Raw genomic sequence first — 111,544 nt, forward strand, 5'->3', positions numbered from 1 at the left:
CTTTGAGCCAGCTCAAAGCGAAGAAACCCGGGCCTCAAAGGGGAGGGGCGGCCAGGGGATGTCGCGGCTCTGGCCCAGGTCCCGGATCAGCTGGCCCGGCTAGTCCAGCTCGCGGATCAGCACGTTATCGAACACCGCGCTGACCGCGGGCGACGCGCCGCCGCCCGCGTAGATCCCGATGGCTGGGTCGGTGTCGGCGGGCAGCGTCCAGGTCGCGCCGAACCGCCAGTGGTCGCCGTCGCGGGAGGTGGCAGACCGGTACCGGTGCTCGCCCGTGGCCGGGTCGGTGGTGTGGAACAGCCGCAGGTGCATGGTGTCGGCCACGGGTCCCGAGACGAAGCCGCCGAACCGGACAGCGCCGTCGGCGGTGAGCTCCTTGCCGAACTCGACCTGGCGGGTCCGACCGATCGCCACGGAGCCGAGCCGCAGGAAGTCGTCGTCGCCCGCGTGCACCAGCAGGCCCGCCTGCTGGAAGTTGCGCACCGTGTCCTCGCCCAGCGGCAGGCGCACGGTGGCCTCCAGCACGTAGTCGCCGTCGGGCGCGTCGCGCAGCAGCACCGGCGCGTCGTTCCGGGTGCCCACCAGGTCGTGGCCGGTCAGCGGCCAGGTCAGGGCGCCGTTCGCGACGTCGACGGCGGCGGGGGAGTGCTGCCAGCGCCAGCCCTCGTCCAGTGCGCCGTCGAACTCCTCGGCGAACGTGACGGCGCCCGCCTGCGGCTCGGCGACCCGCTCGGTCACCGGCTGGTGCGCCGCCACGACGGTCAGGTTGTCGAGCTGCGCCTCGGCGCCGTCGGCCGTCAGGCGCACCGTCGCCTTGCGGGGCAGCGGCGTCCGCGGCTCGAACCGCGCCTCGGCGTCCACGTCGCCCAGGCCGCTCGACGACAGCCGCGCGGCGACCACGCCGTCGCGCGCCTCGACGCTCAGCACGTGCCACGAGGTCAGGTCCGTGTTCGCGGGAACCGTCGTCCGCACCTGCTGCCGCCCCTGCCCGACGACGAGCTCGCGCTCCTGCGCGTCCAGCCGCACCGACACCCCGGCCGACCCGGGACCGCCGACCGTGACCGTGAACGACCCCTCGGCGTCGGGCAGGCGTACGTCGGTCTCGACCTGCACGTCCCGCGGGGCGGCCTTGGTCTGGATGACGGCGGCGTGCCGCCGGTCCGGTACCAGCCGCGCGATCGCGCCGGCGTCGCCGGCGTCGTCCGCACCCCGGGCCAGCGTGCCCGTGACGCGCCGCAGCGCGTGCCCCGAGGCGGGGTCGGCGCTGACGATGCCCAACTCGCTCGCGGCCGCCGGCGCCGTCTGCGCCCCCTCGCTCGGGCCGGCGCCCGCGTTGACCACGGGCCAGCCGTCGATCCAGTCGAGCCGGTCCAGCAGGGTCGGACGCCGGTTCACGCCGCCGGGCTGGTTCAGCCACGCGTTGTCGCGGTCGATGCCGTGGTAGAGCATCCAGTCCTGCCCGGACACGTCGGAGAACACCGCGTGGTGCCCGACGCCGATCCACCTGTTGCCGTTCTGCGCGACGACGAGGGTGCCGCCCACGCGGGACTCGTTCATGCCGACGCCCTCGTGGTCAGTGAACGGGCCGAGCGGCGAGCGCGACCGGCCCGCGTACACGCTGTACCCGGTCACGGGGCCGGAGCAGCAGTTGGCCGACGACCCCATCAGGTAATACCAGCCGTCCCGCTTGACCACGAACGCGCCCTCGTAACGGTCCGCGACGGTCACGCGCGTGGGCTCGCCCACGGCGCGGGTGCCGGTCTCGTCGAGCTCCGTGACCCAGATGCCGCCGTTGAAGCCGCCGAAGTAGAGGTAGCGCGAGCCGTCGTCGTCGGCGAAGAGGGCCGGGTCGATCGTGTTGAGGTAACCGCCGCCCGGCGCCGGACGCGGGTCCAGGACCGGACCGCCGGAGTCGGTCCAGGGGCCGGTCGGGGTGGGCGCCGTCGCCACGCCGATCGTGTAGTCCCACGCGTCGGGGTTCGCCGCCGTGTCCGTGACCGTGTAGTACATGACGTACTGGCCGTCCACGTACCGGATGTCGGGCGCCCAGAAGTAGGACGCCTCCGCCGCCCACGCGGGCCGGTTCTCGCCGTCGAAGATGGTGCCGACGTACTCCCAGCTCGCCAGGTCACGGGACTTCGCCACGTGCATGTTGCCGAACGGGCCGCCCGACACCAGGGGATCGCTGGTCGCGTACAGGTACCACCAGCCGTCCTTGCCGCGGATCACGGCCGGGTCGGCGTAGGTGTCCGAGAACGGGTCCGTGACGGGGTTGGTATAGGTGGTGCCCGACGCCGGTGGTGCGGCCTGGTCGGCGGCCGCCCGGTCGGTGGCCGCCGCCGCGGGCGGGGCGCCTCCCGTGCCGGGCAGGGCCACGGCGCCGGCGACCAGCGCGAGCGTGGCGAGGGCGGCTACGAACCGTATCTCCATGGGTGATCGTCCCTTCGGGCGGCCGCGCGCCACGTCCTCGATGACGTGGCCGTCGCTCCTTTACAACGGATAACCACGCGCGAAGTTACAACGGATAACCTGCGGTCGGCAAGGGGCGGTGAAGGGTTCGGAGGGGCGCCGGCCGGGAGTGGTCAGTCCAGCGACAGCTCGTAGAACCGCCACAGGTGCTGGAGCTCGCCGGGGATCTCGGAGCCCGGGTAGGGCGTGCGCTCGACGAACCCGCGCGACTCGTAGAGGCGGTGCGCCCCGGTCATGAAGCGGTTGCTGTCCAGCCGTACCGTCCGCGCCCCGAAGTCCGCGCGCGAGCGCTCCAGCAGCCAGTCCAGCATCGCGGAGCCCACATGCTCCCCGCGGTGCTCGGGGCGCACGAACATGCGCTTGATCTCGACCACGCCGTCGTCCTGCGCGCGCAGCGCGGCGACGCCGGCGGGTGAACCGTCGACCTCGGCGAGTCCCATCAGGCCGGTCGGCCGGCGGAACTTGTCCAGGTCGGCGCTCGTGTGCCGCGCGTCGAGGCCCATCGCGAAGCCGTAGGTCTCCTCGAAGGTCGCGAGCGCCCACGTCATGTACTCGGTCATGAGCTGGAGCACGACCGCCTCGTCCTGGTCGGTCGTCTCGCGGACCTGGTTGCGTTCCACTGCTGTTCCTCTCCGGGCTGTCACGCCGGCGCGGCCCGAGCGGGCGCGCCGGTGCGAGGCTAACCCCGCGCGGCGGGCCACCCCGCCGTCGTCCGCCGTCCGCCTGGCCACCGCCCGGCCGTCAGCCCGGCGGGACCTGGCAGTGGTCTAGCCTTGTCGGAGCAGTGTCCCGACCCGCACGGAGCGCTGCTCCGCCGGGCCGCGGGGCGCGGGCGGATCGAGTTCGCGGCCAGGTCAGGGGCTATCTGTGAGGGTGACGTTGCGCGACGTGGCGGAACGCGCCGGGGTCTCGTTCAAGACGGTGTCGAACGTGATCAACGGGCACCCGAACGTGCGGCCGGAGACCCGGGAGCGGGTCCAGTCCGCCATCGCGGAGCTGCGCTACCGCCCCAACACGTCGGCGCGCAGCCTGCGGCACGGGCGGGCCGGGTTCCTGGCGATCGCGCTGCCCGAGCTGACGTCGCCCTACTTCGCGGGCCTGGCCTCCGAGCTCGCGGCGGCGGCGCGGGCGGTGGGGCAGTCGGTGCTGATCGAGGAGACGTCGGGCGACCTGGCGGGGGAGCGCGCGGTGCTCGACGGCCTGCCGAGCCACCTGGTCGACGGCGTCGTCTTCAGCCCGCTGGTGACGTCGGTGGCGGAGGTCGCGGAGCGGCGGGACGGGACGCCGCTGGTGCTGCTGGGGGAGTACGGGGAGCCGGCGGGCGTGGACCACGTGGGCGTGGACAACGTGGCGGCGGCCCGCGACGTCACGCGGCATCTCCTGGGCCTGGGCCGACGTCGGATCGCGGGGATCGGTCTGCAGAGTGGTGCCGGGACGGGGCGGCTGCGCGGCGAGGGCTACCTGGCCGCGCTCGCCGAGGCCGGCGTGGCCGTGGACCCGGACCTCGTGGTCGAGTGCACCGACTACCACCGCGCCAGCGGCGCCGACGCCGTGGCGCAGCTCATCGCCCGCGGCGTCGACTTCGACGCGGTGTTCTGCTTCAACGACCTGATGGCCCTGGGCGCGCTGCGCGCCCTGCACGACGGCGGGCTGCGGGTGCCCGACGACGTGGCCGTGGCCGGCTTCGACGGCATCGAGGACGGGGAGTTCTCCGTGCCGTCGCTGACCACCGTGGCCCCTGACCTGCCCCGGCTCGCCGCGGAGGCGGTGCGCCTGGTGATGCGGCGCATCGCCGAGCCGGACGCGCCGGCGGAGCACGTGGTGGTGCCCCACGGGATCACGGCGCGCGAGAGCACCCGCGGCGGCCCGCCGCCGGCGTCGTCCCCGGCCTAGACTCTGTGCCATCCGCAGCGGGTGGTACCGGACGCGGCGGGAGACCCACCGGAGCGACGTGAGGATCGAACGATGACCGACGAGTGCACGCATCTGGACCAGGTCGCGGTCCTCGAACCCGACAACCGGGAGGGCTGCCCCGAGTGCCTGGCCCTCGGCGGCACCTGGGTGCACCTGCGCAGCTGTCTGGTGTGCGGGCAGGTGGGCTGCTGCGACTCCTCCCCGGCCAAGCACGCCACCGCCCACTTCAAGGACTCGGGGCACCCGCTCATGCGCTCCGTCGAGCCGGGCGAGGGCTGGGGCTACTGCTACAGCGACGACGCGATGATCTCGTCGACCACCCTGGGCACCCACAAGTACTGACGGTACGGTCGAGATGACTGGTCCTCGTCCTCGGAGGCATCGATGAGATCTGGCCTGATCGTGGCCGGCCTGGTGCTCGTCGCTATCGGCTGTGTGTTCACCGTGCAGGGGCTCGGCTACCTCGCCGGCAGCCCGATGACGGGCGTGGCGCTGTGGGCGATCGTCGGGCCGATCCTCGCCGTCGTGGGGATCGTGCTGATCGTCGGCGCGATGCGCACGGGCCGCTCGGGCTGAGCCGCGTGCCGTCGGCCTGGACTGAGCTGGGTTCAGCAGGCCCCGGGCGACCGTTACCGCTGCGGAAGCGGTCGCCCGGAGCCTGCTGAACCTTCCTCAGCAGTGGGTGGCCTGGCCCTGGTTCAGGGGAGGGCCGCCGCGAGCAGGCGGTCCAGCGCCGCGTGCGCCTGCGGCGCCGACGCCGCCTGGTCCGGCTGCTGCGCGACCCAGAGCGCGGCCTCGTTCATGGCGCCGGAGAGCTGTGCGGTCAGGGCGTCGAGCAGGTCGTCGGCGATGCCGACCTCGCGGAGCGCCTCGCGCAGGTGTGCCGCCGAGTTCGCCTCGTCGAGCCGCCGCCACTCCGCCCAGCCGACGACGGCCGGGGCGTCCACGAGCAGCACCCGCAGGGCCGGACCTGCGGTGATGGCGTCGAGAAAAGCGTGCGACCCCGCGCGGAGCTGCTCGCGCGCGTCCTTGCCCGCGCCGTCAGCGGCCGCGACGACGGCATCGGCTACCTGCGCCTGGAGCCGGGCCGCGACCGCCAGGAACAGCCCCTGCTTGTTCCGGTAGTGGTGGTAGACCGCGCCGCGGGTGACCTCGGCGGCGTGCGCGACGTCGTCGAGCGAGACCGCGGCGAAGCCGCGCTCGGCGAACAGGTCGGTCGCCGAGTCGAGCACCTGGCGGGCGGTGTGGGCAGCGGCTGCCGCGGAGGCACGGGGCACGGCTCTTCCTTTACGTACGGAGCGTATGTATCGTGGGTCTCGTTACATACGCAGTGTACGTAAAGGAGCGTCCGATGTCCGTCACCAGGCTCTACCCGGTCCTCATGGCGCAGGACGTCGCCGCCGCGGCGGCCTTCTACCGCGACGCGCTCGGGTTCGAGACCACCTACGAGTCCGACTGGTACGTCAGCCTGCGCCTCGGCGCGTTCGAGCTCGCCGTGGTCGCCCACGACCACCCGACGGTTCCCGGGGGATACCGCGCGCTCCCGCGCGGCGTGCTCGTCAACGTCGAGGTCGACGACGTGGACGCCGTGCACGCGCGCCTGACCGAGCACCTCGGCCTGTCCCCGGTGCTGGCGCTCCGGGACGAGGACTTCGGGCAGCGACACTTCATCGTGCCGGCGCCCGACGGCGTGCTGCTCGACGTCATCCAGCCGATCCCGCCGAGCCCGGAGTACGCGCAGGCCTACGCCGTCTAGCCCCGTCGCCCCGCCCCACCGGCGGGGCGGGCCGGCGAACGTAGGGTTGGTCGCACTCTGAGCGCTCAGAGTGCGACGGTGCCTACGTTCGTCGGGCGCCGTGGGCCGGGCTCTCAAGTGTGTCAGTGGCGGGTGGCATGGTGTCCGCCATGTCGCAGCAGATCACATCCCCGAGCGCCGAGGTGGCCGCCGTCCTGGCCGCCGTCGAAGCCTTCGACTGGACCACCGTCTCGCACGCCTACGGGGAGGCCACCGACCTTCCGGAGATGCTCCGGGCACTCGCCCTCGACGTCGCCGCCGGGACCGACAACGCCGCTGGTGACCTGTGGGGCTCGATCTGTCATCAGGGCACCGTGTACTCGGCCTCGGCCGCGGTGGTCCCGTTCCTCGCTCGTCTCGCGGCCGCGGGTGCGGCATCCAAGCAGTGCATCTGGCTGCTCGGCGCGATGGCGGCGAGCGATGACACAGCCCCCGGCGCGGAGGAGGACGTGCGCGACGCCGTCCGCGCCGAGGTCGGCCGCCTCCTACCCTTCGCGTCCCACCCGGACGTGGACGTGCGGCAGGCCACCGTGCACGCCATCGGCCAGGCCCGCACCCCCGACGTGCTGCCCACCCTGCGAACGGTGCTGGAGCGCGACTCGGCTGAGCTCGTACGTGCCGAGGCGCTGATCGCCCTGGTGCGCTGCGGTGCGCCGGGCCGTGAGGCGCTCATCACGGCAGCCCAGGGGGACGGCGCCGACGCGGTGCGCCTGGCGAGCGTCTTCGCCGCGCTGGACGCCGGGCTGCCGTGGAACGACCGCACGCGGGAGGCGCTCCTGTCCGTCAGGGACTACACCGGCATCAGCGCGCGCATGCTCGGCATCGACCGAGCCGAACCCCTGTCCTGGGTGGTTGGTCACCTGTGTGACGGCGAGCAGGGTGGCCAGGCGGCCAGGCTCCTGCTCGACGCCGCCGAGCGTGACACCGCCGACCTGCGCGCGGTGCTCTGGGCCGCACGCCGTGCCGTCGAGGCGTCCCGTGCCGCGACTCAACTGCTGCGCTCCCTCGCCGTGAAGCACGCGGACGACGACGACGGGCGCCGCCTGGCGGAGGCCATGGGCCTGCGCCCGAGCCGGACGCCTGCGTTCCAGCTCGGTGAGCCGACGATCGCCCAGGCGCTCCGCATGACGGAGGAGCCCGGCATCGAGGAGCTGCGCGAGCTCGCGGCGGCGCCGCTACCGCCCTACGGCCAGCTCACCACTCGGGACATCGACCGGAAGCTGGTCGCGGCACAGGCCGTATGGGAGCGCACGAACGACCCCTCGCTCGTGCTCGGGGCGGTGACGGAGGTCGCCGACCGGCTGTCGGGCCGGGACCGTTACAGCTGGTGGGGCTACCAGTGTGCGGCAGCCGCGCGAGCCGCGGCCCGGCTGGGCCCCGCAGCGGCACCCGTCGAGGCCAGTGTGCGGAGCTTCCTGGCCGATCCGATCGCGCTCGCGGCCGCGGCGACGGCCCTGGTCGGGGCCGGTTGCGACGTCGCTGTCGACGAGGTCGCGCAACGCCTCGCCGGCCAGGCGGGCGAGTACAGCGAGGCCGATACGGTGACGGCGCTGGCCACGCTTGCCCCGCTGCTGTCCGAGGCGAGCGTGCGGCGCTGGCAGGAGGTGATCGACCAGGACCGACGGCTGGTCCGTGGAGGTATCCAGGGGTCAGTCATCGAGGCCGACGAGCGGTTCCGCGCGGAGCTCCGGGGAGCGCTGGCGGGCCGCTACGGTCGGTGACGTTGGCTGCCGCCCGGCGCGCGCCCACCCGCCGCGGCCGGTGCAGACGAACGTAGAGTTGGTCGCACTCTGGGCGCTCAGAGTGCGACCAACCCTACGTTCACGCTGCCGGGCGCTGCGGGTGACCCCGCCGCACGTGACCCGGCAGCTCACACCCCGCGGTCCGGGGCGCCCATGTCGCCCGTGGCCGGGACGCCGTCCTCCAGGCCGTAGCGCAGGTACACCGTGCCGTTCGGGGTGGACGCCGGCGGTGCGAGCAGCGACAGGTTGGAGGGCACCGCGCCGTCGTCGAACACCTTCTTGCCCACGCCCAGCACGATGGGGTGCACCCACAGGTCGAGGCGGTCGAAGAGCTTCTCGCGCAGGAGGGTCTGCACCAGGTTCACGCTGCCGACCACCCGGATGCTCTCGTGGCGGTCGCGGATCTCGCGGACGGCGGCGGGCAGGTCGGGGCCGAGCTGCGTGGACCCGGCCCACGGGAGGTCGGGCGTGCCGCGGGAGGCCACGTACTTGGGCACCCGGTTGAAGAGCTCGGCGATCCCGGAGTCCTCGTCGCCCTGATGGTGCGGCCAGTAGGCGGCGAAGATGTCGTAGGTGCGCCGGCCCAGCAGCAGGGCGTCGGTGCCCTCGTAGGCGGCGTCGATCTGGGTGCCGGCGACGTCGTCGATCAGGGGCGCCTGCCAGCCGCCGAACGGGAAGCCATCGGGGTCCTCCTCGGGGCCGCCCGGTGCCTGCGCGACGAGGTCGAGGGTGGCGAACAGCTCGATCTGGATGATGCCCATGGTGTGCTCCCTGATGAGTGGTCTGTGCCTCGTCGGGTAGACCCGGGGGAGCGGGCGGACTCATCGGCCCGGCGAAGCGGCTACGTCTCCCAGACGTCGACCAGCGGGAGCCCGCGGGCGGCGCGGGCACGGTCGACGATGTCCTGCACCACCGCAGTCTTGCGGGCCGTGTAGTCGGGCATCCCGGTCGCGGCTTCTGCGGCGGCCCTCTTGACGTCGAGGTAGCGCGCGGCGTCCTGCGGATGTGTCAGCAGCCAGTCACGGAAGATCCGCTGGTTGCACGTCTCCCACTGCTGGGCGGTGAAGAAGTGCGCGATGTCGGCACGCCGTGGTCCCTCCTGCCTGACCAGGACCCGGTGTGCCTTCGGACCCCGGGCGATGCGGAGCCACCCCAGCGACGCGAGGCTCTCGAACCGGTCGTCGACCTCGGCGAACGACCCGACCCGGACGGCGAGGTCGATCGCGGGCTTGGCCGCCATACCGGGTATGGCCGTGGAACCGATGTGCTCGACGATCCAGGACGGTTCGATCTCGGACAGCTCGGCCGCCGCCAGCGTGAAGCTCTCCGGCCACCGCGGGTCGTATTCCACGAGCATCTTTGCCTCCTTGGTCGCACCAGGGTAGTGGACCGCTCCGCAGGCGCGGGGCGATTGCAAAAGTGCTTTGCAAAATGCCTTTGCGGTCGTAGCGTATCCGCATGACCGAGCAAGAGGCCTGGCCGCCGTCCTGGTTCGACCCGGAGCGCTACGCGACGCTGACCCCGCACAACGTGCAGGCGCTGGCGCACCCGATCCGGTTCGCGCTGCTCCGGCTGCTGCGCGAGGACGGGCCGGCGACGGCGTCGGGCCTGGCGCAGCGGGTGGGGCACTCCAGCGGCGTGACGAGCTACCACCTGCGCACGCTCGCGGACGCCGGGCTCGTGGTCGAGGACGAGGAGCTCGGCAACCGGCGCGACCGCTGGTGGAAGGCTGCGCACGAGAACGTCACCTTCACGCTGCGCGTGCCCGACCAGCAGGGCGACGCCGAGCAGCTCGAGACGGCGGCGCGATACCTGCGCATGGTCGCCCAGGTGGGGCACGAGCGGGTGCTGGGCTACGTGAACGGCCTGCCCGAGCGGGGCGCGGAGGTCGCGGAGCTGCCCTGGCAGCTCGGCTACATCGACCTGTCGCTCACGTACGCCGAGGCCCGTGAGCTGTCGGCCCGCGTGGTCGAGGCGGTCGCCGTGTTCCGCCGGGACCAGACGGGCCGCGCCCGCGGCCCGGGCGGCCCGGACGCGGACGGTCCGGAGCGGCACCGGGCGGTGTTCCAGTACCAGCTCCTTCCGGACGACGACGACGGCGGCGCGGGTGGCGCAGGGGTCGCGGGCGACGCGGGGGCGACCGCGTGACCGCCACCGAGCCGACGACGGCCGAGGTCGCGACGCCGCGCCGTCGGCTCCCGCTGGCCGCGATGCTGGCGGCCTACGTCGTCTCCGTGACCTGCACGGCGGTGTCGGCCCTCGCGATCCCGTGGTTCGTGCTGACCACCACGGGGAGCGCGGCGCAGACGGGGCTCGTCGTGACGGCCGAGATGGCGCCGTACGTGCTGATGCAGGCCACGGCCGGCCCGGCGGTGGAGCGGTTCGGCCCGCGCCGGTCGAGCTGGACGGCCAACCTGGCCGCCGGGGTCGCGCTGCTCGTGGTCCCCGTGCTCTACGTCAACGGGCACCTCGGGTTCGGGGCGCTGCTCGCGGTCATCGCCTGCGCCGGCGCGTTCCGCGGCGTGGCCGACTGCGGCAGCGCGCCGCTCGTCCCCGCCGTCGCCCGGCTGGCCGGCGTGCCGCTCGAACGGGCGGCCGGGCTGCACGCCTCGGCCAGCCAGGGCGGCCAGCTCGTCGGCGCGCCGCTCGCCGCCGTCCTCCTGACCGTGATCTCCCCGCCGACCGTCCTGATCGTGAGCGGGGGAGCGTTCTTCGTCGCGTCGCTGCTCGTCGCCCTGTTCGTCCCGCGCACGGTGGGCGCACCCGCGGTGCGGGACGACGTCGTCGAACCCTACCTGCGCAGGCTCGGCGCCGGCCTCGCCTTCCTCGCGCGCGACCGGGTGCTGCGCGGGGTGGTCGTGATGGTCGCCGTCGGCAACCTGCTGAACGCCGGGCTCGGCAGCGTCTACCTCCCGTCCTGGGTGCGGGAGCACGAGCTGCCGGTGGCCGCCGTCGGCATCGTGGCCGGCGGGTTCTCCGTGGGCGCCCTGGCGGGGAGCCTGATCGGGGCGTGGGTGGCGCCGCGGGTGAACCGCTGGGCGCTGTACTCCTTCGGCTTCCTGCTCGGCGGCGCGCCGTGGTTCTTCGCGCTCGCGGTGAGCGACGACGTGGTGCCCGTTCTCGCCGTGGTGGTGTGCTGCGGGCTCGCGATGGGCGGCATCAACCCCGTGCTGGGCGCGGTCCAGTACGAGCGCATCCCGACGGAGATGCTGCCACGGGTGCTCGGTGCGGTGAAGTCGCTGGCGTGGCTGGGGCTGCCCCTCGGGCCGCTGGTGGCGGGTGTGCTCGTCGACGGGGTCGGGCTGGTGCCCACGCTCTGGGCCGTCGGGGTGGCGTACGTGGTGCTGACGCTGACGCCGTTCGTGGTGCCGTCGTTCCGACTGCTCAATCCCGCTGGGCGAGAAGGAAGATCAGCGCCCAGATGACCGCCAGGGTGAGGGCAATGATGATCGCGCTCCAGAGCGGGTAGTAGGGCAGGAACGCGAAGTTCACGATGCTCGCCACGACGGCGAGGGCGAGCCCCGCGAGATACGCCCAGGTGCGCCCGGCGAGGACGCCGAGGCCCGCGACGAACGCGGCGGCGCCCACGCCGATGTGGATCCATCCCCACGTGGTCACGTTGAGCTCGTAGATGTACTCGACGCTGATCATGGTCGACCTGTCCGCCACCAGGGCCGAGATCCCCTGGAAGATCTGGAACAGCGCCGCCAGGACGAGCACCGTCCCGGCGAAGCCCGACGAGGTGAACGCGACCGACGTCGGCGGGCCGTAGCTGGCGACCGGGGTCAGGCCGGGGTACGGATCGGCCCCGGGGGCGTGCGTGCCGGACATGTGGGCTCCTTGCTGAGGGCCGCTGCGGTGAGTCTCCTCATCTCAGCGCCGCGGCGGGCCGGTGCCCTCACCCGTTCCTGGTGAACCTCAGGCTCGTCCGGACGGCGCCGCCGCCGGCCGCACGCCGAACCACTGCTCGGCGCCCCACGCCTCGAACCGCTCCTCCTCGGTGAACCCGAGCCGCGCCGCCAGACGCATCGATCGTTCGTTGGCGGACTGCGTGGTCAGCACAACCGGTTCGTCCGGGATCTCGCCGGCGAACCAGTCGAGTGCCGCCGCGCAGGCCTCGGCGGCATACCCTCGCCCCCACGACTCCGGGAGGAACAGGTAGCCCAGCTCGACCCTCCCGACGGCCGGGCCGATCAGATAGTCCCCGCCACGCCGGTCGAGCTGGACCAGCCCGATCATCGCTCCGTCGAGGTCGACGATGAACTGGCCCGGGTGCGCCTTCGGCACCGCGGAGATGGTGCGTTCGAGCTCGTCACGCGGTTGCGCCCCGCCGATGTACGCGCCCACCTCGGGGGAGGCACTCAGCTCGATTACGGCGGCACGGTCCGCGGCGGTGGGCTGACGGAGCAGGAGCCGCTCGGTCTTGATCGGGGCGGGCGGCCAGGTGATGGGTCCGAGGTCTGCCATCTGCGCAGACTAGCGAGGGCGGGATTGCGATTCGGGGTGTCAGGCAGCCGCAGCGTCGCGCCTTACCGGCATGAGCAGGACGACGGCGTCCGGACCGTGCACCGCCGCGAGGCGCATCGCGTCGCGCTCGCCGACCGTGAGCAGCAGGTCGGCGTCGCCGAACGAGCGGACGGCGTCGGCGAGAAACGCCCGGTCGAAGGCGACGGTGCCCGGTGCGTCGCCGACGCGGACCTCGGCGGGGTCGAGGCTGATCAGCACCAGGTCGTCCCGCCGTCGGCCGTCCGCCTCGCTCCCGACGTCGGACCGCAGGACCCGTTCCAGGAGGTCCGGCGCAGGCACGGTCACACCGGCCGGGACCCGCCGGGAGCTACCCGGCCAGGACCCGTGCGCCGCGAGAAGGGCCTGGTAGTCGGGGTACAGCGCGTCGACGGGTGTGCCGTCCAGGTCCCCGAGCGTGATCCGGTGCGCGGCCAGGGACACGTCGACGCGCGCCGTCCCCGCGCGGGCCAGGAACGCGTCCACGACCGAGACAGGCACGATGACGCGCGCCGCCGGGCCGGACACGCCCGTCATCGGAACACCGGCTACGGCCATCCGGTGGCGGTCCGTGGCGACGAGCCGGAGGCCGGCGTCGTCGACGTCGAAGAGCACGCCGCGCAGCGCCGGCCAGCCGGCATCCTCGCTCACCGCGTGCCGGACGGCGCGGAGTGCGGCGCGCAGCGCGGCGTCGTCGACCGTGAGGCTGGTGGTCGCCGCCAGCAGCGCGCGCACGTCGGCGAGGTGGGCGGACGCCGTGGCGAGCTCGGCCTCCAGGCGGCGCTGGTGCGCGTCGACGACCCGGCGGGCGGTGACGGCGTCGCTCGTGATGACGCGGCAGATGTCGGCGACCGGCATGCCCGTCTGACGCATCCGGGCGACGAGCCTGCCGCGTTCCACCTGGTCGGGCGCGTACCAGCGGTAGCCGGTGGCCGGGTCCACGCGCGCGGGGCGGAGCAGGCCGGCGGCGTCGTAGTAGCGGAGGGCGCTGACGGGCAGGCCCGAGGCGCGCGAGAACGCGCCGACGGTCAGCATCGTTGCGGGGTGCACGGGTACAGCATCGACCCTCGACCCACTTCAGGGTCCAGCCGGGTCACGACGCGCGCGGAGCCGGGTCGCGGCGGCGGCGCACACCCCGAGCACGGCGGCGCAGCAGCCCAGTGCAATGCCGGGCGAGACCCGCTCCGCGAGCGCGCCGAGCAGGTTGTTCGAGACCACGACCGGCGCTAGCTGCGCCAGCGCGGTCCACGCCTGGACCCGGGCCAGGTGGGTGCGGGGTGCGCTGCCCAGCACGAACGGCGCCAGGTGCGCGACGGCGACGCCCGTCCCCACCCCGACGACGACGGCCGCGCCCGCCACCAGGGCCGGCGCGCTCCCGGAGGAGAGCAACGCCACGCCGGCCGACGTCGCCGTCAGCCCCAGCGCCACGGCCCGCCCGGTCCGCCGCGTCGTCCCCGTCCGGGCGACGACGAGCGCGGCGCCGATCGATCCCGCCGCCTGCGCGGCGACCACGACTCCCGTGGCCTCGGCGCCCCATCCGGACGCCTGCCCGAGCAGGGGCACGAGCAGTGACGACACCGGCAGCACGGCGGCGGCCACGGCACCCGTCAGCACGAGCGCCGCCGCGAGGCCGCGCGTCCTGGTGACCACGCGGGCGCCGTCGGACAAGGAGCGCCAGAACGGCTCGGCGGAGGGGCCGACGCTGCGTGCGGGCCGGATCACCGCGAGGACGATCATGACGACGGCGAAGCCGGCGGCGTCGGCCACCGCGATCGCGGGCAGGCCCACGGTGGCGACCAGGACGCCGCCGAGCGGCGCGCCCGCGAGCAGTACCGCCTGGCTCAGGCCCTGGCGGAGGGCCATCGCGTGGGGGAGCGCGGCGTCGTCCACGAGGCGGCGGGGCATCGAGCCGAGGGCGGGCAGGGAGAACGCCGAGACGACGCCGGAAGCCAGGGCGGCGGCGACGAGGAGCCACGGCGTCGGCCCGGAGGAGTGCAGTCCGACCGCGAGGGCAAGGCAGACCGCGACCATGGTGGACTCGGTGCACAGGAGCAGGCGTCGGGCGCCGACCCGGTCCGCGACCGAGCCGCCCACCAGCACCAGGAGCAGCCGCGGCAGGCCGGACGCCGTCAGGACGAGCGCCGCGACCTGGCCGCCGTGCGACGCCGCGGCCCAGCCGAGGGCGAACCAGAGGACGGTGCTGCCGAGCTGGCTGAGGGTGCTCGCGGCGAGGAAGGCGAGCCAGGAGCGGGGGAGTCTGGTGGGCATGGCCGGGAGCCTGCGGGGTGGAGCGGGTCGAGGGTCAATGGCCCCGTTTGTCGTGGGCTCTGGGGCGGTCTGCGCCGGACTACGATCGAGTGTGCGACTGTTCGAGAACCTGACCGCGACGCCGCGTCCCGCCTGGCCGGAGCTGCAGAAACTCGTCGACGAGGCGGCCGTGTCCGTCGAGATCCTCGCCCCGGACGACGCGACCAGCCGCCGGACGCTCGAACAGCTCCAGGTGACGACGGCGTCGTACCTGGGCGCCGTCGTCGTGCATACCGGCGGGCTGCTGATCGATCACGGGTGGCTGCGGGTGTACGGGAGTCCGGGCGGCGACGGCGGCCTGCCGGGGCTGGCCGCGGTGAACGAGTTCCCGCTCGTGCCCGAGGCCTCCTGGTACGCGGCGCACGGGCTCGTCGTCGCGCACGACGTGCTCGGCGGGACGTACGTGCTCAACGGGCCGCACCCCGGATCGGTCGGGAGGCCGGGAAGTCCCGGCGAGATGACCTATCTGGCCCCCGACACGCTCCAGTGGGAGTCGCTGGAAGCCGGCTACGCGGCGTGGTTCGCGTGGGTGCTCGACGGTGGCCTGGCCGACTTCACGGAGGGCCTGCGGTGGGACGGCTGGGACGCCGAGACCCGCGGCCTGAGCGGGGACAGCGGGCTGAACTTCTACCCGCCGCTGTGGTCCAAGGAGGCGCACGTCGACCTGGGGGCGACGAGCCGGGCGGTGGTGCCGATGTCGGAACTCGTCGGGATGGCGCGGGCTACCGCCGAGCAGATCGACGGGGTTGATCTGGGGGCGCTGGGGACGTTCGGCTGATCCCGGGTACCTATAAGGTCCCTGGTCATGCCGCCGTCTCGGTTACGTCGACACCTGACCCTCTGGCTGATCGTCGGGCCGGCTTGCGTGCTGGGGCTCGCCCTGGCGTTCGCGCTCGTCGCCGCCGGCGCCTCCATCACGATCGACAGCTGGCGGGCGACGCACGGCGGGATCCGAGGGGAGTTCACCACGTCCGGTCCCGAGTGCTTCCGGCGCTGCTCCTGGAACGACGGTGAGTTCCGGTCCTACGACGGAACGTACGAGGTCGCCGACGCGAGTCTCTGGAGCCTGGGCGGCAGCGGCGACCCGCCGAGGGCGACCGGGGTGACGGTGTACCCCGTCGTCGTCGCACCTGGTGGCGACACCGTCTACTACCCCGACGACAAGACCTGGATGTTCTCGTGGCTCATGGCGGCCGCGGGTCCGGTCGTGTGCTGGCAGGTCGTTGCCAAGGCGCGCGGTCTCAGGGAGAGGGTGCTCGAACGCGGGACCAGTAGCCTCGCGCCATGAGTCTGGGCGTGCTGTACGTCGTGGTGACGGCTGCCGGAGCGACCCGGCAGGTGCCGTCCCGGCTTCTGCCGCTCGCTGCCGGGCAGGGCTGGGACGTCTACGTCCTGGCGACCGAGCAGGCCCAGAGCACCTTTCCTGAGACGATGCGGCAGATCGCGGAGGCCACGGGCCGCGCGGTGCGGACGGACTTCCACACCGCGGTCGGCTACTCGCTGCCCGATCCGGACGCCGTGATCGTGGCTCCGGCGACCTACAACACGATCACCAAGTGGGCGCTCGGCATCGCAGACACCTACGTCCTGACTCGCCTCGCCGAACAGGTGGGCCGGGGCATCCCGATCACCGCGGCGCCCTACGCCAACGTCAGGTTCGCCGCCCACCCGACCTATCAGGGGAGCCTGACCACCCTCAAGGAGTGGGGCGTGAACGTCGTGATCGGTCCGAGCGAGCCGCACGAGTCGGGTGACGGCGCGGCCGACGACTTTCCGTGGGACGCGATCCTCGCGACGGTGTCCCGACCGGCCGGATCCTAGGATCCGGAGCATGGACGCCCAGGTCAGAGTGTGGTGTCTGCGGCACGCGGAGTCTGAGAACGTCACCGCTGCGCTCGCGGGCGCGCTGCCGGACGCACCACTGACCGAGCGGGGACACGAGCAGTCCGTCCGAGCTGCGAGGGCCCTGGCCGGCGAGCCCATCCGGGCGGTGTACGCCAGCGCTTCCGTCCGGGCGTGTGAGACGGCGGAGCCGCTGGCCGCCGCACACGGCCTTCCGGTCTTGGTCGTGCCCGGGCTGGTCGAGATGGGGATCGGGCGGCACGAGGGCAGCGGCGACCCGGCTGTTCGAGCGCGAACCGGGGAGGTGCTCCGCTCCTGGGTCGTCGACGGCGACCTCGAGGAGCGGGTGGCCGACGGCGAGAGCGGGCACGAGGTCCTCGACCGGACGACAACAGCTTTCCGGCGGACGGTCGAACGGCACTCCGGTGAGACGGTCGCCGTCGTCGGGCACGTCGCCAGCCTCACTCTCGCGTTGAGCCGGCTGTGCGGGCTCGGGTCGTCGGTGTGGGGAGCGCCGTTGGCACATGCCGAGCCGTTCCTTGTCGAGTGGGACGGGAACCGGTGGTGGTGTGCGGCGTGGCCGGGTTGACCTTCGCGCGGCTGTCCCAGAGCACGTCATTGCCCACCCGGCAGCAGTGCACGCAGATACCGACGTCGGTAGACACGCTGAGCGACGAGGATCAGCGGGAACGCAGCACACCAGACACCCCGGCCGGCGCGCGTGAGGGAGCGCAGCGTCAGGCTCACGTTCCCGCCGTCGTCCCGGTGGACGATGAACGCTTCCTCCCCGGAGACGGGATGTCCCGCCAGGGTGCCGTAGGCGAGGGCGGCGCGACGGTCGGTCGAGACGGTCGTGATGATCTCGACGGGCTCTCGCACACGGATGACGCCGATTCGGGCGATGAGCCAGAAGCGCTCTCCCGGACGTGCCGGACCTCCCCCTTCGAGCGGCGGGTCGACGGCGAAGCCGCTGCGGGTCTTGATGCCCCAGGAGAGGACTGCTGCTGACGCCGCGTCCCAGAGGTCGTCCCCGGAGCCGAGCCGGACGGTGTGCTCGTACGCGCGCCACCCGGCGGGTGGACGCCACTGTTCCGTGGCGGGTGTCGTGGCACCCGCCACGGAGTAGCTGTGGGCTCGTCGGCCGAGGTGGTATTCGACGAGCCCGACAAGGTCATCGGGGTTGCCGCCGGCATCGGTGATGGCGGTCCGCACGGCGTGCTCCTCGGCAGCGGTGAGGGTAAAGGCTGCGCTCGTGCCGGTGTCGTCCGCTTCCCAGATGGGCTTCCCGCCGGTGCCGATCCCCGTACAGCCGATGCTGAACGGCGCGAGGGCCAGAGCGATCTCGAAGTCCTCGTCGTCGCGTGGGTCGAGCGTGAGCGAGATGTCGCTGCGCGGGTTCGCCGCGAGGCGACCTTCGGCGAGCTGGACGGTTGTGCGAAGGTCCGCGGGCCAGTCGGCGTCGGAGGCGACGTCGACCTGGAGGCGAGCCAAGCGGTCGCGCTGTGCGGTCAGGGCGCTTCGGATCGCGGCCTCGACCGTCGTTCGTGCGGCGTCGTCCGTCACGCCGAGCCAGCGCGCGCCGTCCTCTTCTGCAGTTCTGCCCACGCCGCACATCCTTCCGCACTGCATCCGCAGAGAGCGTCGGGGCACCCGGCGTCCGCGGACGGTCGTGCGGCACAGACAGTCACTCGACCTTTCCGAGCTGTGGCCCGTCCTCGACCGTCGCTCCGTGATGTGGCCGCGTTCGGCCACCGTGCACCTCAGGCGAATGCCACTAAGGCGAGGAGAGCGGCCACCCCGGCCCCGACGGTCAGCTCCTTGACGCGTCCGGCCGAGGCTGGCGCGTACGACGAGCTGGCTGTTTACCCGAAGAAGCGCTGCCGGCAGATCGGCCGGGGGAAGTTGAGCCGCCTGGAGTATCAGGTTCACCTGTCGCAGCTCCTTCCGGGTACGGGGGCAACCTCGATCCAGGAGGTGCAGGCCGGTGCGGTTTGCCATCTGCAGCCATCTGACCGCGGTGCGCGTGGGCGTCGTACTCGCGTGCTCCGCCTGCCTGCTGGCGTTTGGTATGGCGTCAATGGGCGGAGCCGCACACGCCGATGGTGATCTGCCGGTGACGATCAGTCTGAACTTCGACGACGCGGAAGTGGGGACCTCCGTTGGGGCGGCCCACCCTGGCGTTGATCTTGGCAATGCGGTCGTCCTGGCTCAGCCTGAGCTGGCCGCATCCCCCGAGCGAGTCCTCGCCCCAGGGTGTGCCATGCAGACGGGGGAGTGCTTCCAGGGCCTGGAGATGCGGTTCGCGATCCCACAGCAATCCGTCCAGGCGATGGTCGGCCTCTTGGTCTTGCCCGAGCCCCCGCCCGAGCCCCCGCCCGAGCCCCCGCCCGATCCCGGGCCGGAGATCGACGTCGGTCCCGGGATCGAGGTTGAGGGGGAGACCGACTCGCCGGAAACCCTCCAGACGCCGGAAGTGACGGAGGCGCCGGAAGAGACGGAGACACCCGACGAGACAGTGACACCCGACGAGACGGAGTCGTCCGAGTCGATCACCGCGACGGTGAGACTCGTTGCTCTTGACGACAGTGGGAGGGAGATGGACAGCGTCAGCACGGGGAAGCTGAGCACCGAGGCATCGACATCCGCGGTGCTCCCCCTCGCAGTACAGGACGGAGCGGGACGGATTGTGACCGTCACGGTGAGCCTGGAGCCTTCCGATCTTCCCAATGCCGTCATCATCCTTGACGATTTGTCGGCGCGCGCGCAGACACCGACGTCCCCATCGACGCAGACTCCGGGACAAGGAGGCGACGAACCCGGGCCGGTCGAGGACGAGGCTGGTGCCTCCGAGACGGGGGCGGCTACCTCGCTGCTCCCCTTGCAGATCGCGGTCGTCGCAGCCGCGCTGCTCGCCGTCGCTGCGTTGTCGCTCGTACGCCGGCAAGTTCGGTCGCGATCTCCGGACGTCCACTGGGACGTCGTCCAGTCCAGGTGGACGCAGACGGTCGGCAATCGTCGCGGTCCTGCCGTCACGATCCATGCGCGAATGCGTCCTGAGCACGACGTGACGAGCATCGTTCGCAAGGAGGAACCGTGACCACACTGAGGTCGCTCCTCGGCCTGGACGACCAGGCTGAACAGCGACGGCTTACATCGGATCTCGCCGAGACCGTGCGGTCCGGAGGTGGCTTCGTCCCCTGGACTGCCGAAGCGACTGGAGCGCTTTCCGACTTGCTCGACCAGCCTGTCGGCAACCTGGCCTTCAGGGCGTGGCGAGCGCACCAAGAGGTCCTCGATGCCAAGGAGCGCACGTCGGCTGTGCCTGGGCAACGCGAGACGGTGCGCCTGCTCGAACACACGATCCGCTCCGTGCAGGAGCCGGTTGTCGAAGTCACGGTGGACGGCAAGCGGGAGCCCCTCTTGAACCTTGAGCTCGAAGTGCTATTGCGCATCGTCGGCGCAAACATCGTTGTGGAGTCAGGGCACGTGCTGGGGGTGCGGCACGGTCCGGTCAGTGGATCAGCCACGCTGAGCGTTGGAGGCGTGCCTGTGGCTCATCGCGACCTGCCGATCATCGATGTTGATGAAGGGACGACCACGGTGGTGCCTGGAAGGGCACTCGGACCAGTCTGACTCCCCACGGCGTCCGACCACAGGGATCGCCGTGCAGATGGCGAGCACGTCGACACCTGGCAGACTGCCCCGATGTCGTTCAGCAAGATCTCGCTGGAGGGCCGGCTGACGGTGATCGCCGGCCCGCGGCCGCCGTCTGACGATGGTTTCTGCTCGGATCGGCTTCAGGTCTTGCACTGGCGCGTCGACGAGCCTTTCGGCGACGACGGAACTCATCTCCATCGGACGAGCGACGAGGTCTATGTCGTGCTGGAGGGCGCCATCGACCTGGAGATCGATGGGTCACTGATCACCGTTGCGGCAGGGGAAGCGGTGACCGTCGGCGCGGGCGTTCCTCATGCACTCCTGGCTGTCCAGCACCCGGCGCGAGGCCTGACCATCCGTGGTCCCGCCGTCAACGACAAAGTCGTCACCGACCCGCGTTCTATCTGACAACCACGACGAGAGAAGGACTGTGCAGTGGTCGAGAAGGCAGTGATCGCGGTAGCCGGTTTCGGGAGCAGGTTCTTCCCCGTCGCGAAGTCCATCAACAAATGCATGCTCCCGATTCTGAATCGCCCCGTGGTCGACTTCGCGGTCGCGGACTGCCTTGCCGCGGGAGTGGAACGGATCGCGTTCGTCGTCGCTCCGGGCGAGGCCGGTCGTCAGGTCCGCCACTACTTCTGCCACGACCCCGAGATCGAGGCCTACTTCACGGAGCGCGGCTGGGAGCAGAAGTACGAGCAGATCGCCGACCTGCACCAGCGGGCGGAGTTCACCTTCATCGAGCAGCCGCGCGACGGCCGCTACGGCACGGCGCTGCCCGCCATGCTGGCCGACGACTTCGTCGGGGAGGACGACTTCTTCCTCATCGCCGGTGATGACCTGCTGTTCCGCGCCGACGGCGGCTCCGACCTCGCGGACCTCGCCGAGGCGCGGGACCGCGCGGGGGCGTCCGCCGCCCTGGGCGCAGCCGTGGTCCCTGGCGCCGACGCCGGTCGTTACGGCGTGCTCACGACCCGGGAGTCAGGAGCCGGCCTCCCGCTCCTTGACGCGATCGTGGAGAAGCCCGCCCAGTTCACGGCCCCGGAGGCGTACGCCAACATCAGCCGGTCCCTGCTTCCCGCCGCCGTCCTGCCGTACTTCCGCAGCCTGCTGCCCGCGAAGAACGGTGAGTACCAGGCGACCGACGCCATCGGCGACTACGCGAAGGACCACGACACGCTGATCCACCCCGTTCGCGGCCGGTACTTCGACTGCGGGAACACGACCGGCTGGCTCGCCGCCAATCTGGCGGCCTCCCAGAGCTAGAAAGACGACGCTACGCGGGCGACGACGGCGTCGCAGCTCGCGCCAGCCGGCTGGCCAGCTGGTCGGCCAACGCCCTCGCGCGTGCCAGCTCCTCGATGATCCGACGGACCGCGTAGTCCCCGCCGGGCACGATGGACCCGGGACCCTCGGGCCATGGACCCGTCGGCATGGAGTGCGCGACGTCGAAAGCGGTGGCCGGGTCGTCGCGCCGGATGGTGCTGGTGTCGAGCAGCTCCATCGCGGCCTTCCACGCACGGTTCATGCCTCGGGTCCCGTCGGTCGGTGGTCTTTCCTCACCGTGGTCGCGGTGAGCAACTGATCCAGGGTCGCCGTCACGGCGCCGCTCGGCCAGGGACCAAAGTCCTGTCGCGCGAGGGACCAAGGCCATGGGGGCTATCTTGTGACGCAAGGAACCGCTATCGTGTGATGCATGATACCGACGTCGGAAATGGTCCTGACGCAGTTCCGCAAGGGAGTCGTGGAGTACTGCGTCCTGGCGTGCCTGCGCTCCGGGCCGGCGTACGGGCTCGAGCTCGCCGAACGCCTCGGCACCGACAGCACCCTGCTGACCAGCGAGGGAACGCTGTACCCGCTGCTGTCGCGCCTGCGTCAGCAGAACTGGGTCACCACCACCCAGGTGCCCTCCGCGGTAGGCCCTCCGCGCCGGTACTACGAGATCACCGACGAGGGGCGGGCGGCGCTCGACACCTTTACCGCGACCTGGTCCCGTTTCACCGCAGACGTCCGCACGACCCTGGAGTCCTGATGACCACAACTCCCGACCTTCCGCCGATCGTCGATGCCTACCTCGCCGATCTCGACCGCGCCCTGGCCTCCGCCGACCCGCGCGAACGCGCCGAGACCGTCGCGGCGGTGCGTGAGCACGCCGTCGAGTCGCTCGCGCGGCACGGCTGGGACGACGCATCGGCCCGTCGCGTGCTCGACGAGCTGGGCCCCGTGGACGTCATCGCGGCCGAGGTGACGCCCGCCCCGGCGCCGGCCGCCCCGGCACCCGCTCCCGGGGCGAACGTCGAGGCCACGGACGTGGTGCTGCCGATCCTCGCCGTCGTGGTGTGGCCGCTGGCGCCGGTCACCCTCGTGTGGGCGATCCTCCGGCTGCGCTCCGGCGTGGGCCACCGTCGCCTGCAGTGGCTCACGATCGTGCTCAGCGCCATCCCCGTCGCCGTCGGCATCGTGCTCGTCCTGCTGCACAACCTGAGTCTTTTCGGTCCGTGAGCTGCGGACCCTGCGGCGACGGGCGGCACCCGGGCAGCCGACGCCGCGACGTCCCGCACTAGGCTGAGCCGCATGCCCGACCGAGCGTTCAAGGTGCCCACCCTCGACGAGGTCGCGCAGCGGGCAGGGGTGTCGCGGTCGGTGGCGTCGCGCGCCATGAACAACGCCCGCAACGTCAGTCCGGCCAAGCGGGAGGCGGTCGCCCGGGCGGCGTCCGAGCTCGGTTACGTCCCCAACGCGACGGCCCGTGCCCTGGCGACGAGCACGGGCGGGTCGGTGGTTTTCGCCGTCTCCGACGACGACCCCGCGCTGTTCGGCGACCCGTTCTTCTCGCAGGTGCTCGTCGGCGTGGCCGGGGCCCTGGACCGGTCGGAGCTGGACCTGACGCTGATGCTCGCGTCGTCCGAGCGCGGCCAGGCGCGGCTCGACCGGCTGCTGCGCTCGCGGCGCTCCGACGGGCTGATGCTCATGGCCCTGCGCGGGGACGACCCGCTGAACCGCCTCGTGGCGGCGAGCGAGCTGCCCGTCGTGCTCGGCGGCCGGCCGCTGCGCGGCGAGGCCCGCTGGTACGTCGACGTCGACAACCGGGGTGGTGCCCGCCTTGCCGCCGAGCACCTGCTCGGGTCCGGACGACGTCGTATCGCGACCATCACCGGCCCGATGGACCTGCAGGCGTCGGTCGCCCGGTACGACGGGTTCGTCGACGCCATGGCGGTGGCGGGACGCGGCTCCGACCTGGTCGAGCACGCCGACTTCAGCTTCGAGGGTGGTGCCGAGGCGATGGCGCGGCTGCTCGCCGTCGACCCCGACCTCGACGGCGTCTTCGCCGCCTCGGACAACATGGCGGCCGGCGCCGTCCGCACCCTGAAGGCGAAGGGGCGTCGCGTGCCCGACGACGTCGCGGTGGTCGGCTTCGACGACCTGGAGATCGCGCGGCACACGGAGCCGGCGCTCACCACCGTCAGCCAGCCGATCCGTGGCCTCGGTCAGGAGATGGCCACGATGCTGGTGCGGCTGATCGGTAACGAGTCGCCGACCCCGGTCATCCTGCCGACCCGCCTGGTCGTGCGGGCGTCGGCGCCGGGCGCGGACTGACTCCGCGCCCGGGCGAGGTCAGTACTGCGTGTACTTGACCCACTCGTAGGTCGCCGTCCGCTGGCCGGTGTAGTTGAACGGCCCGAGCCAGCCGTCGACGCCGGTCCCCGGCCACAGGTTCATCATGATGCGCTGCGGACGCGTCGGGAGCGGGCCGCGCGAGCCGTTCTCCTGGTGGACGAGACGCCCGTCGACGAACCAGTTGATCGTGCCGCCGTTCCACCACTCGATGGCGTAGTCGTGGTACCCAGACGCGGCGTCGAAGCCCAGGTCGATGACCGACTCGTGGCCGCCGACGCCGTTCGTGAAGTAGTTCGTCTGCATCTGGCGGGTGTTCTTGCCGAGGATCTCGACGTCGATCTCGTCCCACGGCTGGCCGTCGCCCGGCCCGGTGTAGGTGAAGAACGAGGTGACGATGCCCGAGCCGGACGCTGCCTTCATGCGGACCTCGAAGCGCCCGTAGGAGTACAGCTCGTTGCTGCGGTACTCCCCGGAGGCGTACGGCCTGCCTGAACAGCCGCCGGGGCAGGAGACGTTGTCCAGGTTCAGACCCAGGACGCCGCCGTTGTGCCAGGCGTGGTCGGCGCGCCAGCCCGCGTTGAACATGCCGCCGTTGGTCCACCCGTCCGCCTTGTGCCAGCGCCCGGTGTTGTAGGAGTCGAGGTTGTCGGTGAAGCTGCCGCCGACCGCGGCGGCCGGGGGCGTCAGACCCGGTGTCGCAGAGAGGCCGAGCAGCAGGCCGAGGGCCAGAGCCGGGGCCAGGCCGAGGAGCCGGCGTCGGCGTCGGGCGGTGGAACGGTGTTGCGTCGTCGCTGATCGCATGCGTGCCTCCGTTTGGTTTCTTGGCTGGTTGGTGGGTGCGGTCAGTGGTGGGCGCCGAGCGGCGGCTGGGCGAGCTCGATGAGCTCCCGTGCCTGCTCGGGGAACCACTGGCCGGCGGGCGGGTCGACCATGCCGCGCTCGGGGTCCTCCGGTCCGCCGAGGCCGCGGAAGCACTCGCCGTCGGACTCGCCGGGGATCTTGATCCACAGCAGGGCGTCGACGAGCTCGTTGCCCGTGTCGGTCGTGGGCCGCAGGCCGAGGCCGCGGTCGGGCGGGTTGCACCAGGTCTCGGCGTCGGGATAGACCCCCGCGGGCGCGGCCCAGGCGCCCCGGCCGTTGCGGCTGGTGTCGACGACGAAGTGCGTGGTGGGCTCGACGTCGCCCAGCACCAGCTCGTAGCGCGAGTCGATGCCCGCGGTGTTCAGCGCCGGGTCCTCCGCCGTCGGGCTCCAGACGCCCTGGTTGGACAGCGTGACGCCGGTCCAGTCGTTCGCCGGGCCGCCGCTCCAGTACTGATTGCCGCAGCCGGCGTAGTCGCCGGGCGAGACCCGCGTGACGAAGGCGATGCACTGGGAGACCCAGGTGCCGTAGGCGACGCTGTTCTCGGTGAACTCGTAGTTGGACACGTTCAGGAAGAACCCGTCCGCGCGCTCGACGCCGGCCTTGACGAGCCGGTCGGCGGACTCGCCCACGTTCAGCCAGGACGCGCCCGTTCCGTCCAGGTAGACGACGGCGTTCGGCAACTCTTGCAGGCGGTCGACGGCGTAGTTGAGCATCTCGAACCGCTCCGCCGCGGCGTCCCGACCGGTGGTCTCGGGGTCGTACTCGGGCGGCCGGCAGTTCTCGAGCTGCCCGTCCAGCGTGGTGTACCAGGGGATGACGCCGAGCCCGTCCGGCTCGAGCACGACGGCGACCTCCTCGCGGCCGATGCCCGCGGCGAAGCCGTCGATCCACGCCTTGTACTCCGCGACGTCGCGGGCGCCGCCGGCCGAGTAGAGCGCGCAGTCGCGGAACGGGATGTTGTACGCGACCAGCACGGGGACCTTGGTGCCGGTGCGCTTCACCAGCTTGTGGACGTCCTTCTTGACCTCAGCGGGTGTGCCGTCAGTGAACCAGGTGGAGCTGGGGATCTTGCTGAGCAGGAGCGCGTCCCGCTTGGCCTGCCCGCGCAGGGCGTGCGCGGCTTCTTTCGTGGAGCTCTGGGGGTTGTTGTAGAGCTTGGTGCCGGGGCTGAGGACGTCGTTGGCCGCCCAGGCTTCGGTCGTGCTGCCGGTGCTGAAGAGGGCGGTGCCGAGCGCGCACGCGGTAAGCGCGGCCAGGAGCCGGCGGGGTCGTTTCATGAGGGTTCTCCCAAGGTCTCTGCGAACGCGTCATTGCGTGTTCGTCGCGGTGCTGCATGGGACGTGCACAGAACTGGAACATTGTGGAAGCGCTCCCAGCCCGACCATGGTGTTGGGAGGTGGGGGAGCGTGTCAAGGCGTCCGTCGTAGCCAGTACCACCCGAGCACCACGCACACGAGACCGTTGAGCACCCCCACGGCGACGTCGCTCGGATAGTGCATCCCTCGGTACAACCGGGAGTAGATGACGAGCAGGGGCAGCACCACCAGCACGGCGGTCACGATCACGCGCAGCCACGGGTACCGGATCCGCTGGGCCATCAGCGCCAGCGAGACGTAGAGCGCTACCGAGGCGCCGGAGTGGCCGCTCGGGAAGCTCGAGGTCGGCGGTGCCGCGTCGAGCTGCTCCACCTCGGGGCGTTCGGCGCTCACGACGAGTGCCGCCAGCATGAAGACCGCCGCCTGGACGGCGACCGCGATCGCCGGGACGACCGCGTACCACCACTGCCTGGTTCGCCACCAGACGATGCCGGACACGACGAGGCAGATCCCGATGATCGTCTCGGTGGTCCCCAGCACGCTCCACACCTCCGTGAGGAGGTCGAGGGTCGCCGTGCGCTGCTCGACGAACCATTCGTTGACCACGCTCTCCCGCTCTCTGAGTTCCGCCAGCGGGCCGGTGAGCAGGAACCCGAGCGCCACAACGAACACCCACCACACCACTGCCGGAACCCCGACCCGCAGGCCGAGGTCGCGGCGCACCTCACGCCTCTCGGGTGTCGATGTGTCGTCGGTCCACCGATCGAGGTCGAGCATCAGGATGACGTGCCCGGCTCGCGGCGCGGCGCCGACCAGTGCTGGTAGGCGAGGTACGACGCCAGCACGAAACCGACGCCGAAGAGGACGCCCGCCACCACGTCGGAGGGGTAGTGGACGCCGAGCATGACCCGGTCGGCTCCCGTGGCGACCGTGAGCACCGCCGCTCCCGCCACCGCAGCGACCCGCAGGGCCCGCGACCTGAGCGACGGCCACACGAGCACCACCAGCGTGGTCGCCATCGCCGCCGTGTTCGCGGCGTGCCCCGACGGGAACGAGAAGCCGCCCGCGCTCTCCACCGGCTGGTCCAGCACCGGCCGCGCGCGTCGCACGAGCTCCTTCAGCAGGTTGGACAGTCCCCAGGCCGTGAGGATCGTCGTGAGCGCCCACCAGGTGCGCGTGGCGTTGCCGGTGCGCCACCAGTAGACGAGGCAGAGCGCGGCGACGGGCACCAGTAGATGCGCCGCGAGGAAGGCCCACTGCCACACGACGAGCGTTCGCAACAGCTCAGGGTGTGACGCGGTGAGTGCCGCACCCGCGGTCACGGCGTGCTCGTCGAGCTGGACGAGCGGCGGCCATTGTTCGCGTACGAGAAGTGCGATGGCGACGACGGCGGCGCCGGTCGTGACACCAACCAGCGCAGCGCGTACCAGGCGGCGCGTGCGACCTGCTGTCGCTCGCGCCGCCCCGCCGGTCTGCGGACCGCGGGCGGGGCTGCGGTGCCGTGCGGGTCTCATCTCGACACGCTCCCACAGGGCATCGCCACTGGCGCATGGTGGCGCGCGTCGTGACCTGCCACCGTGCGACGCGAAACTGACGTGGGGGCGGAGGTGACGCTCGCACGGCAGGCTGGGAAGACGATCGTGCCGTTCCCCCGCACCGGCGGCACCGCGGGCCGCTGCTTCGAACAGATGCGAGCGGATCCGCGTCATCATGGTGGCCTTGTGAGGTCCATTCTCGACGAGATCGGGGCCTGCGAGAACGCGGCGCAGTACGGAATGCTCGTAGAGCGCATCGTCTCGATGAAGGTGGAGGCCCGAAATTGACCAGCCGACCGTATGTCGTGCTTTCTGTGGCGGCGAGTCTGGACGGGTATATCGACGACGCGACGCCTGAGCGGTTGCTGTTGTCCAACGACGAGGACTTCGACAGGGTCGACAGCGTGCGTGCCGGCGTCGATGCGATCCTCGTGGGGGCGAGCACGATCCGAGCGGACGACCCTCGTTTGATGGTCCGCTCGGAGGATCGCCGTGCGAAGCGGCTTGCCGACGGGCAGCCGGAGTCACCCGTGAAGGTGACTATCACGGCCAGTGGAGAGATCGACCCTGAGGCGAAGTTCTTCACGACCGGTGACATCGACAAGATCGCGTATACGACGGCCGCCGCCGTCCGGCCTTGTCAGCTCGCATCGGGCACGCCGCCACGGTCTTAGGACTCGGTGACCGTGTCGATCCGGCGGACGTGCTGGCCGATCTGGCGGCACGAGGCGTGGAGCGCCTGATGATCGAGGGTGGCGGGATGATGCACACGATGTTCCTGTCCGCAGGCCTCGTGGACGAGTTGCACGTCGTATTTGCGCCGTTCTTCGTCGGCGATGCGAGCGCACCGCGCTTCGTCAATCCCAGCGGGTTTCCGCAGGACAGCAGGCACCGCATGACCCTTGTCGAAACGCAGGCCATCGGCGACTGCGTGCTGCTGCGCTATCGTCCGCAGCGATGAGCGACTTCCGTGGAGCCACAGACACTGCTCTCCTCAAGCAGGCCATTGGCCTGGCGTGGCGATGCCCCCCGTCCGAGACCGCGTTCTCGGTCGGAGCGATGATCGTGGCCGACGACGGGACGGTGCTGGGCACGGGATGGTCGCGCCGTGGCGATCTTCGTGAGCACGCCGAAGAAGCGGCGCTGGCCGATGTCGCTGAGGCGGATCGCGGACTGCTTGCCACTGCCACGATCTATACGTCGCTCGAACCTTGCAGCACGCGTGCCTCACGTCCCGTCACCTGCACGCAGCACATCTTGCAGGCCGGAATCCCGCGTGTCGTTTTCGCATGGCGTGAGCCCGACCTGTTCGTCGACTGCGTCGGTGCCGAGACGCTGCGTGCTGCCGGCCGTGAGGTCCTGGAGCTGGCCGAACTGGCCCCTGCTGCGCGTGAACCCAATGCGCACCTGCTCCCCACGAGCACGGAGTCCGCGCCCGACAGCGATGGACCACACAACGAGTGATCCTGTCGACGATGTGACGCGGCTGTTGGCACGGAAAGGTTCCCGATGTGATGGAAGCGAACCCTCTTGAGTTGGTGCGCCTCGTGCGCTCGCTCGCAGTGCTGGCGCTTCCTGCGGAAGAGCAGTTTCGTTGGCTTGCTTCGCTTGGGCTTGGCGAGCCAGCTCTGACCGACGAGCTCGCGCTCGAACTGGAGAACGCGGTTCTCGCTGCCCCGGAGCTCGTTGCCGCAGGATGGCTCCGATCCGAGGCACTGCAGCTTGCCCGCAACCTGGATGCGAAACTGGAATCGAGGAGCGGGCCCGCTGCTGGTTCCTTTTGGTCAATCGAAGCACTTCGAAACGATCCCGAGTGGGCGGATATTCGGGTTCAAGCTGTTGAGGCGCTGATGGCTCTATGACGGACTAGGCAGAAGATTGGACATGTGGGACCTTCGGCGTTCGTGCTGGTATTTGTGCCGAGCGAGTTCAACCCGATCACGGTCCTTTCTTGCCCCAGCTGAGGGATTTGTGTAGCTAGCGGCCGCTGATGCTGGTGCGGCGTGCTGTGGGAGGGGCACACTGGGCGGCAGGCGGGAACCTGGATCGGGCAGGAGCCGATCATTGACACGGCACGCTTGTGAGACTGGGGGTGGAGCGGCGGTGGCAACCCCTAATGAGCGTCTCCGGCGGCTCCGCACCGAGAAGGTTTCCCACGCGGACCCTGCACGGCCCATGAGTCGCGCTGAACTCGCCGAGCTGGTGAACCTGCACCTCTGGCGCACGACCGGTCGTCGTGCGGCCCTCGAAGCTGACGCGATAGCTCGGTACGAGCGAGGGGTGGTCGGTTGGCCGAGCAAGACCTATCGCGCTGCGTTCCGTGCAGTGCTTGATGTGGCGACCGACGCCGAACTGGGTTTCTACCCGAGCCCACGCGGACCAAAGGCGCGGTCGGACGCTGCCGATGACGACCTCATGGGCTGGCTCCAGCGTGCGTCGTCAGTCAACGAGACCACAATTGCGACATTGGCTGTTCGGACCGAGGAGATTCGCCTGGGTGATCGTGGGCAGGCCAGCGTCACGACGAGCAATGCACTCAAGGAGCATCTGGAAGTCCTGTGGTCCTTGCGGGCGTACAGCCTGGAACCGACTATGCGCGAGGCACTGGCGAGCGTCTACAGCGATACCGCGTCCTTGGCGGGCTGGGTGCACCTGGACAGCGGGAACATCAAGGAAGCGTGGCGTCTGCACGAGGCCGCCAAGGACGCTGGTCGTGAGAGCTCGGCCAGAGCTGATCTTGCTCACGCCACCGCGCAGCAGGCGTACGTCCTTGTTGACACGGATCAACCGCACTACGCGCTGCGTATTGCAGAACACGCGATCACCGTCGCCGCGACGGGGTTGTCCGGTCCAGTGCGGTCCTGGCTCCACGGAGTGGCGGGCGAAGTCGCTGCCATCGTCGGAGATACGACGGCAAGCATGGAGCATTTTGACCGGGCCGTGGCGCTCTTGTCCGGCGATACGCGCGACCCTGATGCTCCCTACATCATGCTCGACGAATACAGCCTCGCCCGCTGGCGCGGAGCAGCCCTCGCCCGTCTCGGAGACGAGGAAGCAATCGCCGACCTGTATTACGCGCTGAGCGGCATGGACCCCAACCACTTACGCGCTGGGGCCCAGCTCAACGTGGACCTCGCCCATTCCCTTGTCGCGGCTGGTCACAAGTCCGATGCAGTCCAGACGCTCGATACTGCTCGCGGGCTTGCTGAGCGAGCTGGGTCAGTGCGCCAGAACCGCCGCATCAGGAGCCTCCAGTCACGCCTGGGCGTCCAGGCCGGCTAGCACAGCAAGGAGGCCGACGAGCGTTCCAGAACCCAGCACTTCTCTGGCCTGAATGAGCCCCGCCACTTGAGCCAGAGGGACCCACTCGATGAGGGCTGCTTCCTCTGCGTCCGTTGGCTCGCCGATGTGTTCAGCACCGTGGAAGACGAAGACCTCATGAGGTGTGTCCACCATCCCGGGCATCGGTTGAAACCCTGCGACCGGAAGCCCCTCGCCTCTAGGCTTCCAACCGGTCTCCTCAACGGTCTCCCGGACGGCGGCAGTCCGCGGCGACTCGCCCCTTCCGACGATCCCGCCTGGAGCGTCCCAGCCAATCTGGTCCGTGGCGAAACGGTGACGGCGCATCAGCAGGACGTGGTCGCCGGCGTCATCCAGAACGATCGCGGTGGAGACCGTCTGGAGCCGGACCACGTGGTGCCAGAACCGGCGGCCGTCCGGTGGTTCGATCTCCACCTGAACCAGCCGAACCCACGGGTTGTCGTAGAGCACCCGCTCACCGAACACCTGCGTCAGCGGCACACCGGTCTCGTCTTCGGTCACATGGTCACTCTGACACGGTAACCGTCCCAGCCAGAATGCCGTCCAGAATGCCCACCCCACTGAGGTGGTCTCAGAGCCAAGGTGAGTCCATGAGCACACCCCGTCTCACGGACTCTGCCGAGGCTTACGCGGCGTGGATCGCGCCGCAGGCCAGCCTGGTCGTGCTGCAGCCGACGACCCTGTGCAATCTGGATTGCTCCTATTGCTACCTGCCGTTCCGCAAGAGGCGTATGGAGATGTCTGTCGAGACCGCGCAGGCTGTGGCTGCGTCGCTCGCCGAGCAGCAGCTTGATCACGTCACCGAGGTCTGTTGGCATGGCGGCGAACCTCTGACGATCGGGACAGAGAAACTTGCGGCTCTGATGGCGCCGTTCGAGGAGCTGCGTCGTGCCGGGCGGGTACGACACAGTCTCCAGACGAACGCCACGCTGATCGACCATGCCTGGTGCGATCTGTTCCTGAAGCATGATGTTGCTATCGGCGTGAGCATCGACGGGCCTGCGGACCTGAACGCGGAGCGCGTCGACTGGGCAGGTAGGCCCGCGTTCGATCGCATCGTCACCGGTATCGGGAGGCTGGTCGAGCGGAAGATCGGGTACTCCTTGATCGCGGTGGTCGGTGCAGGGATCGACCGCGCCGTCGACCTCCTGGACTTCCTGGCTGGCTTGGGCCCGACATCGATCGGGCTCAACATCGAAGAACTTGAGGGCGTGAACACCTCGCGGTCTCAGCCCGTCCCCGCGCGGGCCAGAGCATTCTGGGAGGCGGTGTTTGCATGGTCGGCTGATCATCGGGACGTCGAGATCAGAGAGCTGGACCGGCTGGCTTACTACTTGCGCACCATTCGTGACGGGGGACGTGCGTCATGGGAGGCACATCGGTACGACCCGCTCCCAACCGTTGCCGCCAATGGTGACGTCGTTCTGCTGTCTCCGGAACTGGCGGGAATCCGCGACGAGCGCTACAGCGACTTCCTCGCGGGCAACATTCTCGCCGAGCCCTTGAACGAGATCCTGGCAGGTGCATGGCGGCTGCCCTATGTGTCGGAGTTCCTGGACGGTTTGACGGCCTGCCGCGAGACCTGCAGTTTCTTCGACTTCTGCCGAGGAGCGCAGGCCGGGAACCGGTACTTCGAGAACGGCCGCTTTGACACGACGGAGACGAACTACTGCCGGACATCCAAACAGGAGCTCGTGCAGGCCCTGGCCGGCATCGCCCAGCTGCCCGCTACGTCAACTAGCACTCGATCTACGGAGGACGAGAAATGAGCCGTGCGACCGAACGAACGAAGAGCCTGCTCGCCAAACTCGTCGAGTCCAACCACGAGGTGGTCACCGCACTGACGGGCGCCAGACGCCACGAGGCGGAGTGGGACAACCGACCGTCCTGGGACAACTGGAAGAAGACGCCGGGCCCTTGGGACAACCGGCCGAGCTGGGATAACTGGAAGAAGAGGTAGCCCGTGCCCAGCACCCAGATCTGCCCGCGAGCCTACTGTGGGGGACCATGGAGACTCTGACGATCCGCGACACCACCGCAGACCTACCCGTCCTGGACCAGGAAGATCTCACGGACGTCTCAATGCTCCAGCCCGAGAACGGGCGCCTCTCGCTCTTCAACTACAGCGGCAAGGATCTGCGGACTCTTGAACTCAGCGGGGCTCAGTTCTACGACGGTCGCATCAGTGAAGTAACGGCGGAACGGATGGACGTTGACCAGGTTCGCCTGTCATCCGTCGAGTTCGTCGGGTGCGACCTGGCCACGCTGACGCTGAGCCACAGCCGGCTTTCTCGAGTCCGGTTCGCCAACTGCCGCCTGCTCGGCGCGCGCTTCGACGATCTGGTCCTGGAGGACGTCGTGTTCCAGGACTGCAAGATCGACTACGCGACACTGAGCGGTGTCACAGCCAAGGGACCGGTTGTGTTTGTCGGCTGCTCGCTGATCGAGACCGAACTGGATGGGTGTGACCTGTCCGGCGTCGCATTCGAGGACTGTGTTCTGCGTGCCACGTCGTTCCAGGCGGGCACGTACCGGAGTGCGGATCTTCGGGGCAACAACTTGTCTGTCATCAGCGGGGCGGTCAACCTCAAGCGGGTCGTGATCGACCGGTATCAGCTCGCGGATCTCTCGCTCGTCCTGGCCGATGAACTCGGGATCACAATCGCTGACTGACATACCGACGCAGAGCGGCCGCGTCCTCCCGTCGTGAGACTCCTGCGGAGTCAATAAGGGCCACTCGGCGCCGCTTCCAGCCCTCCAGAATGCACGAAGCCCAGGTCAGAAACAGTCTCTGACCTGGGCTTCCGCACTCTGAGCGGGCGACGGGAATCGAACCCGCGTAATTAGTTTGGAAGCCTTGCCGGACGGCGATCGGATGATGCGGGTCAACCGGTTGAAAAGGGCTGCTGACCTGGTCTTATTGTAATGCCGGAGTGGGCTTGCATGGGGTCGAGACTGGCCCTCATTGGCCCTAACTAGGGCCAGGTTGGCGGAAGTTAGGGCCAATAAGGGCCAGTCCGATACCCGCCAACTCCGGCTGGTAGGAAAGACGGCTGAAAGCTCGATCGCCGAGTTAGGGGGTTCGTCATGGCGAACCGGGACGGCGCAGGTCCGTCGCCCTACGGCCCCGCCTGCGGGCGTCCACCAGCACTCTTCTGCTCGACCGCCTCGGGTGCGTTCGTGGTGGCCGGCTGGTCGGACATGGAACCATCTTCGTCCTCCCGTTCGGCCGCGTTGGCCCCCTGATCGGCCTCCCCCTTCTTCGCACTTGACTTGGAGGCGTCATTGTTGGGTTTGTTCGGCTCGACCTGCTTCGTGGGGCTCATCCCGATGCGCGTGCTGTACTTCGTGATGAGTGTGTTGGGCGTCAGAAACCACTTCTCGAGCGCGGTCTTCACTGCGTCAGGGTCCTGCCACAGGTGATCCTGAGCGACTTCTCTCGCGAACTCGCGGACGGCGTTGCTGAACCGGTCGAGGTCCGGGGGCGTGATTACCCGGGTCTGAGCAGGAGGTACTGCGCCCGCCAGCGGGACAGCACTAGGGTGCACGAAGAGCGGGTGGGACGTCGTGGCGTTCGGGTAGTGCTTCGTGTGCCAGTTCATCGCACCGGAAAGCTGGTCGGTCTCGGACTTGATGATCCGCTGATCGGTTCGGGTGACCCCTGTCTTGGCTTCTATGACCCCATGGTGTGTGGCGGTCATGATCCATAGGTTGTCCGGGCCCTCGTTGAGCTCCTTGTCTGGACGCGTGGAGACGAATCCGAGGTGCTCACCGAGCTTGCGAAGCGCGTCCTCGGCCCGGTTGACCATGACCGGATCGGGGTCCCAAGTGATTCCACCCACGATGGCATCGATGCCGAGGGTGAGCTCGGTGCCGGTCTCGTAGAGCATCGCCAGGTGGTTCGTAACCGCCCGGGCTTGGCTGACGTTCGCGGACAGGGCCTTGTACGGGACGGCTGCCGTGGGCATGAGCAGGAGCTTGTTCAGACCCTTTGCAGACTTTTGCGCAGCCTGCGCCTGGGCGGGATTCGCCATGTGTCGGTATGTTGCCGATTCTTCGAGGAGCCAACCCTTCTCACGTGGGTCGTCGACCGCATCTGCCGCCGAGTTAAGCAGCGCTGCAGCCTTCGAGAAGTCACCGGTCTCGGCTGCGTCGAAAGCTTGCCGACGAGCAACTGCCGTTCCGGAGACCGCGCCTTCGGTGTTGTACTCGACCGTCGAGATCGCCTGTCTGCTCACCTGTAGCCATTCGTCGTCGCGCTCTAGGAACATGGTCAGGACCTCACGGACCGCTGTAACTCCTTCGCCGCGGATCTGTCCCGAGACTTGCTGGCTGAGATCGATCTGCGCATGTGTCGCTGGCGAGAACAGTTCCAGGGAAGACGGCTCAACTTGAGTGAACGCAAGGTCGTCACCGAGTAATAGAACGGCGCAGTAGTCGGCAGCGTCTCGGATACCTCGGCCCATGCCCTGCTCGATGCGCTGGACGCGGGTGGCGCGGAACTGTGCGCTGCCGCTCAGCGCGGCGGACTCTCTCATCTCCGAGGGTGTCAGCGGGGTCGGGACACCGTCTAGGACGAGCAGCCGACACGCGGAGTCAGGAAGATCAACCCCGTCGTATTTGTTGATCATGACGACCAGCCCGACGTGCTCACGAGACATGCGGTCCACGACAGGCTTCATGTCGGTCACACGCACAACATGGTCCGCATACTGCTCCCAGGCTTGTGAAGCCTTCTGGCTGGGGACCAGGACTACCGCATTGATCGGATCGTGTTCTTGGGTTCCATCGCCGTCCCAGTCGCCATCGACGAAGGACCGAACCATCTCGCGAACGGTGTCGTCCACTAAATTGGGGTTTACCGCGAGCGGCGCCAGGATCAGGCGGTCGCCGAGGTCGGCGGCGCGGCCGGGCGTGATTGGACGGCGTACGTTTTCAGGGTTGGCGTCGAGCTCGGTTACCAGGACGCCGTCATCGGCGAGCGTCGCCGTCAGATAGATTCGGCGCTTCGCCTGGTCGAACGCCGGAACTTTCCCGATCGGTGGGCAGAGCGGCCTGATCTCGAGTTCCCGGTCAGTGAAGGTCGCAGTCGCGGTCACTAGGTGGTCAGAGACGAGCGGCCACGCCCAGTCCACACCACTGTCCTCGATTCTAGCCTGGGCGCTGAGGATCTTGATGACCTCGGTCTGCTTGTCTGCCCAGGCCCAAAACGGCACACGCAACGGCCCTGACCGTTCGCCCTCCTGCAGAGCCAAAGCATCCTTCCGATTCTGCAATTCCAGGTCGGATCCGAACAGCGCGAGGAGCGAGGCGTAGGCGGGGTTGGGCCGCTTGTCATCGTCTAGAGTGGACGGCACGCGGATGCGGAATTTCTCAGCTGTTCGAGCGATGGCCGCGTGCGCGTCATCGACAATCACAGTTCCTAGAACCAGCGGATCGGCGCTACCAGCTAGGCCGAAGATGGTGCGCCCGTTCACGACCTTGTCGAAAGTCGCCACGAGAATCTTGTTTCCCGCGCGGAATTCTAGCGACTTTGCGTCGGTCGTCACTGCCAGGCCGAGCGCTTCCGCCTCCTTGACGACCTGGTTCACCAGAAAGGTATCTGGGGCCAGATATGCGACCGGGAAGACTCCTTCGTTGACGCTCGACTGAGCGACGAGCAGACCTACGGCGGTCTTGCCTCCACCAGTGTTCTGCTTGATGACGAGATCACGGCTGTTCCGCCGCTTGAACCAGGCCTCCAGGACCTCACCTTGCTCCAACCGCAGTCGCTTGAACGGTGGGTTCGGCAGCGACCCGAAGATGTCGCGCGGATGAATCTTCTTGCTCTGTTGAGCTCGTAACTTGCTCAGGTCCAGGGGCATGACGCGATCTCCAAGAGTCTTTGGACCACCGAGGAACCGGCACGAATGGACCTGGCCGACGCCTTGCGGTTGGCCAGGAATCGAGGCGTGTGAGTTTACTCCTGAACGCTCCTTTTGTCCGCCTTCGCTGGCGCGGCGAGGTTGATGGTGGTGCGCAGCGGGTCGGATGGGGCGCCTAGGGGGCCAGAGTGACGCCTGGGCAGTTCCACGTGTAGCGATGCGACAAACGTGTGTCGTCATCGCGACTCTCGTGCGCTACTGACGGGATGGTGCTTTGGGTTCGATGGGAAAGGTACGAGAGTCCGTGTTCGAGCGGGCTCGGACCAGACCCGGAGCGTGAGCCATGCAGGCCCAGAGCAGACCCCCAGCAGGCGAGTTGCACGGCATGTTCGTTGCCCTCATCGAGATCCTGGACGCGCTCGGCGAGGAGCGTGTCGCCGGCCTGACGATCTTGCGTGGATCGGTGCGGATCGAGCCGTCCCGGTTGTCCGACGGCGTGGTGATGGCCCGCGAGCTGGGCCTGACCGAAGGCGTCGTGCATCGGTTGGCGACGCCTGCTGTGGCGGATTGGTCCGGGACGGTTGCCGGGCTGGAGTGCCATGTCCGCTCGCTGGCGGGAGCGGTCCGGTGACCGGCCCGCGCCCGGTCGCGCTGGGCTACGTCGCTGCACGGGACACGGCAGAGGTCGAACGGCAGCGCCGCGAAGTCACTGCCTATGGGTCGGCGGAAGGGCTGGCGCTGGTGGAGATCCTGGACGACACGCGCGACGGCCTCACGATCAGCCAGGTCACCGACGCCGCCCGCACCCACGGGGCCGACGTGGTGGTAGTCCCGGCCGAGGCGCGACTGGCTGAGGCGTACACTCGGCTGGCCTACGAACTGGAGCAGGACGGGATGCGGTGCGTCCTGCTGGGCGACCCGCACCCGACCACCCGCCACGGCCACGTCCTGTCGGGTCTCGGGAGCCGGTCATGAGCGGCGTCGAGCGCGGGATGCTCGTTGCGCTCGATGTCGATGGGACGATCATGTCGGCCGACGGCACCATCGCCGCCACTGTCGATCGTTCGATCGCGTTGGCACGCGCGGCGGGGCACCAGATCGTGCCCGCGACCGGAAGATCCCTCGCGGGCGTGCTGCCAGTGGCGGATCGTCTCGGCCTGGCCGATGGGTACGTCGTGTGCTCAAACGGCGCCATGACGGTCCGGCTCGACCCGGAGGCTCCAGGCGGGTACCGGTTCGTGCGCACCGAGCTGTTCGACGCGACGGCCGTGATCCGTCGTGTCCTGGAGCTGGAGCCCGCTGTACGGGTCGCGGTCGAGGAGCCGGGTTGGGGTTGGCGCGTGAACGAGCTGTTCGAGCCGGGGCAGGTCAATGGCGAGCAGAAGGTCGCCTCTGTCGCCGACCTGTGCTCCAGCCCTGCTATCCGTGTTGCGGTGGCCGCGCCCGGCGTCGCGAGGCACCTCGGCCTGCTGCGCGAGACGGGCGCCACCGTCACCCGGGCTGGTGAGTCGTGGCTGGACGTGACCGGCCCGGGTGTTACGAAGGCGAGCGCACTCGAAGTCCTCCGCGAGAAGCTCGACATCCCGCGGGAAGCGACGGTGGCCGTTGGGGACTCCGAGAACGACTTCGAAGCTCTGGCCTGGGCCGGGCGCGGGATCAGCATGGGCCACGCGCCGGCCGTTCTGAAGAGCGTGGCTGACGAGGTCACCGGCACCATCGATGAGCACGGCGTCGCGACGGCACTCGACTCACTCTTGCCGCCCATCGACACGACAGGCCTTTCCGACCTCGCTGCGCAGCTCGCCGTCGCGGTGGAGTCGGCGCCGGGCGTGACCAAGCTGCGGGTCTGGCACGGAGCGGGCGCGGATCTCGCCGGGGCGGAGGTCCACACAGCTGTCGCTCGCGCTTGGCGCCGTCACGCCCCGGTCCCCGCAGCAGTCGGGGTCACGATGCTGGCCCTCACTGACGCGGCCGACCAGACCGGCCTCGCGTATCCGACGACCGACCTGGGACTACGAGCCTGCTGGACCCGCACAGAGCCCGGGCCAGCGCTGTTCGAGCTGTCGATCTGGCAGCGATGAACTCACGTCCGGATACCCCGATCCTGACGTGAGCCCGCCCACCGTCGGGCGGACCGTTGGCCGGGATCGTTTCCCCTGACGATCCCGGCCAGCGCTATGCCTCAAAGCGGTTCCCCGTTGCGAGCCTCGGCCCCCGGTACCATCGGGATCCAGGTCGAAGGCTGCACGATCGGGAGGGGAACCTCGTGCGCACTCCACGGACCGGGCTGGCCGAGCGCCGCCGACTGCAGGGACTGAGCCAGGAAGCGCTCGCGGAGCGCCTCGGAGTCGCGCGCACGACGATCACCCGCTGGGAGTTGGGCGAAGTCGAGCCGCTCGCCTGGGTACGGCCCGCGCTCGCCAATGCACTCTCCGTCAGCCTCGACGACCTCGCCATGCTCCTGACCCCGGCATTCCGCGGCGCTCAGACCACCTCAGATCACACACCGACGCCCGTTATCGCGACGAACGCTCTCTATCCGCTCGATGACGATGAGTTGCTAGATGTTGCCGAACGGCGGTCCTGGCTGGCCTCGCTGGACGTGAGTTCAGGGAAGATCGACTACTTGCGGCCCGCCGTCGAGTGGATCATCGAGCAAGATGAACGTGTCCCGGCAACTGACCTCCGGGCCAAAGCACGTGACCTGCGTTCCCACCTCCATCCGTTGCTGCGGTCCCCACACCGGCCGGCCACCGCCGCGCGCCTGTTTGCTGTTGCAGCGAACTTGTCGGGTGCGCAGGCCGCACTCAGCCTCGACCAGGGACACCTTCCGTCGGCCCGGGCGTATGCAGCGGAGGCCTTTGACCTTGCCGAGGCAACCGCAGACCCGGACCTGATGGCCTGGGCGCGTGCCGCGCAGAGCCTCGTCGAGTATTACGCGGGCCACTACCGCGAGGCGCTCGCGCTGGCAGACGACGGTCTCGCTTGCGCTCCCCGCGGGCCACACGCAGTCCGGTTGTCTGTCAACGGACGTGCCCGAGCGTTGGCGCGGATGGGTGACAAGGTCGGTGTCGACCACGCCGTCGGGTACGCCTGGGCCGTCCGCACTGAGCATCCTGACCCCGAAACCCCGCTCACGGCGAGTCTTACCCCGACCGTCTACTGCGAACCCCGCGCCGCTGGTAACGCCGCGACCGCATACCTCGCGCTCGGGGACGCAGGCCGCGTCGAGCAGTACGCGAATCTAGCCCTCGACACGTTCGATACCGAAGGCTTCACCGGACCGCAGGCGATGACGCGGCTCGATGTTGCTACGGCGCTCCTTGACCCGGCTGGTGGCGACGTGGAACGTGCTGCGAGTCTGGTCGCTGACGCCTATCGGATTGGCGGCTCCGGCTCGTTTCCTGTGCGTCAGCGCGTGGCAGAGTTCGTCGAGGCGGCTGCGTCGTGGGAGGCTCTGCCCGCGATCCGCGACGTCCGCGACCTCGTCGCTGGACACACCACCGAGGAGGGCGTGCATGCCGACACCTGAGCTGGACAGCTTCACTGCTCGCTGGGAAGAGTTCGGCCGGCTGGAACGGCTGGTCAACCACTGGTGGTGGCGCCCCGGCTGGTCCGTCGGACGCTCGTTCTACACCTGGCACCTCACATTCGACGACCCCACGGCCGCACCGCTGCACGAGCTCGTCGGCCGGCTGCAGGAAGGACTGGCGGGCGTCGAGGGCTTGGATCTAATCCCACAGCGGTGGCTGCACCTGACGATGCAGGGACTTGGCTTTACCGATGAGGTCTCCGACGACGATGTTGAGGCCATCACCCGCGCCGCAGCCGAGCGCCTGGCGGCGGTACCCGCATTTGAGCTGACGCTCGGTCCGATTCAGGCAGATGACGAAGCGACCGGTCTGCTGGTGCGGCCCTGGGAGGCTGTGAATGCTGTGCGCGACGGCATCCGGTCAGGCATCGCCGAGGTCTGGGACGAGGTTCCCGAGAACGCCGAGTTCCACCCGCACGTCTCGATCGCCTACAGCAACGCCGACGTCCTGACCGGCCCCCTGAGAGAACGAGTGGCGCCGCTGCGCGGCATCGAGCCGGTCGCTGTTCCGATCAATGGCGCACAGCTCATCCGCCTCAACCGCGACAACCAGATGTATGAGTGGGAGACAGTCGCCGAGGTTGCGCTCAGGCGAGGCTGAGCGGCCCATGGATGTCGCATCCTGGTAGCACCTGCGTTCCAGACTCTCCTGGGTCGGGGCCTGGGGCGGGCCAGGGCCATAACCTCGACGCGTGGATGAGACACGCGAGGACGAGGTAGCCCTGCGAGCCGGGATGCTGGACCGGATGGCGGCCATGTGGAATCGCCCGCTGGCCGCCGATGTAGCGGACGCGATGATGACCGTGCCTCGGCATGTGTTCGTGCCGGAGGTGTCGTTGTCGGAGGCCTACGGGTCGGGTGCCGTGGTCACGCATCGGGACGCGCAGGGTGTGCCGACGAGCTCGGCGTCCGCTCCGGGCACGGTCGCCGGGATGCTGGAGCAAGCCCAGGTCCGGCCCGGACAGCGTGTGTTGGAGGTCGGTGCAGGGACTGGGTACAACGCAGCCCTTTTGGCCTACTTGGTTGGCCCGTCAGGTTCGGTCACCACGATCGAGTACGACGCCGATGTCTCAGATGCTGCGCGGATGCACCTGACCGCGTACGGCGCGGATCAGGTGCGGGTCGTGACCGGGGACGGGACGCTGGGCGCTGCCGAGGATGGCCCGTTCGACCGGATCCTCGTGACCGCTGGGGCCTGGGATGTCGCGCCAGCCTGGGTCGAGCAGCTCGCGCCCGGTGGTCGGTTGGTACTGCCGCTGCGGCTGCGTGGCCTCACCCGAGTGGTTGCGTTCGAGCGAGAGGGGACGGGGCTACGAAGCGTGTCCGTGGTCGAGGACGGCTTCATCCCGATGAAGGGCATCGGAGCCATGCCGGAGAAGAACATCCCGCTCGGCCCAGGGCCGGACCTGACCCTGCGGATCGACGACGCGCAGCCGGTCGCACGCGCACTGTTGGAAGCCCTGGACAGTGAGCCCGTACTGGTGTGGACCGATGTCGTAGCACCGTGGGCATGGACGCCCCAGCAGGACTTCTGGCTTGCGACGCTGCCTGGCTTCAGCCGGGTGTTCGTCAACGCGGAGGCCGTGGCCGCCGGCCGGGTACCACGTGCGAAGGATCCCTGGGGCGCGTGGGGCATCTACGCGGCAGGATCGCTGGCGTACATGACCGCTCAGCAGGTCGGAGGAACCGAGGAGATGCCGATGTTGAGGGTCGGAGCCTGTGGGTTCGGTCCCGAAGGCGCGGACTTGGCGCGGCGGCTCACCGATCGGGTACGGGCGTGGCACGAGGGGGCGGGCGACGGGGCCGAGGTACGGATCGAGGCGCGGGTCCCCACTTCTACGCCGCTTCCGAGTGAGGACGAGGCCCTGCTGGTCGTCGACAAGGTGGACCACGTGTTCGTCGTGACACCAGTCCGGGCGACGACTTCAGCCGGATCGTGAATCGGAGTACACGTCATCGCCCACATCTCATGCGATGAGTAGCAGCGCATCCCACGACGCGCTGGTGGGGGATGCGGGAAGTTCGCCGAACTCGCTGAGCGCCAATGCGACTCCCGTCGCGCCGGTCAGGAACCCCGGAATGTCATGGCTGGCACCGTGCTCCATGTGGGTCACGAGAAAGGGACGGCCGGGATCCAGAGACCGCATGACTCCAGATGCAGCGCGTTCGGTGACGTCTCGGTCTATCCCGTGGGCGCAGCTCAGTACTCCGGCATGTCCGTGGCACAGCGTCGGCCCTACGGCGTCCCACACTGAGTTCTCGGCGCCGAGCCGCCGCAGGTCGGTGCGCGCAGCCTCGTCCAGGGCGTGGTCGTCTAGCGCACTCGCTGCGAGCAAGAGGCTCCGGGCGACCCCGGGGACGCCGTAGCACCAGGCGGTGCGACGCCCGTGCCTCGTTGGCTTTTTGTCCTCAGACAGCTGCTGGCCCGTTGCGTGGTCGGGCCAGCCGTGGTCGTCGACCCGCCAACGGCCGAGCCAGCGGACGGCGTCGCGGATCGCGGCCTCCTGTCCAGCCACACTGTGCCCAGTGGAGTGCGCCAGCGCGAGCACTGCGAGAGGCCCGGCGACGCCGTGGGCAAGTCCCGTGTCTGCGGCTCCTGTCGAGTCGAGACGCGCAGCGACGACCGGCGGATGCCGGTCGGTCGGCACCCACCAGCCGGGTAGGGCTCCTCCGCGATCGGTCAGCATTCTGGTCAGCGCCGTCAGCGCGGCGACCAGACCTGGCTCGGCGGAGCTGTGACCGTCGATCAGCGCCGCGAGCAAGATCCGGCCGATGCCAGCCAGTCCGGAGATCGTGTCGTAGAAGTGCCAGGCCGTCCCGGGGCGACCCATGAGTGTTGCCCGCGTGTAGAGGTCCGCGGACTCGACGGCACGGGCTGAAAGCCAGCTCACCGACCGAGCTGTCGCTGTGGCCGTGACCTCGGGGTCGGGCAAGTAAGGGGAGCCAAGGACCAGCGAGGCCGCTAGGCCTCCCACCGCACCGTAGATTCCCGGCCCCTGCTGTGAAGCACTGACCGCGTGCTTGGCCGCAGCGTTCCAGTGGGCGTTCGCCGCCGCGGCGAAGACCGGGTCAACGACGGACGAGCGTGCGTGCAGGAGCGCAGTCCCCGGCAACCCGTCCGCGAGCGTCGCGATCCCGTACGACGGGGCGGTCGCCACCACGCGATCCGGGTCCAGCAGCCGTTCAGCGATGGCTAACGCTGCGTCTCCTGGCTTCATCCCCGCCCCCGAGTGAGGAGCTCGGCCGCCAGCGCACGAGCAGTGTGTTCCTGGTCCCGGTCGAGGCCAAGTCGGTTCGCGTGCATGTGGATCATCGACGAAGCGCAGTCGGAGCGACGAGTCGCCGGCACCACTTCGCGGTACTCGGTGATCGCTTCGTTGCGCCGCTTCCATTGCTCAAGCGCAGTCGAGCTGAGCAATACATCGGGATCCGACGGCGCGGCAGCGCGGAGCCCGTTAACGAGTCGTCGACGGGTGCGGTCCAGCCGAGGGCGACCGACGGCGCCGGCGGGCTCGTCGGCAAGTCCCCTCGCGAATTCCATGGCCGAGAGTGCGGCGAGCAGGTGCCGGGCGTCGTCGTCGGGTGCGTGTTCAAGGAGGCTCAGCGTGAGATTGCTATCGGCGTCGAAGAGTCGTTCAGCGGCGTCGATAGCCGTACGTCCGCCGTACCGGTCGATCTCCGGTTCGTAGGACTCGACGACCAGACCCCCGATCAGGCCATGGGCCATCCAGGAGGCGCACTGCTCCGACACGGTCTGGAGCACGAAGGTGTTCAGCACCGAGGGCTCGCCTGCGAACCTGACGCGCAGGTGCGGCCCGTGGGCAGGACTGTCGTAGCGGAGCCAGAACCACCGCTCTACCTGGCTGCGCAGCGTCGAGGCCAGGCCACCGAGCTGTGCGAGCAGATCGTCGTGATGGATCCTCGGCGACGGGATGGTCAGCGAGAGCCACCGCCCACCAGGCAGGTGGACGACGGGCGAGGTCGCGATCCGTGGGCGCTCCAGAACGCGACGATGCCCGGGGCCTTGGAGCGGGATGACGAGCTCGAGGACGTGTCGTCCATCAGGACCCTCGGCGATGGCCTGGACAGCGTCACTACCGCCGGCTGGAGCGGTCACCGAGTCGGCTCCACGGCGGACATAGCGACGGAACAGCTCCCGGTCCCGGAGCTCATCGAGGTCGAGCGGGATGCGCTGATCGGCGTCCTGGACCACCACGTGTCGCGGAACCATGGGCACGGTCGTCGTGCGCCAACGAGCGATCTCGGACTCCCAGGAGTTCCCATCGGAGACAGCGGCGGTGAGGACGTGGGGGAGTCGCCACCGGGCCGGGGAGAGGACCGTGTTGCGCCACCGGACTTGTGGCAGGAATGGGGCGTCCATGAGTGGACCCCAGGTCCAGGTGTGCCACGGGTGGTGACTGGCGTTGGCGAGGTCCTGCAGCACGCGGACGGCGGCTGGGACGTAGGCGGGCCCGATCCGTGAGAACAGGACCGGATCGATCTCTCGGTCCAGGCTCCGAGACCACAACGTTAGGCGATGTCCGTCAGAGGCAAGGTCAAGGTCGGACAACATCAGGTCGTCGGGGCCCGGGACCACGCCCACGCAGATCCGTCGTGACGTGAATCCGGACGGCAGGGCCACCGTGGTCAGGGCCGCCAAGCGTGGCCGCACCACGACCTCGGCGCGCAGCGGCGCATCGGGACGGGCCGTGGGGCCCGGGAGGTCTAGGAGCGAGGAGAACCTTCCAATCGTCGACCCGGCATCCTGGGTGCTGCCCAAGTAGGCCGCCAGCAGGTACCGACCCCGGGAGAGCTCCTCGGCCGACGCCGCCAGGACCTGGGCATAGAGCTCGCCGCTTGAAGGCGGGACGCGTTCGCCGGATACCCGCAGCGCGTCGATGGTCGTGTCATCGAGCATGACCTCGGTGCTGCGCCGGGCCGCAGCGTCGGCGAGGAGTCCGGCCAGGACTCTTCCGCGCGTAGCGTCCTCGTTCTGGTCTGGGCGCTCGTCGTCTGGGTTGCCGAGGCCTGTCACCGGGTCGACGACCGATAGCAACGGGATTCGGCGGCGGAAGCCGTACCGGTCGACGAACCGGGAGTGGTAGACGTCCAGGGTTTTCGGCGAGGGCGTGATGCTCCACAGCAGACTGGCCGCGTCGGCAGCCTCGGTCAGGAGCGGGCGGGGGACCTGGACGTCGGCGTCGACCGCGACGTCGACCGTAATCGGGTTCTCGTGGTCTGCGATCTGATCGCAGATTTGGCGGGCGTCTGCCAATGCAGCGAGCCGTTCGTCTGTGCCCGGCGGGTACTTGTCGGCCTCGGCGAGCAGATCGCGCAACTCGGTCAACGGCCCGACCAGCTCGTGCGAGGCCGGGGTCTTGGCCAAGAGGTGCCTGAGTGGGTCGCGAGCCAGGTCGTCCGGCAGCAGGTCGGTCACCAGGACGCCGGTCCGGACGAGCTTCTGTACCGCGGTCCTGACAGTGTTGTCTGAGACGTTTGGCCAGCGGGCCATGATGGTGGCCCTGACCTGTGCGAGGCGAACAGGAACAGCGCAGGTCTCTAGGATGAGCCCCACCGCTGGCGTCGCCCGGAGTGTGACCCGCTCGGGCTTCTTGGCCCCGACCGCCCACTCGTGCTCGTACCGGTCGCCGCGACGCGCAACGAGGTCGTTCGACACCAGCTGCACCGCATGAAGCACGTCAGGAAGGTCAAGAAGCTGGTTGGCGACGTCGCTCAACCAGGCGGCTGACGGTGCACTTCGGGCGCAATGATTCTTCCCGATGGTGAACCGGGCACGGCCCTCGGTCGTCTGGGCAACCTGGACGCCGGCGAACGCGCCCCGCGGTGTGGCACGTGTGCGAGCACGACGCTCGTAAGCATGCACTGTGATCGCGAGCCGCTCGTCGGCGTCCAGGTCGTCGTCGGTGATCGTGGCGAGGGAGCGCGAACCGAAGCGCACCGCCTCCAGGAACGAACCGGACAGCACCTGTGATGGGTGACGGTCGGGGTCGCTCGGAAGCAGGGGTGTGCGTGCCAGGACCGGGAATCCCGTATGCGGGGTGAACGTCCGCTCGTGCTTCATCGCCACGGCACTACTTCTTGCAGTTGCAGTTGGTGCAGCTACACGTCGCGGAGCAGCCCACGCTGGGGCAGCTTGCCGAGCACCCGTCGTTGGTGTTGTTGGTACAGGCCATGGGCACCTGCATGGCCCTGATGTCCAGGTCGAACAGGTCGGCCGTCAGCTGGTCCAGATCGCTCTCGGTGCGCTCAAGGACTGCGGTCGGTTCAGTCATGGGAAGGCCTTTCGATGAGGGGATCATCTGTCACCTCTCATCGAAGCCGCGGCTCAGAAGGCAGGACAGAGCAGCAGGGCGGCACTCTTGTCGCACCGGCGTAGCACGCAGTGCTGCCGTTCGTCGTTGCCCGAAGTCCATCGGTCGTGCGCGGGGACTGGCTAGGCTGCTCTGGTGATTCGTGCTGTGTGGTTCGACGTCGGCGAGGTCCTGGTCAACGAGACCCGCGAGTACGGGACATGGGCTGACTGGCTCGGAGTTCCTCGACAGACGTTCTCTGCGGTGTTCGGCGCGGTCATCGCGCAAGGTCTCGACTACCGGGACACGTTCCAGGTATTCCGGCCCGGGTTCGATCTCGCCGAGGAACGCGAGAAGCGCGCCGCCGCCGGGCAGCCGGAATGGTTCGGCGAGGACGACCTCTACCCCGACGTGCGGCAGTGCCTGGCACGTCTGCGCGAGCAAGGCCTGCAGGTTGGCATCGCCGGGAACCAGACCGTGCGTGCCGAGGGCATCTTGCGTGGCCTGGACCTGCCGTGCGATCTGCTCGCCACCTCGGACTCCTGGGGCGTGTCGAAGCCGGATGTTGCGTTCTTCGAACGGCTTGTGGTCGAGGCGGCTTTGCAGCCGGACGAGATTCTCTACGTGGGGGACCGGTTGGACAACGACATCCGGCCGGCCCAGAAGCTCGGGATTCAGACCGCCGTCCTACGCCGAGGACCCTGGGGCCACATACTGCGTGGCGACACAGCCGCGAGACATCTCGGCGAAGACTGTGAGGCGTTGTGCCTCTTCCAGCTCGACACTCTCGCAGGACTGCCCGACCTTGTCACAGGCCATAACGCCCGCCAGGCCCGAACCTAGACCGCTTGAAGGACGCGGGCGCGTTCGATCAGACGGGCACCGTGCGGAGTCCCGCTGAACCGGGAAGTCACGTCGGCGAGCCGGCCGACCGCCGCGCTGTACGGCGCCGTCTCCAGAAGTGACATTGCCTCGTCGGCGTAGGCCGCACCCTGGTCGGCGTCCAGGCTCTGGTGCGCCGCGGCGAGGTCGAGCAGGACCACCGAGCGCTGCTTGACTGCCTTCTCGTCCAGCTCGTCGAGAGCCCTGTCAAGCCAACCGACGGCGGCAACCGAGTCTCCTGCGAGCAGCGCGGCGTTGCCCGCGAAACCGGCCAGCCGGCTGGCGTCATAGAAGTCGAACCACTCAGGTACGTCCGCGGGCCTGGCGAGGGCCTGCTCGGCGCGATCGGTCAGGCTCCGCGCCTCCGCCCCGTCTCCCGTCCGGGCATGCAACTCGGCTGAGACACAGCCGACCCATGAACTGATCAGACCGTTGGGCCGGCGACGCAAATGAACCGCGGCGAGGTCCAGATGACAGCGTGCTGCTGTGAGGTCGCCCGCGAACCCGGGAACGAACGCATGATGGCCCGCGATCACGGCAGCGAGCCATGGGTCATGAGCCTCCATGGACGCCGACTCGGCCATGGCGAAGCATCGCTCGGCAATACGTGGCTGGCCAAGATCGAACAGCGCGACACGGGCAGCGAGCAGTGCGGTATGCGCGACTGCGGCAGCCAGCGTTGCTGACAGCTCGCTGCCGTGCCGTGATGCCCTCAGCAATCCGGTACCCACACGGAGATGGCCCAGCGCGACGTCGAGCATCGCAGGAGAGTCGAGCGTCCAGTACAGGTCTCGCTGGACTGCAGCGATGGTGACGTAGGACCCCACCGAACGGGGATCGAGTACCGAAGTGGGCGACGCAGCCGCCTCGACAGCCCCGAGCGCGGAAGCCGCGCCGGTCGCGAGTGCCAGCTGCAAGAACTGCTTGCGATCCAGTCCGTCGGACTCGCCCATCAGGATCCTCCACAGCGTCTCATCGTCCAGACCTGGTGCGCAGGGCGGCTCCGTTGTTGTTGGAGCGGCGCGAGCCACTCGGTGCGTCGCGTCGGGCGTGAAGATCAGATCCAGCTCAATGAGCGACAGCCCAAGGGCTTCAGCCAGCCGCGGCCGAACCCAGGGGAGAGGGATGACCTCACCCGACTCCCACCGCGCGACGGTGGTGCGTGCGACGTTCAGGTGCGCGGCCAATGCCTCCTGGCTCAGCCCTTGCACCCTGCGGCGTTGGGCGATCTCCTCACGCCTGTTGTTCATCGCGCCTCCCCATGGGCTCGAGGACGGTTTCTCGCAGGTCGTCTATCGCGGCCCACAGCGTCGCCGGTGCCAGCCTGCCGCAGCACCACGGCAATAGGCACCCCACCAGTTCGGATGCGTCAGAGGTGCTACAAGACTCCCTGGGCAGCCGACATCTCAGAGCAAGGCGCTTTGCGAACGGTGACTGGTTGCTCGATCCGTCAGGAGCAAGGGGATCCACATCCGGACTCCCCCCGGATGCCCAGCAACGCGGACACGGACGACGAGCAGCGACGGCCACACGCGCGACGACGCGCACACGCGACGGACGCGCGGTTGACGCGGCTGTGTGACGCGGGCCGGCGTGCAGCGGGCCGCGGGTCCCGCGGACCGCCACGACGAAGGCCACACACCTAATGCACAAGCCGTGAGCGGAGGCCGCTGACGCGACCTGGAACGGCCCGGCAAGCGCCATGGGAAGGGGGGTGGGGGACGTGATGACGGTCCACGTGCTCAGCGCGGGAAGCGGGTACACGTACCTCACTCAGCAGGTCGCCTCAGGCGATGTGCCGCGGGGTCGTGGGATGTCGTTGACGGACTACTACATGCAGCACGGCAACCCGCCCGGCCACTGGGCCGGCACCGGGGTGGAGCAGCTCGGTGTGTCGGGGCTGGTGCTGGAGCGGCAGATGAAGTCCCTGTTCGGTCAGGGCCGGCACCCGGAGGCGGAGCGGCTGGAGGTCGAGGCCCTGGCGCGTGGCATGTCGAAGCAGGACGCTGCTCGGGTGGGTGCGCTGGGGCGGGCGTTCCCCGAGTTCAGGGCCCGCCCCGACGACGGTTACACCGCCGCGTTGGAGGCAGCGTTCGCCCGGTTCGCTCGTGAGAACGATCGTCCGCCGGAGGCGGGTGTCGAGCGGGACCTGATCCGGTGGAACGTCGCCCGCGTCCTGGCGCAGCAGGAACACACCGAGAAGTGCCGCTCGGGTGAGCTGACGGATAAGGATGTGGCGACCTGGCTGGCCAAGCGTGGCCAGCAGCCCCGCAAGGCCGTGGCGGGGTATGACCTGGTGTTCACGCCGTCCAAGAGTGTCTCGGTCCTGTGGGGCCTGGGCGATGCTGCGACGCGGGAGGCGATCACGAAGGCGCACACCCAGGCCTGGCAAGACACCCTCGCGTGGATCGAGTCCGAAGCCGCGCTGACTCGTGGGGGTGCGGGTGGTGTGCGGCAGATCAACACCCACGGACTGACCGCCGTCGCGTTCGACCACCTCGACTCCCGCGCGGGCGACCCCAACCTGCACACCCACGTCGCCGTCTCCACCAAGGTGCTCGGCGTCGACGGGATCTGGCGGGCGCTGGACGGCCGGGTCCTGCTGGGGCTGAAGGTGGCGGCGTCGGAGCGGTACAACACCCGCGTCGAGCAACTCCTCGTCGACGTCCTGGGTGTCGCGTTCCACACCGAGACCCGAGGGCGCGGCAAGCAGGGTGTCCGCGAGATCGTCGGCATCCCCAAGCAGCTCCGGGACGCGTTCTCCCGGCGGCGGGCCGCGATCCAGGAGTCCTACGAGTCGCTCCGGGCCGAATACCGCGCGAAGTACGGGCACGAGCCAGATACGAAGACCGCGTACGGGTTGACGCAGCAAGCCAACCTGGACACCCGGCAGGGCAAGGGCACACCGGTCGGGCTACGCCACCGGCTACCCCAGTGGGCCCAGATGGCGGCCACGGTCATGGGCGGGCCGGAGGCCGTGGCACGCATGCTCGCCCGCGCACTGAACCCCCATCCGGACACGGGGCGGGTCACGGTCGACGAGCTCAAAGACCTGTGGCCTGCCGTCGCCCAGGATCTGGCCGCTCGGGGGAATGCCCGGTGGGCAGCCAAGGACGTCACGGATTCCATGGAGCGGCTCGCTGACACGTGGCCACGCGCCCAGGTCTTCCGGCAGCTGAGGTGGCGTACACCTGCCAGCCGCAAGGCCGTACTCGCGGAACTGGCGCAGGAGGTGCTCGCTCAGGGCGACCTGGTCGACGCGTGCCTGACGAACGTGGCGGGCCGACGGGCGACATGGACGACCTACCACCTGCAGGCCGAGGCTACCCGCCTCGCCCGGGAGCACGCCCCCCAGGGCACCGAACTCCTGGCCTTGGCAGCGACGATCACCGGGCATGCGGAAGCCGGCAGCCTCGTGATCACGCCCCCAGACCTGAACGAGCCACCGGATGTGATGCGCCGCAAGGACGGCGAGTCGGTCTACTTCGTGCACGGCTCCGCCCGGTACACGTCCCTCGCGGTCCTGGTAGCCGAAGAGCAACTGTTGGCTGCCGCCCGCACCCCGGGTGGTCTGATCATCGACCCCGACGTAGTGGAGCGCGCGATCGACCAGGTCCGGGTCGAGCGGGGCCGGGTCCTGAACCGGGGGCAGCGGGACCTGGTGGCCCACTTCACGACCACCACGGTGCTGGCGGCGGGTATCGGTCCGGCCGGGACCGGGAAGACCACTGCCATGCGCGCCTTCGCGACAGCGGTCCAGGAATCGGGCGGCAAGCTCATCGCCTTGGCCCCATCAGCCGCCGCCGCCGAAGTCCTCGGCGCCGACCTCGGTGAAGGCATCACGGCGGAGACCCTGGACATGTTCCTCCTGGCCAACCGTGGCGCGGGCGGGCAGCGCCTGCGGGAGCGCCTCAGCGTGGAGCCGGGGACCGTGGTCCTCGTCGACGAAGCGAGCCTTGCAGGCACGCTCGCACTGGCTGATGTCCTTGCCCTCACCCAGGCCGCAGGCGGAAGTGTCCGGCTGCTGGGTGACCCGGCCCAGCTCGGCGCCGTCGCCGCCGGCGGCGCCCTGCGGCTGATCGCGCAGCAGGCCGGTGCGGTCGAGCTGACCCAGATCCACCGCTTCCACACCGCCGGCGAAGCCGCCGCCTCCCTCCAGCTCCGCGACGGTGACCACCGGGGCCTGGACTTCTACATCACCGGGCGCCGCACCCAGGGCGGCAGCGCGGCGGCGATGGCGGAGGAGATGTTCGCGAACTGGCAGACCGACTCCGACCAGGGCCGCAAGACGATCATGATCGCCGCGACCAACACCCTCGTCACCGAGCTGGCGGCCCGCGCTCGCCTGCACCGCGTGACCCGCGGCGAGGTCGAGGACGACGGCATCACCCTGCATGACGAGAACCGCGCCGGGATCGGGGACGTCATCGTGACCCGGCTGAACAACCGCCAGCTGCGCGCCCGTCACGACGACGGGCACGTCGACTGGGGCAAGGACTGGGTCCGCAACGGCGACTTGTGGCGCGTGACCGCCCGCGACGACAACGGTGCGCTGCAGGCCCGGCACCTGGAGACCGGGGCGACCGTCGTGCTCCCCGCCGACTACGTCGCTCAGCATGTCGAGCTCGGGTACGCAGCGACGATCCACCGGGTGCAGGGCATGACCGTCGACACCTCCCACGCCATGGTCGGCGTTGGCATGACCCGCAACGAGCTCTACACCGCCATCACTCGTGGCGCGGACTCCAACCGGGTGTACGTCGAGACGGACGACGTGCTGGATCTCGACCCGCACCGCCAGCCGGACCTGGAGCGGGCGGTGCTGAACGCGCTGAAGGGTGTCCTGGACCGCGACGGCGAGGAACAGTCCGCATCGCGGGTCATCGAGGACGAGTGGGACTACGCGCACTCCCTGGCCCGCCTGGTCCCGGAGTACGAGGACGCGTACCTCGCTTTCCTCGAACCGGACCGTGTCGGTCGCCTCGCAGAGGCCGTGCGGTCGGTGCTGCCCGGCCGGGTCGCGGACCGGGTCCTGGGTGATGAGGTGTGGCCGGTGCTGGCCAAGCGGTTGTCGATGCACGAGGCGGCCGGCACCGACCCGGCCACCGTGGTCCGCCGCGCGGCCGGAACAGGGTTCGGCAACGCGCGGTCGATCGCGAAGGTCCTGCACCACCGCATCGGCCTGCCCCGACCCCACGACCACGACGAGCGGGGACTGCCGGCCTGGATCACCACCTCGCCCGACACCACCGACAACCTGCTCTGGGCTGACGTCCCGGCCGCCGGCGCGGACGGGCCCGGCGACCTGTCCGTGACCACACCGCCGGCCGAGGTACCGCGACAGGAAGCAGGCACCGAGAGCAGTGCGACGGGGCCGGGCGCCCCGACCGGCACGGATAGCAAGGCGTCCAGGGCCGGTACTCAGGAGCCCGCGGTCGATGCGGGGGAGCGGGACCTGGTCGTCGAGATCACCGGCCATGCGTGGACCTGGTGGGCCCGGCAGAAGGCCACCCAGTCCTGGGCGACCCGATACATGACCAGCCGCGGCTTGGCCGACGCAGAGTGGGGTGCGGCACCCGCATCGTGGACCGGGCTGACCGACCACCTGCAGTTCCTCGGGTACACGCCGGACCAACTCGTCACCGCTGGTGTTGCGACCCGGGCCAAGAGCGGGCGGGTCATCGACAAGTTCCGCAACCGGATCGTGTTCCCCTACCGCGACCAGACCGGGAGCGTCGTTGGCGTCACCGCACGAGTCAACCCCGCCGAGGCAGAAACCGGTGACGGGCGTGCGCCGAAGTACCTGAACACACCGGAGACCGCTGCGTATCGCAAGGGCGAGCTCGTCTACGGCCTGGACCCCGACGCCATCACCCGCCTGGCCGCCGGTGCCCGCCCGGTGCTGGTCGAAGGCCCGACCGACCACGCCGCCCTGCACCTGGCCGCCGCCCGTCTCGCGGAGCAGACCGGGGTCGAGATCGTGCCGGTCGCCGCGGGCGGTACCGGCATCACCGCGCAGCACCTGCAAGCCCTGCGCGACGCGACCGGCAGGGGCCTGAGCGACCTGATCGTGGCCCTGGACCCCGACGCCGCCGGCCGGACCGCCGCCGCGCGGGTCTGGGCCATGCTCACTCCCGAAGAGGCCGCCCACGCCCAGGCCCTCGACCTGCCCACCGACCCCGCCCAGACCGCGACCGAGGAGCGCGGAAAGCTCGCCGCGGCACTGGCCGAGACCATCCCGCTGACGTGGTTCGCGATGGAACCCAACCTGCAGACCATCCGGAACCTGGATCACTTCGAACGGCAGATCCCGGCACTGCGGGCCCTGATCGACCATCTCTACGGGCGGGTCGAGCTGGACAAGTGGTGGCCGCTGATCGAACACGTTGCCCAGAGCGTCGGTCACGCACCGGGGGCCGAGACACATCAGCAGCTCGACGTCGGCTCGGTGCGCAAGGTCATGACCGACCACCTCGCCGACCTCATCAGCAACCCAGCCCGGACCGACGCCGACGCCGGCGTCGGTGTCGACAGCGGAGCCGAGGCAAGTACGCCAGCAGGGCATGAACGACCGGCGACCGACCCGCTCGTGAAGGCGTGGCTTGTACGGCACGCGGACTTGATTGCCACCCGACTGGACGCCCTGGTCGAGGACGCGGTGAGCAACCCGCAGCTGTGGATGGAGACCATCACCCCACCGCCGCCCGACGGTCGTGGGTTGGAGACATGGCGGATGGCGATGCGGCAGGTGGTGGCCTACCGCGACCGCTATCAGGTCACCGACCCCGTCGACCCGCTCGGGCCGCGGGCGTCAGAGGGAGAGCGGGGCGAGGCATACGCTGCCGCCGCACGAGCCCTCGAAGCCATCACGATGGACCAGGAGTCGGCCCGGCAGCTACGCCGCCCGGGGCCGCGGCCGATGGAGCGCGTCCCGGTGGTCCTGGCCGACCCGCGAGCCCGTGCCGCGCAGATGCGCCACGACGCGGACGAGCGAGCACGACGCGATGCCGCAGACCGAGCATCACAGCAGAACAGCGGCTGGGGCTGGTAGGGATTTCCACAGCACGACAACGCTCGGAGCCCACAAACCTAGCGGTGTGCAGGTTCTCTTGCGGTCGGTATCCACAGATGCGCCCCAGGGTTATCCGCAGACTTCGACCGGTTCGAGCCGCCGGATCTCTCGCGCGCTGCCTAGCTAACGTCACCACGTCGGGGCTACGGTCGCGTCCAGCGGCGGCTCCGCCATGACCGATCACTGCGGACGAGCACCGGAAAAGCGGGGGCATGGACTGGGTCGATGCGCGTTCGAGAGTTTCTGGCTACGCAAAGTAAGTGACACCTAGGTGCCGGGATGGTCTAGGTGGGGCTACATGTAATAGGCGTAACTGCCAGCAGGCGCATCTGTCTCTGGCACGTATTTGAGGATCTCGCCAATCGCTGACGCAGTGCGCAGCGTGATCGGAAGCCGCTCGTCGAGTTGCGTACTGTTCCAGTTCATTTTGGAAAGCGTGAGGATCTCAGATGCAATATCCTCCGGGCTCGACTCAACGTCGACTAGTCGAAACGGGAGAGCAACCGGCACGTACATGCCTGCGTACGTCTTGTATAGCGGCACGCTACCTCTGGTGTACAGAGCGTGGCGCTGGTCGTCGAATGAAAAGAGTGTTCCTCGGAGTGGCGGGTACTCACCGTCGCGGAACAAGCGGAAGGTTTCCCCGCGTGGAATCCAAACGAGTTCAAGCAGACTGATGCGGTCGGCGTCTGCTGCAGCGCGGAAGCCCTCGATCTCAGCTGGCGTGAACGACGAAGCTTTGTGAAGTACGACTCTGGCGGGCAGATTTCGATGTTCGTCTCGGTAGCGGGCTAACGCTCGTTCCAGGAGGTCTTTGGCGTCTTCGCCAGCGAGATGGGGCTGGCGGTCGTCCTTCGATTGGACGGCTGGCGCACCGCGGACGATCACTCCGTCTCCTCGCTGATTGAAAATCTGGGCGACGCTTGTCTGGAGTGTTTCATGGTCGTTGCTGCGGTAAAAGGCGACGCCGACGTAGCAGCTAGCCAGGTCCTGCGAGGAGCGGACCATGCGCCACGGGACGCCGCCGGCCTTGTAATAGAGGGCTGTGTGTAGATTCCATGCCTTCGTCGCTGTGTCCTGTTGGCCTCGAAGCGTGGTGCGGTCTTGTGGCTTGTAGCTGGGGTCCCACGTCTGTTGGCGGATGATCTGAATTGGTCGCTTCAGCCCTAGCGATCGAGCCTTGAGTAGCGAACGAAATTCGTCTCCGGTTCGCCGAGGTGGGGAGACAGCACCCCCTCCGATGGCACCGCCTTGGATGCCCGGACCTTCGATGGTGTCCGGTCGGCAGACAATGATGACGTCGCAGTTCGGCTCCTCGTCGAGAACCGACAGCTCAGCGGCGTACAGACCGACGATCTCGGAGAGTGCGTGAAGTGGGTTGAGGCCCCTCGTCTGCTCGAGCGCACGCTTATCGAGTTGTCTCTCCAGGCGTGGATCCCACTCGATGGTGGAGCGAAAGCCCACGGCGCGATCAAATCCTGGGAAGTCTCGGAAGAGGCCCGTCAAGTGGCTTGGTTTTCGAGCAATCGGGGATCGGCAAGAGTCGAGCCATCGTTTGACACCGGCGATAGCGTCGCGGGTGCCAACGATGCCGACGCGGATTGTCCGCACCGCGCTATTCTCGACATCAGCAGGTCCGTAGAACTCGATTCCGTGACGTGGATCGATGTGCCGGCTTCCGAGTGCGAACTCGAGGTCCGGCTCATCGAGGATTTGGCCCTTCATGCTGAGGCGTCCTCCATGGCTGCGTCGAAGAGGTCGAACTCGTCGTTCGGGTCCATGCGCTTCCAGGAAGAGTCCGTGATGGCTTTTTCGACCGGGAAGGCCATGAGCGGGCCGAAATCGAGGATTCGGCGACCAGAGTCGAGGATGTCGAAGAGGTCTTCCTGTGGCCGAAGGATGTTAGCCCACATTCTTGTTTCTTGAAGCACCGACTTCTGTCGTTCACGACGCTTGATTCCACTGCGCAGGTCGGCGCTGTACCGTGATTCCGTGATTCCGTTAATCGTGTAATAGTAATCGGGGACGAGTTCGCAGTACCAGGCATCGCGGACGAGGAGGAAGCGCCAGTTCAGTGCGGCGTGGCGGTAGTACGAAACTTTACTGGGATCGTTCTTGTTCATGTAGGGGTTAAAGACCAGACGGAAGCTCGTCGGGCTGGTCGGCCACCTGCGAGCCGACAGGTCGCGCGTCGGCCGGAAATACACAAATCTGTGATTCGGGTCCCACCGGCAGTCACGCGAGAGGTCTTGGCGAAGCGCCTGGTTAAGCAATCGCACGACCAGACGTTCTCCGTCCTTCTCGTACTGGAGCAACTCTCCAATGGGCCGCACTGTCGGTGGGCCCGCCAGTGCTGCGCCTAGCGAGGTCCCTTCGGCGAGGTTCCACGTGTACAGGCGACCGCCGTGAACTACCCAGTCGACCCGATAGTCGAGACCGCTTGTCGACTGGAGTTGATTAATCTCTCGTGGTTTGCGATGCGAGGTCGGGTACGAGTGGACGACCGCCGGCATGTCGACGGGCAAGAGGTTTGAGATTAGGTCTTCGTGCCGTTCGTCAGCTGCTGGGGTGTACGAGCGTCCGCTTGGATCTGCCAGTGCGAAGAGCCTGTCTGTGATGTCCCCTGTGAGGGCCATCGTCGACTTGTCGAACTCAATGCGACGTGTCCCTCGCACGGCAGGGTCGGCGAAATAGCTCTGAACGTGGACCCACCACGCCTGACGCGTCTTCGGATGGCCGCAGATGACCAGCACCGGATCCTGTGCCTGCATCCAGTACTCGAGGTCGCGCGCATCGCAGGTGTAGTGGAACGAAGTTTCGTCTTCGCCAGCAAACGGGCGATCTTGTGCCTTGCTCTGGACTAGGAGATGGCGGTTGCTCATCTCATGCGTTACAGGGTTCCGGAGTTCGATCATGCCGTCGATACCGGCGTCAATATGGCGCTCGTGCCACACATGCCCGATGTCATGCACCAGCAACGAGATGAGAGCGACGCCACCTGCGCCGATGTGGGTGCTCTTGTCTACCTTCTTTCCGGTGCCCGTCAAGCTCAGTCCTCTCCGATACCGAACATTGTGGAGTTCACGGGCTCGACTCTACGTGCGCTCACTGACACGACGCGGCGGTCGGCGCCGGGGAGCGTGGCATCAGGATCGGCTATCACCCTGAAGCCGAGGGGTTCCCGGCGTGTGGCGCGGGTGCCTCACCGTCCCTGTTTCGTGGTGCCGGCTGCGCACCTCCGTTCTGAGGAGGTGCGCAGGCATGACGATCTCGATCCGGAAGATCTCTGCTGGAGACTGCTACGCCTACCTCTCGCGGTCTGTGGTCCGCCGGGATGGGGATCGGTCGGCGCCGGACTAGGTGACGCGGTATTACTTGGAGCGGTATTACTTGGAGGCGGGCACACCGCCAGGGTTCGGGCTTGGCTCCAGGCTGGAGAGCTTGGACCTGGTGCTCGCCGTCGCCGATTGTGCGGCCGCACCGGCCGACGCGTTGGCCGACACCTTTGGCCTTGCCGAGGGCGATGCTGTGGCCGATGAGCAGCTCCAACTGCTGATCGGCGCAGGCTGTCGTCCGATCACGGACACCTGACCGGCTTGGACAAGCCTTCTAGTCCCGAGATTGATGCTGCGGAATGCTCCGCGTGTGCACGAACCGCTGACCCCGGATGTAGCCGCCGATACGCGGCCTGGGCCCGAAACCCGCTGCCGACGCAGGTCCCCATGTCGAGGTTGAGGACGCCAAGCGCAGTTGGGCGCCTGAAGATAGGTCGAGATCCTGCCCCGCAGGGGCCGGGTGTCAGTGCCCGAGGGTACTGTCCGACGGGTGACGTGGAACCCGGGTGAGAGTATCGATTCGTGGCAGGTTGCCGAAGACGCGGCGGTGTGGCATGCCGCTCATGTACTTGGGTATTCCGACGCGAAGGCGACATCGACGGTAGATGGGGGCGTTGATATCGAGTCCTCGCTACTTATCGGGCAAACGAAGCGTCTGACCGAGCGGGTCGGTCGTCCAGCGATCCAGCAGATCGTCGGAGCTCGCGGCCGATGCTCGCCGGATGTGGACGTGGTCTTCTATTCCCGCTCGGGATACACCAAGCCAGCAGAAAGGTTCGCGCTCGACAACGGTGTTGCGCTTTTTGCATTCGATTCTCTGGGGAACATCGTTGCCGAGAATCTACCGGCACGAGATATTGAGCGTGACGGCGAGGAGAGAATCGCCCGATCGAAGCGCCTTGCTGAGAGGCCTGCGGACTGGAGGATGGTTCTGGTGATTGCATTCTTTGCCCTAAGCCCCGCCCTGGCCCTGGCCTTCCACCCAGGCGATCGGTCGGTCGCGGAGTGGGTGCTCGGGGGGATATCGATCGCTGCGTTTCCTTGCTTGTGTTTGAGCTGGATGGGCACCCGCGCGCTTCTAAGACGTCTTCCTGAGCATCTCCATGCTGAGGCCGTGGGGTATGACATTTTGGCCCTGTACGATCTTGTTTGGCCAAGGCGCGATGTCGTGTTGGCGATTCGCCCAAGTCGGTTGAGTGCTCGAATCTCTCACTATCGGTCGGAAGCACTGCTGGACGAGCTCAGGCAGTACTTCAAGTAGGTCCGGCGGGCACTCGAGTCGAGGGCTCGCTTCACGTCCTCACAGCGTCGGGCCATCGTCGGCGAGACCCAGGTCAGCAAGCCCGGTGTCCTCGTGAGGAGCAGATGTCCACCCCGCCAGGCCCTGCTTGGACGCCGGACGCTGCGCCGCGCATTAGGCTCCCGCTATGCCGCGCCAGCAAGAGCACAATCCCAGCGTCGTAATCGTCGATCGTCTTGTGTCGGGCAGCGCTAGGAGCGAGGCGACGATCCAGGCCGACGTCAGGGCGCTGCTCCTGACCGCGGACCTCGACCTGGACGACGTCCATCTGGAAACACCGGTCGGCGCACAGCAGCGAATCGATGTCGAGGTCGGTGCGACCGTGATTGAGGTGAAGAAGAGCCTCGCGTCTGAAACGGCGCGGGAGAAGGCGCGGGAGCAGCTCACCACGTACGTCACGGCCCGGTCGACGGAACTCGGAACTCGCTACGTCGGCATCCTGACTGACGGCATCCGTTGGCTCGCGTACCACGAGGTCGACGGCGACCTGGTGGAGGCAACCCGTCACGAGGCCTCGGGCGGGCATAGCGGCACGACGGCGCTGCTGCTCTGGCTGGAGGGCGTGCTTGCGACGAAGCAGGACATGCGCCCAGTGCCGTCAGAGATCCGCGAGAGGTTGGGTGCAGCGTCATCGTCGCACGCGCTGGACTTCTCGACGCTGTCGGCGCTGTATGAGGCGAACCGCACCCTGCCGACGGTGCAGCTTAAGCGCGAGCTGTGGGCCAAGCTCCTGGGTGAAGCGTTGGGCACACAGTTCTCTAACGACGACGACCTGTTCTTGGAGCACACGCTACTTGTGAACAGCGCGGAGATCATCGCGCACCTGGTCGTCGGGTTGCGCGCCGGTGAGCTAGCGCCGGCGACACTGCTGTCCGGCGACCTATTCACCAGCGCCGGACTGCATGGCGTCGTCGATCGTGACTTCTTCGACTGGGTCCTGGAAGTGCCCGAGGGCGAAGCATTTGTCGCCGCGCTTGCTCGGCGACTGGCGCGCTTCGACTGGTCTGCCGTCGAGCACGACGTGCTCAAGGTGCTCTACGAGTCGGTCATCCCCTCTACGACGCGCAAAAGCCTTGGGGAGTACTACACGCCGGACTGGCTCGCCCATGAAGTCGTCGCCGAGACCGTGACCGACCCACTGAACCAGCGGGTCCTGGATCCGTCGTGCGGGTCTGGATCGTTCTTGTTCTACGCGGTGCGTCGCTATCTCTCTGCGGCCGACGACGCCGGATGGTCTCTTGCCGAGACGATGCATACCGTGTCGTCGCGGGTCATGGGCATCGACCTGCACCCCGTGGCCGTCGCGCTGGCGCGCGTTACCTACCTCCTTGCGCTGGGTCGCGAACGGCTCGCCTCGCCCGAGCGAGGCGAGCTGTCCGTCCCGGTCTACCTGGGCGACTCCCTGGGCTGGGACCGGCAGGACGACTTGCTCTCCGTCGGCTACCTCGTCATCGCCACCGAGGCCGGCGACCAGCTTCTGTCGGGCGAACTGCGGTTCAGCGACCACTTGCTGTCCGACGCCGCCCGCTTCGACGACCTGGTCAGCGCGCTTGTTGAGGAATCCGGCCGCGCGGCTGCCGCCGGTCGCAAGACGTCCCGACTTTCGGATGGAACCAAGCGACGCCTTGCCCTGTCCGATGCCGACGTGGCTGACCTCGCGCCCACATTCGCACGGCTTCGCGAGCTGCACGAAGCTGACCGCAACCACATCTGGTCCTACTACATCCGCAACGTCGCCCGTCCCGAGTGGCTGTCGCGCAACGAGAACCGCGTCGATGTGCTTGTCGGGAACCCACCGTGGCTGTCCTACCGGCACATGAGCGACGCGATGCAGGCGACCTTCAAAGAGATGGCTAGAGAGCGCGGGTTTTGGGCCGATGATGCCACGGCCACACATCAGGACCTCGCCGGAGTGTTCATCGCGCGCGCCGTCGAGCGATATCTCGCCGACGGTGGCCAGTTCGGGTTCGTCGTCCCCAACCCCGTTGTCGACCGCGACTACTGGGCCGGGTTCCGCTCCGGGAAGTTCGGCGCCGGAACTCTCGTCGCGTTCGCCCCGTCGTGGGACCTGCGGCGCGTACGCCCCCACCTCTTCCCGCGCGGTTCGGCTGTTGTCTTCGGACGCCGCATCACCCCGGAGGTCGCCCAACACGGCAAGGACCGCAACGTCGGCGCCGTCCGGATGCCCCTCGACATCGAGGTCTGGTCAGGGAAAGCGCCCGCACCCCACGCCCTGGCCGGCGGGCCGTTGGAGTCGATCACCCGCACTCCAGGTCAGGCAGTCATCCGGACGGGCGGAGCAGTGTCTGCCTACGGCGCAAGGTTCGCCCAGGGCGCCACTCTGGTTCCCCGTCTCCTATACCGCGTTGAGTCTGACAGCCCCACCGGACTTGGCGCCCCTGCCGGGCGGCGTGCCATCCGCTCGCAGCGGTCAGTCTCGGAGAAGAAGCCCTGGAAGGACCTGCCCACACTGGCTGGCACCGTTGAGTCCCAGTTCGTCTGGCCGACAGTCCTGGGCGAGCACCTCCTGCCGTTCCGGATCCTCCCGCCTTCCGAGTTCGTCCTCCCTCTCACGTCCGACGGCACCATCCTGGCCCCGGACGGCGACACGATCGACCGTTGGCGCGGCCTGGCAACCTGGATGAGACAGGCCGACGAACTGTGGCGGCGGCACAGCGCTGGAAAGATGACCGTGCCGGAACGACTCGACCACATGAAGGGCCTCTCCCACCAGATCCCGATGCCGAGCACCCGCGTGGTCTACAGCAAGGCAGGCATGCACGTCACCGCCGCAGTGCTCCAGGACACGCGGGCCGTGGTAGATCACACGATGTACTGGGCCGCCGCCTCGTCTCCTGACGAGGCGACGTACCTCGTCGGTATCCTCAACGCTCCCTCTCTGACGGACCTCGTGCGCCCCTACATGTCCTACGGGAAGGACGAGCGGCACGTCGACAAGAGTGTCTGGAAGTTGCCGATCCCCACCTACGACCCGGACAACCTCGACCACGTCCGACTGGTCCAGCTTGCCGAGAAGCTGACTGACGAGATCGCTGCCATGGAGTTCGACACTACGAACTTCGTAACTCAGCGCCGGCGGGTCCGCGAGTACCTGGCCGCCTCACCGTCGGGCAAGGAGGTCGACGCGCTCGTCACCGAACTCGTGCAGGAGTAAGCCCGTCCCCTGTGTTGGCACGACGCCTCACCTTCCAGCCTCCGCCTATGGAGGTGCAACGGCCTGTCGACTCGGGCAGCTTACCGGCGGATCAAAGGTGAACGACTCTCCGACGACGGAGCGAGGTCGGCCGGGCAAACCGAATTACCGTCACGCCACGGCTTGCCTCCCAACACGCACCGGCGGACGCAACTAGGGTCTGCTGCGAACGTAGGTTCGACTTGCGCGGAGGTACTGGGAAGATGGGCTCTGGTCAGCGGCTGGATGAGTATCTGAGCGCTCGTCTCAAGCGAGCGCTCGACGAACTGGCTGGGCTTGACCCGGACGTAATCCTCAGCGAGAACCCTGACGTACTCGTCGCGACCCTCCAGGCAAGGCACCTGCCGACCAAGATCACGGTTCACTGGGAGGACCCGTCGAGGAGCCCCGTCACCGAGGTCACGACTCAGGTACACGACCAGTTCTTCCGTGACCGCATCTACACCGTGCCCGCGAGCAAAGTCGTCGTATCGTTCCCGGTCTCAGGTACGTCAGAGATGCTGGGCTATCGGGCGTCGACATTCAGCCTCAGCGGGGAGTACGGCAAAGTCTCCGGGGGAAGGATCGTCATCGAGATTGTCGAGCGGACGCTCACTGCCGACGTCATCCGCAGTCGGATCGAACAGGTGAAGCGAGACATCGACAGTCGAGCAGACTGGGCCAACAGCGACCTGACACAGTTCAGGGCAACGGCAGAGCGATCCATCCGCGAGGCCCACACACGCCGGAAGAACCGAATTCTCAACGACCGAGCCGTGGAGGACTCCCTCGGTATCCCGGTGCGCACAATATCGAAGCAGAGGCCTCCGGTCGTGGCTCGTCGGAAGCAGGTCACTCTTCAAGCGCGCAGGGCACAGGCGGGATTTGTACCCGAGCCTGTGTTGGACGACGCGATCTACCAGGACGTGCTCGATGTCGTCAGGTCCTGGGCAACTTCACTGGAGCGCTCCCCAGGCACAGCGGCGAAGCTCGACGAGGAGGAACTTCGTGACCTCCTGCTCGGCACTCTCAACGGCTACTGGCAAGGTAACGCCGGCGGTGAGCTCTTCAACGGGAGTGGCAAGACGGACATCTTGATCCGACACGGCGACCGCAACGCTTTCATCGCCGAACTCAAAATCTGGCACGGCCCGAAGGCTGCTGCAGATGCGCTGGACCAACTTCTGAGCTACCTCGTCTGGCGAGACAGCAAGGCCGCGCTGGTGATGTTCATCAAGACTGTCGATCCCGCCTCCACTCTGGACAAGCTCCACGTCGCAGTGGAGGCGCATCCCCGGCATGTCCTAACGAAGAGCGCGCCGCACGCCGACCGGAGGCGCGACTACATAGTCACAGCCGACGACGAGGGGCGCCGGGTCTCCCTGGCAGTGATCCCTGTCGTGGTCCGTGCGGCTGCGCCCAAGAGGTCGTGAGCGGCTAGATTCTCGCGGCTCACTGCCAAAGACGAACAGCGACCACTACCCATTGTGGCTGGAGTTCGCGCGCCACTCGGGCTATCGACCATCACCTTCGCTACATCCTTGCCGATCAGCCCTGCGCCGTGGCCCATCGCGCGACGGCCATACGCACACGACCGCGGTCCGCCGCGTGGGGCAGATGTTGCCGGACTGGCTGACCGAAAACTTGCTCCAGGCTCCGGGTGATCTTGGAGCCGAGGTATCGGGTAGTGCGGCTGGGCGACCTATCATTCCAAAGGCTGTTTGCTTTGTGGCTCCTGGACTGGCTGAGGCGTCGGTGCATCGGCAGCTCAGAAGGCTGAGTGCCGATCAGGTCACTCGATCGATGACTGGAGACGTGACGTGACCTTGCAGACCGAGGACGAGATCAAGCAAGCACTCGGGATCGAGACCTGGCGAAACCTCTCACGGGACAAGGTACTCAGATTCGCAGCCATGATGCCGCAGATGGACAAGGAGGTCGCCCTCGGAATCGTCGCGCAACTCCCGGTGTTCACGCGGTTCTCCGTGGAAGCCCTCGATGTCCTCCGAAAGGTCCATGCTTCGACACAAGTCTCCAACAAGCAGAGTCAGGACCGAGTTCATGACGCTTACGCCGACATCCGCGACACACTCAAGAACGAACTCAACAAGGACGACTTGAGCTCGGAAGACCGGCGATCTCTCACGGAACTGCTGATGGAGACCGGCAACAGGGAGTTCGCCAAAGACTCTGAGAACAAGCGCTTCCTCGATGGGCTCATGAGCAAGGCCACGGTCGCCACCGGTGCCGCGGTCCTCGCAAGTGTCGTGTTCGTCGGGGGCAAGGTGATGCTTCAGCGTGGTGAGGAATCCAATCCGAACGAGGTTTGATCGGTTCTCCGCAACTTCCTCGATACGCCTCAACACCCTAGTCGTCGCCCCCGAAAGCGCAGGGCCCGTCCTGCCTGCTCGAACCCTGCGCCCCCTACCCCCGTGCGGTCACCGTCGCTTCCGTGCGGTGCTGGAGCGGGTGAACTGCTGTCAGATCAGGACCGGTAGGTGCTGGTACGTGGGACGATCGCGACGTGGCCGAAGTGTTTCTGCACAATGTCGCGTTCTCGCGGGCGGAAGACGCGCGCGAATACGTCAGCCGGCTCCCAGAGCTGGCACTCAATGAGTGGTACTGGAACCTCTGGAAGATCAGGCAGCAGCCGCACACGACGTTCTACGACGGCGCTTTGGTCGGACTGGTGGTTTCGTGGCCTGGGCACGGCAGCGTGGCGTTCCTCGCCAGAGCACGCCGCGTCCTGGCGGAGGGGTTCAGCGGCTGGCGCGCGGCGACCAAGGCGATCGCAGACCACACCGGTCTACCTCTGCGTGAAGTTCGTTCGGAGACGTACCTGGCGAGCAAGCGGGACGGCGACGGCGGGCAGGTGCTGGCCTGGCAGGCGGACATACTGCGCCCGCTGCACCTCGACCTGCCAGCTGAGGTGTCGCTCGGGCGTAATGGCTGGGCGGTGATCGATGATGCCGACCTTGTCGGTTGGGCACTCGACGGGGAAGAGGTGTCGCAGCGTACGTCGCGTAATAGCGCCGGCTTCATCCTTGATGCAGAAGCAAAGCGCGCGATCGAGCTGCGAGCCGTCGACGTCGTCATCGCGTGGTGCGGCCAGAACGGGTGGCACGAGGTCCGCCACGTTGGTGACGAGGACAACCCGTTCGACATCGAGGGAACTGTCGGTGGCACCCTGCGTCGTGTTGAGGTCAAGGGGACGACCGGGGGCGCAGGCACGGTGACCGTCACGCGCCGAGAGGTCGAGGCTGCGACCGGCGACATGAATCACCTGATGGCGATCGTCCACGGGATCTCGCTCCACGTCGACGGGGGAGACGGCACGATCAAGGCCAAGGGTGGCGTGCTCACCGTCCACGATCCTTGGCTGCCTGTACTAGAGGAACTTACGCCGATCAACTATCGCTGGCAACGATGAGGCCGACCCCGCCGCCCGGGTTTGAGCTGCCTGAATACGTAGTGCCTCGGCTGGGCGTCCGGGTCGGCAACGTCGTAGACCACGGCTTCGGCGAGGGCCAGCTGAACATTGCCTGGTGGAACGACGAGCTGGCGGACCTCGTGAAGGAAGGCTTGCCCGAAGTCCGAGTCGGCGTCGACCCGAACGAGAACGGATCGGTCAAACTGACGCGTGGCGAACTCTTCACGCTCGCCAAGACCCTCGACTCCGACGCAGACGACGCCTCCATTTTCTTCTTCCTTTGCCATGTCCTGCTCTGGGGCAGCGGAAAGCGTCCACGGAACAACCGGAGGCGACTTCGAGCCTTCACCGGCAGCAGCGTTACCGGGCGCATTGAACTGGTGCGGGAGGCGGCGCTAGCTGCGCGGGAGGGCGAGAGACGCGAGGCGTACTCCCTGCTCATTCGGCCAGGGCGCGCTGCGATCCCGTACCTTGGTCCTGCTTTCTACACCAAGTTCCTGTACTTCGTCAGCGCCGATGTAGCTGCCAACCCTTGCTACATCCTCGACGCTCGAGTTGCTGAGTCCCTGTATGACCGCGGGCGTGGTTGGTCAGATATCTCCCGAAAACCGGCGCGCCGTGGCGAGGGCTGGAGCTTTAGCTTCAACTGGTACACCGACACCTACATCGGGTACTGCGAACTCCTGGACCGTTGGGCCCTGGCCGCGTCCGAGCAAATCGGAGTCTCCGTGGCGGCCGACGAAATCGAGCGAGCACTGTTCGACGGACCCCCACCAACGACGTAGTGGCCCCCGACCTGAACGGCATCCGGGGACTGTGCCGCCGCCGTGACAGCCGGTCAGCGCGCACTTGCCATGCGCGGACTATCGATTCAGACCGCTTGTGGCCTCCCAGGAAGCTGTTCGTCGGGGTAGGGACCGGAGCGAGAGGCCGACCATGGCGCTCAAGGAAGCCATGCTCAGAGTGCCTGGCGGGGGACAGGTGTAGCGAGGCCTATTCACGATGAACTGCTGGCCGCCAGGCCTGAGGAGCAGGTCTCTCTCGTGGTCAACCCGCTGGTTGGCAACGGGAAGGCCCAAGCGTTGCGCGAACGCTGGGGCCGTCAGCAGGTCAGCGCTCAGCAGCCGGCACCCGATGGGCCCGTACTTACCGCAATGCCCCGCATTACCCGCCAGCCCGAGTCTGCTACGTAGACGGATCTGATCAGCGCTCCAGTTGGTGCGCGCACCTGACCTGCGCTGATATGTGCGCACACCCTGGTGCGCGCGCAACTTGGTGTGCGCAGAGCGCGCGCTCGTTCGTCATCCTCGACGCATGGACGTGTACGTGTACGCAGATCGCCTTGCAGGGGCCGGCGAGTCGAGACCGTTGCGCCAACCGCAGGGCCATGCCCATGCGCGAGCGCGCGCCGATTTCCACGTTCAGCCTCTTAGCAATGCCCCGCGAGTTGGGGGACGTGTGTTCGTTCTGTTCGCTCCGATGTCCCGCACCCGGGACTTGCCTGCAAAAGCTACATGGGGGACGTCAACTGGTACCTCGACCGGTACAGGTGAGGTGCACAATCGCGAGCACGGGGCAGACGGGCGCGGGTGTATGCGGGCTAACTCGGACATGCGCGGTGGTGGCAAATTGCCACCACCGCGCGACCTGCGGGTTCGCTCCGGCACACCACAGGTCAGAGGTGCAGCTGTCGCGGTAGGGCTAATCCGGATAGCCGCGGTGGTGCCAATCTGGCACCACCGCGTGGCCTGGCGTTCTGCCGAACTGCGACGCGTCACTGTCTGTGCCAGCGTGCAGAACAAACCGGACAACAATGGTTCTGCCAAATTGGCAGGACCATACGACCTGGGTAGATGCGTCAGGCGGCAGCGCCGAAACTACTTGGTCCAAGTATCGATGTCGGCTTCGGGCGAACGACGCCGCACCAGAACGACCGCTGGCCGGTCGGAGACCCAAGAACCATCTATGCCACGCCCTCGACCGACCCCGAGAAGCAAACCGGACAAGTACGGTCCCGCCGATTTGGCGGGACCGTACGACCTGGGCGAACGTCCTGGCGCCCAGCGCTGGATCTACCTCGTGCAGGCCTCGACATAGGCCTCCACCGCTGACCGCCGCACCACGACCCGTCGGCCGATCCGAGTTCCGGTTAGCAGCCCACGCCGCACCAGCTCGCCGGCAGTCCACGACGAGACACCGAGATAGGCACCGATGTCGTCGTACGCAAGGTACGGGTCCTCCGGGTCGCCGGCCTGTTCCGCCCGGTAGCGGTCCAGCACTGACTGACGCACCCGCAACCGACCACCGATCCGCGCGCATGGCCCGACGCGTCCTCGGCGTACCAGCTCACCGAACCACCAGCGAGATACTCCCAGCATGTCGGCGGCCTCGGCCGACGTGAGCAGGGGATCGTCAACAGCAAACGGCAGCACACCCTCGGTATCCATCCCTGACTCCTGTCCGGCAACGGTCATCGACAGGTAGGTGTGCACGAACCTCCAAGCGCCCGCCGCTGCTCCGCCCCACAGGCAGCGGCGGGCACCCTCACCCGCTCAGCCCAGGGAACTCCACGACATTCGACGCCCGCCTCGCCGCCTGGATCTCGGCCATCCGTGCCGCAAGTCGTTCGTCGCCATCGTCGGTGGCGTGCTGGTAGACCATGGCGGCGGCGACCGTCGAGTGCCCGATGCGCCGCTGCAGCTCGGCCAGCGTCGCCCCGGCTTCGGCGGCACGGGTGGCCGCGAGGTGTCGCAGGTCGTGCCAGCGGAGCTCAAGAGGCGCCCCAGCGCGCCTCTTGGCGCGAGAGAACATCGACGAGCGGTTCCCCCCGCGCACCGGCCGTCCGCCGGCCGTCGCGAACACCAGGGCCCTGGGGCCGGGCCCGGTGTAGCGGTCCAGGTGGGCCAGGAGCGCCCTTGCGGCCTCGGGCGGCAGATGCACTTTGCGGCGTCCGGCGTCGGACTTGGGCGGGCCGAACGCAACGGGCTTGCCCGGCACGTCCACGAGCGTCTGGCGCACGTTGAGCCGCACGCCGCCCTGTGGTGTCCGCTCGACGTGCTGGCGTTCGAGCGCGAACAGCTCGCCCGCACGGAGCCCGGAGTGCGCCGCGACTACCACGGCCGCACGGTAGCGCTTGGCCGGTCCGTCGAAGGCCGCTGCGATCGCGTCGACCACGGTGTCGCCGGGGATCACACGTTCCGCCGGCCGGGTCTGGCCGGCGCCGCGGATGCTGCACGGGTTCGCCTCGATGAGCCGATCGCGGACGGCGTCGCCGCAGATGGTGCGCAGCAGCGCGTAGGCGCGGGCTGCCTGGGTGCGGCCGGTCACCGCCCCGGCATGTCGGGACTCGACCGACGCGGCACGGGGCTCACCGGCGGATTGCCACGCCTGCCATACCGCCGCTGGCATCCGCCCAGAATCGCCCAACGGCCAGCCGGTCGAACGTGCCCAGGCCCGCACATGTGCGGCGTCAGTCGGCCCGCCGCCGCGCGCCAACCACTGCGCGGCGGAGTCCGCCGTCGCCATCAGCAGCGTGGCGTACCACTCGCTCACCATGGTGTGCGAGAGCGAACGCAGGGGGAGTGCACCGAGGTCGAGCTGCCGCGCACCGCCTGGGCTCGGCAGCGGCGCCAGGATCCAGCGCCGCAGCAGCCGCTCGTACCCGTCGAGGGTGGAGGGCTTGAGGTCACGCGTGGCGAGCCACCGCTGCGCGTACTCGCGCAGCGGCACGTCGCCCGTCTCGGGCTCGCGGTAGGTGCCTTGGTAGACGTCGCTGAGCACGCGGGCCAGGGCTGCGTTGGCCGCCTTCTCGGACTCGAATGTGCCGATCGGGCGGCGCACACCGTCGGGCCCGGTGTACCTGGCCTCCCAGCGGCTGGGCGTGCGCTGCCGGACGTTGCCGTAGGAGCGGCGGCTGTTGCGACGGTTGCGTGGGGACATGCTTCGAGGTGCGCGCGAGGCTCCGCGGGCACGCTTCTGCGGATCGGGTGAAGCGGACATCTTGGCTCCAGGTCCTGACCCCATCGCGAGCGACTTAGGGTCAATAAGGGCCACTCGGCGCCGCTTCCAGCCCTCCAGGATGCACGAAGCCCAGGTCAGAAACTGTCTCTGACCTGGGCTTCCGCACTCTGAGCGGGCGACGGGAATCGAACCCGCGTAATTAGTTTGGAAGACTAAGGCTCTACCATTGAGCTACGCCCGCAAGCCCGCGCTCGAAGCACGGTGCGGGCGTTACCTTAGCAAACCTCGCGCCCTGCCAGCGGCTCCGTCCGCGTGGCGTGCCGCCGTCGGACAGCGGGCCACGGCCAGGAAGCCCGGCCACCTGCGGAAGGCCGAGCCCCACGCAAGCCAAACGGCTCAAGACACCCGCGTCCCCTCCGGCGCCACCTGGTCCACGTCGGTCCACACTTCCGTCAGCTCCGCGATCAACCCGTCCCGCACCGTGATGAACGTCGCCACCTCGAAGTGCTGCACCACGCCGTCGGCGAGGCCGGTCACGTGCGCCCGCCCGGCAGCCCGCTCGCCGTCCGCCACGCAGTCCTCGAGCCGGAAGTTCTGGAAGCCTGGGTACTCCGCGTTAAGCCGCACCCACGCATCGGCGTCGAACGTCTCCCCGGTATGCACGTAGCGGCAGGTAAATGAAGGGTCGAGCAGACCCGGCAGGTCGTCCCAGCGATGCCCGTCGATCACCTCCGCGAGCCGCTCCATCACCTCTCGCGCTGACTTCAGTGCCGACATCGCCGCAGCATCCCACACGCCGCCCACACCATCACCCCACCACCTCAGCCCCCACCGCCCGGAACGCCTCCAACACCGTCCGCACCGCCAGCCGCTCCGCATGATCCGCCCGCAGGATCGCCACGATCCACCGGGCCGCGTCCATCCCGTGTACCGGCCGCAGCACCAGCCCAGCCCCGGGCGCCGTCGAGTACCGAGGCAGCACCCCCACTCGGTCGCTCGCCGCGACCAGCGCCTCGATCAGCCGGTTGTCCCGCAGCCGTTGCGCCACACGGACGGGCCGGCCCGCCGCGGTCTCGACGGCGATGCGCAGCCCGTCGAACGGGTACCCGAGCGGCACGCCGTACCACTCGTACTCCACCAGGTCCCGCGCCGTGACCCGCGACTTCGCGGCAAGCGGGTGGCCCGCGCGCAGCGCGATGTCCAGCGGCTCGCGCAGCAGCGCCGTCGTCACCAGATGCTCGGCACCCGCCGGCACCGGACCGGTGAAGCTGTGGCCAATGACGATGTCGTGGTCCGCGACCATCCCCGAGTACTCCGACTCGGCGATGTCCATATCGCTGCACTCGAGCGCGACGTCCGTCTCGGCGAGCCGCTCCAGTACGCCCGGCAGCAGCACCGTCGCCGCGCTCGGCAGCGTCGCCACCCGCACGGTGCCCGACGGCGAACCCACGAACTCGTCCCACCGCGCCTGCACCTGGGCGACGGTCCGGGAGAGCTCACGACCGCCGTCGGCCAGGAGGCGGCCCGCCTCCGTGAGGCGCAGGCCCCGGCCGTGCGGCTCGACGAGCGGGACGCCGCGCAGCTCACGCTGGGCGGTGCGCAGCTGCTGCGACACCGCCGACGGCGTCCGATGGGTCGCCTTGGCCACGGCCGTGACGGTCCCGCGGTCGGCGAGCTCGCGCAGCAGGTCGAGGTGACGCGGGTCCACACGCGAGAGGTCATTCATGTAGCCAGCCTACAAGGACGCGTAGAACATTTCGCTTGTCCTTCAGGGCCGCGGACGCAAGGCTCGGGGCATGCCGATCTCCCACCGCCTGCTCGCCGTGTCCGTCGCGGTCATGTGGGGACTCAACTTCATCGCCATCCATGCCTCGCTCGGGCAGTTCCCGCCGTTCCTGCTCGCGGCGCTGCGGTTCGCGGTCATCGCGATTCCCACCATCCTGCTGGTGCCGCGCCCGAAGGTGCCTGTGCGCTGGTTGCTGGGCTACGGCATCGGGTTCGGCACCCTGCAGTTCCTGTTCCTCTACTGGGGCATGGCGGTCGGCATGCCGACGGGCCTCGCGTCGCTGGTGCTGCAGTCGTCGGCGCCGTTCACGGTGCTGCTCGGTGCGGTCGTGTTCCGCGACCGCGTGTCCGCCCGGCAGGTCGTGGGGCTCTCGGTCGCGACCCTCGGGCTCGCCGTCGTCGGCTGGTCCCAGGCGCAGGCCGCGGCGTTCGCGCCGTTCCTGCTGGTGCTGGCCGGCGGCTTCGGCTGGGCAATCGGCAACGTGTCCAGTGCGCGGGCCAAGGCGCCCAACCCGCTGCACCTGACGCTGTGGATGTCGGTGGTGCCGCCGATACCCATGCTGGCGTTGTCGCTGGTCATCGAGGGGCCCGACGCCATCGCGCAGTCCTTCGTTCCTGGACCAGCGCTGGTCCCCGCGCTCCTGGGGCTGGCGTACACCGTGCTGATCGGCACGCTGGCCGGCTCCGGCATCTGGACCTGGCTCATGGCGCGGCACCCCGCCGGCGTCGTCGCGCCGTTCTCCATGCTGGTGCCCGTGGTGGGCCTGAGCGCGTCGGCGGTGCTGCTCGGCGAGCAGATCGGGATGTGGACGGCGGTGGGCGCGGCGCTCGTGATCGCCGGCGTGCTGTGGGGCGCGCGGCGCAAGAACGTGCGGCGGGCGCGCGGCGCGGTACCCAGGCCCGCTGAGCACCGCGCCGCCGTCCTCACCCCTTGACCGACCCCGACGCCAGCCCCGCCACGTAGTACCGCTGCAGCGCCACGTACAGGATCACGCACGGGATCATCGCGATGACCGACCCGGCCGCCAGCACACCGAAGTTGACCTGCCCATACGCCCCCTGTTGCAGGTTCACGAGCGACACCGGCAGCGTGTAGAGGCTGGAGTCGGTCAGGAACGTCAGCGCCCCGAGGAACTCCGTCCACGACGCGAGGAACGCGTACAGGGCGGCGGTCGCGGTCCCCGGGATCACCAGCGGCCGCAGCACCGACACGAGGATCCGCAGCGTCCCGGCGCCGTCGACGTGCGCCGAGTCCTCCAGCTCCGTCGGCACAGCGGCGAACGTGTTGCATGACGAAGATGCCGAACGGCAGGTTCACCGTCGTGTAGAACAGCACGAGCCCGAGCAGGCTGTCCGTGAGCCCCATGACGTTCATCTGCAGGTAGAGCGGGGTAAGGATCGCCTGGAACGGGATCATGAGCGTGACCAGCACCAGCCCGAACAGCACCGTGCGGCCCCGGAACGGGAACCGCGCGAAGCCGTACCCGGCCAGTGTCGCCAGCACCGCGGTCAGCACCGCCGTCGACACGGACACGATCGCCGAGTTGAGGATGCCGCGCCAGACCTCCGGCTGGTCGATCACTGCCTGGAAGTTGACCCAGGACAGGTCGAAGAACCGGCCGTCGGGGGCGGCCACGATCACGTCGCCCGGCTGCCCGGCCCGCACGAACGCGACCACGAGCGGCACCAGGAAGACCAGCGCGGCCAGCGTGCCGCCGACCACGTAGAGCATCCGCTTGACCCGGGTGTCCCGCTCGGGCCCGGACGGGCGCGTGGCAGGTGCAGCACCGGAAGGACGCCGCGCAGCACGCGCGCCCGCGGGCGCGGTAGAGGTGACGGTAGCCATGTCAGCTCCTCTCCCGCAGCAGCCAGAACTGGGCCGCGGTGACCAGACCGGTGATGACCACGAGCACGAGCGACATGGCGGTCGCCGCGCCGAGCTGGAGCTGGACGAACGCGCGGCGGTAGATCGCCATGACGATCGTCGTGGTCTCGGATCCCGGCCCGCCCTGGGTCAGGATGTAGAACTGCGTGAAGGCCAGGAACGACCCGATGACCGACAGGATCACCGTCATCGCGATGGTCCGCCGCAGCATCGGCACCGTGATCTGCAGCTCGCGCTGCCACCACGAGGCGCCGTCGATCTCCGCCGACTCGTAGACCTCCCGCGGGATGCCCTGCATGCCGGACATGAGCAGCACCATCGTCAGCCCGGACACGCCCCAGACCACCATGACGCACAGCAGCCCGGTGGCGAGCGGCCCGTCGACTAGCCACGCCGTCGTCCCGTCCGTGATCCCGAGCGCCTTGAGCACCACGTTGACCAGGCCGCTGTTCGGCTGCGCCTCCAGGAGCATGAGGAAGCTGAGCGTCGTCAGACCGATGACGAACGGGACGAAGAAGATGGTGCGCAGCAGCGTGGCGCCCCGCCGGTTGGACCGCACCAGCACGGCCAGCCCGTACCCGAGCAGCAGGATGGGCAGCGTGACGATCGCCGTGTAGAGCAGCGTGTAGCCCAGCGCGCTCCAGAACGTGGGGTCGGTGAGCACCAGGGCGTAGTTGTCGAGCCCGATGAACCGGTACGGCCCGATGAGCGGGAAGTTGGTCAGCGAGATGTAGACCGCCACGACCAGCGGCACGAACACGAACACCACCACCAGCGCGACCGCCGGCGTGACGAGTGCGAGCCCGGCGCGGCTCGGGTGCGTGAGGGTCCCGTACCTGCGCGCGCTCATGCCTGCGCCTGCCGCAGGATGCGGTCGTACGTGGTCTGGGCCTCCTGCATGGCGGCATCGACCTCCCCGTCGAAGACGGCGGAACGGAACATGCGCAGCCACGGTCCGTCCTGCTGGTTGTAGATCAGGTTGTAGGCGAGCGTGGTCGGGGCGTAGCCCCGGTCGAGGGACTCCAGCGGCGGCAGCACGAACGGGTTCTCCCGCGCGAACTCCGGCGTGACGACGTCGGACCGCACGGGGGAGTAGAAGCCCTCCGGCATGCGGGTCTGCTGCTCGACGGCCACGGCGAACTTCATGAACTCCCAGGCAGCGGAGGGGTTCTTCGCGCCGTTGAGCATGCAGAGGTTGTCCCCGCCGTCGAAGAAGGCGCGGCCGCCGTCGGGCCCGGGCAGCAGCACCACCTGGGTGCGGTCCAGCAGCGCCTGGTCGGCGTTGGGCACCACGACGCCGAACCCCGCGGGGAACATCCCGAGGCGGCCGGCGACGTAGTCGGCCGACCAGCGGGAGGCGTCGTCGGAGAAGCTGCCCGGCGGCACGAGCTGTTCCGACCACAGCGTGTGTTCGAGCTCGAGCGTGCGGCGCAGCGCGTCGTTGCCGACGACGTCACCGCGCTGGTCGCCGACGTCGCCCGTGATGAGGTCCCGGTCGGTCGCCCAGACGTGCGGCTGGACGGTGAAGCCGAGCGCGCCCGAGGAGTTGCCGGGGAACGACCAGCCGTAGAGGTCGTCGTCGAGCGCGGTGATGGCGCGGGCGGCCTCCAGGATGCCGTCGAAGTCGCGGGTGTGCTCCTCCACGGACAGGCCCGCGCGCTCGAACAGCTCGGTGTTGCAGAACAGCACCGAGAAGTCGCCGATGAACGGCAGGCCGTAGTTCCGGCCGTCCTTGGTACTGAGGGCGAGGTGTCCGGGGCTCAGCGCGTCGCCGATGCCCAGGTCCTCGATGAGCGGCGTCAGATCGGTGAAGGCGCCGCGGTAGGCGAACAGGGTCGAGTAGATGTCGTCGATGTCGATGACGTCGGGCACCCGTCCGCCGCGGATCGCCGTGGCGAGCTTGGTCACGTACTGCCCGTTCTGGATGGGCGTGACCTGCACGCGGATCCGGTTCTGGGCCTGGTGGAACGCGTCGACGACGGCCTGGGTGCCGTTGACGGTGTCGGACCGGCACCACAGGTTGAGCGTGCCCGTGGCGTTCTCGCCGAAGCCGGCGGCCTCGACGTCGGGCGGTCGCAGCGTGCCGCCGCAGCCGGCCAGCGCGGCGGCGACCGTCGCCGAACCGGCCAGCGTGAGCAGCTGGCGTCTGGTGAGCTCCATCGCTCTCCTTCCTTACGCATCGTTACGCAGGGTGAGACGTACTGGGGTCGTGCCTGCCCAGGGGGCCGGGACCGGCCCGGCCCCCTGGGACGTGGGGTCAGCGGGTCGGGACCCAGACCCGCATCGGCTGCGGGCCGCGGTTGGCCCACGCGTAGTAGGGGATCGCGGTCAGGGTCACGTCGCGCACGGGATCGGACGACGTCGCCGACGCCGCCGGGGCCGGTCCGTACGGCGACGTCGCGTCGGCGTCCGGCCCAGGGACGACGGCGCCGCTCGCGCGGACCACCGTCACACCGCCCAGGAGCTCCGGGCGGAACTCGTCGGACAGCGCGCCGGAGACGTCGATCCGCAGGTCGTCGACCACGGCGCCCGTCTCCTGGTCGGGCTGCTCCAGGGCGTAGACCAGGGGTCCGCGCTCGATGGCGACGGCGCCGCGCACGGCGTCGACCCGCGGGTCCGCCGTGGTGAGCCGCGGCGTCATCGGCAGGTCGAGCAGCACCGTGTCGCCCGCGGCGAACCGGCGGGTCACGCGGGCGTAGGTGCCGGCGGTCACGGGTGCGCCGTCGAGCGTGGCGCCGTCGGCCCAGGCGGGGACGCGCAGGGCGAGGGACACCTCGCCGTCGGGCGCCTCCTCGACGTGCAGCGCGATGCTGCCCTCGTCCGGATAGGCGGTCTCGACGCGCAGGCGCAGCGTGCCGCCGTCGAGCGGGACGGTGACCGTGCCGGGCGCGTACTGGTGGAGCTGGAGGCCCGGGCCGTCCGCCGTCGCCACGTAACCGGTGAAGCTGGAGACGGTGCGCATGATGTTGGGCGGGCAGCACGCACAGTCGAACCAGCCGCGACGGCCGTGCGCGGGGCTGCGGTCCTCCTCGGCGTGCGCGTCGCTCCGGAGCTGCAGCGGGTTCACGTAGAAGTACTCGGTGCCGCTCAGGGACACCCCCGCGAGGAAACCGTTGAGCAGCATGCGCTCGATCTGGTCGGCGTAGCGGGCCTCGCCCGTCGCGAGCAGCATGCGCCACGCCCACTGCACGCCGCCGATCGCCGCGCAGGTCTCGGCGTACCCGCGGTCGGTCGGCAGCTCGTACGGGTCGCCGAACGCCTCGCCCTCCCAGCGCGCCCCGAGGCCGCCGGTCAGGTACTGCTTGCCGCGCTCCATGGCGCGGTACTGGGTGTCGAGCGCGGCGAGCAGCTCGGCGTCGCCGGTCTCGATCGCGACGTCGGCCGCGCCGGCGCCCAGGTAGACGGCGCGGACGGCGTGGCCCTCCACCGTGGTGGCCTCGCGGACCTTGACCCGGTCGGAGAAGTAGGTGGGCTGCTTGCCGTGCGCCTCGATGATGCCGGTGCCGCGGGCCTCGACGAACCAGCTCGCCAGGTCCAGGTAGGCGCGCGTACCGGTCTCGCGGTAGAGCTCGACCAGGGCCATCTCGATCACGGGGTGGCCGTCCACCTCGCGGAGCTGGTCCGGGCCGTCGCCGAACGTCGTCACGAGGTGGTCGGCGAGCTTGACCGCGACGTCGAGCAGCTCGCGGTGGCCGGTGCCGCGCACCTGCGCGACGGCGGCCTGGAACAGGTGCCCGGCGCAGTACAGCTCGTGGCTCCACGGCAGGTCGCTGTAGCGCGGCACGTTCCGCAGGGCCGGTACGGAGTCGAGATAGCCGTCGTCGGCCTGGGCCGCGGCGAGCAGGCTCGTGACGTGGAGCTGGTCGGCCAGGAGCTGCTCGTCGGGCTCACGGGCGTACTCCCACGCGGCGGCCTCCAGCCACTTGTGCACGTCCGAGTCGGCGAAGATCGGGCCGATCGCGTCACCGTCAGCCACACCCGCGGCGATCTCCAGGTTGCGCAGGTTGCCGGCCTTGCCGAGCTGCTCCAGCCCGCCGGGGATGGCGGCGGAACGGTTGACGTCGGCGGTGCGGCGCCACAGCCCGCCGTCCACGGTGACGTGTCCGGGAGCAAGGGGCCGCAGCAGCACCCGGGCATCGCTCGTGGGGGCGGCCGGTCCGCTCGTCGTACGGCTGGGCGTCGGGGTCGTCATCGATACTCTCCTCCGGGACGGAAACTAGGAATCCGATTTCCTGATCGTAGGGACCGGCGTGGTCAGCGTCAAAGGTCTGGGCGAAACTCGCCGGAAACTGGGCTCTGATCTGCGAGGGGAGGTACGATGGCGCTGTGTTCCGCTGATGTCCGCCGGGTTCGGCGGAAAATGCGGAAGGAAACTCGTTCGGAGAAGGGGCGGTGCGGATGGACCGGGGAGCGGTCGTACGGATCACGGACGTCGCGGCGCTCGCGGGCGTCTCGCCGAGCACGGTGTCCAAGGCGCTCAACGACACCGGCTCGCTGCGGGAGAGCACCCGGGCGCGCGTGCGGGAGGCGGCCGAGCGGCTCGGCTTCGTGCCCGACGCGACCGCGCGCTCGCTGTCGGCGCGGCGCAGCTTCACGGTGGGCCTGCTGAGCACCGACTCGGCCGGCCGGTTCTCGCTGCCGGTGGTGCTCGGCGCGGAGAACGCGCTGGTGGGCGGGGAGCTGTCGGCGCTGCTGGCGACGGCCCGCCACGACCCGGTGCGCGAGCAGCACCACGTGCGCGCGCTCGTGGCCCGGCGGGTCGACGGGATCATCGTGACCGGCCGCACCACCGAGCCGCGCGAGCCGATCCGGGTGCCGATGCCGGTGGTCTACGCGTTCGCGCCGTCGTCCGACCCGGAGGACGCCTCAGTGGTGCCCGACGACGCGCTCGGCATGCGGCTGCTCGTCGAGCACCTGGCGGGGCTCGGGCGGCGTCGGGTCGCGTACGTGGGCGGGCGCGCCGAGCAGGCGGCGTCGCTGGTGCGGTACGAGACGCTGGCTGCCGAACTCGCGGCGCGTGACCTGGAGCTGGTGGGCTCGCCGTTGTACGGGGACTGGTCGGAGCAGTGGGGCCGGCGGGCCGTGGACCTGGTCCTGGGCGGCGCAGGGCGTTCGGTCGGTTCCGGCGGGGCCGGTCGTGGTGGGTCGGATGGCGGGTCGGGTGGCGGGCTGCCCGTGGACGCGATCGTGTTCGCCTCCGACCAGCTCGCGCGGGGCGGGTGCGACCGGCTGCGGGAGCTCGGGGTGCGCGTGCCCGACGACGTCGCCGTGACCGGGTACGACGACTGGGAGGTCATGTCGCTGGCCAGCCGCCCGCAGCTGACCACCGTGGACATGCAGCTCGAACGGCTCGGCCAGCGCGCGGCGGAGCTGCTGATCGCGGCGATCGAGGGGGAGCCGGCGCGCGGCGTGGAGCGGCTGGCGCCGCGGCTGGTGGCGCGGGCGTCGACGCTTGGCGACGGCTAGGGGCGGCGGTGGCGTCGGCCGGCTGGCCGCGCGCCGTCGTGGCGCGGCCGCGCACCGTCGTCGACCCTCTCCTCTTTGAGGCCCGGGTTTCTCGTTTTTCGGGACCCGCAAAGACAAGAAACCCGGGCCTCAAAGGGGAGGTGCCGAGAGGCGCCCCAGTGCTGAGCTCGGCGAGCCGCGTCTCGACGACCTTGTCTCCAGAATTCCAGCGCTGTAAATTCCGCCCGGACCCGGGACGGTCCGGGATGCCGAGCCTCAGGAGAGCCATCGCCATGACGCAGTCGTCGACCTCGACCTCACCCGGTGCGGCCAGGAGCGGGCCGGTCGTGGGGTCAGCCCCACTGCTCGGAGAACCGTGGGCCGTCGCCCGCGCGGACGGCAGCCTGTGGGCCAAGGACCCGTCGGTCGTGCGGTTCCAGGGCCGCTACCTCATGTACTTCACGCTGCCGCCCACGGAGCCCGGCACGGAGCGGGACCTTTGCGTCGGGATCGCCGAGAGCCACGACCTGCGCTCGTGGGAGCTGGTGGGACGGCTGGGTCCGGGCGGCGACTACGACGCCCAGGGGCTGGCCGCGCCCGGCGCCGTCGTCATCGGGGACGTGCTGCACCTCTTCTACCAGAGCTACGGCACCGGGCCGCGGGACTCGATCTGCCACGCCACCTCGACCGACGGCGTGACGTTCGAGCGCAACGCGACCAACCCGGTGTTCCGGCCGCAGGGCGAATGGAACTGCGGCCGCGCGATCGACGCCGACGTGATCGTCGACGGCGACCGGCTGCTCCTGGCTTACGCCACCCGTGACCCGGAGATGCGGGAGCAGATCGTGGGGGTGGCGGAGGCCTCGCTCGACAGCGGCTTCGGCAAGGACGCCTGGCGCGACCTGAGCCTGGACGCCCCGGCGCTGCGGCCCGAGCTCGACTGGGAGGGCGAGTGCATCGAGGCGCCGGCCTTCGTCCGGGCGGGCGGCGACCCGAGCGGCCCCCTGGTCATGTTCTACGCGGGCGCGTACAACAACAAGCCGCAGCAGATCGGCTGGGCCACCAGCGAGGACGGCGTCACGTGGACGCGCGGCGTCACCGAGCCGTTCCTTCCGAACGGCGCGCCGGGCACCTGGAACTCGTCGGAGAGTGGGCACCCCGGGGTCCTGACCGACGACGACGGCCGCACCTACCTGTTCTTCCAGGGCAACGACACCGGCGGGCGCACCAACCTGCTGGCGGGCGTCGAGATCGTCTGGACGGACGGGCGCCCCGCGCTGCGCGCGGGCTAGTTCCGGCACGGCTGGTGGGAGCGGCTACTGCCGGAACGCGAAGGCGACCGAGGCGTCGTCGACCCGGACGGCGCGCACCTCGTCGGCGGGGTGGTCCACCGGCAGGACCACGACCTGGCTCACCGCCAGGTGCTCGGCGGTGCACCGGGTCTCGTCGCTGGGCGCGGTCGTGACGTGCACCGTCCAGGGGTCGTACCAGACGACCGCCACGGGATAGGGCATGCAGCCGGGGGTGCCCCACGTCGTCACCGTGAGGCGCGCGGGCCGGACCGTGGCGTCGACGATCGCGTTGGTCATGCCCTCGACGGGTGGCCCCGGCGGCGACTCCTCGGCCGGCTCGGCGGGAAAGCTCTCGACGACGATCGAGCGCGGCGTGCCCTCCGGCGGCGGGACGGCGCCGTTCCCGGCGCAGGCCCCGAGGCCCACCGTGAGCGCGGCTGCGATCGCGAGCGTGAGACCGAGCACCCGAGGGAGGGTGAGCGTCGTCGTCCGCTGCCGGAGCATGCTCGGTCCCTCCCGATACGTGTGGTTGTCGTATCGACCATGGCAGGGGTGCCGAGGGAAGTTCAAAGGATTACTTCGCTGCTCGCGGGCCGGAAACACCAGGCCGCCGGACGTGCCGATCGGATACACTCGGGGCGTCCTGCCGGGAGTCTCCCGGTCCGGCCCGGAGACCTCGGGCCGACGCGGACCCACGGGGTGTAGCGCAGCTTGGTAGCGCATCTGCTTTGGGAGCAGAGGGTCGCAGGTTCGAATCCTGTCACCCCGACACATCTGTCCTGGTGAGCCTCTGGTTCGCCAGGCCAGAACGGACCAGAGATTTGAACTCCCCGACAAAAACCCGACACTTTGGTGTCCTGGAGACCCGTCCTGCGACATGGTTCGCAGAGCGTGACGGTCGCCTCCGATCGTTGCCCACTCTCCGGGTGCTCCGCACGCACCTGAGAGTCATGGAGACACAGCAGACGCCCGAGCGGGGGCTGGACCCGCTGCTGAGTATCGACGAGCTCGCGGACTATCTCGGTCTGCCGGTACGCACGATCTACGCCTGGCGCACCGCGGGCAAGGGCCCCCGATCGACTACGACGACGCGCACCCGGGGGTCATCTCGTGGGCCTTCGGCCGGGTCACATGCTGTGCTCAGCAGTGCTGTGCGGCGCGGCGTCCGATCCGCCACACCAGGATCCGAGCGCATAGATCGGGCATAGATCGAGCATCGGTCACACATCACAGCGCGCGGGATGCTGCTCCGACGAGACACCACACGTCCCCGAAGGAGCATCCACCGTGTTACCGAAGTTGATGTCCCATGACGCGAGTCGGCGTCAGTTCCTGAGAGGGATCGCCGTTGTCGGAGCGGGTAGCGCGGTCGCGGCGTACGCGGGCGCCCCGGCTACCGCCGCGCCGGCCGTGACAGAGACGGCGGCCAGCACGCCCGCCCGCACGGGGCTTCTCCACACCGTCGAGCACCTGTCGGCGGCGAGAGCTGGCGTCGAAGCCGGCACCGCGCAGTACGCAGCGGCGTGGTCCCAGCTGGCCGCGGACCCTCGTTCTGCTGTGGGGTGGACAGCGTCACCCGCCGCCGTGCTCCAGCTGGGTGGCGAGAGGTCGAACCATCACACGCTGCTCGACGACGCCCACGCCGCCTACCAAAACGCGCTGATCTGGCGGATCAGCGGCGACGAAGCGCACGCTCGAACCTCCTGCGCGATCCTCAATTCCTGGGCGGGGGAGCTCACCTCGGTCTCCGGCGATCCGACGACGTCCTTCACCTTCGGTGTCCACGGCTTCTTGCTCGCGAACGCTGCGGAACTGGTGCGTGATCGCGCAGACTTCGACGCTACCGCTGCCGAGGCGATGCTCACCGGCGTCTTCCTGCCCCTGAACACCGCTGCGCTGACGGACGCCGAGCAGGGCTGCGCACGCCGGTTCGGGGTGGTCAACCAGCTCGCACACCTGGCCTCGATGAGCGCCATCGCGGCCTTCGCCGGTGACGCTCCGACATTCGCGCAGGCCGTCGACTTCTTCGAGAACCGGCCCGGCGCGCCCGTCGCGAACACCATCCCGTTCCCGCATGACGAGGGTACGGGCCAGGTCCAGTCGATCAACGGGGTCGCCCTGGCGGCCGCTGTCTGCGAGATGGCCTGGAATCAGGGCCACGACCTGTACTCGTCGCAAGGGTCCCGGCTGCTTCCGGTCGCTGAGTGGGTCGCGGCAACCGCGGATGACTACACGTACTACCAGGACCCCGACCTGCTGTGGGGCACCTCGTCGTCCGGCGCGGCCTGGGCGATCCTGCACGACCACTACGCCGGCCGTCAGGGCGCCGCTGTCTCCGCGAAGCTCACGGCTCTCGCGAACCGGGCCCGAACGGAGGGCGCAGCGCTGGACCGGCTGGGCCTGGGCGGGTACGCGTACTTCCGCGGCTAGGCCACGAGTGGCCCCGAAGCACTTTCAACCTGTAGCACTACCGGAGAGAGAATCATGAAATTTGTGAGCCGTGCGGAATGGGGAGCACGTCAAGGCGACGTTGACGCCGCCGAGCCCGGGTTCGGCTGGAAGGGCGTGGTGGTCCACCACGTCGGCCAGGATGCTCCCTCGATCGGGCACTCCGGGTGTGCCGCTTACATGCGTTCCATCCAGAACGAGCACATCAACAGCGGCGCCTACGGCGATATCGCCTACAACCTCGCCGTGTGCCTGCACGGGTATGTCTTTGAAGGGCGCGGTCTGGGCAAGGTGTCGGGGGCGAACGGAACAGAGACGCCCGGCGCCAATTACGACTACTTCGCGGTCCTTGGTTTCCTCGGGCTCGAAGGGGCCAGCCAGCCCACCGCCGCCATGATCGAGGGCTTCAAGGACGCTATCGCGTATTGTCGGCGCTCCGGTAACGCGGGTCTGCGGATTCTAGGTCACCGGGATGTTCGTTCGACCCAGTGCCCTGGCAATCTCTACCCTCTCGTCGAGAACGGGTCGCTGGAGCCTGGCCCCGGTGCCGCGACCCCCACGTACACGGTCCAGCAGGGTGACACCCTCGCGACGATCGCCCGCCTCTTCGGGATCACCGCCGCCGCCCTGCTCGACGCCAACTGGGACGTGCTCTCGGACCTGGGGATCGCCGTTCCCGACACGATCCTTCCGGCCGGGACGGTACTGACCATCCCAGGCGTGCAGTGGGTAGAACCTTCCGACCCAGGAACGAGCACCGGCACACCCGCCGGCTGCGTACCGTTCCCCGGCACCGAGTGGTTCAAGGCCGAGCCCAACAGCGCGATCATCACCGCGATGGGCAGGCGCCTGGTCGCGGAGGGCGCCGGCAGGTACAAGGTCGGTCCGGGTCCCCAGTGGTCCGACATCGACCGGCAGTCCTACGCCGCCTGGCAGACCGAGCTCGGATACCGCGGTGCCGACGCCGACGGCTGGCCGGGGCGCGCCTCGTGGAACCAGCTGAGAGTCCCGGACTCCGGGGTCTCTGCCGGTCCCGTCGCCTACGAACCGTTCCCCGGTGCTGAATGGTTCAGGAACAACCCCAACAGCCCGATCGTCACAGCCATGGGCGTGCGTCTGGTCGCAGAGGGCTGCGGCGCGTACCTTTCCGGCCCGGGACCCCAGTGGTCCAACGTCGACCAGCAGTCCTACGCCAACTGGCAGAAGAAGCTCGGGTACTCGGGAGCGGACGCGGATGGCTGGCCCGGGCAGAGCTCGTGGGACCGGCTGAGGGTGCCCAAGCAGTCCACAACCCAGTACGAGCCGTTCCCTGGGGTGGACTGGTTCAAGAACAGCCCGAACAGTGGTGTCGTCACTGCGATGGGCAACCGGCTGGTCGCCGAGGGCTGCAGCGTATACGCGGTGGGCCCGGGCCCACAGTGGTCCGACGTCGACCGGCAGTCGTATGCGCTGTGGCAGCGGAACCTGGGTTTTTCGGGTGCCGACGCCGACGGCTGGCCCGGCCCGTCGTCCTGGGAGGCGCTCCGTGTACCCAAGCAGACGGCCGGGGCCAAGGAGCCGTTCCCCGGAGCGGCCTGGTTCCACGCCAGCCCCAGGAGCACGATCGTCGCTGCCATGGGCCATCGTCTCGTGGCTGAGGGATGCGCCGTGTATGAGACCGGTCCAGGTCCACAGTGGACGGAGGCCGACCGGCAGTCGTACGCGAACTGGCAGAAGAAGCTCGGGTACACGGGCTCTAACGCTGACGGCTGGCCAGGGCAGACCACCTGGGACAAGCTCGGGGTTCCGCTCACCTGACCTGACGTCTGGTCTCGGGTGCCCGGCTGGGCCGAGCTCGCATCAGCTCGGCCCAGTCTCGTCTCGTGTCAGGTCGTACCCGTCAGCGCGCGTGCGTCCGCTGAGCGCCGGGATCCGTCGCGTCCGGCCGGGGAGCGGCCCCGGAACGTGCGAGGTCGTCGATCAGGGCGCGCGAGCGCTGCTCGTCGTCCCACAGCCCGTGCCGGTGGTAGAAGTCCGCCGCGTCCGTGAGCGACGCGATGGCACGTTCGTGGTCGGCGAGTGCCACCAGCACGGGCCCCATCTGCAGGAGCGTTGCCGCGGCGCAGCGTTCGTCGTGCAGCTTCTCGAAGATCTGTGCTGCCTCTTCGAGCCGTGTGAGCGCGAGGTCGGCGTGACCGTCGGTGAGCTCAAGTGCGCTGAGCTCACGGAGGACAGCAGCTTCCCTGTGAGTGTCGTCGATGTGTCGGGCTCGTGCGATGGTGTCGGTCAGCCAGGGGCGCGCCTCGCCGGTCCGGCCCTGGAGCACCAGGAGCCGGCCGAGGCCGTTGCGCAGGACCAGCTCCTTGGGAAGATCGCCGGAAGCAGACACGACCGTCAGGGCGTCGCGCAACTTTGTCTCGGAGTCGTGGTATTGCCCGCGGCACCGGCTGACGGTTGCCATTCCTGCCTGCGCTAGGGCGGCCCCCACGGCATTGCCGTGTTCCTGGCAGGTCCGCCGGGACGCCTCAAGATACTCGGCGGCGGTGTCGATGTCGCCCTTGTAGATGTGGACCTGGCTCAGCCCGCGCTGCAGCGTCGATGCCGCGAGCGGGCTGATGTCGGCGCTTGCTAGCGCCGTCAGGTGGCTCTCGTGCCAGTCGTCGTAGAGCGCGTACTCGTCGTAGAGCGGAGCGAGCACACTTGCGAGCTCGTAAGCGCGCGTGGTGAGTTCCTGGTGGCATGCGAGACGAACTGCCTCCAGGAGGTTCTGGCGTTCGACGGCGATCCACCTCATGCCGTCGGTGCCGGCCGAGGCGCTGCCCTCGTCGTCCCGGAGCCATGACGGCACGATGATCGCGGTATCGCGTGAGCGGTCGGGCGGGTCGAAGAAACTGTGAGGCCGGTCTCGCCACACCCCGTCGGCGAGGAGTATCCAGCCGTCCAGAACTCGTGCCACAGCGTTCCGGCAGACGTCCGGTCTGCGTTCCCGCGCCCGGAGCCTTGCGTAGTCTCGGAGCAGGTCGTGCATGTGGTACCGGATCTGGCCCACTTCGCGGTCCGCTTGCTGCAGCAGGCCGGCGTCGGTCAGCTCGTCGATCACGTGGTCGTACTCCGTGGTGTCCAGCAGTGCGCCGAACACCCAGGCCGGTGCCTCGCAGGGACCGAGCAGGCCGAACAGGTCGAATGCCGTCGCGGCATGGTCGGACAGGGACTGCCTCGACAGATCGAGGCTTGCAACGACGTCAAGGTCGCCGATCCTCAGCTCGCTCAGGCGCTTGGTCTCGTCGTCCAGACGTTCGCGAAGCCGCTGTAGTGGCCAGGACGGTCTGCTCAGCAGCTTGGCGCCGACGATTCGGATCGACAGCGGCAGGAGGCCGCAGAGGTGCACGATGGCTTGAGCCTCATCGCGCTCGGCGTCGATCCGATCCTTCCCGACGATCTGCGCGAGCAGCAGCTCCGCATCGGACGCGGTCAGCGTGTCCAGATGAATCCGTCGAGCGCCGGGCAGCTCGGCAAGCATCCCACGGCTGGTGACCACGACGGCCGATTGTCCGTTGGGCGGCAGGAGCGGAAGGATCTGGTTTGTACTCGCGGCGTCGTCGAGGAGAAGAAGTACCCTGCGCCCCGCGAGGAGCGAGCGCAGGAGCGCGGCCCGATCGTCCGGCGAGGTCGGCAGGATGTGGCCGAGTCCGGTGATGCTCTGGAGCATCGTGGCCAGGAGCTCGTCCGGCAGTCGTGGGTTGCCGGAGGCTCCGGCGAGGTCGAGGCGGAAGTGCGCGTCGGGATATCGATCGCGGACCATTCGTGCGGCGTGGAGCGCGAGGCTCGACTTACCGGTCCCAGGAGCCCCATGCACGACAACCACCGTGGGTTGATCCTGCTCCTCCTCAGGGAGGAGATACCCGGCCAGAGCGTGGACCTCGACCTCACGACCGCAGAAGTCGGGTAACCCGGGTGGAAGCTGCCGCGGTGCGGGAGCAGGTGGCGGCAACGACGGTGCTGGTGTCCGGACTGGTGCGGCTGCCGTGGGACCGGGCAGCGACTCGTGGAGGATCTGCTCGTGGAGCACCCGGGTGGCCGGGCTCGGATCAGTGCCGAGCTCGTCGGCGAACGAACGGCGCAGCCGATCGTACTGCTGTAGCGCCTCACCGATCCGACCACTGCGGTAGAGGGCGGTCAACAGCTGGCGCCACAGCTGCTCCCGGAAAGGGTGCTCGGCGATCTGGCCCTCGATGTCCGAGACAACGCCTCGGTGTCGACCGAGGTTGATCCGTGCTTGGAAGCTGTCCTCGAGCGCCGTCGTGCGGAGATTCGTCAACCGGTGAGCGAGCTCCACAGCTCGATCACCGGGCGGGCTTCCATCGAACGGCTCGCCGCGCCATAGCGCAAGGCCAGCATCAAGAAGTTCCAGAGACTGTTCGAACGCACCGGCCTCGAACGCGTGCCGTCCGTCGTGCGTGGCGGCTTCGAAGACCCGTGCGTCCACGCCGACGAGATCCTCGTTGAGACTGTATCCAGAGTCCGAGAGTCTCAGGGCGTCGCCCTTGGGGTCGTCGAGCAGGAGCCTGATCTTCCGCACCTGGGTGTAGGCCTGTGCTGCCGCCGACGCGGGTGGCGTCGGCCCCCACACATCGTGCACGATTCCCGCGACGGGAACAGCCTGGGGCGAGTGCGCGATGATCGTCCCGAGAACTCCACGGCAACGCGCGGCAGACACCGGAGCCCAGGTCACGCCGTCCGACACCTCGACGGTGCCGAGGACGTTGACCCGCATCAGACGCTCCAATCAGTGCCCGCCGGGGACGACCGAACGAACAGTCGGAGCACCGGGCAAAGTATGCCGGATGGCGATGACGGTGACCGTTCGGGATCCGTGCAGGTCAGAGGTCGCCCACACGTGATCAAGCGTTCGTCTCGCGGTGGCTTGTTGGCCGGCTGCACGCCCCGCCAGAGGCGTGAAGTACGTAGGTCAGCAGATGGTGGCCGATGTGTGCACCCACCCGATCGTGCGCTCCATGGTCTCTGTGTACTTCGCCAACGGGTTCCGGTGGGCGGGCAGCAGCAGCGTGTTCACCATCTGCATGGAGGAACGCGTTCGGAAGGCTCTGGAACGCCTGGCTTGGACGCTACCCAGCTTCAGCGTCGGCGGACTCGCGGTCAGGATGACGACTGAGCAGATGCTGCCACCGCGACAGTCATGGTCCGGCGGTAGCCTCGGTCGCGCGGTTTCGGGCACGGTCGCGGCCAGAATGACGCTGACCACCTCGGCTCGCCGCGAGCTGCTTGTGGAGTAGCTTGAGCAGGTCGTCTGTAATCGAGATGCGCACGGTCCATCCTCCCCCGGCCGTTGTGGTCACGTCGGCTGGCGCCGGTGCTCCACACCAGCGTGTGCAGCCGGGAGAGCTCGCCCGTCTCGACTCGTCAGGACGGTCCCCGCAAGCCCGATCACGTTCTCTCCGTCAGCGGCGGGTTCCAGCCGACGGTCCCACCCGGTGTGCCCTGTGGCAAGAAAGGTGCTCCCCACCCGCTTGAAGTGACCCCAGACAGGCCACATCCTTGCAGGTGAGGGCACCTTTCCTCACGCCCTGGCGGCCTCAGAGACCTCGGTGATGACCATCCAACTCACATGAGTTCTCCCAGGCTGGTGGGTGGTCAGTCGTCCACCCCGGCGCCGCGGTACGCGGGCACCGCCGCGAGCATGTCGGCGATCTCGGGGTTGAGCTCGTTCCGTCGGCGATGCAGGTCCTGGATCTTGAGATTCAGCTCCGGGTCATCGTCGTCGCTGATGTCGAAGATGTCGAGCCGCTCGGCCAGGTCCAGCCCGAGGTGGTCGGTCTCGTACGTCGTCGAGTGGGTCAGGTACTCGAACAGCCCGTCCAGGTCCTCGACGGCGAACGCGGCGCTGTACTCGTAGTCGCCCCCGTGATCCCGGCCGACAATGAACGACTTGACGGCGGGGATGGTCCGCCCCTGGTTCCGCCAGCTCTCGAGGATCGCCTCGATCTGCTCAGGAGTTGCAACGGCCTTGATCGTGACGCGGTTGACGTGGTAGATCACGGTTTCCCTCTTCCTAACGAGGTTCGATTATCTAACGTCGTTAGATTACAGCCGACGGCGTCGATGTCAACAGTGCGTTCGGTTCCGTTCGATGGGAGCCGATGGGAGGGAGGGCACAGCGTCGAGGAGCGCGAGCTCGGGTATGACGGAACCGGCGTTCGGGGTCGCGACGAAGCGACCGCTGCGGCCAGGCAGCAGGGCGCGGACCGCGCCTCGCCCACGATCAGGGCGGGCGACCACCGGTAGCCACGTCACGCGTATGGCGAGGCGTGAGCGGTGTCGTCGCTTCGGCGGACCGACCTGTAGCGGCCCGCCGTGCTGTCAGCCCGACGAGCCCTTGCTGCGCCAGCCGAGCAGGATCGCGCCGAGTGCCTGCTCGGCCAGTCGCTGCGCGCGCTCGCTCCCGACCGTTCCGAGGTCGCCGAGCGAGGACATGCCGGCGAGGGTGCCCCACACGATCTCGCAGGCCTCGGTGCGATCGACAAGGACGACACCGTGCGTCTCCGCCCAGGCGCTGAGCAGTTCGGTAACCATCTCGATGGCAGGCTCGGCCGCGCGGCGGCGGTCGTTCGCATCGATCACGGTGCCGTTCATCGCCTGGTAGAGATGTGGGTGCTCGCACGCGAAGCGAACGAACGCAGAACCTGTCCGCAGGACGCGCTGGTCGAGGTCCGGCTCGCCGGCGACCTGCTCGAACTCGACCACCATGAGGTCGTAGCCGCGGGTGACCAGCTCGAGCACCAACGCGTCCTTGTTCGCGAAGTGTTGGTAGACGACGGGTGCCGTGTACTCCACCTCGGCTGCGATGCGCCGGATCGTGAGCGCGGTGGCTCCCTCGGTCTCCAGGACGCGGAACGCAGCCTCGGTGATCCGCTCGCGCAGGGCGTTCCGTTCGCGGGCGCGTCGCGTGCTGCTCGACATGTTCCTCCGCTTCCCCGATGTCCCCCCGGATCCTAACCCTGGGGGACGGTGTCCATGAGGTAGCTACCGACCGGGGTGGAGCGCTACCGGGATCGTCGGTGACGGCTGCTGCGGCGCCGGCCCGCGTAGAGACGGCTCAGGACGCCGATGCCGAGGGTGAATGCCCAGACCTGTGCGGGAAAGACGGTGATGCGTTCAGCGATGCCGATGCCGATCGGGCCGGTGGGGTTGGTGACGGCAACGACGGTAAGGCCGAATCCGACGAGGCCTAGGACGCCTAGGGCGAGGGCGGTCCCGCGGATGGCGGGGAGCGTGCGTGTGGAGTCGGAGATTCCCGCGGTGACGAGGGCGGTGTTGCCGAGGATGAAGATTGGCAGAGCTCCGATGGAGTGCCCGGTGAGGTTGACGTCTTCGGGTATCAAGCCGACGAGGATCCAGGAGATGCCGGTGACGGCAATCATGATTGGCCACGTGGCTCGACGGAGGCTCAGGATTCTTGAACGGGCGATGAGTGTGATGCCGGTGAGCATCAGCATCCCTTGGAGGACGAATGCGGTGTTCATGATCGGGTGGAGTGGCGAGCAGACGTAGTTGTCGGAGAAAGGGCCGCAGACAGTCGCGCCGAGGTCGCTGATGTAGTTGTTCCACCAGCTGTACGCGGGATTCGTCCACGCGGCCTGGGCGACGAGGTGGGCGACGAAAAACTGGATGGTGCCGAGGGCCAGCAGTATGGATCCGACGGCCGCCGTACGTGGGCGGGGTCGCGCCGGGCGGGTCGTGGTGCTCATCGGGTGTGCTCTTTCGGGTGGATGATGGCAGTGAGGATGGCGCCGGCAAGGAAGAGGATGCCGACGCCGGTGTAGGCAGCGGTGTAGGTGTGGACGGCGGCAGCTTCCGTCTGTCCGGGATGGGCGCTGAGGTAGTTGGCGGCGGAGGAGGCAGCGATGGTGCTGAGGGCCGCGACACCGACGGAGCCGCCGATCTGCTGGGCGGCGTTGACGGTTGCTGCCGCAGCTCCCGCGTCGGTGTCGGCGACGCCGGCGGTGGCAGCGCCGGTAGCGGTGGCGATGACGAGCCCGACGCCGGCGCCGATGAGCAGCAGGCTGGGGAGCAGGTCGACGACGTAGTTCGCCGTGGTTCCCAGGCGCACGAGCAGCAGGGCCCCGGTCCCTGCGAGGGCGAGTCCGACCGGGAGGACGCGACGGTTGGTGATCGTCTGAGTCAGGCGTGGTCCGATGAAGACCGCCGATGCGACGAGGGCGACGGGGACAGGGAGGAAGGCGACGCCGGTGAGTAACTGCGGGTAGCCGAGGGTGGATTGCAGGTAGTACGGCAGGAACAGAAAGGTGGTGAACAGTCCGGCCGAGGAGAGCAGCAGAGCTATCAGGGCGGCGCCACGGACGCGGTCGAGGATCACGCGCAACGGCAGCAGCGGGGTGCGGGTGCGTGCCTGGATGATCACGAACGCGACCAGCAGTCCGAGTGCGGCGGCGAGGTAGGCGACGGTCGTCGGCGCTGCCCACCCTGAGGTCTCGGCCCGGGCGGTGCCGAGGACCAGGGCGAAGAATCCCGTAGTCACGGCGATCGCGCCGGGGATGTCGAGCCGTTGGCGGTCACCGCGCGTCAAGCCGGGAAGCAGCACAACCGCCCCGACGATCGCGGGGAGCGCGACGACGGCGTTGATGTACATCGTCCACCGCCACGACAGTGTTTCGGTGAGTGCGCCGCCGAGGAGGAGGCCCAGGGTGGTGCCGACCATGGACACGGCGCCGAAGATCCCGAATGCCCGGCCCCGTTCCTGACCGTCGCTGAACGTCACCGAGACGAGCGCGAGCGCGGAGGGAGCGAGAAGGGCCGCGAACGCGCCTTGAGCGATGCGGGCCGCGATCAGAACCTCGACGGATGGTGCGGCGCCACCGATCGCGGAGGCGACCGCGAAGCCGATCAGTCCCGCGACGAGCGTCTGCTTCCGGCCCCACCGGTCGCCGAGGCGCCCGCTGAGCAGCAGCAGGCTGCCGAAGGTCAGCGCGTACCCAGTGATGATCCACTGCCGCGAACTGTCCGGGAACCCCAGATCCGTCTGAGCCGATGGCAGCGCGATCGTCACGATGGTCGTGTCCAGGGCGATCATCAGTTGAGCGATCGCCAAGACAGAAAGCAGCCACCAGCGACGGCGGACGGTCACGGGAGCGGGTGGTGTTTGAGAGTTTCCGGGCATGGCAAGCGGGCCTCCTGATGAAGGTGTGAATGGTGTGGGGCGACGATCGCCGAGGAAGAAGGAGTTGCGTGCCTTACGGGCGGCGGGCGACCCACAGTGTTCGGGCGCCTCGGAGACGGACCCGCGCGGGGAACGTTTCAGGGCTTTGACCGGTGTACAGGGCGGTCAACACACTCCTGTCCGCGTCGCTCAACCGGTGCCCGGCATGCAACGCGAGGCGCTGAAGCTCGAGCCTCGCATAGGCACCGCCCGGCCCATCGGCAGGCAGATCTTGGTCACTGGTGAGAACGCGCACGGTTTCCAGGTCGAATCCCGCCAGCCGGATCGAAGTGGTCCAGTCCGGCGAGGGCAGGTCCGCGCCTGCAGACTGCCTCAGGCGAGACTCGAGCTCTGCGTACCCGTCGGGAAGGAGCCGAGGTGACGTGTCCATCTCGATCACCGCAAGCACCCCGCCGGGGCGCAGCAGCCCGAACAAGCCGGTGAGCACGGCGTCCGGATCCTTGAGCTCGTGGAATACCGACGACGACCACACCAGATCGACCGAGTCTGGAGCAAGGCCGGGGGAGAGGATGTCTCGAGTCGCTGCGACAACTTGGTCCGCACCCTCGGTGGCTGCGCGGGCCTGCACCAGCCGTGTCATCGCCGGGTCGGTGTCCACGGCGACGACCTGGGCGTCCGGGAACCGGCCCGCCAGCTGAAATGTGGCCGCCCCCGTCCCTGCCCCCGCATCCAACACCGACCGCACCTCATGCGCACGGGCTCGGTTCGCGACGACATCCAGCGCGTTCTCCATGAGGCCTGCATGGACTTCGGCATCCAGCTCCAGCAGCTGTGGAAGCAGAGCCTGCGTGTCGAGTTGATGTGCGTGAAAGGCCATGCCTCCAGCGTAGAGGCGTCATGCTTGAGGGGCATAGACTCTTGCCTATGGAGCAAGAACTGAACGTCGACCGACTCGTCAGGCAGCGGATCCGAGCGCTGCGGCTCGCTCGAGGGTGGTCGCTCGACGCGCTCGCTGAACGCGCTTACCTCAGCCCGTCCAACCTCAGCCGCATTGAGACCGGAGCTCGACGCATCGCTCTCGACCAACTCGTCCCACTTGCGCGGGCGCTCGACACCACCATCGATCAGCTCACCGAATCACCCAACGACGAGGACGTCGTGATACGGCCCCAGCAGGATGAACGGCGCGGCATGACCATGTGGACGCTCGCCAGCTCCCGAACCCCCGGAGGGCTCACCGTCGCGAAGATGCGGATCGCGACCCCCGTACCCTCGCTCGAGGAGGCAGGTGTGCACCCCGGCAGGGACTGGTTCACCGTTCTCACCGGAACCGCTGCGTTGCGCCTGGGGGAACGAATCATCGTTGTCGAACAAGGCAACGCTGCTGAGTTCTCGACCATGTTGCCCCACGCCATCGGGGCACATGGATCGAAACCGGTCGAGATTCTCACCATCCTCACCGCGGAAGGCCAACACGCTCACTCCGAACAACCGGGCTGATCTCCGAGGCGGGGGGCTCGGTGGTCACTGTGCCGATCGGCTCGACAGTGCTGAGACCAGGGTCGGGCCGTGGTGCGTTCCTACTCGACCTTGAGGAAGATCGGGTTGCTGTAGAACCAGAGGTCCTCCCAGGGATTGACTGCCCCGGGGACATCCTGCGCCGGCCCGGCCGGGTCCACGTGCTCGCCGAGGTAGCCCGGCTGGCTGCGCTTGCCGTCCGTACCGCGGAGCCGGACGTAGCCGTCGTGCTCGGCCATGAAGCGGTGGGTCAGGGTCACTGGTCCGGACTTCCCCACGGTGTCCCACGAGTGGACCACCCTGGTCTCCGGTGCGTAAAGAGCGTCGGGGTCGGCGACGGGGGCGGACACCCGGCCGCGGATCAGGTCCACGCGGGCCAGCTGGGGCAGGAGCCCGGCGTAGTTGACGCTCGCCGCCAGATCAAGGGTCACGATCAGCTCGACCTCTGTGCCGGCCGCCACGACCAGTTCCTCGCCGAGGGTGGCATGCCGACGTGGGATGCCGCGGGTCTTCGTCCTGAGCTGGACGTCCAACCCGGTGATCAGATCGCCGAAGCAGACCCACATCCGACCAGCCCTCATCGCGTCGATCACCGCGCGGTGGCTGAAGTCTTTCGCTCCGACCCACGTCTTGTTGTACGCGCCGGGCGGGAAAGAGCTGTACTCGGCGACCGGCCGGCCTGCGCCGACCGGCGGCGGGTAGACACCTGTGGACTGGAATGTGTCTCCGCCCTCGTTGTAGGGAGTCTTGTCGTAGGCGGCCTGGTCGAGCTGATCGACGGGGTTCTTGACCCAGTCGCCGCAGCCCTGGTGGCCGTCCGACGTGGTGGTGATCCACCACCGGCGGCCCTCGGACAGCAACGAGTCCCACACGCCGCCGACCGTGGCGGTCATCCAATCGAACCCGCCCCACGTTCGGTAGCTCTCCTCGGGGTACCCCGGAAAGGAGTACTGACCCGGGCTGCTGTCGTACAAACCGCGCCCGCGCGCCATGCCAGGCGCGGGAAGACCCGCCGCCTGATGGCCGGGCGCACCCTCGAACCCGATGACGACGTTCGGCGCCGCGTCCTGCCAGGCGCGCAGCTCGGCAGGACCGTCGATACCTTTTCGCGCCGGGTGGTTGGGCAAGACCAGTGCGTCCGCGAGCCGCCCCGAACGCACGGCGGCGGCGATATGCTTCAGCGCGTCGAGCGCCAGCGCCTTGTTCTCAGGGGTGCCGTCACGTGCGTCGACCACGAGCGCGTCAAACTTGTTCACCAGCTCTTGGAGTGCCCGCGGCTCGCCCGTTCCGGGCGCCATCATGAACGTGGTGTGCTCACCGCCAGGGATGTTCCACTCCAGGCCGTTGAAGATGAGCAGGTCCTCGCCGTGCCGCTCTCTGGCCGCCAGGATGTCCCGACGCTGCGGTGCGATGCTGTGGGCAGCGAACGCCGCGTTGCCGTGGTCGGTGATGACAATCCAGTCCAGCCCGCCGGCCACAGCGCGGGCTGCTTGGTCGTCGATGCGGTACATCGCATCGTTGCTGTACTGGCTGTGAAGGTGATGGTCGCCAGCGAGCCAGACGACGCCACCCCGCTGGGGGCGAGGACGGACAGGAGCGGCGCTCGCGCCAGTGGCACCTGATCCAGCCACCAGACCAGCCCCGGCGGTTCCGGCTCCGAGCAGGAAGCCGCGTCGGGAGGCGATTGGCGAAGTGGCGAGATCGGTGGTGCGGTGGTCGTTCAACGAGGGACTCCTCAAGGCCGGGCAGGAAAGCTCCCGGGCATGCGGAAGCGCAGCCAACCTCGCAAACATCGGTGTCCGCAGACTGAACCACACCTGACGGCCCCGTGAATCCGAGACGCAATCATCAAGTACAGGCAGCGTCCGAAGGAATCCGACCACTACGAACTACTCCCGCACGCGCGACCGCGCGATGGGCGACGCATCCCAGACGAGATGATGCGCCATGGTTCGTCAGCGGCCCAGCGCTGGTCGACGAGGACCACCTCTCTGACCGGGACGGCCTGGTCCGAGATCGCGGTGTCGGCGTCGCTCCGACGCATCCCCGAAGCGGCTCGGAGCCTGGTAGCCTCACGAGCATCAGAGGTAGAAACACGACACCAATGTCGTGCGCGCACGCGGGTCGCTGAGCCGCCACTTCTCTCGTAACGAGGAGTGCGCCCATGAGCGACCACCGTCCACGATCCACCTCCGAGTCCCGGCCGCAGCAGGCCGGTCACCAGCACTGGCCAGTTTCGCTGGGCGCCGCCTGGGTCGCGCTCTCGGGCCTGTCCGCCGTGTTCTTGTTCGAGATGCTGGACAGCTCGGTCCTGAACGTGGCACTGCCCACCATCGGTCGCGAGCTGGGCGCGTCGACCACGGAGTTGCAGTGGGTGACCAGCTCCTACGCCGTGGTGTTCGGCGGTCTGATGATCGCACTGAGCGCAGTCGCCGACCGTTTCGGTCGCCGAAAGGTCATGCTGATCGGTCTGGTGCTGCTCGCGCTGGCCAGCCTCGCGACTGCGTTCGTGAGCACGACCGGACAGCTGATCGCCGTGCGGGTCATGACTGGCGTCGCGGCTGCGATGACGACCCCGGGCTCGATGGCCCTGGCATATCGGCTGTTCGCTGATGAGCAGCTGCGGCTGCGGGCTATCACCCTGATCTCGACCGTCGGTCTCGTTGGGCTTGCGGCGGGGCCGACCACGGGTGGGTTCGTGCTCGGCTTCGCCCCGTGGCAGGCGCTGCTCCTGGTGAACGTCCCGATCGCCGTGATCGCACTGGTCTGCATCCGCCTCGGCGTGCCTGCCGACCAGCCGGACGAACTGCACGCCGAGCCGATCGACGTGAGCGGAGCCCTGTTCGGCAGCACCGCCGTGGTGCTCGCCCTGCTGGCACCCACTGTGTTCGTCGAGAACGGTGTCGGCTCCTGGCTGCCGTGGGCGGCGACCGCGGGAGCGGCCTGTGCGGGGCTTCTGTTCGTCTGGCGGCAGCGGGCCGCCGCGCATCCTCTGCTCGACCTCGCTCTGCTCGGGCGCCCGCTGGTCGCCGGCGGGCTGGCGTTCAAGGCTGCGGCCGGTCTGGCAGTTGCCGGGCTCAGCTACCTGGTCACCCTGCAGCTTCAGCTCGACTGGGGATGGACGCCGGCGCAGGCGGCTCTTGGCCTGCTGCCGCAGGTAGTTGTCCTGATCGCCGGCGGAGCGGTGATCGGCCCGCTGGTCAGGTGGCTCGGCCTGGAACGGGCGGCCTGGGTGAGCGCGGCCGTCGTCGTGGGCGGGCTGGCGGTCTACGCCGTCCTCGGGCGCCTCGCATACGCCTGGATAGCGCTCGCCCTCGTGCTTGTCGCCGCAGGCATGCGCATCGTGGGAGTCGTGGCCGGCAACAACGTCATGCGCGGCCTGCCCGCCGACCGCACGACGATCGGAGCCGCGCTGATCGACACGGCGGGCGAGCTCACCACCGGCATCGGGATCGCCGTGGCCGGCACGATCCTCGCAGCCGTGTTCACCGGCAGCATTACCGCCCAGGACTGGACGGCCACCCAGACCGGACAGTTCCGCGATGCCGTCACGCTGTCCGCGGTCGTTCTGACCATCCTTGCCGGTCTGTTGGTCGGCTGGGGAATACTCCGTGCCCGCACGCCGGCCCGCTGACGCGCACACGGCGGTCAGCCGCCGGTGGCGCTCCGCAGCGCCGTGGCGACGTCGTCCGTGAGGATCGGCTGATCGCCGGCTCGGTGTCGCTCCGCGCGGCGAGCTTCTCCCGGGCGCTACAAGGGCCTGGTCTCGTTTGGCCAGAAGGTAGGGGGCCACCAGCGCCACATCGGACGCGTCCCGCTGTTCCACCGCGCCGCCCAGGTGCTCGACGGCGTCTGCGAGGCACGGGCTCTGCGGATCGTCGCCGGCAGCCAGGCCGGGCATGGTGAGGGCGACTGCACCGTGTCCGGCGCCGGGCGCGACATGGCGACTGACCGTCACGCCTGGACGAGTCGTCTAGGAGGACGCCGTCCCGGTTGTCGTGGTCCCTATTCCGGTCAGCTCGCTGACAGTCGTCTCGCGCAGCCATCGGTGTGCGGGGTCGCCGCTGTTGCGGGTGTGCCAGCTGATGGTGAGCGGGAGCGCGGGGATCGAGAGCGGCAGGGGCGCGGTCGCGAGGCCGAGGGCGTCGATGTCCTGCTGGCAGATCCGCTCAGGAACCGCCGTCAGACTGTCTGTGGTCTGCACGATCCGCAGGGCGGCGGTGCTCGTGGGGGCGGTGGCGATCACCGTGCGTGCAAGGCCCAGCTCGTCGAGGGCGTCGTCGACAGGATCGGCGAATCGTCCACGCCGCGAGACATTGATATGTGTGGCTGCCGCGTACTGCTCAGCGGTCATCGGCATGCCAGCCAGAGGGTGGCCGTTGCGCATCACGACGACGAAGCGGCTGGCTGTGACAGTCTGCGACTCCATGTCTGCGGTGGTGCCGGCGGACGAGCCGATCTCGATGTCCGTGCGCCCGGTCCGGAGCCCGTCCATGTCGGTGCTGGACTCGGCGAGGAACCGGATCCGCACGCCGGGCGCTTCCGCACTCACCCGCCGGATCAGCCTCGGCGCGAGCGCGCTGGTGATGGCGTCGTGGCACCGGTACGTGAACGTCGTGGCCAGCCTGTCGAGCTCGAGGTCATGGTGTGGCGTGAGGACCGCGCGCACCTGCTCGGCAAGCTGATGCACCTGGTCGCGCACATTCAGCGCATACGGCGTGGGCACCATGGTCCGCCCCGATCGCACCAGGATCTGGTCCCCGGTCGACCTTCGGATCCTCGCGAGTGTCCGGCTCATCGCGGGCTGAGAAAGATGCAGGCGGTCGGCGGCACCGGTCACGCTGCCCTCCTCGAGGAGGACGTCGAGGGCGGCAAGGAGGTTCATATCCAGTTGCATGCAGGTAATAGTACAGATGCAATACATGCATTGGACATCATGACGTGGTCGCTCTTGAATTGAGCCAGCAGGAACACACCGACAGTTTCCTTTTGAGAGAGGCCCAGATCATGACCACGATCTCCACGCTGAGCGATGCCAACGTCAACGCTGTCCAGGACGCCACATTGGTTCCGGGTATCCAGGCCGCGCTTGCCGCCGCCGGTGCGGTGCTGGTGCAGCGCTTCGAGACCAAGCCCGAGTTCCTGACCCGCGACGACGTCGTCGAAGGGATCTACGCGAACGACCGTGCGTCCCTGGACGCGATGCGGCCCGCCCTGACCGCGCTGCGGCCGGAAGCAGGGTGGGCGGAGGACGAGCTGGAGAGTGGTGCGCTGCCGGACGGGGAGTGGTGGATCACCGACCCCGTGGAGGGCAACATCAACCACATCCACGGTATGGCGGACTGGGGCGTGACTGCCACCCTCGTGCGCGACAACGTCCCCGCTGTCACCGTCGTGCACCTTCCGCTGACCGGGGACTTCTACACCGCGGTTCGCGGCGGCGGAGCATTCCTCAACGGGCAGCGGATCACCCCGTCGGTGAAGACGAGCCTCGATGCCGCTCTGGTCGGCTCCGGGCAGGCCTCGCCGCGCGAGACCAGCGATACGTTCGCGAAGATCGCCCGGTCCACCGAGGCGATGCTCGATGCGGGACTGGTGCTGCGTCTCTCTGTCCCCGCGACGCTCCAGCTCATCCAGGTCGCGGCCGGACGCACGGACCTCTTCTGGCAGCACAGCGCCGTCCGGTCCGGCCTCGTGTCGGGTGCACTGCTCGTCAGTGAGGCCGGCGGGGTCGTCTCGGACCTGGAGGGCGGGCCGTGGACGCTCGACAGCACAGGCTTTCTCGCCACCACGCACCAGCTGCACGCGGAAGCGGTCAGCATCCTTGCCCCGCACGCCTGAGTCACCAAACCAGAGAGAAGGAACATCCTCCATGTCGCGAATTGCCATCCTCGGCGCCGGGCGCGTCGCCTCCAGCCTCGCCACCGCACTCGTCGAACAGGGGCACCAGGTCACCATCGGCGTGCGGGACCAGACCAGGACCCGTGACTGGCTCGTCGAACCGATGGTCTGCACCAGCATCGGTGAGGCAGTGGTGGGCGCCGACGTCGTGTTCAACGCGACCCCGGGCGAGACCTCCCTGGAGCGTCTCTCCGCAGTACGCGAGGAACTTGCCGGCAAGATACTCGTCGATGTCAGCAACGCGGTCGAGCGTGGCCTGAACGGGCTGCCAGGGACGCTGACCTATCCGGGCTCGAGCCTTGGGGAGATGCTTCAGGCGGCACTCCCCGACACGAAGGTCGTCAAGACGCTCAACACCATGCTGTTCACGGTCATGGCGAACCCCGGCAGTCTGAGCACGCCCGCGACGGTGTTCGTCTCCGGCGACCATGCCGATGCCAAGGCCACCGTCACCGGGCTTTTGCAAGACCTCGGGTGGACTCCTGGCTCGATCCTTGACCTGGGCGACATCCGTACCGCCCGCGGCCCGGAAGCTATGATCCTGGCCGTCCCAGATCTCATCGCGGCACGCGGTCTCGCGCCGTTTGCGATCACCGTGGCCTCCTGAACCGTCGTCCTGATCCGTGGGTGGCGGAGCCGGGCGTGGCCTGGTGGCGGAGGGAGCGTGTCGCGACGTCGGGTGTGTGCCGGCGGAGTATGTCGAGCTCTTCTGGTCCCGGTTCGCCGATCTCCTTGAACCGTTCCGTGCGCCGGGCCGGGGCGTCGAGCGGTTGTGTGGAGTTCTGAACGGGCTCCGACCCGACTAAAGCCGACGCGTTGGAACGGCCGGCGCGGCACTTCTCACCCGTGGGGGAGTGCCGCGCCGTGGTCGGCGCGCAGCCCGTCGATGGCAGCCGGCCAACCGTTTCCGCCAGATCTGCGGGCTCGTGGAGCTCAGACTCCGTGGAGCCGGTCGAGGGTGCCCTGGCCGATCGACCCGAGTGGCTTCCGACTCTGTCCGAGGCCTGCGGCAGGCGCCAGCAGCTCAGCTCAGCGCTGCGGCGTCGCCGGCCGCGGACACCGCGAAACGCTTGATCAGCTGGTACATCTCCGCCCGTTCGTAGACCTGGCGGCCGAGTAGCAGTGTGAGTTCGTCACGGGCATGCGCCTGGCAATAGGCGCGGATCTCCGCAGCCTCGAACAAGTCCCATGACGGCGCCATGTTCGACATGTGCCCAGCACGGGCGAAGCCCGCAGCCGTTGCAAGGTCGTCGAAGAATGCCCAGTGATGACCGACGTCGACGGCAGCCCCGCGCAGCACGCTCATTCCGGGACCGTTCTGGGCTGGGGGAAGCGGCGTGTGATCGAGGATCGCGTGGTACTTCGCGGGATCCGACGGCGCGGCGAGGGTGGGCCTCTGGCCCGAGCCTGAGTGGGCCACCGTTCCGGGCTCGTGGTCGACGGCGGATGATGGCATGACGGTCGCCAGCATGGGGGGTCCTTCAAATGGTCGTGGGTGTGTGGTCGCGACACGGCGAACTGCCCGGTGGAACTCCTGCACGGCAGGCTCTGGGGCAGTTGGATCGTTTCCTGCGACTGGGACAATCCGCGCGTTCTGGCCGCCGAGCGATGTTTGGGATCGAGCGTCGGAGCGCAGCGCGGAAAGGGCAATGCTCAGGTTTAGTTCGTGGACACCAGGGTGTCGGGCTCGAACGCGGTCCAGTCGACCGACGAGCTCAGCAGGTCGGTCAGGCTGATCTTTCTGACTGGGACGGCCTGGTCCGCGATCGCGGCGTCGGCGTCGCTGTCCCAATCGTCGGTGGTCGCGACGACGAGCCGTCCGGTGAACGGGGCTTTGTCCGACGCCGAGAGAAATCCCTCGACGTCCTCCTTCGGCAGCGGCGAATCTGGGTCATGGAAAACGCACCGTACTGCTATCAGACCGTCCGTATCCTGCTGGTGGGCGACAAGATCGACCGCGGTCTTTTCGCCGTCGCCTTCCGGCCACTGGTCCCACGCCCACACCTGGTCGAACTCCGCCGACCAACGAGTATCGGCCGTGAGGAATTCCCTCACCAGATCCTCGAATTTCCGATCGCGGTCTGTCTCGGAAGCGGATCTGAACATAAAGTCGTCGAGTAGGGTGCCTAGCGTTGTCACGCAGGAATCATGTCAAGATTTGAACGGGACGGACGAGTCAGGAGCAAGATGTGCACTCGCTTGCCTTCTTACTCTAGCTAGTGGACCGAAGAGCGCGACGGCGATCAGCCAGTGGTGGACGAACCACCGGATCACCCGGCGGTCGGCCGGGGAGGCGTCGTCCAGGCGTGCCGTTCCGAGGGGCTGATCAGGCGGAACATTGCCCTCGCGCGCCGCTGGGTGGTTTCCCAGTGGTTGGCGCATCCCGTGGCGGTCATCAGGACGGCGTCGGTGCGCGCGTGGCCTTCAGCCCTCTTGATCCGATGCGGTGCTGACACCGGCAGCCTGGCCCCTCATCTGGGTCAGATGGCTGAGAGATTGCGCGGGTAGGGGGTGCAGGTCAGGTGATGCGACACGGGCACCCGAGGTGCTCAGCGGCCCGGATAGCGAGAACGCGGCGCGCCGCCGCCCGCAGTTGGAGGCCGGTTCGACCCAAGCTTTCCCGTCGCAGTCAAGACCGCCCATGTGGTCTCTGCGCCGTCGAGTCCGACGCCTCCGCGTACGCGTAGTACGCGCTGGTCACCGCGTTGAGAAATTTCTCGATGACTTCGTGCTCGGCAGGCGAGAACGGTTCGGCGGCGGCAGCGATCGCCTCCACCAGTGGCCCGAGCTCCTCGCGCACTCGGGTGCGGGCGGACTCGGTCGGTTCCAAGCGGATTCGGCGGCGATCGGCCTCGTCACGCACACGGTCGATGTGTCCGGCCGCGACGAGGCGGTCGACGACCTCGGTGGCGGAGGACCGTGTGATGGCCAGTCTGGCCGCGAGCTCCCCAGGGCCCACCGGCTTGTCGGACAGTGAGATGTGCTCGACGGCCGCGGCGTCCGTGGCGCTGAGCTGCAAGCGATGAGCTAGGGCTGCGGTCGCTGCGCCGAGGGCGTCATGGAGGTTCCGGAGCAGGTGAATCAAGGTCGCCCCCTTCATCTCTGCGGGCAGCGTCATCATGTCACGCTGCTCCAAAATGGTACGGTGGCCGTATTACTTACTGGACATGCGGAGTTGATCCATGCCTTCCACGCCTGACGCGCCCAAGCAATCCCGTCCCGAAAGCCCTACGCGTCCAACCGTCCCGGCGACTGGTGCACGCCGGCTCCACCGCCGCAGTGCCCGCCGGGTGGTCGGCGGCACGCTGAACAGTCCACGTAGCGTGCTCGGCTGGGGAATTCCGGTATGTCTGCTGCTCACGGGCGGTGTCTGGCTGGGCGGGCAGTGGCTCGACGTCGAGCTGCTGCCGGACCAGGGCGCCTCCTGGTACTACTGGAAGCTGCCCGAGCCCACGTTCTGGACCAGGGCGAGCGCGTGGACCGGGTACATCGCCCACCAGCTGTTCTTCTGGGGCCTCATCTACTACGCGCAGCGGCATGTCCGGCGCTACACCTCCGGGCTGCACCCGATCAACGTCGTCGCCCTGGCCGGGAACCTCGTCTTCATCGTGCTGCACGAGGTGCAGACCCAGGTGTTCTACGACGGGATCGCCCAGGACGTCTCGATCTTCACCTCGCAGGGCTCGGTGATCGCGCTGCTGATCGTCGTCCTGATCATGGAGAACAGGCGGCGTGGCATGTTCTTCGGCCGCCCCGCGCCGATCTCGAAGGAGATCGTGCGGTTCTTCCGGAAGTACCACGGTTACCTGTTCAGCTGGGCCGCGGTGTACACGTTCTGGTACCACCCGATGGAGAGCACGAGCGGCCACCTGATCGGCTTCGTCTACATGTTCCTGCTCCTGCTGCAGGGAAGCCTCTTCCTCACCCGCACGCACACCAACCGCTGGTGGACGCTGACCCTGGAGCTGGTCGTGGTCGTGCACGGCACCCTGGTCGCGGTGATGAACTCCGGCCCCGACGGGATGTGGCCGATGTTCCTGTTCGGCTTCCTCGGCGTCTTCGTCATCACCCAGATGCACGGGCTCGGCCTGTCCGCGCGCACCCGCTGGGTGTTGGCGGCGCTGTACCTGGCCAGCGCCTTCGCGGTGTACTACAGCCGTTCGCTGGCCGACCTGAGCGAGATCGTGCGCGTTCCGCTCATCGAGTACCTGGTAGTGGCGGTGGTCGCCCTGCTGGCCTGGCTCGGACTGCTCGGCTACCGGCTCATCCGGCGCGCATCGGAGCCCGCCGAGCAGGTCACGGCAGCGGACCGGGCGGACTGACGGCCCCGCGAGGTCATCAGCACGGCTCACGTCTCGTCGGCGAGCCACTTCGGGGGGTGCGAACGTGCTGTCTCGGTCAGCTCTCGTCGGTCCCTTACCCGCAACACCGCATAGATCTGGCGGAAGCGGTTGGCGACCGTACGAACTGAGACGTAGGCGATCTCAGCGATCTGCGCATTGGTCGCACCGCGCAGCGCCAGCCGGACGAGCCCAACCTCGTCTTCGCTCAGCTCGTCCCAGCTGCGTTCGTCTCGCGCTCCGTGGTCCGAGAGGTAAGCATCGATTGCTCGGTCCCAGCCGGGCAGGCCGGTCACCCGAGCGAGGGCTCGCGCATCCCGGAGTGCTGCCTCAGCGTTGTTGCGCTCGCCATGAGTCAGGGTGTGCCTGCCGTAGGCGATCAGCGTTCGCAGACGCTGCCACGGCGAGATCGGGGACAGCGATACGGGCAACCACTCGTCGATGGTGTTGCGCCCGGTACCGCTGTCCAGGATGGCCAGCATCCGTTCGTGGGCGGTGTCGGCGTCAGCGTCAGCGCGTTCCTCGAGGGACACAGGCGGGTCTAGCAGCCATCGAACCTGAAGGATGCGTGCTTCGGGAGTCGGGTCGTGGGCCGCGACCGACTCGACCAGGTCGGCCCGTACCTGCGCTCGGCCCCGGTAGGGCCAGGCGCAGCGTTCGAGCCCGGTCGTGAGGAGCTCGGCTGCGTGCTTCATGTGTCCGACGGCCAGGTGTGCCAGGCCGAGGTCGACGGCGAACTCGCCCAGCGCTCGGGTCGACCAGGCCCCGGTTTGGCTCGGCAGCTCCGTGACGGGCGGCTTGCCGTCGAGCATTGCTGTCGTGGCCACGCGTAGCCCCCGTACCGGAAGCCAGTCCTGGACGCTGGGCCGCAGGTCCGTCGCGCGGACGAGGTGGGTCCGGGCGTCCATGGCACGGCCCTCGAACATCGCGACCCTGGCCGCCGCAAGGTCTCTGGCAACCAGCTCAGCGACCGACCTGCCCTCGGCGATCCCGGACTGCTTCTCCAGGACCAGACGTGCACCCGACACGTCGCCCAGCAGCAGGCGGCCACGCACCTGGACGCACAAACCCACCCAGTGCGGTTCGGGTACGGTGCCGATGAGGCCGAGGTCGGCGCGGAGAGCGGCGGGGTCGGTGAGCCGCCCGGCATGCTCGAGCTCGATCAGCGCGGCGGCCGCTCGTGCTCCGGCAGCGCGGGTAGAAAGGGCGACGCCCGTCGGGTCGCGCCACCAAAGGTGGTCGGTCCATTCGGCGTCGGCCGCGGGCGGTGTCCACCGGCCGGTACCGTTCTCGGCCCAGATGGATCCGGTCAGGAGCGTCACGCCTACCGCGCGGGCGGCCGCGCGCGGCTCAGCGCCCGCCCTGGACGCCTGGGCAACATCGTCCAGGTGCAGGCCCTCCCATATGGCCTCGGCGACGGTCGCGGACCCGGCGAACGTGGACCGGCCCGCTTCGTCGGTGGGTGTCGCGGAGAGCTCGTCGTGTACCAGGGCAAGCAGGGGGTGGCTGACTGTCGCGTCGTCGGTTGTTGTGCCAGACCCGTCGAGCAGGTACCGGTATGCGCGCCTGGCAGCGGGGCCGGCGGACTGCGGACCCGGCCACTCGATGTCGCCGCGCTGCTGGGCTGGGCTGAGTCCGTGGGCGAGCTCGAGCGCTATCCGCGGGTTCCCGGCGCTCCATCGGTGAAGGCGGCTCACGACGTCTGCGGCGATCGGCAGGCTGAGCTCGTCGGCCAGCACGAGGCGCAGTGACGGTTCGTCGAGTGGGCCTACCGCGAGTCTTTCGATGTCGTCGGGCAGGCTGGTTGGAGCGGCCTGGCGGACGGCGGCCATGATTCGCCAGCCACGCTCGTACGCGGCCTCGCCCAGGCGCAGCAGCCAGGCGGCACGGATCGGTGAGAGCACCTCGAGGTCGTCGATGAACAACACTCGGGTGCCGGTCGGTGCGATTTCGATGCCGGCCGAGACTGCCTCCAGGAGGCCGACCGGGTCGACCTCGTAACCCGGCCCGGAGGCCGTGGGCCTGGTTTGCTTTCCCAGGTCTATGCCGCCCCGGCCTGCCAGGCCGTGCGCGTACGGACGCGAAGAGGCGGAGCGTACGACGCGCACGGCCGACGCTCGCAGGTCGATCCGGCGCAGCGCTGCCAGCACCGTGGCGCTCTTGCCGATACCGCTGAGACCGCTCACGACCAGGGTGGCCGTGTCCAGGTCTGTCGCGAATGCTCCGATAACTCGCAGCTCCCGGTCTCGTCCGTGGACGACACGGTCCGTCCCACTGCTGCCCGCGGAAGGAGCCCACCCGGGGAAACCTGGGGGCGCCGATTCCACCGGTTTGTTTTCTGGCTCCACCTTCTGCTCCTTTCCAGAAGAGCTCTTGAATGCTCACGGGAGCTTGCAGTGGGGAGCATATGGCATCGGGTGAATTGTGCGAGAGATCGGAGTGAGCGGCTGATCTGGACGGCGGCGTGGCGGCGCGGATCCGTTTCATTGACGGGCCGGAGGGCCAGAGGGAATTTTTCACCCGCTCTTGTTCTTGGTTTTCTGGTCACTCCGTGCTCTCAGCTGAATCGCCGTGGTAATGGCGTTCCGGAATGTCCTCGATTGCATCGGCGCAACTGTCGATGCATTGCTGTGCGCGCATGCACGATTGTCCATTACGCGTGGCAGGCACCCCGGAAACGTGTGTCTTCTGAGACCGGGCCCGCAGCATCCTCGTCGCGGCCTGCAGTCCCCAGACGCCGTCACTAGACGCGCGAACGTGAGGAGTGATCTTCGTGATTCCGACGCATGTTCCGACAGGCCGTACCAGGAGGCGAGGTGGCGCGAGGTGGCGCCGTGGACTCGCCGTGGTTGCCGCCTCAGCACTGATCGCCACGACAGCCGGCCTCCCCGCCGCGGCCGTGGACAACTACCCGGACGAGCCGGCAGAGGCCGCGGCCAGCGTGCTGGCGGCCGAGCTGATGCAGCAGGCGCTGCTAGGCGCGGCGACGTCCGACGCGGGGTCAGCGAGCAACCCGGGCCCGAACACCGAGAACCTGGACGTTGATGTCCTGGGCTCGCAGGTGCTCGCGCTCGGTGACCTCCAGCTCCCGGTGGACCAGTTCCTCGACTTCGGGCAGATCGGCGCCCTCGCCAGCACGAGCGAGGCGTCCGGCCCGGCCGACGCGCACGCCGTATCCGGTCTGCTGGGCGCCGACGGCGGCGTCACGCTCGACGGAGCGGAGGACGCGTTCGGCACGGCCAGCATCGACGTCCTGTCGCTGGCCCGGCTCGCCGGCGTCGACGGCATCTCGGACGCGGTGGTCGACCAGCTCACGATCGAGCTCGGTGCCCTGGCCGCGGAGGTCACCGCCGAGGACGGCGTGATCCTCGACCCCGACGGCGGAGTGACCGGCCCGGGCCAGTACCGGCTCGGCGACGGCACGCTGCTGCTCCACTCACCCGTCGTGGAGGACGCCGCGGCCACGATCTTCGACATCGGCGGCGCCGTCGACTCGCAGATCGAGACGCTGGTCAACGACACCTTCGACGTGTCGGAGCTGACCGCGCTCCTGTCGGCCGTCCCGGGCATCCCGGAGCCGACGGTCACGGTGGACTCGAACATGCAGGAGACGCTGTTCCAGTCCGTGGTCGGGGAACCGATCACCTCGGCGAACCAGCTCGTGACCATCGACTTCTCGACCGGTGAGCTGCAGATCCACCTGGAGCACCTGGTCGAGGGCAACGACCCCTGGGGCGGCGGTGATGACGTCGGCATGAACGGCCTGGCGCCCAACTACGAGGTGCTGGACGACCAGACGTACCCGCAGATCGCCGAGGGCGTGCACGAGATCATGCAGGAGGCCACGCGCATCATGATCGGCGCGATCGAGGACTCCCTGAACGCGGTGACGATCAACATCGCGTTCTTCGACGAGTCCCCGCTCGGCACCCTCGACGTCTCGTGGTCGGTGCCGCTGGCGGACGCTGTCAATGGCAACTTCCCGCAGGTCGTGAACAACAGCACGGGGACGCAGGCGATCACCGGCACCCTGCTGGCCACGACGATCAACGGCCTCGGCAACGCCGCGGCGCCGATCTTCGGCACGGTCTACGACCTCGTCATCAGCGACGAGGGCGACCAGATCTTCGACCTGCTGATCAACGACCTCAAGTCTGGCATCACGTCGACCATCGGCGCCGCGCTGTCGCCCGTGTTCGACGTGCTGGTCCAGTTCGTCTCTCTGCAGATCAACCACCAGGAGACGGCGACCTGCACCACGGCGGGCGGCGACGAGCTGCTCGGCCAGGTCGAGGTGTCCGCGCTCAGCCTGGGCCTGGTCCAGTCGGCCGACGCCGGCCGCATCGGGCTCGGCAACGCCGGCGTGCGCGTCGACGCCTGCGACCTCGCAGCCATCGCCCCGACGCTGACAGCGGACCCGGCGGAGGTCGCGCCGGGCGGCACCACCACGGTGACCGGCGCGGGCTACACGCCCGATGCCACGGTGACGGTGCAGCTCACGGACGCCGACGGCAACCCCGTGGGCGACCCGGTCACGGTCGACACCGACGCCGAGGGCGGCTTCACGACGCCGCTGGTGGTGCCGGAGGACGCAGAGCCGGGCGACTACACCGTAGTCGGCACGGACGACACCACGGGCACCCCGGCGGAGGCTCCGCTGACGGTGACCGACGTCCCGGTAGTCACGCCGGAGCTGACGGTCGACCCGACCGAGGTGGCCCCCGGTGAGTGCACGGAGGTCTCGGGCACGGCCTACACGCCGAGCTCGACCGCGACCGTTCAGCTGACGGACGCGGACGGCGACCCGGTGGGTGACTCGATCACCGTCGACACTGACGAGAACGGTGCCTTCACCACCGAGCTGTGCGTCCCGCAGGACGCCGAACCGGGCGACTACACGGTGGTCGGCACGGACGATGCGACGGGCACCCCCGCGGAGGCTCCGCTGGCGGTGACCCCCGCCGCAGCGATCGAACCGGCGATCACGGTAGCCCCGTCGGAGGTCGCCCCGGGAGGCACGACGACGGTGACCGGTGAGGGCTTCACGCCGGACAGCACCGCCACGGTCCAGCTCACGGACGTCGACGGCAACCCCGTCGGTGACCCGGTCGCCGTCGACACCGACGAGAACGGTGCCTTTACGACGCCCCTCGTGGTGCCAGACGACGCCGAGCCGGGCGACTTCACCGTCGTCGGCACCGACGACACCACCGGCACCCCGGCCGAGGCGCCGCTGACCGTGATCACGGGGGCCGAGCAGTGCGAGTCGGCCCCGGCGATCACGGTGACGCCGAGCTCGACCCCCGCGGGCGAGGACGTCACGGTGGTCGGCACGGGCTTCCCGGCCGGTGTCGACGTAACGGTGCAGCTCACGGACGCCGACGGCAACCCCGTGGGCGAGCCGGTCGTGGTGACCCCGGACGAGACCTGCTCGTTCTCCACGCCGTACTCGGTCCCGGAGGACGCGGAGCCGGGTGACTACGAGGTCGTGGCCGAGCCCGAGGACGGCAGCGAGGGTGCGACCGCACCTCTGACCGTCGAGGGCGCGGGCGACGGTCCAGCGATCACCGTGGACCCGGCCGAGGCCCACGCGAGCGAGGAAGTCACAGTCACCGGTACCGGCTACACGCCGGACTCGACGGTGGACCTGGAGATCGTGAGCGACCTGGGCGTGCTGTACACGGCCAGCGCGATCCCGACGGACGAGGAGGGTGGCTTCGAGCACGTGGTGATGCTGCCCGCCGACTCGTACCCGACGGCGTACGTCGTCACGGGTACGGACGCCGAGGATCTGACTGCGGACACGGACCTGACGGTCCTGCCGTTGGAGCCGACCCTGACGGTCGACCCGTCCGAGGCGTACCCGGGTGACGAGGTCACCGTGACGGGTGCTGGGTACACGCCGGACTCGACGGTGGACCTGGAGATCGCAAGCGACCTGGGCGTCCTTTACACCGCGGGCGACATCCCGACGGACGAGGAGGGCGGTTTCGAGTACGTGGTGACGCTGCCGGAGGACTCTGCTCCAACGGACTACGTGGGCACGGGCACGGACTTCTCGACCGACGTGTTCGCTACCGACGACCTGGTGGTCCTGGACCCGGCGGCCGCGATCGACCCGACGATCACGGTGGCCCCGTCGGAGGTCGCCCCGGGCGGCACGACGACGGTCACGGGCGAGGGCTTCACGCCGGACAGCACCGCGACGGTCCAGCTCACCGACGCCGACGGTAACCCGGTCGGCGACCCGGTCCAGGTCGACACGGACGCCGACGGTGGTTTCACGACGCCGCTGGTGGTGCCGGAGGACGCCGAGCCGGGTGACTTCACGCTGGTCGCTACCGACGACACGACGGGTACACCTGCCGAGGCGCCGCTGACCGTGATCACCGCGGCCGAGCAGTGCGAGTCGGCGCCCGCGCTCACGGTGACCCCGTCGTCCGCTCCGGCGGGCACGGATGTCACGGTGGTCGGCACCGGCTTCCCGGCCGGTGTCGACGTGACGGTGCAGCTCACGGACGCCGACGGCAACCCGGTGGGCGAGCCCGTCCTGGTCACGCCGGACGAGACCTGCTCGTTCGCCACCCCGTACCCGATCCCCGAGGGGACCGATCCGGGTGACTACGAGGTCGTGGCGGAGCCCGAGGACGGCAGCGAGGGTGCGACCGCACCTCTGACCGTCGAAGGCGCGGACGTCGCGCCGGCGATCACGGTCGCCCCGTCGGAGGTCGCCCCCGGTGGCACGACGACGGTGACCGGTGAGGGCTTCACGCCGGTCGCGACTGCCACGGTGCAGCTCACGGACGCCGACGGCGACCCCGTCGGTGACCCCGTCACCGTGGACACCGACGAGACCGGTGCCTTCACGACCGACCTCGCCGTGCCCGAGGACGCCGAGCCCGGCGACTACACCGTGGTCGCCACGGACGACACGACCGGTACCCCGGCTGAGGCCGCGCTCGTCGTGGCCACCGGAGCGGGTCCGGGCGAGGAGTGCACCGACCCGACGCTGGTCGCCGACCCGACCACCGTCGAGCCGGGCGGCGAGGTGACGGTCACCGGTACGGGCTTCCCGGCCGGCGTCGAGGTGACGGTCACCCTGACGGACGCCGCGGGCGAGCCGGTCGGCGAGCCGGTCACGGTGCTGCCGGACGAGTCGTGCGGGTTCACCGCCACGATCACCGTCCCGCAGGACGCCGAGCCCGGCGTGCACGTCATCGTGGCTGAGCCGGAGGATGGCAGCGATGGTGCCGAGGTGCCGATCACGGTGGCCGGGCCTGGTGCCCGAACCCTGAGCGCGTGGTTCGAGGAGGACACGGTGGCACCGGGGTCCAGCCAGACCTTCTACGCCTCGGGCTTCGAGCCGGGCGAGATGGTGGTCGGGACGGTCCGTTCGACGTCGCTGCGGCTGCCGGCGGTCGCCGCGGACGACTCCGGCACGGTCCGGTGGACGTTCACGGTCCCGTCTGACCTCGCGACGGGGACGCACATCGGTATCGCCACCAGCACGACCATCGGGGACTCGGCGGCCGCTCAGTTCAAGGTCGTCCCGACGTCCGCGAGCGGGGGAGATGGTGACGGCGCCGGCACGGGCTCTACCGGCGGCTCCGGCTCTGGTGGTGGGAACGACTCCGGCCCCCTGGCCTCGACCGGGGCTGACGTGGCCACGCTGGTGACGGCCACACTGCTCCTGCTCGGTATCGGTGCGTTGCTGATCCGGCGGCGCCGTGAACTCAGCATGCTGGTCGCAACTGCCGCGGGACGTGTACCGGACGAGGAGTGACAGTACAGATGACCGCCATCGAGTGAAGCAGTGGTCGCAGTGCTGGGTTTGTGCTTGTTTCCCCCTCTCGACCCGCGCTCCCCCCCCCCCCCCCCCACCTCCACCGGCCTTTTTTCCCCCCCACCTTCCCCCCCCCCCCCCCCTCCCCCC

General features: G+C 68.8%; 99 protein-coding genes and 2 tRNA genes. 56 read left to right on the forward strand and 45 right to left on the reverse strand.

What is annotated here, in order from left to right; all coding sequences use genetic code 11:
* Positions 1 to 99 precede the first annotated feature (99 nt).
* Together ACFV9Q_RS22310 and ACFV9Q_RS22315 are read right to left on the reverse strand one after the other, a co-directional pair.
* Positions 100 to 2,430, reverse strand: a complete 2,331-nt coding sequence (locus ACFV9Q_RS22310; protein ID WP_377236205.1) for a family 43 glycosylhydrolase — start codon at positions 2,428 to 2,430, stop codon at positions 100 to 102.
* Positions 2,431 to 2,582: 152 nt separating this feature from the next.
* Complete coding sequence (locus ACFV9Q_RS22315; protein WP_377236206.1) at positions 2,583 to 3,089, reverse strand: GNAT family N-acetyltransferase; 507 nt, start codon at positions 3,087 to 3,089, stop codon at positions 2,583 to 2,585.
* Between the two features lie 247 nt (positions 3,090 to 3,336).
* Between ACFV9Q_RS22315 and ACFV9Q_RS22320 the strand changes: the two genes are divergently transcribed.
* The 3 genes from ACFV9Q_RS22320 to ACFV9Q_RS22330 all read left to right on the forward strand — a co-directional run bounded on the left by ACFV9Q_RS22320 (position 3,337) and on the right by ACFV9Q_RS22330 (position 4,959).
* Positions 3,337 to 4,362, forward strand: coding sequence for a LacI family DNA-binding transcriptional regulator (locus tag ACFV9Q_RS22320; protein WP_377236207.1), 1,026 nt, complete (start codon positions 3,337 to 3,339; stop codon positions 4,360 to 4,362).
* 72 nt (positions 4,363 to 4,434) lie between these two features.
* Positions 4,435 to 4,725 (forward strand): UBP-type zinc finger domain-containing protein, encoded by a 291-nt coding sequence (locus ACFV9Q_RS22325; RefSeq protein WP_377236208.1) that lies wholly within the window; start codon positions 4,435 to 4,437, stop codon positions 4,723 to 4,725.
* 42 nt (positions 4,726 to 4,767) lie between these two features.
* Positions 4,768 to 4,959: a hypothetical protein gene (locus ACFV9Q_RS22330; RefSeq protein ID WP_377227480.1), complete on the forward strand. Its 192-nt coding sequence runs from the start codon at positions 4,768 to 4,770 to the stop codon at positions 4,957 to 4,959.
* Positions 4,960 to 5,081: 122 nt separating this feature from the next.
* On the opposite strand, the gene ACFV9Q_RS22335 is transcribed toward ACFV9Q_RS22330, so the two are convergent.
* Positions 5,082 to 5,660 (reverse strand): TetR/AcrR family transcriptional regulator, encoded by a 579-nt coding sequence (locus ACFV9Q_RS22335; RefSeq protein WP_377236209.1) that lies wholly within the window; start codon positions 5,658 to 5,660, stop codon positions 5,082 to 5,084.
* Positions 5,661 to 5,734: 74 nt separating this feature from the next.
* On the opposite strand from ACFV9Q_RS22335, the gene ACFV9Q_RS22340 reads away from it, so the two are divergent.
* The gene (locus ACFV9Q_RS22340; protein WP_377236210.1) at positions 5,735 to 6,139 is read left to right on the forward strand and encodes a VOC family protein; all 405 of its coding nucleotides are present in this window, start codon (positions 5,735 to 5,737) and stop codon (positions 6,137 to 6,139) included.
* Between the two features lie 149 nt (positions 6,140 to 6,288).
* Positions 6,289 to 7,899: a HEAT repeat domain-containing protein gene (locus tag ACFV9Q_RS22345; protein WP_377236211.1), complete on the forward strand. Its 1,611-nt coding sequence runs from the start codon at positions 6,289 to 6,291 to the stop codon at positions 7,897 to 7,899.
* A gap of 149 nt (positions 7,900 to 8,048) precedes the next feature.
* On the opposite strand, the gene ACFV9Q_RS22350 is transcribed toward ACFV9Q_RS22345, so the two are convergent.
* Positions 8,049 to 8,681, reverse strand: coding sequence for a dihydrofolate reductase family protein (locus tag ACFV9Q_RS22350; RefSeq protein ID WP_377236212.1), 633 nt, complete (start codon positions 8,679 to 8,681; stop codon positions 8,049 to 8,051).
* Positions 8,682 to 8,761: 80 nt separating this feature from the next.
* The gene (locus tag ACFV9Q_RS22355) at positions 8,762 to 9,277 is read right to left on the reverse strand and encodes a GrpB family protein (RefSeq protein WP_377236213.1); all 516 of its coding nucleotides are present in this window, start codon (positions 9,275 to 9,277) and stop codon (positions 8,762 to 8,764) included.
* A 101-nt stretch (positions 9,278 to 9,378) separates the two neighbouring features.
* On the opposite strand from ACFV9Q_RS22355, the gene ACFV9Q_RS22360 reads away from it, so the two are divergent.
* Together ACFV9Q_RS22360 and ACFV9Q_RS22365 are read left to right on the forward strand one after the other, a co-directional pair.
* The gene (locus tag ACFV9Q_RS22360) at positions 9,379 to 10,068 is read left to right on the forward strand and encodes an ArsR/SmtB family transcription factor (RefSeq protein WP_377236214.1); all 690 of its coding nucleotides are present in this window, start codon (positions 9,379 to 9,381) and stop codon (positions 10,066 to 10,068) included.
* Positions 10,065 to 11,345, forward strand: a complete 1,281-nt coding sequence (locus ACFV9Q_RS22365) for an MFS transporter (RefSeq protein WP_377236215.1) — start codon at positions 10,065 to 10,067, stop codon at positions 11,343 to 11,345. Before ACFV9Q_RS22360 ends, ACFV9Q_RS22365 begins: the two co-directional genes overlap by 4 nt.
* Here the strand turns inward: ACFV9Q_RS22365 and ACFV9Q_RS22370 are convergent.
* The 4 genes from ACFV9Q_RS22370 to ACFV9Q_RS22385 form a co-directional block, all read right to left on the reverse strand.
* Positions 11,305 to 11,751 (reverse strand): hypothetical protein, encoded by a 447-nt coding sequence (locus ACFV9Q_RS22370; RefSeq protein ID WP_377236216.1) that lies wholly within the window; start codon positions 11,749 to 11,751, stop codon positions 11,305 to 11,307. The genes ACFV9Q_RS22365 and ACFV9Q_RS22370 overlap by 41 nt on opposite strands.
* Before the next feature lie 87 nt (positions 11,752 to 11,838).
* Positions 11,839 to 12,387, reverse strand: coding sequence for a GNAT family N-acetyltransferase (locus ACFV9Q_RS22375; RefSeq protein WP_377236217.1), 549 nt, complete (start codon positions 12,385 to 12,387; stop codon positions 11,839 to 11,841).
* Positions 12,388 to 12,426: 39 nt separating this feature from the next.
* Entirely contained in the window at positions 12,427 to 13,473 is a 1,047-nt protein-coding gene (locus ACFV9Q_RS22380; RefSeq protein ID WP_377236218.1) for a MerR family transcriptional regulator, read from the reverse strand.
* Positions 13,474 to 13,500: 27 nt separating this feature from the next.
* Positions 13,501 to 14,691: an MFS transporter gene (locus ACFV9Q_RS22385; protein WP_377236219.1), complete on the reverse strand. Its 1,191-nt coding sequence runs from the start codon at positions 14,689 to 14,691 to the stop codon at positions 13,501 to 13,503.
* Positions 14,692 to 14,782: 91 nt separating this feature from the next.
* Here ACFV9Q_RS22385 and ACFV9Q_RS22390 point away from each other — a divergent pair, with 91 nt between their 5' ends.
* The 4 genes from ACFV9Q_RS22390 to ACFV9Q_RS22405 are packed head-to-tail and all read left to right on the forward strand — an operon-like array spanning position 14,783 to position 17,161.
* A complete protein-coding gene (locus tag ACFV9Q_RS22390) occupies positions 14,783 to 15,508 on the forward strand; it encodes a DUF2625 family protein (protein WP_377236220.1) in 726 nt (241 codons plus the stop codon).
* Between the two features lie 27 nt (positions 15,509 to 15,535).
* Positions 15,536 to 16,018, forward strand: coding sequence for a hypothetical protein (locus ACFV9Q_RS22395; RefSeq protein WP_377236221.1), 483 nt, complete (start codon positions 15,536 to 15,538; stop codon positions 16,016 to 16,018).
* Positions 16,015 to 16,551 carry a flavoprotein gene (locus ACFV9Q_RS22400; protein WP_377236222.1) on the forward strand — a complete coding sequence of 179 codons (537 nt, stop codon included), beginning with the start codon at positions 16,015 to 16,017 and terminating at the stop codon, positions 16,549 to 16,551. The genes ACFV9Q_RS22395 and ACFV9Q_RS22400 overlap by 4 nt, the downstream gene beginning before the upstream one ends.
* Positions 16,552 to 16,561: 10 nt before the next feature.
* On the forward strand, positions 16,562 to 17,161 hold the full coding sequence (locus ACFV9Q_RS22405) for a histidine phosphatase family protein (protein WP_377236223.1): 600 nt from the start codon (positions 16,562 to 16,564) through the stop codon (positions 17,159 to 17,161).
* A 26-nt stretch (positions 17,162 to 17,187) separates the two neighbouring features.
* Here the strand turns inward: ACFV9Q_RS22405 and ACFV9Q_RS22410 are convergent, their stop codons facing one another.
* The gene (locus ACFV9Q_RS22410) at positions 17,188 to 18,177 is read right to left on the reverse strand and encodes a DUF1990 family protein (protein ID WP_377236224.1); all 990 of its coding nucleotides are present in this window, start codon (positions 18,175 to 18,177) and stop codon (positions 17,188 to 17,190) included.
* Positions 18,178 to 18,556: 379 nt separating this feature from the next.
* On the opposite strand from ACFV9Q_RS22410, the gene ACFV9Q_RS22415 reads away from it, so the two are divergent.
* The 4 genes from ACFV9Q_RS22415 to ACFV9Q_RS22430 all read left to right on the forward strand — a co-directional run bounded on the left by ACFV9Q_RS22415 (position 18,557) and on the right by ACFV9Q_RS22430 (position 21,495).
* Positions 18,557 to 19,669, forward strand: a complete 1,113-nt coding sequence (locus tag ACFV9Q_RS22415; RefSeq protein WP_377236225.1) for a hypothetical protein — start codon at positions 18,557 to 18,559, stop codon at positions 19,667 to 19,669.
* Positions 19,666 to 20,205, forward strand: a complete 540-nt coding sequence (locus tag ACFV9Q_RS22420; RefSeq protein WP_377236226.1) for a hypothetical protein — start codon at positions 19,666 to 19,668, stop codon at positions 20,203 to 20,205. The genes ACFV9Q_RS22415 and ACFV9Q_RS22420 overlap by 4 nt, the downstream gene beginning before the upstream one ends.
* Before the next feature lie 72 nt (positions 20,206 to 20,277).
* Positions 20,278 to 20,637, forward strand: coding sequence for a cupin domain-containing protein (locus ACFV9Q_RS22425; RefSeq protein ID WP_377236227.1), 360 nt, complete (start codon positions 20,278 to 20,280; stop codon positions 20,635 to 20,637).
* Positions 20,638 to 20,679: 42 nt separating this feature from the next.
* Positions 20,680 to 21,495 carry a sugar phosphate nucleotidyltransferase gene (locus ACFV9Q_RS22430; protein WP_377236319.1) on the forward strand — a complete coding sequence of 272 codons (816 nt, stop codon included), beginning with the start codon at positions 20,680 to 20,682 and terminating at the stop codon, positions 21,493 to 21,495.
* A 10-nt stretch (positions 21,496 to 21,505) separates the two neighbouring features.
* On the opposite strand, the gene ACFV9Q_RS22435 is transcribed toward ACFV9Q_RS22430, so the two are convergent.
* A complete protein-coding gene (locus ACFV9Q_RS22435; RefSeq protein WP_377236228.1) occupies positions 21,506 to 21,757 on the reverse strand; it encodes a hypothetical protein in 252 nt (83 codons plus the stop codon).
* A 168-nt stretch (positions 21,758 to 21,925) separates the two neighbouring features.
* Here ACFV9Q_RS22435 and ACFV9Q_RS22440 point away from each other — a divergent pair, with 168 nt between their 5' ends.
* The 3 genes from ACFV9Q_RS22440 to ACFV9Q_RS22450 all read left to right on the forward strand — a co-directional run bounded on the left by ACFV9Q_RS22440 (position 21,926) and on the right by ACFV9Q_RS22450 (position 23,826).
* Complete coding sequence (locus ACFV9Q_RS22440; RefSeq protein ID WP_377236229.1) at positions 21,926 to 22,261, forward strand: PadR family transcriptional regulator; 336 nt, start codon at positions 21,926 to 21,928, stop codon at positions 22,259 to 22,261.
* Positions 22,261 to 22,731, forward strand: a complete 471-nt coding sequence (locus tag ACFV9Q_RS22445; RefSeq protein ID WP_377236230.1) for an HAAS signaling domain-containing protein — start codon at positions 22,261 to 22,263, stop codon at positions 22,729 to 22,731. The genes ACFV9Q_RS22440 and ACFV9Q_RS22445 overlap by 1 nt, the downstream gene beginning before the upstream one ends.
* Before the next feature lie 72 nt (positions 22,732 to 22,803).
* The gene (locus tag ACFV9Q_RS22450; protein WP_377236231.1) at positions 22,804 to 23,826 is read left to right on the forward strand and encodes a LacI family DNA-binding transcriptional regulator; all 1,023 of its coding nucleotides are present in this window, start codon (positions 22,804 to 22,806) and stop codon (positions 23,824 to 23,826) included.
* Between the two features lie 18 nt (positions 23,827 to 23,844).
* On the opposite strand, the gene ACFV9Q_RS22455 is transcribed toward ACFV9Q_RS22450, so the two are convergent.
* The 4 genes from ACFV9Q_RS22455 to ACFV9Q_RS22470 form a co-directional block, all read right to left on the reverse strand.
* Positions 23,845 to 24,648 carry a glycoside hydrolase family 16 protein gene (locus tag ACFV9Q_RS22455; protein WP_377236232.1) on the reverse strand — a complete coding sequence of 268 codons (804 nt, stop codon included), beginning with the start codon at positions 24,646 to 24,648 and terminating at the stop codon, positions 23,845 to 23,847.
* Between the two features lie 41 nt (positions 24,649 to 24,689).
* A complete protein-coding gene (locus ACFV9Q_RS22460; RefSeq protein WP_377236233.1) occupies positions 24,690 to 25,988 on the reverse strand; it encodes a glycoside hydrolase family 6 protein in 1,299 nt (432 codons plus the stop codon).
* 132 nt (positions 25,989 to 26,120) lie between these two features.
* Complete coding sequence (locus ACFV9Q_RS22465) at positions 26,121 to 26,804, reverse strand: phosphatase PAP2 family protein (protein WP_377236234.1); 684 nt, start codon at positions 26,802 to 26,804, stop codon at positions 26,121 to 26,123.
* Positions 26,804 to 27,541, reverse strand: a complete 738-nt coding sequence (locus ACFV9Q_RS22470; protein WP_377236235.1) for a phosphatase PAP2 family protein — start codon at positions 27,539 to 27,541, stop codon at positions 26,804 to 26,806. Before ACFV9Q_RS22470 ends, ACFV9Q_RS22465 begins: the two co-directional genes overlap by 1 nt.
* 93 nt (positions 27,542 to 27,634) lie before the next feature.
* On the opposite strand from ACFV9Q_RS22470, the gene ACFV9Q_RS22475 reads away from it, so the two are divergent.
* The 6 genes from ACFV9Q_RS22475 (at position 27,635) to ACFV9Q_RS22500 (ending at position 30,844) form a co-directional block, all read left to right on the forward strand.
* Entirely contained in the window at positions 27,635 to 27,850 is a 216-nt protein-coding gene (locus ACFV9Q_RS22475) for a hypothetical protein (protein WP_377236236.1), read from the forward strand.
* Entirely contained in the window at positions 27,847 to 28,236 is a 390-nt protein-coding gene (locus ACFV9Q_RS22480) for a RibD family protein (protein ID WP_377236237.1), read from the forward strand. The genes ACFV9Q_RS22475 and ACFV9Q_RS22480 overlap by 4 nt, the downstream gene beginning before the upstream one ends.
* A 29-nt stretch (positions 28,237 to 28,265) precedes the next feature.
* Positions 28,266 to 28,523, forward strand: a complete 258-nt coding sequence (locus ACFV9Q_RS22485) for a RibD family protein (RefSeq protein WP_377236238.1) — start codon at positions 28,266 to 28,268, stop codon at positions 28,521 to 28,523.
* On the forward strand, positions 28,520 to 29,026 hold the full coding sequence (locus tag ACFV9Q_RS22490) for a deaminase (protein ID WP_377236239.1): 507 nt from the start codon (positions 28,520 to 28,522) through the stop codon (positions 29,024 to 29,026). Before ACFV9Q_RS22485 ends, ACFV9Q_RS22490 begins: the two co-directional genes overlap by 4 nt.
* Positions 29,027 to 29,073: 47 nt before the next feature.
* On the forward strand, positions 29,074 to 29,424 hold the full coding sequence (locus ACFV9Q_RS22495; RefSeq protein WP_377236240.1) for a hypothetical protein: 351 nt from the start codon (positions 29,074 to 29,076) through the stop codon (positions 29,422 to 29,424).
* A 313-nt stretch (positions 29,425 to 29,737) separates the two neighbouring features.
* The gene (locus ACFV9Q_RS22500) at positions 29,738 to 30,844 is read left to right on the forward strand and encodes a hypothetical protein (RefSeq protein ID WP_377236241.1); all 1,107 of its coding nucleotides are present in this window, start codon (positions 29,738 to 29,740) and stop codon (positions 30,842 to 30,844) included.
* Here ACFV9Q_RS22500 and ACFV9Q_RS22505 read toward each other — a convergent pair.
* On the reverse strand, positions 30,818 to 31,384 hold the full coding sequence (locus tag ACFV9Q_RS22505; RefSeq protein WP_377236242.1) for an NUDIX hydrolase: 567 nt from the start codon (positions 31,382 to 31,384) through the stop codon (positions 30,818 to 30,820). The two genes, ACFV9Q_RS22500 and ACFV9Q_RS22505, sit on opposite strands and share 27 nt — an antisense overlap.
* 89 nt (positions 31,385 to 31,473) lie before the next feature.
* On the opposite strand from ACFV9Q_RS22505, the gene amcB reads away from it, so the two are divergent.
* Genes amcB through ACFV9Q_RS22520 form a run of 3 tightly spaced genes read left to right on the forward strand, consistent with a single transcriptional unit; the run spans position 31,474 to position 33,556 of the window.
* The gene (gene amcB, locus ACFV9Q_RS22510) at positions 31,474 to 32,652 is read left to right on the forward strand and encodes a cyclophane-forming radical SAM peptide maturase AmcB (protein WP_377236243.1); all 1,179 of its coding nucleotides are present in this window, start codon (positions 31,474 to 31,476) and stop codon (positions 32,650 to 32,652) included.
* Complete coding sequence (amcA, locus tag ACFV9Q_RS22515) at positions 32,649 to 32,843, forward strand: multiple cyclophane-containing RiPP AmcA (protein WP_377227520.1); 195 nt, start codon at positions 32,649 to 32,651, stop codon at positions 32,841 to 32,843. The genes amcB and amcA overlap by 4 nt, the downstream gene beginning before the upstream one ends.
* Before the next feature lie 47 nt (positions 32,844 to 32,890).
* A complete protein-coding gene (locus ACFV9Q_RS22520) occupies positions 32,891 to 33,556 on the forward strand; it encodes a pentapeptide repeat-containing protein (RefSeq protein WP_377236244.1) in 666 nt (221 codons plus the stop codon).
* Positions 33,557 to 34,002: 446 nt separating this feature from the next.
* Here ACFV9Q_RS22520 and ACFV9Q_RS22525 read toward each other — a convergent pair whose 3' ends face one another.
* Positions 34,003 to 36,747, reverse strand: coding sequence for a DEAD/DEAH box helicase (locus tag ACFV9Q_RS22525; protein WP_377236245.1), 2,745 nt, complete (start codon positions 36,745 to 36,747; stop codon positions 34,003 to 34,005).
* A 385-nt stretch (positions 36,748 to 37,132) separates the two neighbouring features.
* Between ACFV9Q_RS22525 and ACFV9Q_RS22530 the strand changes: the two genes are divergently transcribed.
* From ACFV9Q_RS22530 to fxlM, 6 genes are all read left to right on the forward strand, one after another.
* Entirely contained in the window at positions 37,133 to 37,378 is a 246-nt protein-coding gene (locus ACFV9Q_RS22530; RefSeq protein ID WP_377236246.1) for a hypothetical protein, read from the forward strand.
* Complete coding sequence (locus tag ACFV9Q_RS22535) at positions 37,375 to 37,722, forward strand: hypothetical protein (RefSeq protein ID WP_377236247.1); 348 nt, start codon at positions 37,375 to 37,377, stop codon at positions 37,720 to 37,722. The genes ACFV9Q_RS22530 and ACFV9Q_RS22535 overlap by 4 nt, the downstream gene beginning before the upstream one ends.
* Positions 37,719 to 38,828 carry an HAD family hydrolase gene (locus ACFV9Q_RS22540; protein ID WP_377236248.1) on the forward strand — a complete coding sequence of 370 codons (1,110 nt, stop codon included), beginning with the start codon at positions 37,719 to 37,721 and terminating at the stop codon, positions 38,826 to 38,828. Before ACFV9Q_RS22535 ends, ACFV9Q_RS22540 begins: the two co-directional genes overlap by 4 nt.
* 185 nt (positions 38,829 to 39,013) lie before the next feature.
* On the forward strand, positions 39,014 to 40,279 hold the full coding sequence (locus tag ACFV9Q_RS22545; protein WP_377236249.1) for a helix-turn-helix domain-containing protein: 1,266 nt from the start codon (positions 39,014 to 39,016) through the stop codon (positions 40,277 to 40,279).
* Entirely contained in the window at positions 40,266 to 40,940 is a 675-nt protein-coding gene (locus ACFV9Q_RS22550; protein WP_377236250.1) for a 2'-5' RNA ligase family protein, read from the forward strand. The genes ACFV9Q_RS22545 and ACFV9Q_RS22550 overlap by 14 nt, the downstream gene beginning before the upstream one ends.
* Before the next feature lie 91 nt (positions 40,941 to 41,031).
* Positions 41,032 to 42,279: a methyltransferase, FxLD system gene (gene fxlM / locus ACFV9Q_RS22555; RefSeq protein ID WP_377236251.1), complete on the forward strand. Its 1,248-nt coding sequence runs from the start codon at positions 41,032 to 41,034 to the stop codon at positions 42,277 to 42,279.
* Positions 42,280 to 42,306: 27 nt separating this feature from the next.
* Here the strand turns inward: fxlM and ACFV9Q_RS22560 are convergent, their stop codons facing one another.
* From ACFV9Q_RS22560 to ACFV9Q_RS22570, 3 genes are read right to left on the reverse strand one after another with little or no spacing between them, the layout of a single operon-like run.
* Entirely contained in the window at positions 42,307 to 43,557 is a 1,251-nt protein-coding gene (locus ACFV9Q_RS22560; protein WP_377236252.1) for a lanthionine synthetase C family protein, read from the reverse strand.
* Entirely contained in the window at positions 43,554 to 46,421 is a 2,868-nt protein-coding gene (locus ACFV9Q_RS22565; RefSeq protein WP_377236320.1) for a lantibiotic dehydratase, read from the reverse strand. The genes ACFV9Q_RS22560 and ACFV9Q_RS22565 overlap by 4 nt, the downstream gene beginning before the upstream one ends.
* A 10-nt stretch (positions 46,422 to 46,431) precedes the next feature.
* Positions 46,432 to 46,632 (reverse strand): hypothetical protein, encoded by a 201-nt coding sequence (locus ACFV9Q_RS22570; protein ID WP_377228481.1) that lies wholly within the window; start codon positions 46,630 to 46,632, stop codon positions 46,432 to 46,434.
* Between the two features lie 174 nt (positions 46,633 to 46,806).
* Here ACFV9Q_RS22570 and ACFV9Q_RS22575 point away from each other — a divergent pair, with 174 nt between their 5' ends.
* Positions 46,807 to 47,493, forward strand: coding sequence for an HAD family hydrolase (locus ACFV9Q_RS22575; protein ID WP_377236253.1), 687 nt, complete (start codon positions 46,807 to 46,809; stop codon positions 47,491 to 47,493).
* Here the strand turns inward: ACFV9Q_RS22575 and ACFV9Q_RS22580 are convergent.
* Positions 47,490 to 48,782 (reverse strand): helix-turn-helix domain-containing protein, encoded by a 1,293-nt coding sequence (locus ACFV9Q_RS22580; RefSeq protein ID WP_377236254.1) that lies wholly within the window; start codon positions 48,780 to 48,782, stop codon positions 47,490 to 47,492. The two genes, ACFV9Q_RS22575 and ACFV9Q_RS22580, sit on opposite strands and share 4 nt — an antisense overlap.
* A gap of 476 nt (positions 48,783 to 49,258) precedes the next feature.
* Between ACFV9Q_RS22580 and mobF the strand changes: the two genes are divergently transcribed.
* Complete coding sequence (mobF, locus tag ACFV9Q_RS22585; protein ID WP_377236255.1) at positions 49,259 to 54,583, forward strand: MobF family relaxase; 5,325 nt, start codon at positions 49,259 to 49,261, stop codon at positions 54,581 to 54,583.
* 315 nt (positions 54,584 to 54,898) lie between these two features.
* Here mobF and ACFV9Q_RS22590 read toward each other — a convergent pair whose 3' ends face one another.
* Together ACFV9Q_RS22590 and ACFV9Q_RS22595 are read right to left on the reverse strand one after the other, a co-directional pair.
* Positions 54,899 to 56,329 (reverse strand): hypothetical protein, encoded by a 1,431-nt coding sequence (locus tag ACFV9Q_RS22590; protein WP_377236256.1) that lies wholly within the window; start codon positions 56,327 to 56,329, stop codon positions 54,899 to 54,901.
* Positions 56,326 to 57,651: a DUF4365 domain-containing protein gene (locus tag ACFV9Q_RS22595; RefSeq protein ID WP_377236257.1), complete on the reverse strand. Its 1,326-nt coding sequence runs from the start codon at positions 57,649 to 57,651 to the stop codon at positions 56,326 to 56,328. Before ACFV9Q_RS22595 ends, ACFV9Q_RS22590 begins: the two co-directional genes overlap by 4 nt.
* A 394-nt stretch (positions 57,652 to 58,045) precedes the next feature.
* Here ACFV9Q_RS22595 and ACFV9Q_RS22600 point away from each other — a divergent pair, with 394 nt between their 5' ends.
* The 7 genes from ACFV9Q_RS22600 (at position 58,046) to ACFV9Q_RS22630 (ending at position 66,647) form a co-directional block, all read left to right on the forward strand.
* Complete coding sequence (locus ACFV9Q_RS22600; protein WP_377236258.1) at positions 58,046 to 58,195, forward strand: hypothetical protein; 150 nt, start codon at positions 58,046 to 58,048, stop codon at positions 58,193 to 58,195.
* Positions 58,196 to 58,429: 234 nt separating this feature from the next.
* Positions 58,430 to 59,200, forward strand: a complete 771-nt coding sequence (locus ACFV9Q_RS22605; RefSeq protein WP_377236259.1) for a restriction endonuclease — start codon at positions 58,430 to 58,432, stop codon at positions 59,198 to 59,200.
* 166 nt (positions 59,201 to 59,366) lie between these two features.
* Entirely contained in the window at positions 59,367 to 62,414 is a 3,048-nt protein-coding gene (locus tag ACFV9Q_RS22610) for an N-6 DNA methylase (protein ID WP_377236260.1), read from the forward strand.
* A 242-nt stretch (positions 62,415 to 62,656) separates the two neighbouring features.
* Positions 62,657 to 63,865 (forward strand): hypothetical protein, encoded by a 1,209-nt coding sequence (locus ACFV9Q_RS22615; RefSeq protein ID WP_377236261.1) that lies wholly within the window; start codon positions 62,657 to 62,659, stop codon positions 63,863 to 63,865.
* Positions 63,866 to 64,252: 387 nt separating this feature from the next.
* Entirely contained in the window at positions 64,253 to 64,762 is a 510-nt protein-coding gene (locus ACFV9Q_RS22620) for a hypothetical protein (RefSeq protein ID WP_377236262.1), read from the forward strand.
* Positions 64,763 to 64,956: 194 nt separating this feature from the next.
* The gene (locus tag ACFV9Q_RS22625; RefSeq protein ID WP_377236263.1) at positions 64,957 to 65,862 is read left to right on the forward strand and encodes a protein NO VEIN domain-containing protein; all 906 of its coding nucleotides are present in this window, start codon (positions 64,957 to 64,959) and stop codon (positions 65,860 to 65,862) included.
* Entirely contained in the window at positions 65,859 to 66,647 is a 789-nt protein-coding gene (locus tag ACFV9Q_RS22630; protein WP_377236264.1) for a hypothetical protein, read from the forward strand. The genes ACFV9Q_RS22625 and ACFV9Q_RS22630 overlap by 4 nt, the downstream gene beginning before the upstream one ends.
* 1,287 nt (positions 66,648 to 67,934) lie before the next feature.
* Here ACFV9Q_RS22630 and ACFV9Q_RS22635 read toward each other — a convergent pair.
* The 5 genes from ACFV9Q_RS22635 to ACFV9Q_RS22655 form a co-directional block, all read right to left on the reverse strand.
* Positions 67,935 to 68,354: a helix-turn-helix domain-containing protein gene (locus ACFV9Q_RS22635; RefSeq protein ID WP_377236265.1), complete on the reverse strand. Its 420-nt coding sequence runs from the start codon at positions 68,352 to 68,354 to the stop codon at positions 67,935 to 67,937.
* A 52-nt stretch (positions 68,355 to 68,406) separates the two neighbouring features.
* Positions 68,407 to 69,801, reverse strand: coding sequence for a tyrosine recombinase XerC (gene xerC / locus ACFV9Q_RS22640; protein ID WP_377236266.1), 1,395 nt, complete (start codon positions 69,799 to 69,801; stop codon positions 68,407 to 68,409).
* Between the two features lie 191 nt (positions 69,802 to 69,992).
* Positions 69,993 to 70,063: transfer RNA gene (locus ACFV9Q_RS22645), tRNA-Gly, on the reverse strand.
* Between the two features lie 155 nt (positions 70,064 to 70,218).
* Complete coding sequence (locus ACFV9Q_RS22650; protein WP_377236267.1) at positions 70,219 to 70,599, reverse strand: nuclear transport factor 2 family protein; 381 nt, start codon at positions 70,597 to 70,599, stop codon at positions 70,219 to 70,221.
* 31 nt (positions 70,600 to 70,630) lie between these two features.
* Positions 70,631 to 71,548: a LysR family transcriptional regulator gene (locus tag ACFV9Q_RS22655; protein ID WP_377236268.1), complete on the reverse strand. Its 918-nt coding sequence runs from the start codon at positions 71,546 to 71,548 to the stop codon at positions 70,631 to 70,633.
* 70 nt (positions 71,549 to 71,618) lie between these two features.
* On the opposite strand from ACFV9Q_RS22655, the gene ACFV9Q_RS22660 reads away from it, so the two are divergent.
* Positions 71,619 to 72,542 carry an EamA family transporter gene (locus ACFV9Q_RS22660; protein WP_377236269.1) on the forward strand — a complete coding sequence of 308 codons (924 nt, stop codon included), beginning with the start codon at positions 71,619 to 71,621 and terminating at the stop codon, positions 72,540 to 72,542.
* Here the strand turns inward: ACFV9Q_RS22660 and ACFV9Q_RS22665 are convergent.
* The gene (locus tag ACFV9Q_RS22665) at positions 72,532 to 72,879 is read right to left on the reverse strand and encodes a carbohydrate ABC transporter permease (protein ID WP_377236270.1); all 348 of its coding nucleotides are present in this window, start codon (positions 72,877 to 72,879) and stop codon (positions 72,532 to 72,534) included. The two genes, ACFV9Q_RS22660 and ACFV9Q_RS22665, sit on opposite strands and share 11 nt — an antisense overlap.
* A 149-nt stretch (positions 72,880 to 73,028) precedes the next feature.
* Here ACFV9Q_RS22665 and ACFV9Q_RS22670 point away from each other — a divergent pair, with 149 nt between their 5' ends.
* Positions 73,029 to 73,334 (forward strand): hypothetical protein, encoded by a 306-nt coding sequence (locus ACFV9Q_RS22670; protein ID WP_377236271.1) that lies wholly within the window; start codon positions 73,029 to 73,031, stop codon positions 73,332 to 73,334.
* Positions 73,335 to 73,454: 120 nt separating this feature from the next.
* On the opposite strand, the gene ACFV9Q_RS22675 is transcribed toward ACFV9Q_RS22670, so the two are convergent.
* From ACFV9Q_RS22675 to ACFV9Q_RS22685, 3 genes are all read right to left on the reverse strand, one after another.
* Positions 73,455 to 74,342, reverse strand: coding sequence for a carbohydrate ABC transporter permease (locus ACFV9Q_RS22675; protein WP_377236272.1), 888 nt, complete (start codon positions 74,340 to 74,342; stop codon positions 73,455 to 73,457).
* Positions 74,339 to 75,652 (reverse strand): extracellular solute-binding protein, encoded by a 1,314-nt coding sequence (locus ACFV9Q_RS22680; protein ID WP_377236273.1) that lies wholly within the window; start codon positions 75,650 to 75,652, stop codon positions 74,339 to 74,341. The genes ACFV9Q_RS22675 and ACFV9Q_RS22680 overlap by 4 nt, the downstream gene beginning before the upstream one ends.
* Before the next feature lie 97 nt (positions 75,653 to 75,749).
* Positions 75,750 to 77,684: a glycoside hydrolase family 127 protein gene (locus ACFV9Q_RS22685; RefSeq protein ID WP_377236274.1), complete on the reverse strand. Its 1,935-nt coding sequence runs from the start codon at positions 77,682 to 77,684 to the stop codon at positions 75,750 to 75,752.
* Between the two features lie 206 nt (positions 77,685 to 77,890).
* On the opposite strand from ACFV9Q_RS22685, the gene ACFV9Q_RS22690 reads away from it, so the two are divergent.
* A complete protein-coding gene (locus ACFV9Q_RS22690; protein WP_377236275.1) occupies positions 77,891 to 78,958 on the forward strand; it encodes a LacI family DNA-binding transcriptional regulator in 1,068 nt (355 codons plus the stop codon).
* Positions 78,959 to 79,284: 326 nt separating this feature from the next.
* Positions 79,285 to 80,229: a family 43 glycosylhydrolase gene (locus ACFV9Q_RS22695; protein WP_377236276.1), complete on the forward strand. Its 945-nt coding sequence runs from the start codon at positions 79,285 to 79,287 to the stop codon at positions 80,227 to 80,229.
* Positions 80,230 to 80,253: 24 nt separating this feature from the next.
* Here ACFV9Q_RS22695 and ACFV9Q_RS22700 read toward each other — a convergent pair whose 3' ends face one another.
* Positions 80,254 to 80,733, reverse strand: coding sequence for a hypothetical protein (locus ACFV9Q_RS22700; protein WP_377236277.1), 480 nt, complete (start codon positions 80,731 to 80,733; stop codon positions 80,254 to 80,256).
* A gap of 191 nt (positions 80,734 to 80,924) precedes the next feature.
* Between ACFV9Q_RS22700 and ACFV9Q_RS22705 the strand changes: the two genes are divergently transcribed.
* From ACFV9Q_RS22705 to ACFV9Q_RS22720, 4 genes are all read left to right on the forward strand, one after another.
* Positions 80,925 to 80,998 (forward strand) — tRNA-Pro (locus ACFV9Q_RS22705).
* Positions 80,999 to 81,179: 181 nt separating this feature from the next.
* A complete protein-coding gene (locus tag ACFV9Q_RS22710; protein ID WP_377236278.1) occupies positions 81,180 to 81,437 on the forward strand; it encodes a helix-turn-helix domain-containing protein in 258 nt (85 codons plus the stop codon).
* A gap of 202 nt (positions 81,438 to 81,639) precedes the next feature.
* Positions 81,640 to 82,659, forward strand: coding sequence for a hypothetical protein (locus ACFV9Q_RS22715; protein ID WP_377236279.1), 1,020 nt, complete (start codon positions 81,640 to 81,642; stop codon positions 82,657 to 82,659).
* A gap of 54 nt (positions 82,660 to 82,713) precedes the next feature.
* The gene (locus tag ACFV9Q_RS22720) at positions 82,714 to 84,474 is read left to right on the forward strand and encodes a peptidoglycan-binding protein (protein ID WP_377236280.1); all 1,761 of its coding nucleotides are present in this window, start codon (positions 82,714 to 82,716) and stop codon (positions 84,472 to 84,474) included.
* A gap of 82 nt (positions 84,475 to 84,556) precedes the next feature.
* Here ACFV9Q_RS22720 and ACFV9Q_RS22725 read toward each other — a convergent pair whose 3' ends face one another.
* The 6 genes from ACFV9Q_RS22725 to ACFV9Q_RS22750 form a co-directional block, all read right to left on the reverse strand.
* Positions 84,557 to 87,430, reverse strand: coding sequence for a BTAD domain-containing putative transcriptional regulator (locus ACFV9Q_RS22725; RefSeq protein WP_377236281.1), 2,874 nt, complete (start codon positions 87,428 to 87,430; stop codon positions 84,557 to 84,559).
* Positions 87,431 to 88,308: 878 nt separating this feature from the next.
* Positions 88,309 to 88,713 carry a Dabb family protein gene (locus ACFV9Q_RS22730; RefSeq protein WP_377236282.1) on the reverse strand — a complete coding sequence of 135 codons (405 nt, stop codon included), beginning with the start codon at positions 88,711 to 88,713 and terminating at the stop codon, positions 88,309 to 88,311.
* A gap of 321 nt (positions 88,714 to 89,034) precedes the next feature.
* Positions 89,035 to 89,634 (reverse strand): TetR/AcrR family transcriptional regulator, encoded by a 600-nt coding sequence (locus ACFV9Q_RS22735; RefSeq protein ID WP_377236283.1) that lies wholly within the window; start codon positions 89,632 to 89,634, stop codon positions 89,035 to 89,037.
* Positions 89,635 to 89,717: 83 nt separating this feature from the next.
* A complete protein-coding gene (locus tag ACFV9Q_RS22740) occupies positions 89,718 to 90,422 on the reverse strand; it encodes a DUF998 domain-containing protein (protein ID WP_377236284.1) in 705 nt (234 codons plus the stop codon).
* Positions 90,419 to 91,852 carry an MFS transporter gene (locus ACFV9Q_RS22745; protein ID WP_377236285.1) on the reverse strand — a complete coding sequence of 478 codons (1,434 nt, stop codon included), beginning with the start codon at positions 91,850 to 91,852 and terminating at the stop codon, positions 90,419 to 90,421. The genes ACFV9Q_RS22740 and ACFV9Q_RS22745 overlap by 4 nt, the downstream gene beginning before the upstream one ends.
* 73 nt (positions 91,853 to 91,925) lie before the next feature.
* Complete coding sequence (locus ACFV9Q_RS22750; RefSeq protein WP_377236286.1) at positions 91,926 to 92,729, reverse strand: class I SAM-dependent methyltransferase; 804 nt, start codon at positions 92,727 to 92,729, stop codon at positions 91,926 to 91,928.
* A gap of 47 nt (positions 92,730 to 92,776) precedes the next feature.
* Between ACFV9Q_RS22750 and ACFV9Q_RS22755 the strand changes: the two genes are divergently transcribed.
* Positions 92,777 to 93,352 carry a helix-turn-helix domain-containing protein gene (locus tag ACFV9Q_RS22755; RefSeq protein ID WP_377236287.1) on the forward strand — a complete coding sequence of 192 codons (576 nt, stop codon included), beginning with the start codon at positions 92,777 to 92,779 and terminating at the stop codon, positions 93,350 to 93,352.
* Positions 93,353 to 93,432: 80 nt separating this feature from the next.
* On the opposite strand, the gene ACFV9Q_RS22760 is transcribed toward ACFV9Q_RS22755, so the two are convergent.
* Positions 93,433 to 95,094 (reverse strand): PHP domain-containing protein, encoded by a 1,662-nt coding sequence (locus ACFV9Q_RS22760; protein WP_377236288.1) that lies wholly within the window; start codon positions 95,092 to 95,094, stop codon positions 93,433 to 93,435.
* 440 nt (positions 95,095 to 95,534) lie between these two features.
* Here ACFV9Q_RS22760 and ACFV9Q_RS22765 point away from each other — a divergent pair, with 440 nt between their 5' ends.
* Positions 95,535 to 97,004 carry an MFS transporter gene (locus tag ACFV9Q_RS22765; RefSeq protein ID WP_377236289.1) on the forward strand — a complete coding sequence of 490 codons (1,470 nt, stop codon included), beginning with the start codon at positions 95,535 to 95,537 and terminating at the stop codon, positions 97,002 to 97,004.
* 339 nt (positions 97,005 to 97,343) lie between these two features.
* On the opposite strand, the gene ACFV9Q_RS22770 is transcribed toward ACFV9Q_RS22765, so the two are convergent.
* The gene (locus ACFV9Q_RS22770; RefSeq protein ID WP_377236290.1) at positions 97,344 to 98,267 is read right to left on the reverse strand and encodes a LysR family transcriptional regulator; all 924 of its coding nucleotides are present in this window, start codon (positions 98,265 to 98,267) and stop codon (positions 97,344 to 97,346) included.
* A gap of 110 nt (positions 98,268 to 98,377) precedes the next feature.
* Between ACFV9Q_RS22770 and ACFV9Q_RS22775 the strand changes: the two genes are divergently transcribed.
* The gene (locus ACFV9Q_RS22775) at positions 98,378 to 99,211 is read left to right on the forward strand and encodes an inositol monophosphatase family protein (RefSeq protein WP_377236291.1); all 834 of its coding nucleotides are present in this window, start codon (positions 98,378 to 98,380) and stop codon (positions 99,209 to 99,211) included.
* Positions 99,212 to 99,242: 31 nt separating this feature from the next.
* Positions 99,243 to 99,878, forward strand: a complete 636-nt coding sequence (locus ACFV9Q_RS22780; protein ID WP_377236292.1) for an NADPH-dependent F420 reductase — start codon at positions 99,243 to 99,245, stop codon at positions 99,876 to 99,878.
* 417 nt (positions 99,879 to 100,295) lie between these two features.
* Here ACFV9Q_RS22780 and ACFV9Q_RS22785 read toward each other — a convergent pair whose 3' ends face one another.
* The 3 genes from ACFV9Q_RS22785 to ACFV9Q_RS22795 all read right to left on the reverse strand — a co-directional run bounded on the left by ACFV9Q_RS22785 (position 100,296) and on the right by ACFV9Q_RS22795 (position 102,392).
* Positions 100,296 to 100,742 (reverse strand): hypothetical protein, encoded by a 447-nt coding sequence (locus ACFV9Q_RS22785; RefSeq protein WP_377236293.1) that lies wholly within the window; start codon positions 100,740 to 100,742, stop codon positions 100,296 to 100,298.
* A 188-nt stretch (positions 100,743 to 100,930) separates the two neighbouring features.
* Positions 100,931 to 101,410 carry a hypothetical protein gene (locus ACFV9Q_RS22790; protein WP_377236294.1) on the reverse strand — a complete coding sequence of 160 codons (480 nt, stop codon included), beginning with the start codon at positions 101,408 to 101,410 and terminating at the stop codon, positions 100,931 to 100,933.
* 490 nt (positions 101,411 to 101,900) lie between these two features.
* On the reverse strand, positions 101,901 to 102,392 hold the full coding sequence (locus ACFV9Q_RS22795) for a MarR family winged helix-turn-helix transcriptional regulator (protein ID WP_377236295.1): 492 nt from the start codon (positions 102,390 to 102,392) through the stop codon (positions 101,901 to 101,903).
* A gap of 202 nt (positions 102,393 to 102,594) precedes the next feature.
* Here ACFV9Q_RS22795 and ACFV9Q_RS22800 point away from each other — a divergent pair, with 202 nt between their 5' ends.
* Entirely contained in the window at positions 102,595 to 103,593 is a 999-nt protein-coding gene (locus tag ACFV9Q_RS22800) for a hypothetical protein (RefSeq protein ID WP_377236296.1), read from the forward strand.
* A 26-nt stretch (positions 103,594 to 103,619) separates the two neighbouring features.
* Here ACFV9Q_RS22800 and ACFV9Q_RS22805 read toward each other — a convergent pair whose 3' ends face one another.
* Positions 103,620 to 105,797, reverse strand: coding sequence for a helix-turn-helix transcriptional regulator (locus tag ACFV9Q_RS22805; protein ID WP_377236297.1), 2,178 nt, complete (start codon positions 105,795 to 105,797; stop codon positions 103,620 to 103,622).
* A 659-nt stretch (positions 105,798 to 106,456) separates the two neighbouring features.
* On the opposite strand from ACFV9Q_RS22805, the gene ACFV9Q_RS22810 reads away from it, so the two are divergent.
* Positions 106,457 to 111,394, forward strand: a complete 4,938-nt coding sequence (locus ACFV9Q_RS22810; protein ID WP_377236298.1) for a choice-of-anchor G family protein — start codon at positions 106,457 to 106,459, stop codon at positions 111,392 to 111,394.
* Positions 111,395 to 111,544 lie beyond the last annotated feature (150 nt).

The sequence above is a fragment of the Promicromonospora sp. NPDC059942 genome, assembly GCF_042731755.1.
GTDB lineage: Bacteria > Actinomycetota > Actinomycetes > Actinomycetales > Cellulomonadaceae > Promicromonospora.

Bases quoted from the DNA above. Each gene is read 5' to 3' on its own strand.
- ACFV9Q_RS22310 (WP_377236205.1), bottom strand. From the start codon at position 2,430: ATGGAGATACGGTTCGTAGCCGCCCTCGCCACGCTCGCGCTGGTCGCC.
- ACFV9Q_RS22325 (WP_377236208.1), top strand. From the start codon at position 4,435: ATGACCGACGAGTGCACGCATCTGGACCAGGTCGCGGTCCTCGAACCC.
- ACFV9Q_RS22330 (WP_377227480.1), top strand. From the start codon at position 4,768: ATGAGATCTGGCCTGATCGTGGCCGGCCTGGTGCTCGTCGCTATCGGC.
- ACFV9Q_RS22340 (WP_377236210.1), top strand. From the start codon at position 5,735: ATGTCCGTCACCAGGCTCTACCCGGTCCTCATGGCGCAGGACGTCGCC.
- ACFV9Q_RS22345 (WP_377236211.1), top strand. From the start codon at position 6,289: ATGTCGCAGCAGATCACATCCCCGAGCGCCGAGGTGGCCGCCGTCCTG.
- ACFV9Q_RS22350 (WP_377236212.1), bottom strand. From the start codon at position 8,681: ATGGGCATCATCCAGATCGAGCTGTTCGCCACCCTCGACCTCGTCGCG.
- ACFV9Q_RS22355 (WP_377236213.1), bottom strand. From the start codon at position 9,277: ATGCTCGTGGAATACGACCCGCGGTGGCCGGAGAGCTTCACGCTGGCG.
- ACFV9Q_RS22360 (WP_377236214.1), top strand. From the start codon at position 9,379: ATGACCGAGCAAGAGGCCTGGCCGCCGTCCTGGTTCGACCCGGAGCGC.
- ACFV9Q_RS22370 (WP_377236216.1), bottom strand. From the start codon at position 11,751: ATGTCCGGCACGCACGCCCCCGGGGCCGATCCGTACCCCGGCCTGACC.
- ACFV9Q_RS22375 (WP_377236217.1), bottom strand. From the start codon at position 12,387: ATGGCAGACCTCGGACCCATCACCTGGCCGCCCGCCCCGATCAAGACC.
- ACFV9Q_RS22385 (WP_377236219.1), bottom strand. From the start codon at position 14,691: ATGCCCACCAGACTCCCCCGCTCCTGGCTCGCCTTCCTCGCCGCGAGC.
- ACFV9Q_RS22395 (WP_377236221.1), top strand. From the start codon at position 15,536: ATGCCGCCGTCTCGGTTACGTCGACACCTGACCCTCTGGCTGATCGTC.
- ACFV9Q_RS22400 (WP_377236222.1), top strand. From the start codon at position 16,015: ATGAGTCTGGGCGTGCTGTACGTCGTGGTGACGGCTGCCGGAGCGACC.
- ACFV9Q_RS22405 (WP_377236223.1), top strand. From the start codon at position 16,562: ATGGACGCCCAGGTCAGAGTGTGGTGTCTGCGGCACGCGGAGTCTGAG.
- ACFV9Q_RS22425 (WP_377236227.1), top strand. From the start codon at position 20,278: ATGTCGTTCAGCAAGATCTCGCTGGAGGGCCGGCTGACGGTGATCGCC.
- ACFV9Q_RS22435 (WP_377236228.1), bottom strand. From the start codon at position 21,757: ATGAACCGTGCGTGGAAGGCCGCGATGGAGCTGCTCGACACCAGCACC.
- ACFV9Q_RS22440 (WP_377236229.1), top strand. From the start codon at position 21,926: ATGATACCGACGTCGGAAATGGTCCTGACGCAGTTCCGCAAGGGAGTC.
- ACFV9Q_RS22445 (WP_377236230.1), top strand. From the start codon at position 22,261: ATGACCACAACTCCCGACCTTCCGCCGATCGTCGATGCCTACCTCGCC.
- ACFV9Q_RS22450 (WP_377236231.1), top strand. From the start codon at position 22,804: ATGCCCGACCGAGCGTTCAAGGTGCCCACCCTCGACGAGGTCGCGCAG.
- ACFV9Q_RS22455 (WP_377236232.1), bottom strand. From the start codon at position 24,648: ATGCGATCAGCGACGACGCAACACCGTTCCACCGCCCGACGCCGACGC.
- ACFV9Q_RS22460 (WP_377236233.1), bottom strand. From the start codon at position 25,988: ATGAAACGACCCCGCCGGCTCCTGGCCGCGCTTACCGCGTGCGCGCTC.
- ACFV9Q_RS22465 (WP_377236234.1), bottom strand. From the start codon at position 26,804: ATGCTCGACCTCGATCGGTGGACCGACGACACATCGACACCCGAGAGG.
- ACFV9Q_RS22470 (WP_377236235.1), bottom strand. From the start codon at position 27,541: ATGAGACCCGCACGGCACCGCAGCCCCGCCCGCGGTCCGCAGACCGGC.
- ACFV9Q_RS22490 (WP_377236239.1), top strand. From the start codon at position 28,520: ATGAGCGACTTCCGTGGAGCCACAGACACTGCTCTCCTCAAGCAGGCC.
- ACFV9Q_RS22500 (WP_377236241.1), top strand. From the start codon at position 29,738: ATGAGTCGCGCTGAACTCGCCGAGCTGGTGAACCTGCACCTCTGGCGC.
- amcB (WP_377236243.1), top strand. From the start codon at position 31,474: ATGAGCACACCCCGTCTCACGGACTCTGCCGAGGCTTACGCGGCGTGG.
- amcA (WP_377227520.1), top strand. From the start codon at position 32,649: ATGAGCCGTGCGACCGAACGAACGAAGAGCCTGCTCGCCAAACTCGTC.
- ACFV9Q_RS22520 (WP_377236244.1), top strand. From the start codon at position 32,891: ATGGAGACTCTGACGATCCGCGACACCACCGCAGACCTACCCGTCCTG.
- ACFV9Q_RS22525 (WP_377236245.1), bottom strand. From the start codon at position 36,747: ATGCCCCTGGACCTGAGCAAGTTACGAGCTCAACAGAGCAAGAAGATT.
- ACFV9Q_RS22530 (WP_377236246.1), top strand. From the start codon at position 37,133: ATGTTCGTTGCCCTCATCGAGATCCTGGACGCGCTCGGCGAGGAGCGT.
- ACFV9Q_RS22540 (WP_377236248.1), top strand. From the start codon at position 37,719: ATGAGCGGCGTCGAGCGCGGGATGCTCGTTGCGCTCGATGTCGATGGG.
- ACFV9Q_RS22550 (WP_377236250.1), top strand. From the start codon at position 40,266: ATGCCGACACCTGAGCTGGACAGCTTCACTGCTCGCTGGGAAGAGTTC.
- ACFV9Q_RS22560 (WP_377236252.1), bottom strand. From the start codon at position 43,557: ATGAAGCCAGGAGACGCAGCGTTAGCCATCGCTGAACGGCTGCTGGAC.
- ACFV9Q_RS22565 (WP_377236320.1), bottom strand. From the start codon at position 46,421: ATGAAGCACGAGCGGACGTTCACCCCGCATACGGGATTCCCGGTCCTG.
- ACFV9Q_RS22570 (WP_377228481.1), bottom strand. From the start codon at position 46,632: ATGACTGAACCGACCGCAGTCCTTGAGCGCACCGAGAGCGATCTGGAC.
- ACFV9Q_RS22580 (WP_377236254.1), bottom strand. From the start codon at position 48,782: ATGAACAACAGGCGTGAGGAGATCGCCCAACGCCGCAGGGTGCAAGGG.
- mobF (WP_377236255.1), top strand. From the start codon at position 49,259: ATGACGGTCCACGTGCTCAGCGCGGGAAGCGGGTACACGTACCTCACT.
- ACFV9Q_RS22590 (WP_377236256.1), bottom strand. From the start codon at position 56,329: ATGAAGGGCCAAATCCTCGATGAGCCGGACCTCGAGTTCGCACTCGGA.
- ACFV9Q_RS22610 (WP_377236260.1), top strand. From the start codon at position 59,367: ATGCCGCGCCAGCAAGAGCACAATCCCAGCGTCGTAATCGTCGATCGT.
- ACFV9Q_RS22615 (WP_377236261.1), top strand. From the start codon at position 62,657: ATGGGCTCTGGTCAGCGGCTGGATGAGTATCTGAGCGCTCGTCTCAAG.
- ACFV9Q_RS22630 (WP_377236264.1), top strand. From the start codon at position 65,859: ATGAGGCCGACCCCGCCGCCCGGGTTTGAGCTGCCTGAATACGTAGTG.
- xerC (WP_377236266.1), bottom strand. From the start codon at position 69,801: ATGTCCCCACGCAACCGTCGCAACAGCCGCCGCTCCTACGGCAACGTC.
- ACFV9Q_RS22650 (WP_377236267.1), bottom strand. From the start codon at position 70,599: ATGTCGGCACTGAAGTCAGCGCGAGAGGTGATGGAGCGGCTCGCGGAG.
- ACFV9Q_RS22655 (WP_377236268.1), bottom strand. From the start codon at position 71,548: ATGAATGACCTCTCGCGTGTGGACCCGCGTCACCTCGACCTGCTGCGC.
- ACFV9Q_RS22660 (WP_377236269.1), top strand. From the start codon at position 71,619: ATGCCGATCTCCCACCGCCTGCTCGCCGTGTCCGTCGCGGTCATGTGG.
- ACFV9Q_RS22675 (WP_377236272.1), bottom strand. From the start codon at position 74,342: ATGAGCGCGCGCAGGTACGGGACCCTCACGCACCCGAGCCGCGCCGGG.
- ACFV9Q_RS22680 (WP_377236273.1), bottom strand. From the start codon at position 75,652: ATGGAGCTCACCAGACGCCAGCTGCTCACGCTGGCCGGTTCGGCGACG.
- ACFV9Q_RS22685 (WP_377236274.1), bottom strand. From the start codon at position 77,684: ATGACGACCCCGACGCCCAGCCGTACGACGAGCGGACCGGCCGCCCCC.
- ACFV9Q_RS22690 (WP_377236275.1), top strand. From the start codon at position 77,891: ATGGACCGGGGAGCGGTCGTACGGATCACGGACGTCGCGGCGCTCGCG.
- ACFV9Q_RS22700 (WP_377236277.1), bottom strand. From the start codon at position 80,733: ATGCTCCGGCAGCGGACGACGACGCTCACCCTCCCTCGGGTGCTCGGT.
- ACFV9Q_RS22710 (WP_377236278.1), top strand. From the start codon at position 81,180: ATGGAGACACAGCAGACGCCCGAGCGGGGGCTGGACCCGCTGCTGAGT.
- ACFV9Q_RS22720 (WP_377236280.1), top strand. From the start codon at position 82,714: ATGAAATTTGTGAGCCGTGCGGAATGGGGAGCACGTCAAGGCGACGTT.
- ACFV9Q_RS22725 (WP_377236281.1), bottom strand. From the start codon at position 87,430: ATGCGGGTCAACGTCCTCGGCACCGTCGAGGTGTCGGACGGCGTGACC.
- ACFV9Q_RS22735 (WP_377236283.1), bottom strand. From the start codon at position 89,634: ATGTCGAGCAGCACGCGACGCGCCCGCGAACGGAACGCCCTGCGCGAG.
- ACFV9Q_RS22740 (WP_377236284.1), bottom strand. From the start codon at position 90,422: ATGAGCACCACGACCCGCCCGGCGCGACCCCGCCCACGTACGGCGGCC.
- ACFV9Q_RS22745 (WP_377236285.1), bottom strand. From the start codon at position 91,852: ATGCCCGGAAACTCTCAAACACCACCCGCTCCCGTGACCGTCCGCCGT.
- ACFV9Q_RS22750 (WP_377236286.1), bottom strand. From the start codon at position 92,729: ATGGCCTTTCACGCACATCAACTCGACACGCAGGCTCTGCTTCCACAG.
- ACFV9Q_RS22755 (WP_377236287.1), top strand. From the start codon at position 92,777: ATGGAGCAAGAACTGAACGTCGACCGACTCGTCAGGCAGCGGATCCGA.
- ACFV9Q_RS22765 (WP_377236289.1), top strand. From the start codon at position 95,535: ATGAGCGACCACCGTCCACGATCCACCTCCGAGTCCCGGCCGCAGCAG.
- ACFV9Q_RS22770 (WP_377236290.1), bottom strand. From the start codon at position 98,267: ATGCAACTGGATATGAACCTCCTTGCCGCCCTCGACGTCCTCCTCGAG.
- ACFV9Q_RS22775 (WP_377236291.1), top strand. From the start codon at position 98,378: ATGACCACGATCTCCACGCTGAGCGATGCCAACGTCAACGCTGTCCAG.
- ACFV9Q_RS22780 (WP_377236292.1), top strand. From the start codon at position 99,243: ATGTCGCGAATTGCCATCCTCGGCGCCGGGCGCGTCGCCTCCAGCCTC.
- ACFV9Q_RS22785 (WP_377236293.1), bottom strand. From the start codon at position 100,742: ATGCTGGCGACCGTCATGCCATCATCCGCCGTCGACCACGAGCCCGGA.
- ACFV9Q_RS22795 (WP_377236295.1), bottom strand. From the start codon at position 102,392: ATGATGACGCTGCCCGCAGAGATGAAGGGGGCGACCTTGATTCACCTG.